Source organism: Flavisolibacter nicotianae (assembly GCF_003628535.1).
Taxonomy (GTDB): domain Bacteria; phylum Bacteroidota; class Bacteroidia; order Chitinophagales; family Chitinophagaceae; genus Flavisolibacter; species Flavisolibacter nicotianae.
Genome location: NZ_RBCI01000016.1, coordinates 1 through 109,563, shown reverse-complemented (window position 1 = coordinate 109,563; position 109,563 = coordinate 1). Strand labels below are relative to the sequence as shown.

The 109,563-nt window shown below is 48.3% G+C and carries 93 protein-coding genes; 30 read left to right on the top strand and 63 right to left on the bottom strand.

Annotated features, from left to right (window positions below; genetic code table 11):
- Positions 1-243: 243 nt before the first annotated feature.
- The 18 genes from D6024_RS24660 to D6024_RS26930 form a co-directional block, all read right to left on the bottom strand.
- Positions 244-1,680 carry an NADH-quinone oxidoreductase subunit N gene (locus tag D6024_RS24660; RefSeq protein WP_121357490.1) on the bottom strand — a complete coding sequence of 479 codons (1,437 nt, stop codon included), beginning with the start codon at positions 1,678-1,680 and terminating at the stop codon, positions 244-246.
- 30 nt (positions 1,681-1,710) lie between these two features.
- On the bottom strand, positions 1,711-3,198 hold the full coding sequence (locus tag D6024_RS24655; RefSeq protein WP_121357489.1) for a complex I subunit 4 family protein: 1,488 nt from the start codon (positions 3,196-3,198) through the stop codon (positions 1,711-1,713).
- Positions 3,195-5,084, bottom strand: coding sequence for an NADH-quinone oxidoreductase subunit L (gene nuoL / locus D6024_RS24650; protein WP_121357488.1), 1,890 nt, complete (start codon positions 5,082-5,084; stop codon positions 3,195-3,197). Before nuoL ends, D6024_RS24655 begins: the two co-directional genes overlap by 4 nt.
- 60 nt (positions 5,085-5,144) lie before the next feature.
- The gene (gene nuoK, locus D6024_RS24645; RefSeq protein ID WP_121357487.1) at positions 5,145-5,462 is read right to left on the bottom strand and encodes an NADH-quinone oxidoreductase subunit NuoK; all 318 of its coding nucleotides are present in this window, start codon (positions 5,460-5,462) and stop codon (positions 5,145-5,147) included.
- Between the two features lie 57 nt (positions 5,463-5,519).
- Positions 5,520-6,143 (bottom strand): NADH-quinone oxidoreductase subunit J, encoded by a 624-nt coding sequence (gene nuoJ / locus D6024_RS24640; RefSeq protein ID WP_121357486.1) that lies wholly within the window; start codon positions 6,141-6,143, stop codon positions 5,520-5,522.
- A gap of 39 nt (positions 6,144-6,182) precedes the next feature.
- Positions 6,183-6,698: an NADH-quinone oxidoreductase subunit NuoI gene (gene nuoI / locus D6024_RS24635; protein WP_121357485.1), complete on the bottom strand. Its 516-nt coding sequence runs from the start codon at positions 6,696-6,698 to the stop codon at positions 6,183-6,185.
- An 86-nt stretch (positions 6,699-6,784) separates the two neighbouring features.
- Positions 6,785-7,741: an NADH-quinone oxidoreductase subunit NuoH gene (nuoH, locus tag D6024_RS24630; RefSeq protein WP_121357484.1), complete on the bottom strand. Its 957-nt coding sequence runs from the start codon at positions 7,739-7,741 to the stop codon at positions 6,785-6,787.
- Positions 7,742-7,853: 112 nt separating this feature from the next.
- Positions 7,854-10,556: an NADH-quinone oxidoreductase subunit NuoG gene (nuoG, locus tag D6024_RS24625; protein WP_121357483.1), complete on the bottom strand. Its 2,703-nt coding sequence runs from the start codon at positions 10,554-10,556 to the stop codon at positions 7,854-7,856.
- 55 nt (positions 10,557-10,611) lie between these two features.
- Positions 10,612-11,043, bottom strand: a complete 432-nt coding sequence (locus D6024_RS24620) for an ester cyclase (RefSeq protein ID WP_162945007.1) — start codon at positions 11,041-11,043, stop codon at positions 10,612-10,614.
- 69 nt (positions 11,044-11,112) lie between these two features.
- Positions 11,113-12,402, bottom strand: a complete 1,290-nt coding sequence (nuoF, locus tag D6024_RS24615; RefSeq protein WP_121357481.1) for an NADH-quinone oxidoreductase subunit NuoF — start codon at positions 12,400-12,402, stop codon at positions 11,113-11,115.
- Positions 12,403-12,448: 46 nt separating this feature from the next.
- A complete protein-coding gene (nuoE, locus tag D6024_RS24610; RefSeq protein WP_121357480.1) occupies positions 12,449-12,913 on the bottom strand; it encodes an NADH-quinone oxidoreductase subunit NuoE in 465 nt (154 codons plus the stop codon).
- A gap of 80 nt (positions 12,914-12,993) precedes the next feature.
- On the bottom strand, positions 12,994-14,739 hold the full coding sequence (gene nuoC, locus D6024_RS24605) for an NADH-quinone oxidoreductase subunit C/D (protein ID WP_121357479.1): 1,746 nt from the start codon (positions 14,737-14,739) through the stop codon (positions 12,994-12,996).
- 70 nt (positions 14,740-14,809) lie between these two features.
- On the bottom strand, positions 14,810-15,448 hold the full coding sequence (gene nuoB / locus D6024_RS24600) for an NADH-quinone oxidoreductase subunit NuoB (protein ID WP_121357478.1): 639 nt from the start codon (positions 15,446-15,448) through the stop codon (positions 14,810-14,812).
- Between the two features lie 251 nt (positions 15,449-15,699).
- A complete protein-coding gene (locus D6024_RS24595; RefSeq protein WP_240410155.1) occupies positions 15,700-16,161 on the bottom strand; it encodes an NADH-quinone oxidoreductase subunit A in 462 nt (153 codons plus the stop codon).
- Positions 16,162-16,231: 70 nt separating this feature from the next.
- Positions 16,232-16,660, bottom strand: coding sequence for a CBS domain-containing protein (locus D6024_RS24590; RefSeq protein WP_121357476.1), 429 nt, complete (start codon positions 16,658-16,660; stop codon positions 16,232-16,234).
- Positions 16,661-17,332: 672 nt separating this feature from the next.
- The gene (locus tag D6024_RS24585) at positions 17,333-18,769 is read right to left on the bottom strand and encodes an alpha/beta fold hydrolase (RefSeq protein ID WP_121357475.1); all 1,437 of its coding nucleotides are present in this window, start codon (positions 18,767-18,769) and stop codon (positions 17,333-17,335) included.
- 44 nt (positions 18,770-18,813) lie between these two features.
- The gene (locus D6024_RS24580; RefSeq protein WP_162945006.1) at positions 18,814-19,350 is read right to left on the bottom strand and encodes a CPBP family intramembrane glutamic endopeptidase; all 537 of its coding nucleotides are present in this window, start codon (positions 19,348-19,350) and stop codon (positions 18,814-18,816) included.
- 59 nt (positions 19,351-19,409) lie between these two features.
- Entirely contained in the window at positions 19,410-19,727 is a 318-nt protein-coding gene (locus D6024_RS26930) for a hypothetical protein (protein ID WP_162945005.1), read from the bottom strand.
- Between the two features lie 1,190 nt (positions 19,728-20,917).
- On the opposite strand from D6024_RS26930, the gene D6024_RS24575 reads away from it, so the two are divergent.
- The gene (locus D6024_RS24575; protein WP_121357473.1) at positions 20,918-21,247 is read left to right on the top strand and encodes a hypothetical protein; all 330 of its coding nucleotides are present in this window, start codon (positions 20,918-20,920) and stop codon (positions 21,245-21,247) included.
- 21 nt (positions 21,248-21,268) lie between these two features.
- Here the strand turns inward: D6024_RS24575 and D6024_RS24570 are convergent, their stop codons facing one another.
- The 8 genes from D6024_RS24570 to D6024_RS24535 form a co-directional block, all read right to left on the bottom strand.
- Positions 21,269-21,904 carry a TMEM175 family protein gene (locus tag D6024_RS24570; protein ID WP_121357472.1) on the bottom strand — a complete coding sequence of 212 codons (636 nt, stop codon included), beginning with the start codon at positions 21,902-21,904 and terminating at the stop codon, positions 21,269-21,271.
- Positions 21,905-22,230: 326 nt separating this feature from the next.
- Positions 22,231-22,494 (bottom strand): hypothetical protein, encoded by a 264-nt coding sequence (locus tag D6024_RS24565; protein WP_121357471.1) that lies wholly within the window; start codon positions 22,492-22,494, stop codon positions 22,231-22,233.
- Positions 22,495-22,702: 208 nt separating this feature from the next.
- Complete coding sequence (locus D6024_RS27660) at positions 22,703-22,873, bottom strand: TMEM175 family protein (RefSeq protein ID WP_162945004.1); 171 nt, start codon at positions 22,871-22,873, stop codon at positions 22,703-22,705.
- A 132-nt stretch (positions 22,874-23,005) separates the two neighbouring features.
- Positions 23,006-23,239, bottom strand: a complete 234-nt coding sequence (locus D6024_RS24555; RefSeq protein ID WP_121357469.1) for a hypothetical protein — start codon at positions 23,237-23,239, stop codon at positions 23,006-23,008.
- Positions 23,240-24,001, bottom strand: coding sequence for a hypothetical protein (locus D6024_RS24550; protein ID WP_121357468.1), 762 nt, complete (start codon positions 23,999-24,001; stop codon positions 23,240-23,242).
- 202 nt (positions 24,002-24,203) lie between these two features.
- Entirely contained in the window at positions 24,204-25,385 is a 1,182-nt protein-coding gene (locus D6024_RS24545; protein ID WP_121357467.1) for a class-III pyridoxal-phosphate-dependent aminotransferase, read from the bottom strand.
- A 106-nt stretch (positions 25,386-25,491) separates the two neighbouring features.
- Positions 25,492-26,034, bottom strand: a complete 543-nt coding sequence (locus D6024_RS24540; protein ID WP_121357466.1) for a hypothetical protein — start codon at positions 26,032-26,034, stop codon at positions 25,492-25,494.
- Positions 26,035-26,045: 11 nt separating this feature from the next.
- On the bottom strand, positions 26,046-27,206 hold the full coding sequence (locus tag D6024_RS24535) for a zinc-dependent alcohol dehydrogenase (RefSeq protein ID WP_121357465.1): 1,161 nt from the start codon (positions 27,204-27,206) through the stop codon (positions 26,046-26,048).
- 724 nt (positions 27,207-27,930) lie between these two features.
- On the opposite strand from D6024_RS24535, the gene D6024_RS24530 reads away from it, so the two are divergent.
- The 9 genes from D6024_RS24530 to D6024_RS24490 all read left to right on the top strand — a co-directional run bounded on the left by D6024_RS24530 (position 27,931) and on the right by D6024_RS24490 (position 39,167).
- Positions 27,931-28,815 (top strand): AraC family transcriptional regulator, encoded by an 885-nt coding sequence (locus D6024_RS24530; RefSeq protein ID WP_121357497.1) that lies wholly within the window; start codon positions 27,931-27,933, stop codon positions 28,813-28,815.
- A gap of 1 nt (position 28,816) precedes the next feature.
- Entirely contained in the window at positions 28,817-29,287 is a 471-nt protein-coding gene (locus D6024_RS24525; RefSeq protein WP_394338477.1) for a DUF983 domain-containing protein, read from the top strand.
- Positions 29,288-29,844: 557 nt separating this feature from the next.
- Positions 29,845-32,724: a PAS domain S-box protein gene (locus D6024_RS24520; RefSeq protein WP_162945003.1), complete on the top strand. Its 2,880-nt coding sequence runs from the start codon at positions 29,845-29,847 to the stop codon at positions 32,722-32,724.
- Positions 32,725-32,740: 16 nt separating this feature from the next.
- Positions 32,741-33,361, top strand: coding sequence for a response regulator (locus D6024_RS24515; protein ID WP_121357462.1), 621 nt, complete (start codon positions 32,741-32,743; stop codon positions 33,359-33,361).
- A gap of 437 nt (positions 33,362-33,798) precedes the next feature.
- Positions 33,799-34,971, top strand: coding sequence for a sensor histidine kinase (locus D6024_RS24510; protein ID WP_162945002.1), 1,173 nt, complete (start codon positions 33,799-33,801; stop codon positions 34,969-34,971).
- Entirely contained in the window at positions 34,968-35,414 is a 447-nt protein-coding gene (locus D6024_RS24505) for a response regulator (protein WP_121357460.1), read from the top strand. The genes D6024_RS24510 and D6024_RS24505 overlap by 4 nt, the downstream gene beginning before the upstream one ends.
- A gap of 26 nt (positions 35,415-35,440) precedes the next feature.
- A complete protein-coding gene (locus D6024_RS24500) occupies positions 35,441-38,065 on the top strand; it encodes a hybrid sensor histidine kinase/response regulator (RefSeq protein ID WP_121357459.1) in 2,625 nt (874 codons plus the stop codon).
- A 10-nt stretch (positions 38,066-38,075) separates the two neighbouring features.
- Positions 38,076-38,495, top strand: coding sequence for a response regulator (locus D6024_RS24495; RefSeq protein WP_121357458.1), 420 nt, complete (start codon positions 38,076-38,078; stop codon positions 38,493-38,495).
- Between the two features lie 33 nt (positions 38,496-38,528).
- A complete protein-coding gene (locus tag D6024_RS24490) occupies positions 38,529-39,167 on the top strand; it encodes a response regulator (protein ID WP_121357457.1) in 639 nt (212 codons plus the stop codon).
- 222 nt (positions 39,168-39,389) lie between these two features.
- On the opposite strand, the gene D6024_RS24485 is transcribed toward D6024_RS24490, so the two are convergent.
- Entirely contained in the window at positions 39,390-40,736 is a 1,347-nt protein-coding gene (locus D6024_RS24485) for an MEDS domain-containing protein (protein WP_121357456.1), read from the bottom strand.
- Positions 40,737-40,978: 242 nt separating this feature from the next.
- Positions 40,979-41,146 carry a TrkA C-terminal domain-containing protein gene (locus D6024_RS27655; RefSeq protein ID WP_121357455.1) on the bottom strand — a complete coding sequence of 56 codons (168 nt, stop codon included), beginning with the start codon at positions 41,144-41,146 and terminating at the stop codon, positions 40,979-40,981.
- Between the two features lie 135 nt (positions 41,147-41,281).
- Here D6024_RS27655 and D6024_RS24475 point away from each other — a divergent pair, with 135 nt between their 5' ends.
- Positions 41,282-41,554, top strand: coding sequence for a hypothetical protein (locus tag D6024_RS24475; protein WP_162945001.1), 273 nt, complete (start codon positions 41,282-41,284; stop codon positions 41,552-41,554).
- A gap of 355 nt (positions 41,555-41,909) precedes the next feature.
- On the opposite strand, the gene D6024_RS24470 is transcribed toward D6024_RS24475, so the two are convergent.
- A complete protein-coding gene (locus D6024_RS24470; RefSeq protein ID WP_121357453.1) occupies positions 41,910-42,332 on the bottom strand; it encodes a hypothetical protein in 423 nt (140 codons plus the stop codon).
- Positions 42,333-42,755: 423 nt separating this feature from the next.
- Between D6024_RS24470 and D6024_RS24465 the strand changes: the two genes are divergently transcribed.
- Complete coding sequence (locus tag D6024_RS24465) at positions 42,756-45,827, top strand: PAS domain-containing protein (RefSeq protein ID WP_121357452.1); 3,072 nt, start codon at positions 42,756-42,758, stop codon at positions 45,825-45,827.
- 45 nt (positions 45,828-45,872) lie between these two features.
- Positions 45,873-46,433 (top strand): PAS domain-containing protein, encoded by a 561-nt coding sequence (locus D6024_RS24460; RefSeq protein ID WP_121357451.1) that lies wholly within the window; start codon positions 45,873-45,875, stop codon positions 46,431-46,433.
- Between the two features lie 84 nt (positions 46,434-46,517).
- Here D6024_RS24460 and D6024_RS24455 read toward each other — a convergent pair whose 3' ends face one another.
- The 6 genes from D6024_RS24455 to D6024_RS24430 all read right to left on the bottom strand — a co-directional run bounded on the left by D6024_RS24455 (position 46,518) and on the right by D6024_RS24430 (position 50,520).
- Positions 46,518-47,561, bottom strand: a complete 1,044-nt coding sequence (locus tag D6024_RS24455; RefSeq protein ID WP_121357450.1) for a sigma factor-like helix-turn-helix DNA-binding protein — start codon at positions 47,559-47,561, stop codon at positions 46,518-46,520.
- Between the two features lie 172 nt (positions 47,562-47,733).
- Positions 47,734-48,276 (bottom strand): DsbA family protein, encoded by a 543-nt coding sequence (locus D6024_RS24450; RefSeq protein ID WP_121357496.1) that lies wholly within the window; start codon positions 48,274-48,276, stop codon positions 47,734-47,736.
- The gene (locus D6024_RS24445) at positions 48,248-48,745 is read right to left on the bottom strand and encodes a redoxin domain-containing protein (RefSeq protein WP_121357449.1); all 498 of its coding nucleotides are present in this window, start codon (positions 48,743-48,745) and stop codon (positions 48,248-48,250) included. Before D6024_RS24445 ends, D6024_RS24450 begins: the two co-directional genes overlap by 29 nt.
- 154 nt (positions 48,746-48,899) lie before the next feature.
- A complete protein-coding gene (locus D6024_RS24440; protein WP_121357448.1) occupies positions 48,900-49,223 on the bottom strand; it encodes an Hsp20/alpha crystallin family protein in 324 nt (107 codons plus the stop codon).
- Positions 49,224-49,363: 140 nt separating this feature from the next.
- Positions 49,364-49,906 carry a YciE/YciF ferroxidase family protein gene (locus tag D6024_RS24435; RefSeq protein WP_121357447.1) on the bottom strand — a complete coding sequence of 181 codons (543 nt, stop codon included), beginning with the start codon at positions 49,904-49,906 and terminating at the stop codon, positions 49,364-49,366.
- A gap of 47 nt (positions 49,907-49,953) precedes the next feature.
- Entirely contained in the window at positions 49,954-50,520 is a 567-nt protein-coding gene (locus D6024_RS24430) for an HdeD family acid-resistance protein (RefSeq protein ID WP_121357446.1), read from the bottom strand.
- A gap of 1,137 nt (positions 50,521-51,657) precedes the next feature.
- Between D6024_RS24430 and D6024_RS24425 the strand changes: the two genes are divergently transcribed.
- The 4 genes from D6024_RS24425 (at position 51,658) to D6024_RS24410 (ending at position 57,035) form a co-directional block, all read left to right on the top strand.
- Complete coding sequence (locus D6024_RS24425; protein WP_121357445.1) at positions 51,658-52,170, top strand: DUF4402 domain-containing protein; 513 nt, start codon at positions 51,658-51,660, stop codon at positions 52,168-52,170.
- Between the two features lie 84 nt (positions 52,171-52,254).
- Positions 52,255-53,121, top strand: a complete 867-nt coding sequence (locus D6024_RS24420; protein ID WP_121357444.1) for a fimbrial biogenesis chaperone — start codon at positions 52,255-52,257, stop codon at positions 53,119-53,121.
- 25 nt (positions 53,122-53,146) lie between these two features.
- On the top strand, positions 53,147-56,407 hold the full coding sequence (locus D6024_RS24415; RefSeq protein WP_121357443.1) for a hypothetical protein: 3,261 nt from the start codon (positions 53,147-53,149) through the stop codon (positions 56,405-56,407).
- A 385-nt stretch (positions 56,408-56,792) separates the two neighbouring features.
- Positions 56,793-57,035, top strand: coding sequence for a hypothetical protein (locus D6024_RS24410; protein WP_121357442.1), 243 nt, complete (start codon positions 56,793-56,795; stop codon positions 57,033-57,035).
- Between the two features lie 147 nt (positions 57,036-57,182).
- On the opposite strand, the gene D6024_RS24405 is transcribed toward D6024_RS24410, so the two are convergent.
- The 6 genes from D6024_RS24405 to D6024_RS24380 all read right to left on the bottom strand — a co-directional run bounded on the left by D6024_RS24405 (position 57,183) and on the right by D6024_RS24380 (position 61,818).
- Entirely contained in the window at positions 57,183-57,899 is a 717-nt protein-coding gene (locus tag D6024_RS24405) for a 3-ketoacyl-ACP reductase (RefSeq protein WP_121357441.1), read from the bottom strand.
- A gap of 123 nt (positions 57,900-58,022) precedes the next feature.
- On the bottom strand, positions 58,023-58,706 hold the full coding sequence (locus D6024_RS24400) for a type 1 glutamine amidotransferase domain-containing protein (protein WP_240410153.1): 684 nt from the start codon (positions 58,704-58,706) through the stop codon (positions 58,023-58,025).
- Between the two features lie 35 nt (positions 58,707-58,741).
- Entirely contained in the window at positions 58,742-59,437 is a 696-nt protein-coding gene (locus D6024_RS24395) for a DsbA family oxidoreductase (RefSeq protein ID WP_121357440.1), read from the bottom strand.
- Between the two features lie 101 nt (positions 59,438-59,538).
- The gene (locus tag D6024_RS24390; protein ID WP_121357439.1) at positions 59,539-60,636 is read right to left on the bottom strand and encodes an alkene reductase; all 1,098 of its coding nucleotides are present in this window, start codon (positions 60,634-60,636) and stop codon (positions 59,539-59,541) included.
- Positions 60,637-60,658: 22 nt separating this feature from the next.
- Entirely contained in the window at positions 60,659-61,135 is a 477-nt protein-coding gene (locus tag D6024_RS24385; RefSeq protein WP_121357438.1) for an NAD(P)-binding domain-containing protein, read from the bottom strand.
- Between the two features lie 101 nt (positions 61,136-61,236).
- Positions 61,237-61,818 (bottom strand): Crp/Fnr family transcriptional regulator, encoded by a 582-nt coding sequence (locus D6024_RS24380; protein WP_121357437.1) that lies wholly within the window; start codon positions 61,816-61,818, stop codon positions 61,237-61,239.
- Positions 61,819-62,002: 184 nt separating this feature from the next.
- Between D6024_RS24380 and D6024_RS24375 the strand changes: the two genes are divergently transcribed.
- The gene (locus tag D6024_RS24375; RefSeq protein ID WP_121357436.1) at positions 62,003-62,923 is read left to right on the top strand and encodes a bestrophin family protein; all 921 of its coding nucleotides are present in this window, start codon (positions 62,003-62,005) and stop codon (positions 62,921-62,923) included.
- Between the two features lie 241 nt (positions 62,924-63,164).
- On the opposite strand, the gene D6024_RS24370 is transcribed toward D6024_RS24375, so the two are convergent.
- A complete protein-coding gene (locus D6024_RS24370; protein WP_121357435.1) occupies positions 63,165-63,464 on the bottom strand; it encodes a hypothetical protein in 300 nt (99 codons plus the stop codon).
- Between the two features lie 315 nt (positions 63,465-63,779).
- Here D6024_RS24370 and D6024_RS26925 point away from each other — a divergent pair, with 315 nt between their 5' ends.
- The 4 genes from D6024_RS26925 to D6024_RS24355 all read left to right on the top strand — a co-directional run bounded on the left by D6024_RS26925 (position 63,780) and on the right by D6024_RS24355 (position 67,840).
- Positions 63,780-63,926: a hypothetical protein gene (locus tag D6024_RS26925; RefSeq protein WP_162945000.1), complete on the top strand. Its 147-nt coding sequence runs from the start codon at positions 63,780-63,782 to the stop codon at positions 63,924-63,926.
- A 90-nt stretch (positions 63,927-64,016) separates the two neighbouring features.
- On the top strand, positions 64,017-65,048 hold the full coding sequence (gene yiaK, locus D6024_RS24365) for a 3-dehydro-L-gulonate 2-dehydrogenase (RefSeq protein WP_121357434.1): 1,032 nt from the start codon (positions 64,017-64,019) through the stop codon (positions 65,046-65,048).
- Between the two features lie 12 nt (positions 65,049-65,060).
- On the top strand, positions 65,061-66,431 hold the full coding sequence (locus D6024_RS24360; RefSeq protein WP_121357433.1) for a Gfo/Idh/MocA family protein: 1,371 nt from the start codon (positions 65,061-65,063) through the stop codon (positions 66,429-66,431).
- A gap of 101 nt (positions 66,432-66,532) precedes the next feature.
- Positions 66,533-67,840, top strand: coding sequence for a PQQ-dependent sugar dehydrogenase (locus tag D6024_RS24355; protein ID WP_121357432.1), 1,308 nt, complete (start codon positions 66,533-66,535; stop codon positions 67,838-67,840).
- Positions 67,841-68,474: 634 nt separating this feature from the next.
- On the opposite strand, the gene D6024_RS24350 is transcribed toward D6024_RS24355, so the two are convergent.
- The 12 genes from D6024_RS24350 to D6024_RS24290 all read right to left on the bottom strand — a co-directional run bounded on the left by D6024_RS24350 (position 68,475) and on the right by D6024_RS24290 (position 87,928).
- A complete protein-coding gene (locus tag D6024_RS24350; RefSeq protein ID WP_121357431.1) occupies positions 68,475-71,153 on the bottom strand; it encodes a DUF7133 domain-containing protein in 2,679 nt (892 codons plus the stop codon).
- A 20-nt stretch (positions 71,154-71,173) separates the two neighbouring features.
- The gene (locus tag D6024_RS24345) at positions 71,174-71,947 is read right to left on the bottom strand and encodes a ThuA domain-containing protein (RefSeq protein ID WP_121357430.1); all 774 of its coding nucleotides are present in this window, start codon (positions 71,945-71,947) and stop codon (positions 71,174-71,176) included.
- A 41-nt stretch (positions 71,948-71,988) separates the two neighbouring features.
- Positions 71,989-74,457: a glycoside hydrolase family 95 protein gene (locus D6024_RS24340; protein WP_121357429.1), complete on the bottom strand. Its 2,469-nt coding sequence runs from the start codon at positions 74,455-74,457 to the stop codon at positions 71,989-71,991.
- 92 nt (positions 74,458-74,549) lie between these two features.
- A complete protein-coding gene (locus D6024_RS24335; RefSeq protein WP_121357428.1) occupies positions 74,550-75,719 on the bottom strand; it encodes an endo-1,4-beta-xylanase in 1,170 nt (389 codons plus the stop codon).
- Between the two features lie 44 nt (positions 75,720-75,763).
- The gene (locus tag D6024_RS24330; RefSeq protein ID WP_121357427.1) at positions 75,764-77,698 is read right to left on the bottom strand and encodes an alpha/beta hydrolase-fold protein; all 1,935 of its coding nucleotides are present in this window, start codon (positions 77,696-77,698) and stop codon (positions 75,764-75,766) included.
- Positions 77,699-77,780: 82 nt separating this feature from the next.
- Positions 77,781-78,632, bottom strand: a complete 852-nt coding sequence (locus D6024_RS24325; protein WP_240410152.1) for an alpha/beta hydrolase — start codon at positions 78,630-78,632, stop codon at positions 77,781-77,783.
- A 197-nt stretch (positions 78,633-78,829) separates the two neighbouring features.
- Positions 78,830-80,089: an alpha/beta hydrolase-fold protein gene (locus D6024_RS27365; RefSeq protein ID WP_240410151.1), complete on the bottom strand. Its 1,260-nt coding sequence runs from the start codon at positions 80,087-80,089 to the stop codon at positions 78,830-78,832.
- A 24-nt stretch (positions 80,090-80,113) separates the two neighbouring features.
- Positions 80,114-80,326, bottom strand: a complete 213-nt coding sequence (locus D6024_RS24310; RefSeq protein ID WP_121357425.1) for a hypothetical protein — start codon at positions 80,324-80,326, stop codon at positions 80,114-80,116.
- Positions 80,327-80,541: 215 nt separating this feature from the next.
- Entirely contained in the window at positions 80,542-81,369 is an 828-nt protein-coding gene (locus D6024_RS24305; protein WP_121357424.1) for a fumarylacetoacetate hydrolase family protein, read from the bottom strand.
- A 25-nt stretch (positions 81,370-81,394) separates the two neighbouring features.
- The gene (locus tag D6024_RS24300; protein ID WP_240410150.1) at positions 81,395-83,104 is read right to left on the bottom strand and encodes an IlvD/Edd family dehydratase; all 1,710 of its coding nucleotides are present in this window, start codon (positions 83,102-83,104) and stop codon (positions 81,395-81,397) included.
- A gap of 118 nt (positions 83,105-83,222) precedes the next feature.
- Positions 83,223-84,758, bottom strand: a complete 1,536-nt coding sequence (locus D6024_RS24295) for a SusD/RagB family nutrient-binding outer membrane lipoprotein (RefSeq protein ID WP_121357493.1) — start codon at positions 84,756-84,758, stop codon at positions 83,223-83,225.
- An 11-nt stretch (positions 84,759-84,769) separates the two neighbouring features.
- Positions 84,770-87,928 (bottom strand): SusC/RagA family TonB-linked outer membrane protein, encoded by a 3,159-nt coding sequence (locus D6024_RS24290; protein ID WP_121357422.1) that lies wholly within the window; start codon positions 87,926-87,928, stop codon positions 84,770-84,772.
- A 215-nt stretch (positions 87,929-88,143) separates the two neighbouring features.
- Between D6024_RS24290 and D6024_RS24285 the strand changes: the two genes are divergently transcribed.
- The 8 genes from D6024_RS24285 to D6024_RS24250 all read left to right on the top strand — a co-directional run bounded on the left by D6024_RS24285 (position 88,144) and on the right by D6024_RS24250 (position 97,551).
- Positions 88,144-89,031: a helix-turn-helix transcriptional regulator gene (locus D6024_RS24285; RefSeq protein WP_121357421.1), complete on the top strand. Its 888-nt coding sequence runs from the start codon at positions 88,144-88,146 to the stop codon at positions 89,029-89,031.
- Between the two features lie 10 nt (positions 89,032-89,041).
- Positions 89,042-90,589, top strand: coding sequence for a gluconokinase (locus tag D6024_RS24280; protein ID WP_121357420.1), 1,548 nt, complete (start codon positions 89,042-89,044; stop codon positions 90,587-90,589).
- Positions 90,590-90,634: 45 nt separating this feature from the next.
- Entirely contained in the window at positions 90,635-91,561 is a 927-nt protein-coding gene (locus D6024_RS24275) for an RraA family protein (RefSeq protein WP_121357419.1), read from the top strand.
- Between the two features lie 46 nt (positions 91,562-91,607).
- The gene (locus D6024_RS24270) at positions 91,608-93,128 is read left to right on the top strand and encodes a mandelate racemase/muconate lactonizing enzyme family protein (protein WP_205573365.1); all 1,521 of its coding nucleotides are present in this window, start codon (positions 91,608-91,610) and stop codon (positions 93,126-93,128) included.
- 156 nt (positions 93,129-93,284) lie between these two features.
- On the top strand, positions 93,285-94,427 hold the full coding sequence (locus D6024_RS24265; RefSeq protein ID WP_121357418.1) for a bile acid:sodium symporter family protein: 1,143 nt from the start codon (positions 93,285-93,287) through the stop codon (positions 94,425-94,427).
- Positions 94,428-94,465: 38 nt separating this feature from the next.
- Entirely contained in the window at positions 94,466-95,404 is a 939-nt protein-coding gene (locus D6024_RS24260; protein WP_121357417.1) for an RraA family protein, read from the top strand.
- 155 nt (positions 95,405-95,559) lie between these two features.
- Positions 95,560-96,837: a mandelate racemase/muconate lactonizing enzyme family protein gene (locus D6024_RS24255; RefSeq protein ID WP_121357416.1), complete on the top strand. Its 1,278-nt coding sequence runs from the start codon at positions 95,560-95,562 to the stop codon at positions 96,835-96,837.
- Between the two features lie 102 nt (positions 96,838-96,939).
- Positions 96,940-97,551, top strand: coding sequence for a YhcH/YjgK/YiaL family protein (locus D6024_RS24250; RefSeq protein WP_121357415.1), 612 nt, complete (start codon positions 96,940-96,942; stop codon positions 97,549-97,551).
- A gap of 62 nt (positions 97,552-97,613) precedes the next feature.
- Here D6024_RS24250 and D6024_RS24245 read toward each other — a convergent pair whose 3' ends face one another.
- The 9 genes from D6024_RS24245 to D6024_RS24205 form a co-directional block, all read right to left on the bottom strand.
- The gene (locus D6024_RS24245) at positions 97,614-99,224 is read right to left on the bottom strand and encodes an aldehyde dehydrogenase (NADP(+)) (RefSeq protein WP_121357414.1); all 1,611 of its coding nucleotides are present in this window, start codon (positions 99,222-99,224) and stop codon (positions 97,614-97,616) included.
- Positions 99,225-99,368: 144 nt separating this feature from the next.
- Positions 99,369-100,655, bottom strand: a complete 1,287-nt coding sequence (locus D6024_RS24240) for an MFS transporter (protein ID WP_121357413.1) — start codon at positions 100,653-100,655, stop codon at positions 99,369-99,371.
- Between the two features lie 377 nt (positions 100,656-101,032).
- Entirely contained in the window at positions 101,033-101,344 is a 312-nt protein-coding gene (locus D6024_RS24235; protein WP_121357412.1) for an AtuA-related protein, read from the bottom strand.
- Complete coding sequence (locus D6024_RS24230) at positions 101,341-102,663, bottom strand: acyclic terpene utilization AtuA family protein (protein WP_121357411.1); 1,323 nt, start codon at positions 102,661-102,663, stop codon at positions 101,341-101,343. The genes D6024_RS24235 and D6024_RS24230 overlap by 4 nt, the downstream gene beginning before the upstream one ends.
- Positions 102,664-102,678: 15 nt before the next feature.
- On the bottom strand, positions 102,679-103,974 hold the full coding sequence (locus tag D6024_RS24225) for a CitMHS family transporter (RefSeq protein WP_121357410.1): 1,296 nt from the start codon (positions 103,972-103,974) through the stop codon (positions 102,679-102,681).
- Between the two features lie 116 nt (positions 103,975-104,090).
- Positions 104,091-105,776, bottom strand: a complete 1,686-nt coding sequence (locus D6024_RS24220) for a GH39 family glycosyl hydrolase (protein ID WP_121357491.1) — start codon at positions 105,774-105,776, stop codon at positions 104,091-104,093.
- Positions 105,777-105,794: 18 nt separating this feature from the next.
- Complete coding sequence (locus D6024_RS24215; RefSeq protein ID WP_121357409.1) at positions 105,795-107,357, bottom strand: alpha-N-arabinofuranosidase; 1,563 nt, start codon at positions 107,355-107,357, stop codon at positions 105,795-105,797.
- Between the two features lie 118 nt (positions 107,358-107,475).
- A complete protein-coding gene (locus tag D6024_RS24210; RefSeq protein ID WP_121357408.1) occupies positions 107,476-108,432 on the bottom strand; it encodes a transketolase family protein in 957 nt (318 codons plus the stop codon).
- A gap of 27 nt (positions 108,433-108,459) precedes the next feature.
- Positions 108,460-109,347, bottom strand: coding sequence for a transketolase (locus D6024_RS24205; protein ID WP_121357407.1), 888 nt, complete (start codon positions 109,345-109,347; stop codon positions 108,460-108,462).
- Between the last annotated feature and the right edge of the window lie 216 nt (positions 109,348-109,563).

The following is a 109,563-nucleotide window of genomic DNA, read 5'->3' as shown; positions in this document are numbered from 1 at the left end:
CTACGATGTATCGAAGGTCGAAGCGCTCGATTCTGCCATTGATGCAAGTTGCTGATGCAAAATAATGGGACCAGGGGTTCAAGTCCCTCAGGATCCACAGAGTAAGTTTCAAAATCAGTCAATCCCTTGCACAGCAAAAAGACAAAAGCCCAAATTTTCTGCATACATCAAAGTACACCTTTCGCTGAGGTCATACAGAGCGAGCGAAACAAGGAACGTTTCCTTTTGGGTTCTTCTCTCTATTTAACCAAGGCGCAAAAATTGCCGTATATTTTCAATGACAATGTTTGGAAACACACCAATTACAATTAATAGCACAATCAATACCACCAGCGTTGTATAGGTAGCCATGTAAAAAAAAGGGTGTAGTGATTTCCCTGTCGATACGGCAGCCGGAGCATCTGTAAATAGCGTAGTAATAATTCGAAGGTAATAGTAGATGCCCATCACACTTGTAACCACCAGAACAGAAACAGGAAGCCACAAGCCGACATGCACACCTGTCGTTAACACCATGAATTTCCCAATGAACCCTGCCGTAAGTGGAATACCGGCCAGCGACAGCATGGCCACCGTAAGCACCAGCGCCATAACAGGCCGGGATCGGAACAAGCCCCTATAAAGTTCCAGGTCCTCTGCGTCCTGATTACTCGATGACAGTAAGGTCACAATGCCAAAGGCCGCTAATATGGTTATGGAGTAGGCCAGCAGGTAAAAAACAGCCGCTTCCACTCCGGCATTGTCGCCTGGCAGAAAGGCCACCATCAGGTAGCCGAGATGAGCGATCGACGAATAGGCCAGGAGACGCTTGATATTCTTCTGCTGCAAAGCCAGGATATTGCCTGCAATCATGGAAGCAATCGCGATGGCGGAGAAAACATACAGTAACGTCGTATTGGTTTGCAGTTGTATCGATAAACCAAAGCGCAATAAAACCGAGAACACGCCAATTTTGGACACTGTAGCAATAAACGACGTGACGGGTGAAGGGGCGCCCTGGTAAACATCGGCTGCCCAGATATGAAAAGGCACCAGTGCCAGTTTAAACCCGATGGCAACAACCATCAATCCGATTCCGGTAATGAAAGGAACAGAAGACCAGCGATCCGACTTTTGTGCAATCACTGTAAAATCCATACTGCCGGTTTCCATATAGATCAACGCCATTCCGAACAATAAAAAACCAGAGGTCACCGCAGCAAGCACCAGGTACTTGATACCGGCTTCCACCGCATTGTTCCGGGTGCGCAGGTAAGCGATCAATGCGTAAAGACTCACACTCAACAATTCAAGCCCGATAAAAAAAGAAATAAAATGACGGCTGATGGTCAGGATCGCCGCACCCAGTGTGCTTAAAAAAAGCAGGATATAATATTCCTTCGGGTTCTCTTCCCTTTCCTCGAAATAGATGTAAGAAAGAAGTCCTACGATCAGGACGGAAAAAACTATCAGACCCGTGAACAGGGCCGCATAGCCGTCCACAATAAACAGTGGTGTGATCACCACCGGCAGCCGGTCTCTTACATACCACATGGCAGCAATGACCACGCACATCATCAGAAAGCCAACGACCTGGATAACAGTATGGCTTTGGCGGAATGCGATCAGCAGGATCACGACGATAGAAGCAATTGCCAAAAGCATGAAAGGAAGTAATCCATAAAATTGTGTCCCATCCATATTGACCGATTTAATAAAACAAATGTGTCCTTAACGCGTCGCCACGGAAGCTCCTTCAACCAGTTGCATCACTGTTGGCCTTACCAGGTCCAGTACGGGCTGCGGGTAGATCCCTAACAGCACAATACTGATGACCAAGGCAATCATGGTGGCCAATTCCCTGGCATTCAGATCCCGCAATGGCGTTTCAATTGTCAACGGGCCCAAAAAGACCCGCTGCATAAGGCGAAGCGAATACAAGGCGGAGAAAACAAATCCAAGTGTTGCAATGATGGCTAACGGACCGTTTGCCGGAAAGGCACCCAGCAGCACGAGAAATTCGCCAATGAAGTTCCCGAGCAGAGGCAACCCCAGGGAAGCCATCACAAACACAAGGGCCATACCACCCATGGCCGGCATCGACGTCCACAAGCCACCCATTTGTGCGATATCCCTCGTATGCAGCCGCTCCTTTAGCATACCCGCCAACAGAAACAGGGCGCCGGTGCTGATGCCATGGGTGATCATCTGCATCACCACACCTTGCAGGGCTATCTCACGGAATGAAAAAATTCCCAGCAAAACAAAACCCATGTGACTAACGGACGTGTAAGCAATCAGCCGCTTTATATCCGTTTGCGCAAACGCCATCAGGGCGCCATAAACAATGCCAATGACACCAAACAGCATGGCCCATCCTGCTATCGCGGCTGCAGCCTGTGGGAAAAGAGGCACCACAAAACGGATGATACCATACGCTCCTGTCTTTAACAACAGGCCGGCCAGGATCAGGCTTCCCGCAGTGGGCGCCTCGCTGTGCGCATCCGGCAGCCAGTTGTGAAACGGCACCGCCGGCAGTTTGATGACAAAGGCAAGCAAAAAGCCCATCATGATCCAGCGTGAAGCCGTAGGTGAAAGTGTGGTGGAAAGCAGGCTAAAATAGTCATACGAATAGGTGCCGGTTTGTGCACCGTGAATAAAATACAAAGCCAGAATTGCGAGGAGCATCAGCAGACCGCCGGCTTGTGTGAAAATGAAAAATTTGTACGCCGCATACCGCCGGTTATTGTCGCCCCAGATGGCGATCAGGAAATACATGGGCACCAGCATCACTTCCCAGAAAAAATAAAACAGGAAGAGATCAAGCGCCACAAACACACCGGCAATTCCGGCCAGTGTCCACAACAGGTTGAAATAATAAAATCCTGTCCGTTGATGGATCTCGTTCCAGGAACAGGCCACAGCGAGTAGGCCCAGGAAAAAACAAAGCAGCAACAGGAGGAGGCTCAAACCGTCAGCAGCCAGGTGAAAGCTGATTCCAAAAGAAGGAATCCAGTCCGCCCTGTATTCAACTAGCCATGCCGGGCTGTTCAGGAGCGGTGTCACGGAGTGTTGCCATAAAATGAAACAGGTAAGAAGAAAATCAATCGCCACAGCAGACAGGGAGATCCATTTCACCATCGAAACATTCCATTGCGCCAGCAGCCAGCAGAAGAAACCGGCGACCAGCAGGATGCTTATCATGACAACCAATATCATACAAACAATTGTAAGGTTAAAATGAACAAAACACCAACCAGCACACCAGCCACGTACCAGCGAAGCGATCCATTTTGAGAATAAGAAAACCACCGGTTGAGCTGGCGGCTGCCGGATGCAAGTCCTTTGTTGATTTGATCAAAGAAATCCGTTTTATTCAGGTCCGTCATCCACACAAAGGGTTTTACAAAGACCGTATTGTATAACCTGTCGAAACCCCAGCCGCTGAAGAAAAAGTTGCGAACGGCAACAAATGCCGGTTTTTGTTGCCATTGCCCGATGACATGCGTGTTGCGGTAATACAAATAGTAACCGGAATAGATACCTGTCAATGTAAGCAGAATGGCGATTCCCTGGAAAACGATTTCAGACGGTATGCCTGTCCGCAGGATTGTTGCGGGCAAAACCTTTTGCACTAGCTCAGAAAACAAAGACAGATGCAGGATGTTGTGCGGCCATTCAACAAATCCGGCAACAACGCTTAAAACCGCAAGGATCACCAATGGCACCGTCATCAGCTTGGCCGGATAAGTGCTGACCGGCGTTTTCATTTCACCGTAGAAAACAACAATAACTAAACGGGCTGTATAAAAAGCCGTGATCAAAGCGCCACTGATTCCAAGCATCCAGAGCACAGGACTTCCTCCTCCGGCGCTCCATGTATACCATAAGATCTGATCCTTGCTGTAAAAGCCTGAACTGACAAAAGGCAGTGCTGCCAGGGCCGCAGCCCCGGCAAGAAAAGTTTTAAAAACAAGCGGCAGCCGGTTTTTCAATCCTCCCATCCGGAAAATATTGTGTTCGTGGTGCAGTGATTCAATGACTACGCCGGCAGCCAAAAAAAGCAGGGCTTTAAAAAAGGCATGGGTAAAGAAATGAAAGATGGCTGCACTCCATGCCCCCACTCCCAAAGCCAGGAACATATAACCGATCTGGCTGATGGTGGAATAGGCAAGAATGCGTTTGATGTCTGTCTGCACCATGGCGCTAAACCCGGCGACAAGCAAAGTAAGGCCTCCCACCACAGCGGTTGCCGCCATGGCCAAGGGTGATAACTGGAAAACCACATGCATTCGTGCAATCAGGTACACACCGGCCGTCACCATCGTGGCAGCATGAATCAGGGCACTCACCGGAGAAGGACCGGCCATGGCATCAGGCAACCAGGTTTGTAACGGCAATTGGGCCGACTTGCCCATGCCACCGGCCAGAAGCAATAAGGCAATGAGCGTAGTGTTTGATGCGCCTTGCTGAAAATGAGTAGGTGAAGCATTGAGGATGTCAGGAATGGTTAGCGTGCCGAGTTCTTTGAACAACAGGAATAGCCCGATCGCCATCGCCGTATCGCCGATACGGGTAATGTAAAACGCCTTGTTGGCCGCCCGGCAATTGGCCGGCGTTTCGTACCAAAAGCCAATCAACAGGTAACTGCACAGGCCAACGCCTTCCCACCCGAGGTAAAGCAGCAGGAGATTATCGGCCATCACCAGTACGAGCATGGCAAAAACAAAAAGATTCATGCTGGCAAAAAAGCGGGCATAATCCCTGTCTTCCTTCATAAATGCAACCGAGTAGAGGTGAATGAGGGCTCCCACAAACGTGATCACAAAAACAAAGACCAGCGAAAGCGCATCGATCCGGAAACGGAATGCACAGGAAAAATGACCTGTGCTGAGCCACTGCCAGAGCGTTTGTGTATACGCGCCATCCGCCGGAGGTGCCTGTAAAAATTGGATACCCAGCAAAAGCACCAGGACGGCCGCTGCACAAACAGTCCCGGCCCCAATCCATGCAATGAACGGTTTTGGCAATTGCCTGCCGATGAGAAACAGGAGCAAAAACCCCAGGAAGGGAAAAGCAGGAATCAAGGCAATCAGGTTGTTCATACAGCATTGTTTAAAGATCCCATTAAAAGCCTGCCGCTTGTTCTTTGGCAACAACATTCATCATCCCGGCACCTCATCTTTCAACGCTTTCATCTGGTCGATATCCAGCGACCGGTATTGGTGATGGGCCTGCAGCACCAGGGCAAGGCCCACAGATACTTCTGCCGCCGCCATGGCCAGCACAAACAAAAACATGATCTGTCCGTCGGGTTGGCCCCACCGCATACCGGCGGCTACAAAGGCCAGTCCCGCCGCGTTCAACATGATCTCAACCGAGATCAGAATGAAGATGATGTTCTTCCGGGTGAGCACGCCAACCAGCCCCAGTGCAAAAAGGATGGCGGCAACAATCAAAACAGTTTGCGAATTAAATGGCATACGGTTTCTTTTAATACAGTCATGTGATGGTGGTCCGTTTCACCAACCATCTTCGGCTCATGTTTTCTTTACCGGCTTTTTTTCTGCTGGCAGAACCGCTTCGGTTGATTCTTTTTCCCGGATCATAGTCAGCTTTTCAGCTCTTCGCTGCGGCCCTTTCGCTTCCTCCTGCAGGAAACGGTGCAGATGCTTTTTCCTGTGCTTACTGATGTGTGCCGCACCGACGATACCAGCCATAAGAAGAAAGCCCGCGAGTTCAACGGCAATCACATATTCTTTGTACAAGGCAATCGAAACTGCTCGCATCGGCACAGGCTTCACCTGCATGGGCACCTCCGGACTTCGGAACAATAAAATCACCAATTCTGTCAGTAATACAAGACAAAGAATGGAGGGTCCGACCCAGGTTTTCGGTTGCAGCCATTGCCTTTCCTGCAGCGCTGTATCCTTGCCAAGATTCAACATCATCACCACGAAAATCAGGAGCACAATGATTGCCCCGGCGTACAAAATGATTTCAAGGATCGCAACAAAGGGCGCACCCAGCGAGAGGAAAATCATCGCCATTGCCAGGAAAGAGACAACCAGATACAATAAGGCATGGATAGGCTGGTAACGGGTGATGACCATCAATGTTGAAATGATGGCCACAACTGATGCGATATAAAACAAAACTGGCATGTGCTTCAATTCAATTCGTAACAGAAAACGAACCTTCGCTCAGGGCAACAAACTATGGATATCCACCGGTGCTTCTTCTGTCTCTCCGCCGCCTTTAGCTTTTACACCCGCTGCAATTCCGGCTACTTTGTAATAGTTATAGCCGGGGTATTTTCCTTCGCTGTCGATCAGCAAATCTTCTTTTTCAAAGACCAGGTTCTGCCGTTTGTACTCGCCCATTTCAAAATCCGGGATCAGCTGAATGGCGTATGTGGGACAAGCCTCTTCACAATAGCCGCAAAAAATGCAACGCGAAAAATTGATCCGGAAAAATTCAGGATAGCGGCGGCCGTTCTCGTCTTCCGTGGCCTGCAGGGCAATGCAATCGACCGGGCAGGCAGCCGCACAGAGATAGCAACCCACGCAGCGTTCATCGCCGTCGGGATCTTTCGTCAGAACAATCCGGCCACGCCAGCGGGGGCGCAGCTTTACCTTTTCTTCCGGATACTCGATTGTCACTTTCTTTTTAAAAAGATGCAAAAACGTTAACCAGATGGTTCGCAGATGACTGAACATAGTAACTCTACCTCCGAAGATTTATTTTATGGAATGGTCAAACCTCTTCACAGAATACACATTCGATTGGCTTCTCTGGTCCATCCTTATCCTTTCAACCACAGCAATACAGCACCAGTGACCAGGATGTTCAACAGCACCAGGGGCAACAGCACCTTCCATCCTGTCTCCATCAATTGATCATACCGCGGCCGGGGAAGCGAAGCCCTTAATAGGATAAAAAACAGAATAAAAGCAAACGTTTTCAAAAAGAACCAGGCCCAGGGCGGCAAAAAGGCCGGACCCAGGTAGCCGCCAAAAAACATCGTTGCCATCATGGCCGAAATGAGGGTAATGCCCAGGTATTCGCCGATGAAGAACATACCGAACTTCATCCCTGAATACTCCGCATGATACCCCGCAATCAATTCGCTTTCTGCCTCGGGAATATCAAATGGCAGGCGGTGTGTTTCGGCAATTCCGGCAATAAAAAAGATGATGGCGCCAAGGGGCTGTGTGACGATGAACCACATATTTTTTTGCGCCATGACAATATCACTTAGTTTGAAAGAACCGGTCATCATCACCACACCCATGAGGCTAAGTCCCATGAAAACCTCATACGCAATCATCTGTGAGGCGCCACGCAAAGCACCGAGCAAAGAATATTTGTTATTGGAAGCCCAGCCCCCCAACACAATGCTGTACACGCCAAGTGAAGACATGGCCAGAAAAAAAAGCAGCCCGACATTGAGGTCCGCAACAATGATCGTGGGTGTAAACGGAATGATCACAAAGCCCATGAGCACACTGGCCACCACAATCGCCGGTGCCGTAATAAAAATCCATTTATCGGCAAAGGGAGGAATCCAGTCCTCCTTAAAAAACAGCTTCAACGTATCAGCCAGCACAATCAGGATGCCGAAGGGACCTGCCCGGTTGGGACCAAGCCGCTCCTGCCACATCGCCAGCATTCTTCTTTCTACCCAGATAAGACCGGCTGCGATGTTCAGCAACACGAACAAAACACCCAAAACAATCAAGACATGTTGCAGTACTGTCATACGCTTCAGAATTTGAAAGTTCACATGTTCACAGGTTCACGAGTTCACAAGTTCTGCTTAGCCATTTTCACATTTGCCATTATTCGGATTTTCTCATTATACCATTATCCCATCACACCTTCTCCACCTTTATCCATGAATTCCAATTCATGGAATCCGCACCCAACAAGCCTGCTGTAACCAGCAGAATCCCATCAGGCAATTCTTTTTTTAGTTGAACCGGTAGTGTATAGTTTTTACCTGCAACAGACAAACGGATGTTGGCACCACCGGCCAATGCCAGCCGTTTGGCATCGTTTGCTGATAGTATCGCATACGGAGCCGGTGACAACTCTTGCAGCGCCCTTGTGTAACTGCTCAATTCTCCGGATCCCAATACATGATAGTGCGGGAGCAACAACCATTTTTCCTGCCTGGTATGGAAGGCCTCGGGTGGTTCTTTAAAATACGTGGGCTGCTTCCCATTCAGGTCAAACAATTTGATCCCCGGATCGCCTCCCTTGAGAGAGCCGCCCGGCTCTTCCTGGTACCTGGTGACTGCTTGTACGGAGTTCCATCCCGGTGCCCAAAAGAACGGAACTGCGCTGGACGGCGGAATCCCTTTATAACCCTCCATGGTAAACGAAAGCGGCGAATCATCGTCCTGCAAAGGCTTGGGCTCACTGACATGTTGATTGGCCAGCATGGCTGTGCGGCCGCTGTAGCGGTGCGGCTCCCGTGGTATCCGCTCACCGTGAATGGAGAAATTGTGTGCCGGTGCGGTTTGGTTAATGCCGCTGAACTGCGGCAAAGCGGTTTCTAGTTCAGCCAGCAACTGGTCGGGATGTAGGTTGTGACCGTTGCTTTTTTGCAGGCGCAGCAGGGATAATTCTTTCAGCCATCGCCATGTTTCTTTGATCAACGGGTTGGAAGGCATGAAGACCTGGTAGAAACGCTGGGCACGGCCTTCGTAATTGACGATCGTTCCATCGCCTTCGGCAAAACTGGCAACCGGTATCAGCGCCTGTGCTTTTTCCGTCGTCCGGTGGAAGAGAGAATCAAGCACGATCAGGTTTTTACAGCGTTTGAAAAAATACTCAACTTCCTCTGACGGGATCGAACGATAAAGATCGTTTTCAATGAGGATCACGGTGGTATCTGTTGTCTCTTCGATTCGTCGTACAGCTTTGTCAAATGAAGGCGCCTGCATCATGGCCAAACCCATGCTGTTGCACTCGGGTACAACATAACAAAGCCCTGCAGACTTGCCAGAACTTGTCAGGAAAGCGGCAAGATTGTACGCCGCATTGATTACCCCTTCGTTGCAAACCGAAACGCCGCTGATGATGACCGGCCGCTTTGCCTCCTGCAGCACTGCGGCAATAGACTTTGCATGATACAGAAGGTTGTCATCTGGATTGTCCACTGCTGGCTGCGAGGCATCCATCTGGTTGACTATTGCAAAACCCAGGCGTGCCATATCATCGGGAGCCATACGCAGTGTACTTGCTGCCACTTCATCCAACGGTGAATTGAGCAGGGTAATATTGCAAAGGAATCCTTTTTCCTGCTGCACAAATTCCTTGATAGCAGCATCATTCCATTGCGGCAATTTCAATTGCAGGGTAGCATCGGCAGCAGCCATTTTCCTGACAGTCTGCAAAACAGACAGCGCCATCCGCGGTGCCGTGTTCCAGATATCTTCGCCCAGAATCAGCACGGCGTCCGCCTGTTCTATTTCTTTCAGCGAAGCACTGTGAACCGTACCTGAACTGAGTACACCAATGATCTTGCGCAGTAAGTAGGCTTCGTCTTCGCTAATGCCCTGGTAAAAATTATCGACACCAACCAGTTGCCGAAGGGCAAAATTGCTTTCCATCGAAGCCCGTGGCGAACCGATGCCAATCAAGGATCCGGTTGAAAGTGTTACCTGTAAATGATTGTTTAACTCCTGTTCGCTTACGGCTTCGATTGGACGATTGCGAAGTAAAGGCTTCGTGACCCGATTTTCACTGTTCACAAATTCATATCCGTAACGACCACGGTCGCAGAGGAAATACCCATTCACCTCGCTGTTGTACCGGTTCTGAATGCAGCGCAATGAGCCGTAACGTTCACCGGCAATGGTGTTGCAACCCACGCTGCAATGCTGACACACGGAAGGCGCCATGGTCAAATCCCATTTCCGGGTATAATGCTCTTTCAGCGTTTTATCGGTAAAAACGCCGGTCGGGCAAACCTCGGCCAGGTTACCACTGAAAGGGCTTTCTAATACCCCATCGCTTTCCCTTCCAAAATATACATGGTTATGCGCCGCGAAAACATCAAGGTCCTTGCCACCGGCATAATCGCGGTAATACCGAACACATCGGTAACACTGGATACAGCGGTTCATTTCATGATGCACCAAAGGACCCAGGTATTGATTGCGATAGGTGCGTTTTTTAAAACGATACCGTCGATAATCATGTCCTGTCATCACGGTCATGTCCTGCAGGTGACAACTGCCGCCTTCGTCACACACCGGGCAATCATGCGGATGGTTGGTCATCAGCCATTCGATCACCTGCTCCCGGAATGCAGTGGCAGTTTTGTCATTGATGGAAAAGCGCAAGCCTTCTTTCACTTCTTCCATGCAACTCATCACCAATCGTCCCTGCGGGTCATTTTCATCTTTGAAGACTTTGACGGCACACTGGCGGCAAGCCCCTACACTGCCCAGCGCCGGGTGCCAACAGAAATAAGGCAGGTCAAGACCCAGCGCAAGACTGGCCTCCAGCAGGTTCTTGCCGGCCTTTACGTTGTAGGAAATGTTATCAATAAAAATGACAGGCATGGTCAGTCATTGATGTGACAGCCAGGGCGGATCAAATTGTCTGCCTTTCACAAGGTCAATAGACATGCTCGTCCTCTTCGATGGCTTGCCAGGCAATATCCTGTGAATCCATCACCGCCCAACTCTCCACAAACTTTCCGTCTTTCAAACGGATCATTTCCATCACCACGATTTCGATGGTGTCGTGCCAGTCTTCGGTTTCCGACGTTTCGTTGGTCAAAAGACCATGATACGATTTATGCAGGGCCACCATATCACCCTCGGCTACCAGGTCGTAAACGTGCACGGTTAAATCGCTGATGGCAGGCCGCAATGTGCCCTGAAAGAAATTCCTATAGGCTTCTCTTCCCTCAGCGTTGCCATGGGCACTGTAATGATACAGAAAGCCCGGATCAACGATTTCATCAAACACTTGGTCGTCTCCTTCTTCAATAAACGCTTTCTGGAAGCGCATCACGACTTCTTTGTTTTTTTCCAGTGTTTTCATACGTAACATTTTTTTCTTTTTAGACAATAATCAGCGCTTCAACAACAGGCACCCGTTGTCTTTCTCGGATCACCTGTGTTCATGCCCGTTCCACGGACAGCTTTTTTCATGGATATGTCGCTCAAAATCTTCCCGGAAATATTTCAATGCACTTTGCAAGGGTTCCATAGCGCCGGTTGCCAAGGCACAATACGTATTACCTGGTCCCAGCATCTTTGTATGAAGGCTGAGAATGTCCAGGTCTTCTTCACGGCCTTCTCCTTTTTCGATGCTCAACAGGATCTTTTCCACCCAGGGTAGCCCTTCCCTGCAAGGCGTGCACCAACCACAGCTTTCCTGCGCAAAAAAATGCTGCAGGTTGTGCACAAATCCAACCGGGCAGGTGGCATCGTCCATCACGATCATGGTACCCGTTCCCAGGCGACTGCCTGCCGCGGCAACCGATTTAAAATCGAGCTTGATGTCCATGTGTTCGGTTGTCAAAAAATCAGTGGAGGCCCCGCCGGGCAAAACACCTCTTAACTGGTAGCCATTTGCCATTCCGCCTGCATGTTCTTCAAGCAGTTCCCGCATGGTAATGCCCATAGGCAACTCCCAGGCGCCAGGTCGTTTTACCTTTCCGCTGACACCGTAGATTTTTGTACCACCGTCTTCACTTTTACTCAGGCCTTTGAACCATTCGGCACCATTGGAAACAATATGCGGAATGCAGCAAAACGTTTCAACGTTGTTGACAACGGTTGGCTTGCCGAACAAGCCACTGACCTGCGGGAATGGAGGTTTCGACCGTGGTGTTGCCCGCTTGCCCTCCAGGGCGTTCAGCAGGGCTGTTTCTTCACCGCACATGTAGCGGCCAACACCCGTGTGCAGGTGCATCTGAAGTCCCCAACCGCTGCCCAAAATGTTTTCCCCGAGATAACCGGCTTCATACGCTTCAGCCAACGCCTTTCGGATAAGGTGGGCCGCTTTTTTATACGCCCAGCGCAGAAAGATGTACGAAATGTCGGCCTGTATGGCATAAGCCGCGATGATCATGCCTTCGATCAGCTGGTGCGGATTGCCCTCGAGCAGCAGCCGGTCTTTGAAGGTGCCCGGCTCCATTTCATCGGCATTCGCTATCAGGTATTTTGGATGCCGTGCTTCATCGCCCATCGGAACAAAACTCCACTTCAGACCCGTGTTGAACCCGGCACCGCCACGACCTTTCAGGTTGCTGTCCTGCACCACCTGTTGCACTTCTTTCGGTGTCAATTCCTTTACCGCCTTTTTCAGTGCAGCATAGCCACCTGCCTGCTCGTATTCTTTGAGCGTAAAAGCAGGCCGGCGGAGATCAATATGTTGCGTTAACGGACGCTCCATGGTGAATGGTCAATAGATTGGTGTTCTCTTTATCCCTGTTTGTCAATTAAGAATATTTCTTCAATAGTTCGTCCAGTTGCTCGATAGTTACATCTGTGTACAGGTCGTCATCAATCATCAAAGCCGGTGCATGATCACAGCAGCCAAGGCAGGCATTCGGCAACAAGGTGAACCGTTGATCGGTCGTTGTTTCCCCGAATTGGATCTGCAGTTTTTGCTGCAGGGCCACATAGATTTCCTGGTATTTCATCACATAACAACTAATGCTGTCACAAAGCAGGATCACATGCCGCCCAACCTGCTTGCGAAAAATCAGGTTGTAAAAGGTAGCGACCGAATCCACTTCAGCCGGGCTCATGTCTAAGTATTCTGCCACTTCGCTGATGCTTGCATCCGATACCCAACCCCTTTCCTTCTGAACAATTTTTAATGCTTCGATCACCGCTGCCTTTTTATGCGGCAGCAACTTCACTTCGTGGTCAATGGCATTGATTTCTTCTTGTGTCAACATAACCGTTGGTTCATGTATTTTAATGAATCAATCTCTTCCCATTTTCCCATTTTCACATTTTCTCATTTTCCCATTCCTCTTCACCTGTCAATATCCGCCAGCACAAAATCCATGGCACCGAGAATCGATAAAAGATCTGCCACCGTGTATCCTTTGCTGATATAAGGCACCATCTGCATATGTGGAAATGACGGTGTGCGGATGCGCACACGATACGGCGACGTGTCACCATCACTGGTGAGATAATAGCTGTTGGCACCTTTTGTTGCCTCGATGCAGCTCATGGCCTCCCCCGCAGGAATCACAGGTCCCCAGCTCACATTCAGGAAATGTGTGATCAGAGTTTCAATGTCCTGCATGGTGTATTTTTTCAGCGGCGGCGTGGTTAGCGGGTGGTCGGCTTTGTAGCTTCCTTCCGGCATGTTGTTCAGGCATTGTTCAATGATGCGCAGGCTTTGGCGCATTTCCTCTACCCGAACCAGGGCACGGTCGTAACAGTCCCCATTCTGCGCAGTGGGCACTTCAAAGTCGAACATCTCGTAACCGGAATACGGCCGTTTTTTTCGAAAATCCCACTCGTAGCCGCAGGCCCTGAGCCCGGGACCGGTAACGCCCCATTCGATGGCTTCCTCCAGTGTGAAAATGCCAATGCCTTTTGTGCGGCCCTTAAAAAGGCTGTTGCGCAGCACCATGTTGGAATATTCCTTGAGCTTCGGAGGAAAATAACCGACAAAGTCACGAACCAGGGCATCCCAACCCTTGGGCAAGTCTTGTGCGACCCCACCGATCCGGAACCAGTTCGGATGCATGCGGCCGCCACATATGGCTTCAACGATATCGAAGACTTTTTCCCGGTCGGTAAACATGTAAAACACCGGTGAAAGCTGGCCAACATCCTGTGCAAAGGTTCCAAACCAGACCAGGTGGCTGGAGATGCGGAACAGTTCACACAACATCACCCTGATGACCTTCACCCGGTCGGGAACTTCGATGCCGGCGAGTTTCTCGACAGCCAGCAAATAGGCAAGGTTGTTCATCACACCGCCCAGGTAATCGACACGATCTGTATACGGGATGTAGGTATGCCAGCTTTGCCGCTCGCCCATTTTTTCGGCACCCCGATGGTGGAAACCAATTTCGGGAACCGCATCTACAATGTCTTCACCGTCCAACTGCAGGATGATCCGTAACACACCATGCGTGCCCGGGTGTTGCGGACCAATGTTGAGGAACATAAAATCGGCGTCATCACTTTGTCTTTGCATGCCCCATTCTTCGGGCTTGAACTGCAAGGCCTCCTGAGCCCTTTCCAGGTAGTCTTCATGCAACTGGAAGGGGCCCATCTCTGTTGCCCGTGCGGGATGTTCTTTGCGTAGCGGATGACCTTTCCAGGTCAGGGGCATCAGAATGCGTTGAAGGTGAGGATGACCTTCGAAACGGATGCCAAACATATCGTACACCTCTCTTTCGTACCAGTTGGCATTTTTAAACAAATGCGTGACAGATGGCACGGAAGGGTACTCGCCACTCAAGGCAAGCTTCAGACGAACGAAACCGTTTCGCTCAAACGAAAAAAGATGGTAAACTAAAGTAAAGTCCTGTGTAGGAAGCGACTGCTTATTGCGCCGGTCACGCTCATCGATGCCACAGAGGTCATACAGCAGATTGAAAGGTTTGGTCGCAGATTTTAAAAAGGTTAGGACAGGAACGAGTTGCTCTTTTGAAATCCAAACCGTTTCGATGGTATCAACGGTTTGCTGGCGATGAAAACCGTCAATGCCACACTGTTGTTGAATCTCTTGCCATATCATATCATCCTCAGGCATAGCAGATCGTTAAACATTACAAATGACTGTTATTCCCAAATTGTCGGGAAATAGGCTGTTTGCCCCTTTCCTATATGGTATCCGTGGTACTGAAATGTATCATCTTCATCCGCTCCTCTTTTCGCTGCTCCTTCATCGGCGTCATTTCCGGCCTGATCACGCCCTGCTGGCCAATGACCCAGCTAAGCGGTCGCTTTTCTTCCCTGACCGCCTTACCCAATAATACCAGTCCCTGCATAAATGCATCCGGTCGTGGCGGGCATCCGGGCACATACACGTCTACGGGCAAAAATTTATCGACTCCCTGCACCACACTGTAGATATCATACATGCCGCCACTGTTGGCACAGCTGCCCATCGAGATCACCCACCGTGGCTCCATCATCTGTTCGTGCAGGCGTTTAATGATCGGCACCATTTTAATGAAAACGGTTCCCGCAATCACCATAACATCGGCTTCACGAGGCGTACCGCGAATGACTTCTGCCCCAAAACGAGCCACGTCGTATTTGCTGGTGATGCTGGTTGCCATTTCGACAAAACAACAACTGAGACCAAAATGGAAAGGCCAAAGTGAATTTTTTCGTCCCCAGGCCAACAGGCTTTGCACGGAAGTGAGCAAAACGCTTTTGCTCATGGTCTCTTCCATACTGCCTGTACCGGAGATGGCACTTGTATCGGCGCCGGGTTTTTGTAACCACCATTTCATACCTTGTATTTTCACTTTACTTGCCGCATCGGGAACAGATGATACTCTTTTCGCCCCAGAGGTGAAAGGCCTGTTGATAGAAATATCTCAATCTACCTTGCCTGCTAAATGAAAGGAGTATAAGAGTGCCATTGCGAATACAAAGCCACGGTTAAAAAAAGCAATCGCTTCAAAGGGTATAAATTAAAAAGGTAGGTGTAAAACGATTTTATAATACCTGCCAAAAAAGCCGGCATAGTCAAACAACGTTTTCAATGATCAGTTGGATTTGTCTCAGTTCCTACTGCATCAGGCGATTTCTTCTGTACCATTTTTTTATAGTTTTTTAAAATGCCTTTGACATCTGGGCCGATGTCCAGTGCACCGATGCCCCATTCGTAAATAAGCACCACCAGCAGTTGGCCAATAAAGATGGCCACGCCAATATAACCCGGCCATCCCAACTCGTAAAAGCCTAATGCCCACAACATGATAAACATCGCTTCAACGTCAAAAATGACAAACAACATGGCAACCAGGTAAAACTGAGCAGAGAAACGTAGCCGTGCTGAACCGGTTTGCTGAATACCGCCTTCGTAAGGCAGGTTGGTTTCCGATTCGCGATGCCGCTGGCCTAAGAAATAGGATAAGGTAATGATGATGGCAAGGAGAAGCCCGACCAAACCTGCATAAAGTAAGAAGGTCCAAACGCCGGAATCATTGATTTTAAGCATGGGCATAACGTTCCTGCTTGTGCGCTCGTAAAATGTAATCGTGCAGATACCTGATCATACAGTACCCAGGTTAGCCAGTAATGTAATGGCTCAACGTGTCGATGAGATAATCCTTGTCTGAAATTGTCATCCGCACTAAATCGCCAATCGAAACAAGTCCGATCAATTGTCCGTTTTCCACAACAGGCAAATGCCTGATGAATTTTTCTGTCATTAATTGCATGCAGACTTCACAAGACGTGGTAGGTGTTACCACAATAGGCTGTCCGGTCATGATTTCTCTTACAGGTGTTTCTTTAGAGGATTTCCCTTTCAGAACAACTTTCCGGGCATAATCTCTTTCGGTAAAGACACCAATGAGCTTTTCATTCTCAACAACAACAAGACATCCAAGATTTTTTTCTTCTAATAGCTCCAGCGCATCATAAACCGAATGATCAGGGCTGATGCTGTACACGGCACTACCCTTTGATTGGAGTATGTTTCTAACAGTACCCATAAAAGAGGGTTTAAGAGCTGAATTGCCTTATTAAGTTACATCATTTTTAAGATTGAAAAGAGAAATTCTGCAGCAGTCATTGATCCTTCGTCCAGCCAGTTAGCATGATCTATTCGGACATTGTTGGTTGCCTGTCTCGGATTTCGCGTGGCAAGAGATTGAATGGTGGATTCCGCATTTTCGTGTAATTCTAACCATCGGCAGCATCAAGAAGGCTGATCTAAGTTCTCTTGAAGTACCGCCTTCCCGATTTGCGGAGGCAGAATAAAGAAAGTCAACCTCCGATACAACGTAGGTTGGCTTTCTTTACCTACCGATGAGTGGGCTGAATTGCTAAAAATCGTTACGCTGCAACTTGCCGGGTAAGAGATTGAATACACCATCCAGTTGTCCTCTCCTATCCAATTCTACACCAATGGCAAAATCGAGAGCTTCGACCTACGATCTGTTGTAGGTGATCTTCTGGAATGATGATGGAAACAAAAGAATTCTTGAAAACGACACCTGATTATCTTTAAAAAGTTCTCAAAACGAGCCAAAACGACGTAAGACGTAAGTAGTTCACCCTGGCGTCACCTTTTTCTTTTTTGCAAGTGTATTTTGCTGACAGACAACCGTTTACCCGAAAAGGTTCAAGTCACTCAGGAGCTACGTAAATTGTTTCAAAATCAGTCAATCCCTTGCAGTGTAAAAAAATTCTCGAATGGTTTGCAGGCTCCACGCTGGATTTAGTGTAATCATGTGGTGGCCCATGTTTACTGCTTTTACAAGAACGGTTTGCGGTGGCAATTTTGGGATCGCATATTTTTCCTGGTAGGAAGGTCCAAGGATACTGCATTCACCACTCATCAGCAACAAACCACCCTTATAGGCTGCACTTCCGGCGGTAAAATCATATTTTAAAGAATTGGGATCATCGATGATGGGTTTTAAAATCGTGTTATAGGCCGCATACCCCATTCGTTTAAACGTGTTGGGCGGCAGGTCCTGCCCTACGCAATTGTAGGGTGGCCCAGGCTTCGTTTTACCGGCTATTTTGGTTCCGATATATTCGTATCTTTCCTGTCCGTCTTCTTTCGTAACAAAGGGATAATAGATAAGGGTGGAGAGAATATTCCAGGTGGAACCAATGTTGCCTGCACGTTTGAAGTTTTGGACCCATTCTTTTACCGGTGCACCGGGATAGAGAATAAACGGCTCTACAATCACGGCCTGCGAAACAACTTCGGGGTGTTTTGACAAATACCCAACCACCAGCGTAGCGCCCCAGGAATGACCAATGAGTTTTACTTTTTTACCGCCAGAAAAATGTTGCACTATTGAATGCAGGTCATCCAAGTTTTGTTCGATGGTAAGAGAGCTTTCATCTACCCGTGGCGATAAACCAGAACCTCGCTGGTCGTAAAAAATTACCCGGTAATCGTTTGCTAATTCTTTTAAAGGTTTCAGGTATTCGTAATCAAGTCCTGGCCCACCGTGTACCACAATGAGTGGTGTTGCGTTTGCAGGGCCAAAGACTTCCATGTGGTATCTGTAACCATTAATTACTGAAGATGGAAGCGAACGGTCGAACTGCGTGGTTCGGGGCACGTGCAGGTGAATGGTGGCCAGTGCCAGTTGAAAGCAAGCCAGCACCAACAACAAAGAAAGAAGCCCAACTCTTGTCTTTGTGGTTCCATCACCCCTTAGTTTTTTCCCGTAGGCTTTAACGGTTAAGAATGTCCCGCCAAGAAACAGCACGGTAAATAAGGCGTAGGTCGCTGCACTTTCACCGGCTTGTTTGGCTTCAGGAGCAATCATGCGGTAAAGACCGCCAAAAACCAAAATCCAGCCAGCCAGTGTGATAACAATTGGCCACCCTTTCCAACAGTTGTGGATGCGGATGATTGAAAGACCTGCAATAAAGAGCAATGTGCCATTGAGGTAAGTAACCTGCGGAAGATTAGTTGCCCAAATGTGCAGGTTAAGGGTTTCGGTAAGACCGAGTGCAGCAGCAGTAGGGCCAACAAGGGCAGCTAGCCTTTTTGATTGAGCCTGCGCCTTTTGCTCTTCGGGCGGTTTGAAAACCTCCTCCCTCTGCGCTTTGATTTTTAAAAGGTGAATATTCATGCGATATATTTTGTGTAAACAGAGAAAGCCTGCATTACCAATTCTTAGCGGCTACGTTCCTTTTCGTTGTTTCGGGCTATTATTTTCATTTCCGCTATAGGGTCTGAAACATTTGAGATAGGTACTTCCGGCAGTAAGCTTGTTTTTTCATAAGAAGAGAGGTTAGCCGGCTTGTATTTTATCAAAACCAAAGCTGCCAGGAGCATTACCAAAACGCTTATGACCGCCGAGAGCACCAATTCGTTCTTTCCCATCATGGACACAAAGTTGAATGTCAGGTGCCAGAGACTTACGGCCAGAGTGCTCCCTTTCGTATAGTTATACAGAAACGTGAGCCAGATGGCGCCGGCAACAATTCCCAATACAAAACCGATGTAAGCCATGCCTTTTAATTCATACCGGTAAAAAAACGATGGAATATGCCACCCGATCCAGATAACAGAAAGAATGGCCGTGGATTTGAAGGCTGAATACCGGGCTTGCAGTGCCGGCAAGGCATAACCACGCCAGCCGCCTTCTTCCCCAAAGCCATAAAATAAAATGGGCAGCAGCCAGGCAAGCAGATTTACCGGGTGCGTCAATGCATTGTTTTGGAAGAAACCGGCAATATCAAACCATTCTTGCTTTACAAAGCGGTTCACTACAAGGGAAACGGCAAAATGAGTAGTGGTGAAAAAGAAAGCAGCCAGCCTTTCGGGGAAAGCTTGTTTACAGAATAACTTCTTCGAAACTGCCGTCTGTTTCCTTCGTTGTGAAAGTGCCGTAGCGTAAGCAAAGCAGCAAGGATGGGACCCAAAGCCCCGAACGAATGCCACACATCCTGCTGGCGGGCATGTGCCGAATCATCGGGGAAAAGAAAAATGAAGTGACGATGATTGAGTGCCAGCAGAATAAACGCAAGCCAAGAAATGAAATAGGCCAGCAGAACAAACACCACAATAGGTTTCGACCTTTTCATCGCCTTCGGTTGAACCAATGAAGATACCATCTCCAGCAACTTGCAACCAATGACAGAGGACATCTCATTGTCTGAGTAAGGTCAGGAAAAGGGATAGCCCGGCAATCACCCCGATAACAACACTCCTGCTTTGTATGCGAAATGTTGCCTCTTTGAACCTTTTCCTGTGTGGCCATTTCCAAAGTACCAAATCACTATTACAAACTGGACGAACGTAATCATGCATCTTATATGCATCCTTAGCTTTGACCAGATTTCCACTACTGTCTTAAGCAACCGTATAGAGAAGTTTAAACTGAGGGAAAGAGTTCGAACAAAAATTTTTAAGATCCAAGGAGAATGTTTCTTTTATGATATTAAAAAATCTTCCAGCCGGTACGCACCATCCACGACCTACGCTCATACACCATAAAGTATCGGTAATGATTGACTGCTTTACTTGCTCATACATTGCCCAACCTTATCTTTTGCTCTGCGTCCAGGTCAAGTGGAGAGCGAGACGGAAGTCGATTCAGCTATTAGAAGATCTGACGACATTATCGAATCTAGTTAGTTTAAAATCAGCAAACTATTACAGACCTGGCAAGAGTTTGAGCAATAACAATTGCGAACTACTTCTCTATTATGAATAAGCCACTTTGGCAGAATTGAGAAAGCTAATCTACGTTGTATCGTTGGTACAAATGCAATATTCTGCCCTGTGAATACAAAATAGGTTGTTCGCACATTAGTGATTGGTGAGTTGTAAAAACGCAATGCATCAACACTGACAACGCAAACTTTTAAATAAATCCCTCAGTTGCGCGGAAAGTCCCAAGGATGTCAAACCATGCGATCTAAGCCAGTATATTCATCATTTTCTCTGGGAAGAGATTGAGTATTTGCACCGGCTATATTCGTCCTTTAATCCATTTGCGCCATTGGCAGAATCGAGCAACTGAATCTTCGGCGAGTCGAAGATTCAGTTGCAAAACTTCCACTAAGCGGGTGTTTGATAAGATGTCGATACTTTACTACAGGTCTTGCTATTTACTACTTAGCCGGGGTAGTTTTATTTAAAATACTTCTAAAATAGGTTCCTATCCTTGACTATTCTTAATCAAATTTTTCCTCTTTTTACGAATCCCACCGGCCAAGTACACCTTGCTTCTTAAATTCTGCTCTGGTAGCTTTGTTTAAATCATAATCGGATGGAATCAATTGCAAACAAGTCTTTAAGCATTCTACTCAACATTCGCCAGATCCATGAGCTGCTCAAAGAGTTTAATCAAGGCAAATCAGTACCATCGATTTCTGCGGAAAGTATAATATTAGCAAAGGTAATTTTTACAAATGACAAAGCAGGGACTGGCGCAGGGAGCAAAAGAACACCAAAAGATCTGGCTTTGCTGATGGCAGGACCCTTCCTTTTTCTTCTCCGGCTTTGTTTGCCGAAGGCAGAGGTATCAAAATCTTTCAGCCAGTGGCGGCTACTTATCCAATCAAATCGAAGAACTGTTTCCTCACTCCTAAAAAAATAACCAAGAGATATTTATTTTACATCAACAAGAGGTTTTTCGCCGCAGGGGATACTTCTTTACTCTTAGTTCACTAATCCGAGGTAAGGCAAAATAGACATATAACAACAAAATAGGTATAATACTTAAAGATACGCTCCACAAACATATGATTAAGGCAGCCAGGTGCAGCACAGGGGCAATTGCATATTCCTTTGTAAGAAAACGGATGAGCCTCTTATCTGTAGGTTCTTTCAAAATTCCATCCGTTCTAATTGCGTACCACCAGGTACAATTGTAGAACAACGTCATCAACACCAATGTCGCATGATAGATCAATGCCGCCGTTCGTTCGTCAGGTTTGCCTACATGACGTGCCAATAACCCGGTGGTAAAAGATTGAAGTGTAACAAACATCAAAAACAAAATATTCAGTATAAGCAGATACTGATCTGTCTGCCTTATGTAAATAAACATATTGTGATGGTTGGACCAGGCAATACAGATAAACAGGAAAGATGCAGCGAATGCAGCATAAGCAGGCCATTGTTTGACGATGGCCTGCAGCAAGCCTGTTTCGGTTTCGGGTTTCGGAAGTTCGATAACAAGCAGTGTTGCCGCTATAGCCAAAACAGCATCGCTAAAATATTCGAGCCGATCCGTTGGTCGATGATTGTGCATAAGAACCTTTCAACATTCAACTAAATTCTTACCTCTGACATTTTCATTGAATCTTCTCCTTTCCATAGGATAATTTTCCCGCTTTACACTCTTTCAATTATGCTATAATAGGGCATTAGAAAAAGCAACAATAGTAGTTCATGAGGGCAGACCGGGTTCACCACCCACAGGTAGTTCTCTTCATCTACATAAAACTCCTGCACAAAAACTCAATTATTTTTGCCATCTTCCTGTCTCTTTCAACTATTCATTGTTGCATCCGGGTAAAGCTTTACCTGGTTATTGGGCAAAATTTCGACCACTGAATTTATGTGGTACGTAGAAACTTATTGTTTGGGTTTTAATTCAACCTCTTCTACATAATGCCTGTTCCCGTTTTTATCTACCCAGTAATAGCGGACGTCTGTAATATAAATTTTCTGGCCTTTGGGGCCTACCTTATCTGTTGATTCTTTATCATTCCCATGGCCTTTTTGCGAGCTGTTGCTTTTAGCCTGGTGTTGGGTTACTGAACTCTCCTTATGTTGCTGGGCCTCAGAGGTCAAAGAAATTCCGATTAAGATCACTACGATAGCTAGAATCTTTTTCATAAAACCTGGTATTAATGATTAATAAAAAATATAAAGAAATGCGATACCTGATCAGGGAAGCTATGTTTAGCAACCCTTCTTTTTTCATTCAGTTGGTTACAGTTTGAATAACGGAGCTTTACAAGTAGTTATCATTGTCGGGGTTGACTGCAGAAGTAATACCAACCCCATATCAACGTATCTTTTTTTAAAGAATAAACATTGACTTTTACAAAATAGATTTTGCCTGTTGCATAATAGTAGAAGGCACAATAAGCAGGCCATTGTTTGACGATGGCCTGCAGCAAGCCTGTTTCGGTTTCGGATTCGGAAGTTCGATAACAAGAAGTGTTGCCGCTATTGCCAAAACAGCATCGCTAAAATATTCGAGCCGATCCATTGGTTGATGATTGTGCATAAGAACCATTCAACATTCAACTATACTCTTACCCTGACATCTTTATTGTTTCTTCTCCTTTTCGCAGGATAAATTTCCTACTTTAGTGTCTATTAATAGGCCTTTAAAAAGGCATTAGAATAAGAGGCTATTTCTTTCCTTCCTCTTCTTGTAGTTCCGATGACCTTCATTGATATCTACAGGGTTACCTCGATAATGAGCCCCCACGGCAACACGGTCCGTAGGAGTGGTAAAGACCATCTTTTCATCCATGCCTTCTGCTACTGTTTGGTAAGCAATATCAATTGCAGGCTTCTGGAAATTATTCAAACTATTACAGGTAATGGGTAAAATGACCAACTTAAACATTTATCTAATGATTGGTTCCACCAGGTACAATGCATACATATCCTCTGTCTTTTTCATGATTCCAAGCGCTTCCTGATGAATCATGGAGAATAGCCCGCTATTCTCTTCCGATCCTAACTTTTGCCGGTCCAGTAATTGCATTTGCCACTTGATTTTGGACTCATAGAAGTATAGAAATTTTTTTGCGAGATAGAATTTTTGTTGTTGAGGTACAATGGACATGGTAAGTTGCTCGTGGAATGTGTTGATGAGCAGAAAAAAATACCGCACACCGTATTCAAATTCGATAGTGTCCAGATAAATCTCGTCGCCATAATTCTTGATATCATGAGAATAAGCCTCCATGGCATCTCCACCCTCCAGTATGCTGTCCTTATGGGGGTGATTTAGTTGGATCGCCAGCAAACCTCTTCGATATTTTAATTTATAGAACTCGTCTTTTATTTCCGTGAGGTGTTTATCCAGGGTCTCATATTCACTTTTGATCTGATTTTGTATAATCTCATTGCGCAGCGCCTTCCGCTGGGTCTGGTTTGCTTCAATCTGCTGCTCGAAAGAGAGATACACCAGAATAGCACCGATCAGTCCCACAAAGGGACCTGTTATCCCCCCAATTGAATTACCAATATCACCTTGCCCGGAAAAAAAGTGTAAGACTGCAGGCTGAATCAAAAAAAAGGGGGAAACCACTACCAATAAAATACCCAATAACAAGATCCACCTGCTCCTTCTTTTATACCTGAGGAAACTGTCGTTTTTCATGCGTGCAATACATGTTAAATAACTGGGTGCTGTCTTTCTTTGTTAAGGTACGGCATAAACCCCGGAGTTAGATAACTATTATTTCATTGGGCTTTGATGTAAAAAACAGATGCAGCAACGCTTTTCATTTCTCCATATACACATATTTGATCACTCTAATTTTCATTGGAAAATGCTTATTAAAACATACTTTAGTCGTTTTCTATAAACAACTTTCCAATATATCCAATCCTTCTTCTGCGATTGTTTGTCTCATGGTCAGTGGTGGAAAAAGAGTGAGTGTGTTTTCCTGGGTCGTAAACAGCAGTCCCTTCTTCAGGCTTTTTTGCTGAATGCGTTCGGCATATTTCGGATCGTTCACGTCTATACCGATAGCGAGACCGAGGATGCGTACATTAGCTTCTTTTTTAAATTTCATTTGACTGAGTCGGTCCGTAAAACGTTGGCTTAAGGCAGTGACGTTGCCGAATATTTTTTTCTTGTTTTTTATCCAATATCGAATGTTTGCAATGGCGGCTCCCACTGCCAAAGGATGCCAGCCATACGTAGAATAAAACTGGAATCCGTTCTTCAGCACTTTGTCGGCAATCTTTGCCGTCGTCATACAGGCGCCCATCGGAACGGCCCCTCCGGTAATGGCTTTGGCGAGGCAAAGAATATCGGGCTCCATGTCAAAATGCTCACAGGCAAACAGCTTTCCGGTTCTTCCAAAACCGCAGGCTACTTCATCCATCACCAGCAGTGTTCCATAGCGCTTACATAAAACATTTATCCTTTTCATAAACGCATGCCCGGGTATCATTACGCCCAGGTTGCAGATGACCGGCTCCATGATCAGCGCAGCAGTGTCTTTCTTCTTCAACCTGGCTTCTACTCTATCTGCAGCTTTATCATCCAGCGGGGGTTTAATCTTTATACAATTCGGCAGAAGGTTTTTGTACTGCTCCCTGTTTTCTGAATCACCAATACTTAACGTACCGATAGAATTGCCGTGATAACTACCTTCAACAGATAGAAACTTTGCTCTCCCTGTGTACAACATGGCTATCTGCATGGCCGCTTCTACCGCTTCGGTACCACCCGTGGCACGAACAGTTTTTTGCAATTCACCCGGAGCAATGGACGCCAGCAATTCAGCAAGGTCCGCCCAGCCTTTGTAGTGGTAACCCGGCGCGATGTAGTCGGGTATTTTTGCAGGGTTGATTTTTGATTGTATTTCTTTTCTCTTCCAGCCCAGATTTCCTACGCACCACCCGGCATTAAAGTCGATATAGCGCTTACCGTGGTTATCGTAAATGAATTCGTCTGTTGTTCGGGTCACCTGTATATCCTCAGGCTCTTCTGTGGACATGAAAAACTGCTCTTCTCTTGATTGTTGCTTCATGATTTTAGACCAATGACGAATAAAGAAATAGAAGTATCAACCCAAAAGTGTTCGGTTTCTATCAACTTCCGGGTTGATACCATCAGTGCCACCCTCTTCTTAAAAACTACTTCCTGTTTTTTCTGTTCAGCAACATGATGCCGGCCGTTATCAGCAAGGCTGTTGTCGCCATTCTTCCAATAAAAGCCGTGCGGTTGTGCTTCCATTCGGCCCGCCAGCCCCTTTCGATCCAGGGGTTGGGAAGAATACCGTGTTTTAAATCATTGATCTTTCCCTGGATAACATCGATCCGGTCGGCCAGGATGAGCGTCATCCAGTGCGTGGCGGTGGCTTCGCTATACTTATAAGCATAGCGACGCACTGCACCACTCAGGCCCGCAGGCGGCGTAGAAGTGCCAAACACACGGGTAACGCCGGGCCGCTCTATGGAATGAAAGACCTCCCTGTCGATGGGCTGCTGGGGCGCCTTTTCGTAATTGAGACGATCGTGGTCGGCACCTGTCCAATGCTTCATCGGATAAGTCGGATCATTTTCCGGATCTGCATCCATGCCCCACCCGGGGATATCTTTGGTGCGATCATCCATGTTTCGATCCGCAATTTTCCGGTCCTGGAACTCGTCTATTCTTTCTTCTAATACTTCTTGCATAAAAAAAGGTTTTAAGCCGCGTAGGCACGTGGCGGAATTAATAAGGGTTTGATGATGTTGTCCAGCTTTTTGGAAAACATGCGGTAGGCGTCCGACACTTCTTCCAACGGGAACCGGTGCGTAATGATTTCCTTTGGATTGATCCGGCCGCTCATGATGTGGTCGATCAGCTTGGGCAGCAGCCGTTTTACCGAGGCCTGGTTGCCCCGTATGGTAATGCCTTTATTCATGATACTGCCGAGGGGAACGAGGTTCCAGGGTGGACCGTATACACCAATGATCGATACGATACCACCTTTTTTAACGGAATTCACAGCCCAGTGAAAGGCAGTGGCCGTGCCTGCCTGCATTAGCAATCCCTTTCCGGTAATCGTTTGCAAAGCCATGCCAGACGCTTCGCAGCCCACCGCATCGATACACACGTCTGCTCCATAGTAATCGGTGGCTTTTTTTAAGAACACCACCGGATCTTTCATTTCCCTGAAGTTGTACGCCTCGGCAAAGGCAAACTTGCGGGCAAACTCCAGGCGGTAGTCTAATTCGTCAATCACAATAACCCTGGCGGCGCCAAAAAACCAGGCAAAGCGGGCCGTCATCAACCCAATTGGGCCGGCGCCAAACACCACCACGGTATCGCCTTTTTGAATGCCTCCCTGCTCTGCCGCCTGGTAGCCGGTAGGCACCACATCGGTCAGCAGCACAGCATTTTCTTCGTCCATACCTGCAGGAATAATTGTGGGGCTCACATCAGCATAGGGCACCCGAACGTATTCGGCCTGTCCCCCATCATAGCCACCACCGGTATGGGCATAGCCAAAAAAGCCGCCGACGGCCGTGGCTTCCGAATTTGCCTCGTGGCAGTTGCCATAGAGTTCTTGCTTGCAAAACGGACAGCTGCCGCAGGCAATGTTAAACGGTACCAGTACCCGGTCACCCACTTTCAGTTTTTGCACCCCCGAGCCTATCTCTTCTACCACACCGGTAAACTCATGGCCAAAGGTCATGCCCACACGGGTGTCCGGCACCAAGCCATGATACAGGTGCAGGTCCGAACCACAGATGAGGGAACGGGTCACCCGGACAATGGCATCATAAGGATGCATGATCTCCGGCATGGGCCTGTTTCGATCGGGTCTAATCTGAAAGGGCCCGCGAAAATTCATTGCTAACATAATTCCTGTTTTTAAAAATGAAACAATAAAGAGAACTGAATAAAAAGCTGTGAAGAGGGTTGATCGGATGAGAGAGAATGTCGCAATAGGCGTACCGATTATGTTTGATGAGTAAAGTTTTCGAATTCTATTTTTCAAACACATCAGTATTCAACGGTGACTTTTGTATTGTACGTTTTTGATCCTGGTTCAACCGGCATGCTTTCAACGGCAGCTCCGCACAGTGTGCTGGTAATTTGTGGTGGGAGTTTACATCTTCATACAGATTGTAGATGATACGCTGCCCTTGCTGAAAAGTACAGGGGCAGAACGCAAGTGCGATGAGAGTTTGTTCGACTTCGCTCAGGACAGGCTTACGGTGCTTGCTGCGGGCAACCGAAGGTGGCTAATGTTTTGGCCATATATATTGGCTTAGCTACTGCAGGCTGCAGGCAAATTGCTCCATAGAATTACAGAACGTACAAGTGAGTGACACAACGGAAATCTAATCAGTACGCTACCGCTGGTTACATAAGAAACAAAAGCTAACAAAGTAATTTGGTTCAGTACACGGCTGGATGTTACTACATCATCGGGTAAATCGCCGGGGCAATTTTACAGCACAGTGCGATTCTTTAACGTCATTCATCTGCTTGCAAATCCACGAAAAGTACCATAAATGCCCCGGATTGTTCAACAGGCTGGCCACCTGTTCAAGCTATCTTTGCTTCGGCAAAAAAACGTGATGATAACAAAGGCTTCTATACCGGTTTACGACATTTGCACCATCGATCAGCGGGCACAAAAAGACCTGTTGGTGGAGCGGTTCGGCACTTACCTGGAGAAGCACTACGGGCACCTTCAGCGACCGCACCGCCACTCGTTTTACCACCTGGTACTGTTTACCAAAGGCAAAGGTTCACACACCATTGACTTCGATAAATTTCCGGTGCAGCCTTACCAGATTTATTTCATGATTCCAGGCCAGGTACACAGTTGGCATTTTGAAAGCGGAGTGGATGGTTATATTGTTCACTTCACTGGTGAGCTGATCCATTCTTTTTTGCACAATAGCCACTACCTGGAGCGGTTTCCTTTCTTTCGCGGGAACAGTAAGGACAGTGTGTGTTTGCTTCCCGGGTCAATACACAACAAGGTCGCCGAATTGTTTGAGACCATGCTTCAGGAAGTCGTGGAAGCGAAGGAACAAAACATCGATCTTATTCGCCTAAAACTGCTGGAGCTGTTTATTGCTGTTGACCGCAACTGTATCTCTAAGAAGGAAAGAAGTATACCACCACAGAAGATGACCTTGCTTCGCAGCTTTCAGCACCTTATAGAAAAGCATTTCCGTTCTATCAGGCTGCCAAAAGAATATGCAGACCTGCTTTATGTAACGCCGAATCATCTCAATGCCCTGTGCCAGGACCTGCTGGGTAAAACAGCAGGCGAACTCATTCGGGACCGGGTACTGCTGGAAGCCAAGCGCCTTCTGACCAATGCTGATATGACCGTAACAGAGATTGCTTATGACCTCAACTTCCAGGACAATTCTTACTTCAACCGCTTCTTCCGGAAGAATGTGGGAATGACACCGGAAGAATTCAGAAAAAAATTTATCAACAAATAAGATGAGTCTTATGGATGTGCAACAACACGACGAAAAACCAAACCTTATCTTCAGTCTTTTGAATTCAAAATGCACCCGGTGCAGGAGGGGCGATATGTTCCGGGATAAAAATCCCTATCATCTCAGAAAGACAATGAAGATGAATGACCAATGTCCGGTGTGCGGTCAGCCGCTGGAGATGGAACCGGGCTTTTACTACGGTACCAACATGATCAGCTACGGCCTGGCTGTGATGGTCTGCATCATTACGTTCTTTCTTTGGTGGATCCTTATTGGCTTTTCGCTACATGACAGCCGTTTCTTTTGGTGGATTGGCATCAATGCCTTTTTGCTCCTGGCCCTGCAGCCGCCGTTGATGCGAATTTCACGTGCCGTATGGCTTGCCTTTTTTGTGAAGTATAGTCCGGAGTGGAGAAAAGGTGAGATTGTTGCTGCCTATAGCGTTAACAAAGAACACCAGAACAATTGGTAAGAGCGCTTACTGAAAATCAATATGGAAATATTACTTATCGTTTGCCGTATTCTATAAATATCAGCTTCCGTAATGCTGTAAGTAGCCAGGTAGAAAATGCCGGTTTTTCAAAAACGAGCATGATCGCCAATTCAAGGCAATTGTTTTTCGCATGATACAGAAACTACTGAACAATATTCTTGATCATTTTCGCAAAGTGTGCGATCCTGAAAAAGGCAGCACGCCTGATATTCACATCAATATTTTATCGAAATAATTCTACGCTATTTTCCTGTGAATACCAATCAATCTCGTTTCCTATCAAAAAGGTAATTTTCACCAGACGTTCCTTTTCAAGGGAATGTTTGCGTCCTACCCTTTCTCTTTCAGGCAGGAATTCTATTCCGCATTTGAAATAGTTCACAGCACGCAGTAAGTGTTATTATTATCGCTTGGTAAGTGTCATTATTTATAGCTCCTGATTATAACGTAACAACTGGCCTTCCAGCCGCTTCCTAAAATTAATATGCAGAATGTCATTTTCGAATCCTCAATCTTCCAATGCTATACTGAGCCATTTGCAAGAAGCTGATGATTTCGGTGCCATTGTTTTTATTCTTGACTCCTCACTGCTGAAATTTATTGCTTGCAACGATACGGCCATAGAAACGTTAGGCTATTCAAGGGATGAATTGTTGCAAATAGGGATGCAGGACATTGATGCAATATTCACCCGTGAAATGATAGCCGCTGCATATGAAAGCGTCCGGAACAGCGAAGAGAAGCAAGCAACCGTGCCCAGCAGATTCAGGAAGAAAGATGGGGCGACCTTCGGCGTGGAAGTTTACTTCAAGGCATTTGAAGAAGGTGGAAAACCATATATCCTTGCTTCGGCTACCAGGGCCAGCGTCATCGAAAAGGCAAAAGAAGAACTTCAGTTCCATTCCGTGCTTTTCAGTCACATCACCGATGCGGTTGTTTCGTTGGATAATGATCTTTGCATCACCAGTTGGAACAAATATGCGGTGGCCATTTTTGGTTGGACCGAACACGAAGTGTTGGGCGTTTCCTACCGCAATTTGATGCAACCTTTTTATCCCGGCATTTCGGAAGAAACGGAACGGCGGCTTTATCACCAGGAAGGTGAATGGAGAGGGAATGTTATCTTTTCCCGGAAAAACGGCGAACGGTTTCTTTCCAACGTGTCCTACGGGTTGCTAAAGGATGGAGACGGAAACGTGAACGGTTCGGTTGCAGTTATCAGAGACAGGACAGAAGAGGAAAAAAAAGAAAAGCAGCTTTTATACCTGGCCGAACTGGTGAATAAAACCAGCGACGCCATCATCTCGATTGATACTGCTTTTCAAATCATCAGCTGGAACAAAGGAGCAGAGATCATCTATGGGTATACAGCCGGGGAAGCAATTGGGAAGGACATTACTGTTTTACTGGGATGGGAAAATGCAGGGATACGCCTTACTGAAAGTAAGCACAGACCTGGCAAAGAGGCCTATTGGCAGGGAGAGGAAAAGCATGCTCACAAAACCGGGACCGAAGTTTATGCGCTGGTGTCGGTTTCACTGATTCAAGATGAGAACGCGACTGTGACAGGTTATGTAATTGTTGGAAAAGATATTTCGCAACGAAAGCAGTTGGAAAACAAGCTTCAGCACCTGAACCAGGAACTGGAGCAAAGAGTGCAACGAAAAGCGCAGGAGCTCACCCATGTTTTTGAACGAGTGACGGATGCCTTCATTGCCCTCGACAAGGCCTGGAACTATACGTATCTGAATAAAAAAGCCGGCGAGGTCCTTGGCCGCTCCCCGGAACAATTGATCGGGAAAAACATCTGGACCGAATTTCCCGAAAAACTTCAGGAGCCTTTTTACCGCCTGTTTTTTGACGTCATGGAAGTGCAGGAGCCCCGGCGGGTAGAAGCCTGGAATCAGTTTTACAATGCGTGGTTCGAAGTCTTGTTGTATCCTTCACCCGACGGGTTGTCTGTGTATTTGCAAAACATCACCGATAAGAAGAGAACTGAGCAATCATTGGAAGAAGGCCGGAAACGATATGAGCGTATTATGGAAACCGTGCAGGAAGGAATATGGCATATAGATGAGAACACACTGACGACATATGTGAACCCATACCTAGCCTCACTACTTGGTTACACACCGGAGGAGATGGTTGGGAAATCTGCATTGGATTTTATCAGTCCGGAGTACAGGAATAAGGCACTACAGAATATCGAGGAAAGGAAAAAAGGCGTTTCAGGGCAACATGAGCTCAGTTTTTATAACCGGCAGGGGCAGGTGATCCACACGCTCATACAATCCACGCCCATTTATGAAGACCATCAGTATGCAGGGTCCGTTTCCACTCTGCTGGATATTACACAAAAAAAGAAGGCAGAAGAAGAACTTCGGTTGTCTGAACAGAAATACCGCATCATTTTCGAGAAAAATCCCCTGCCCATGTTTATGCTGGAATATCCGAAACGGAATTTTGTGGCGGTGAATAATGCTTTTATTGAAAAGTTTGGGTACAGCAAAGCGGAGTTGAAAAAAATGAACATGAGGCAATTGAGAAGGCCCGGGGAAGTGTATAAGTCCGATGAAATTGCAAGGATACTGGCAGAAAACAAACAATTCAGGGAACGTATGTACTTGCGCAAGAAAGATGGTACCGATCTGCTGTTTGATGTACAGGCAGCTGAAGTTGTTTTTGAAGGCAAGACAGTTTACCTTACATCCACCCATGATATAACGGAACTAGCGAAAGCGGAAGAAGCCCTTTTGCAAACAAATAAACAGCTCAGGGAACTGACGATCCACCTCCAGGATATCAGGGAAAAAGAAAGAAAACACATCGCCCGTGAGATTCACGATGAACTGGGCCAGCAACTGACCGCCCTGAAACTGGAGCTTTCGTGGATTGCCAAAAAAATGACAACTCAGCAGGAGGCGATTGTTACCAAAATCAAATCATCTCTTGATGTGATCAACGGCACAATACACACAGTGAGGAGACTTGCAACAGAATTGCGGCCGGCCATGCTTGATGAATTGGGATTAGCCGAAGCCATCAGGTGGCAAATCAACGAATTTTCCAAAAGGACCGCCATAGAGGTGGATTTTGATACCAATGTGGATGAAACTGTATTCCCACCGGATATTTCTATCAGTTTTTTCCGGATATTGCAGGAATCGCTGACCAATATAGCCCGTCATGCAGAAGCAGGCCATGTGGAATGCAAACTGCATTTGGCTGACCGTTTCCTGCTGTTACAAATCTGCGACGATGGAAAGGGCTTTCATCCCGGTAATACTGGCGATAAAAAATCGCTTGGCTTGCTGGGAATAAAGGAAAGGGTTCAAATGCTTAACGGGGAATATCAGCTTTCCAGTGAACCCATGAAAGGAACAAAACTGACGGTTAACATTCCGTTGAATAGTTAATAACGATTGTGTTTTTATGCGGATCCTGATTGCAGACGATCATTCAATTGTCCGACGAGGCATAAAAGATATTTTACGTGACGAGTTTCCGTTTGCGGAAATTGTTGAAGTGGGTGATGCAGCAGCCCTGATGCTAAAGATCATCAAAGAAAGCTGGGACATTGTCATTAGTGACCTTTCCATGCCCGGGAGAACGGCGCTGGATGTTTTGCCAGAGATCAGGCAACAGGCACCGAACCTGCCGGTTTTGATTCTTAGCATTTACCCGGAAGAGCAATATGCAATCCGTGTTTTAAAAGCCGGCGCCGCAGGATACCTGAACAAAGATTTGGCTCCGGAAGAATTGATCAATGCCGTTCGGCGTGTAATAAGCGGCCGGAAATACATTACGCCTTCAGTAGCCGAAAAACTGGCGGATTTCAGTGGCCAACCAAAGCCTGCACATGAGCAGCTTTCAGACCGTGAATTTGAAGTCATGAAATTGCTTGCTGCGGGGAAATCAGTTTCAGAAATTGGCTCCCTGTTTCATTTGAGTGCAACAACCATCAGTACCTACCGTGCACGAATTCTAAAGAAGATGAACATGAAAACGAATGCCGATCTCATTCAATACGCCATCACACACCAGTTGATCTGATCGATGTAAGGATATTCCGTTGTTGTGATTGCCATCGCTGCTGATGAATAATCCACGCACCGGCTTTCGTATCGGCAGACTGTTCCTTTTTTACCCGCTGCTACGTAAAAACATTTACTGCTTCTAATCGTATTTCTAATTGCTTTGTAGAATAACGGTGACAGCAAGAAGCCTGTTTCTTCTACATGTCTTTAAGTGTTTGCACTATCCATCTCGTAAGTTGAATGATTTTTCTTTGTAATTCGAACAAAAAGGAGCAACAACTCTTTTTATCCTCTCACCCTTTGTCATCTAAATCCAGGCAACAGCTCTGAATCGCAGTTTTTTCAGGGCACATAAACGATCAGGAGTTCACGATTTCTCATGAATTCTCATGCCACTTGTTGTAAAGTGTGGGAGAAATGGATTGTGGCAACTGCAAGCAATTGAACAGACGAATGACAAAGGAATACAATCAAACAGGCCTTAGCGATGGAAGAAACAAGATCGATGAAGCACCCGAAGATCTTTCGGCCTTATTGCTTGAGTTTAAAGATTACGCCATTATCCGCATTGATCCCGCGGGGTATATCCGGAGCTGGAACCTCGGTGCCGAAGATATTTACGGCTATACTCACCCGGAAATTATTGATCAACACATCAGCGTATTTTATGGTGCGAAGGATTCCGGGAAAGCAGCTAACGTCAACTTTTCTTTGCAAACGGCCTTGGCGGCAGGACGGTATGAACACGAGGAATGGCAATACAACAAGGAAGAGAAGCCCTTTTTTGCCAATATCATCATCACGGCACTGTATAATGCAGACGGCACCTTAAAGGGCTTTGCGAAAGTAACCCGTGACATTACCCGGGAAAAAACGCTGGAAGAAGAAAATAAGATCCTGCACGAACAACTAGAAGAAAAAGTAAGGCAGCGGACCCGCGAGCTGGAGATTGTCAACAAGGAACTGGAGGCTTTTTCCTATTCCGTTTCGCATGATCTAAGAACGCCGCTGCGTGCCATCAGCGGATATTCCATGATGCTGAAAGAAGATTATGGATCAAAGCTGGATGGGGAATGCAACCGGATCATGGATGCTATTCTTTCCAATACAAAAATGATGGGGCAGCTGATCGACGACCTGCTCACGTTTTCCAAAATGGCGAGGCTGGAAACTATTTATAAATCCATTGAAATGAACCGGTTGGTGCAAAGCTGTCAGGAGGACTTAACCAATCAACCATCCAGACATGTCATTACCATTGCTGCACTTCCTGCCTGTAGCGGGGATGCCAGTATGCTCAGGCAGGTTTGGTTCAACCTGCTGGACAATGCAATAAAATATTCATCGAAAAATGAAAAACCACAGATAGAAATTGGCGCTAAAGATGATCCGGGGTTTCATGTGTATTATGTGAAAGACAACGGGGCAGGCTTTGATATGAAATACGCCAGCAAATTGTTTGGCGTATTTCAGCGCCTTCACCGGCAGGATGAATTTGAAGGCACGGGGCTTGGACTTGCCCTGGTGAAACGGATCATCAGCAAACACGGCGGAGAGATTTGGGCAGATGCTTCTCCCAACAAAGGCGCCACATTTTATTTCAGTGTCCCAAAAAACAAGCAATGAAAAATCATTTCAACGAAGTAGAGATCCTGTTAGTGGAAGATAATTTAAGTGACGCAGAACTCATTACCCGTGCACTTCGTAAAGTGAACCTTGCCAACCACCTGGTTCATGTAAAGGATGGAGAAGAGGCACTGGATTTCATTTTTGCGACAGGACCTTTTACCGGTCGTGAAAAGGAAAACATCCCCAAGGTGATCCTGTTGGACATCAAAATGCCAAAGGTGGACGGCATAGAAGTACTGCGGCAGATAAAAGCAAACAGCGAAACGAAACGCATACCCGTAGTGATCATGACGTCTTCCAAAGAAGAGCAGGATATTATCCGGAGCTATGAGCTGGGTGTGAACAGCTTTGTCGTGAAGCCGGTAGAGTTCAACGATTTTGCGAAGGCCGTAAGTGAACTGGGTTTGTACTGGGTCCTCATCAACCAGCCGCCTGCCTGAGAAATAAGTAACCAATCCTACGAAAAATGAATGCAAAATATAGGGTCCTCCACCTCGAGGATGTACGAAGCGATGCCGAACTGGTCGCCAGGGAATTACGGAAAAGCCTGGATTTCGACCACCTGGTCATTGACTCGGAAAAAGCTTATCTGAAGGCGCTGGAACAGTTCTGTCCCGATGTGATCCTTTGTGATCATTCCCTCCCTTCTTTCAATTCGCTGGAAGCACTAAAGATCGTCAAGCAGAAAAAACTACACATTCCTTTTATCCTGATCACAGCCACGATGTCGGAAGATGTAGCGGCAGGGGTAGTAAGAGAAGGGGCTGATGATTATATTTTAAAAGACCGGCTGAAGCGTTTGCCCAATGCGGTTTTGAATGCCATCGAAAAGTACCGGCACGAAAAGGAACGAAAGGCCCTCATTGATGAAGTGCATCAAAAAGATGTGCAAACCACAAAACGTTTACTGGAATTATCCACCAAACTTTTACTGGCCACGCAGGTAGCAGGGATCGGGATATGGGAGTATCGTTTACAAACGGGCAAATTCGTGGCCGACGATGTCCTGTTTTCTCTTTACGGTATCACTGCTTCCGATTTTGATGGTAGTTACGAAGCGTGGATGCAATTCATTCATCCGGAGGATAAAGAAAGAGTGCACCGGGAATTTCAAAACGCCTTAACAACCACTGAAGATTTTGATATGGTCTTCCGGATTATCCGGCACGACCAGTCGGTGCATTTTATAAAAGCGGTGGCGCTTGTTGAAAACAATGCGGAGGGAAACCCTGTACGTTTAATTGGTACCAACCACGATATCACCGCCGCAAAGGAAGCAGAGAAGGTTGTTGCGGAAAATGAAGCAAAATACCGTTCCATATTCGAAAACAGCCTGGATGCCATTTTATTGACGGTAGCGGACGGCTACATACTGGCCGCTAATCCGGCCGCCTGTGCCATCTTCAAGATGACCGAGCAACAAATCATCGATAAAGGACGCTTTGGAATTGTTGACGTAACAGATCCAAGGTTGCCTGTCTTGCTCGAGGAGCGGCGACGTACAGGCAAGGCAAAGGGTGTGACCAACTTCGTGCGGAGTGATGGAAGTACGTTTCCGGGTGAAGTTTCTTCTGTTGTCTTTACAGATGCGCACGGTGAAGCAAGGACCTCGATGGTGATCCGTGACATCTCTGAGCGAAAGAAAATGGAAAAAGCCCTGGAAAACGAAAGGCTTCGATACTTTGAAGTTTTCCAGCAGGCACCTTCTGCCATTGCCATTTTGAAAGGGGCTGATCACCGGTTTGAAATGGCAAATCCTTATTACCTGCAGTTGATGGGCAAAAAAGATGTCATTGGAAAAACAGCAAGGGAAGTTTTCCCCGAAGTGGAAGGCCAGGGTTTTTTTGAGTTGCTGGACCAGGTGTTTCGAGGCGGAAATTGTTTTACAGGCAAAGAAATGCTGGTAAAATTAAATAGGTGCAATGGCGGCCAGTTGGAAGACTGTTATCTCAATTTTATTTTCCAGCCTTACCGGAACGATATAGGAGAGACAGAAGGCATTTTCTTCTTTGGCAATGACGTAACGGAACAAGTGGCCTCGCGAAAAAAAATTGAAGCCAGCGAAAAACAGTTCAGGCAAATTGTTGAAACCGCACAGGAAGGAATCTGGATGCTGGATGAAAAAAACCTGACACAGTTCGTCAATGCAAAAATGTGCCGGATACTGGGGTATTCGGAAAAAGAAATGATGGGCAAGCCGCCCCATTTTTTTGTCAAAACAAAAGGAAAGAAACCCGGTCTGCACACGTTCAGTGCAGGGATGAATTCAATAATTGACATGTATGAAGACCAGTTTGTGACAAAGTCGGGTACTGTGGTCTGGGCGCACTTGTCAACCAATCCTATAGTTGACGACAATGGGAATTACAGAGGCGCCCTGGCGATGGTAACGGACATCACCGTACGAAAGCGACTGGAGGAAAAGATCATGCGGCAAAAGGTGCAGCAGCAAAAAGAAATCACGAAGGCCACCCTGCTGGTTCAGGAAAAAGAACGCAACTTTTTGGGAAGCGAATTGCATGACAACATCAACCAGATCTTAACAGCGGTGAAACTTCAATTAAAGCATTATCTGGAAAACCCAGATGCTTCCAAAGAGATCGTAACAAGCAGTCATGCCTATCTGGAAATGGCAATCGAAGAGATCCGCAAGCTTTCACAAAGACTGGTCACGCATCGCTTCGATGAAGACTCTTTTACAGACGCGATCCGTTTCCTGATCAAAGGCCTTTCCATTGAGAAAATAGTAGCATTAGATGTAGAAGGATTGAATGAGGACGCTATACACGAAAGCATCAAACTCACGGTTTTCCGGATTGTGCAGGAGCACTTGAACAATATCAGCAAGTATGCAAAAGCAACGGAGGTGACAATTACCCTTAGCAACGATACAAAGGAAGTAAGTCTTCAGATCTGCGATAATGGCATTGGTTTTAATACCAAAGAAAAGCGTGCCGGCGTTGGACTGACGAATATTTACAACCGGGTGGAATCCTACAATGGCTCCATCCACATCAAGTCGGCGCCGGGGCAGGGATGTAACCTACAGTTATGGATTCCCCTGGATCAACCGCTCTCTCTACACAATTAAATAAACGTAAATGTCCATTACCCTTTTGATTACAGACGACAGCACGATCTTATTGGAGGCTTGGAAATACATTTTGAGTTTCGATACCCGGTTCCAGGTGATTGCTACTTGTACAAGCGGTGAAGAAGCCGTAGAGCAGGCACAAAAGCTCCGCCCGGATATTGTGATCATGGATATCAATTTGCCTGGGATGAATGGCATAGAAGCAACGGCTTTGATCAGGAAATCTGTTCCGGAAACAAAAGTGTTGGGTTACTCTTTGCATAGCGAGCTTACCTATGCCTGGAAGTTTATGGCGGCGGGTGCCGCCGGCTACATTGAAAAAACAGCGTCCATCAAAGAAATGACTGATACCCTGGTTCGCATCTATCACAACCAGCCCCCTGGCTGCAAAGAAAGAAAATCGGAAATGCAAATGGTCTGCATTTGAGAAGAGATATTTATAAAAACTAAAAATGATACAATGAAGTCGATCACCATACTGATTGCTGATGATCATACATTGGTAAGAGAAACCTGGAGCTTTATCCTGAGCACCTATCCCCGCTTTACCGTCATTGCTGCGTGCGGAACCGGAGAAGAAGCGGTTGAACTGGCCAAACAGCTCCGCCCGGATATTGTGATCATGGATATCAATTTGCCCGGAATGAATGGAATAGAAGCAACGGCTTTGATCAGGAAATATGCGCCCGGAGCGAAATTAGTAGCGGTATCGCTCCATACCCAACCGGCTTATGCGCAAAAAATGATGCAGAATGGTGCCAGCGGATATGTGACGAAAAGTTCAGGCAGGGAGGAAATGGTGAAAGCGATTGAAGAAATTTTCCTTGGAAAAAAATATATCTGCAACAACATCAAGGAAATTATTGCTGAACAAATGATGTATAGCGAAGGCCAGCAGAAAGGAATTCATTCGCTGACAACCCGGGAAATGGAAATCATCGCACTGGTTAGAAAAGGCGACACATCGAAGGAAATTGCGGCCAGTTTAAATCTGGCGGCAAAAACAGTGGAAGTGCATCGCTATAATATCTTAAAAAAACTGAAGCTGAAAAACTCAGTTGAGTTGGTTGCGTATATGAATAAACAGAGTTTGGTTTAGGGCGAGAACGTTCAATTTCCGGTTCCATGGCTTTATTTTTTTGGTCATCATGAAGCTGATGAAATCAGTTCATTTTTTTACAGTTGCAGCAGTGACACGCCTGCTTTCTTTTTGCTGCAATCGTTTTTATCGATTCCTGTTTTATAAACTTCTTCCGTACCCCCCCCTAAGCGCATGCAGGCGGCATACCGCTCCCATTGCACTGGTGAAAACTGTCGATCATCAGGTCAAGGGCAGCCATACCGAAATGGTTGTCCCGCGTCCGGGAAGAGTACTGATGGTAACCAGCCCATTCATTTCAGCGGCTCTTTCCTTCATGCCCAGAATACCCAATGATTTCGTGGTATTTAAAATTCGCGGATCAAAGCCTTTACCATTGTCCTTCACTGTCATTCCGATACCGCCTTTTTCCAGGGTCAGCCGGACCTGAATATGTTTCGCATGGGAATGTCTGGCAATATTGGTAAGCGATTCCTGGAAAATACGGAACAAAACGGTTTTAGCCGGATCAGGCAATTGCAGGTAATGGCCGTTTTCTTCAAAAGAATAAGCAATGGCCGTCCTTTTTTTAAATTCGTTGAGGTGCCATTCCATGGCCGCTTCCAGACCAATTTCGTCTAACAGGCTTGGCCTGAGTTCAGCAGAAATTTTTCTCACGGACTGGATCATCGCATCCAACTGTACGTCAAGCGCTTTCAGCCTTTCACCGATGGCTTCATCTGTAGCAGCCTGCTTTTTGTGCAACCACGCAATATCAAATTTCATGGCTGTTAAAAACTGGCCAAGCTCATCGTGTATCTCACGGGCAATGTGCTTTCTTTCTTCTTCGCGTATAATTTGAAGATGGTTGGAAAGTTTGCGCAGATCAGCAGCCATTTTGGTTAATTCGGCATTGGCATCGGAAAGTTCTCCGGTTCTTTCTGCTACTTTTTGTGCCAGTTCTTCGTTCATTTTTTTTAACCGGGCTTTGAGCTGTTTTATTTCCGGCACTTCCAGGATGATCAGTTGGCCCTTCCGCTTTGTGATGGCGCATTCATGCACATGGGCAACATCCAGAATGACGGTTGCATCAACATTGGCAAGTTCATACGTACAGAGTACAATCATTTTCCGGCCCGATAAAATGTGGTTTAACTCCCTTTCATAGTCCATAAAATCTTTCCAATCCTTAAACTTCAGCCAGGCTTCATTTCCGTTCACCCGCATGCCGTCAAAACCATTGGCCAGGACATGCTCCAGTTTTGTACCCCATGCTTTAATGACTTTTGCGGGATTGAACCGGCCCTTGTCCAGGTACCATTCATCGTGCTTCAGGATTTCCATGTGGCCCTGCTGCAATTGCTTTTCAATGCCGGGAATTTGCCGCTGCAACGCCTTGATACATTCCTCTTTGGTAAGCGGTTTTGCAATCACCCACAGGCAGAATTCATTATTCTCCAGACCCACTTTGAAAAACGGCACCAGCAGTTCCAGCATATCTTGTATGGTTTCATAAAACTGGCAGAAATGCGATCCCCATTCGATGTCTCCAAGATTCTCAATCCCTGATTGGCGCAACTGTTCAGCCATTGGCTTTCTTTGTGGTGAGAGGAATAGTACCTTACTGATTGCCGGCGTATAAACAATCAGCAGTTGTCAAATTAAATTTACGCAGAATAATTGCTTTCCAGTACAGTCTGTTTGCCGGCACAAACAAAGCTCCCCGGTGAAGCAGCCGGTTACGTTGCGTTCATCCGATCTATTTGCTTCCGCTGTTCATCAAGATCCTTCTCAGGCTCGGCCTTTGATTCGTGGTGGGCCACGTTGTTGCCTTAAGCCCGGCCGGAGATTTCATGCAAACGGTGCTTACGGCCATAGAGAATGAGCAGGTCGCCGGCAAGAAGTCGTAGATCTGTTGGAGGAGCCCCGATGTACTCTTCGCCGGAACGCTTCACCCCTAGTACACGAACACCTTCGTCGAAAAGATTGAGTTCGCCTATCGTATGGTTTGCTCCTTTATATCAACCTCAATGATACGGTAATCGTCCCGAAGGTGCAGCAAGGAAGAATAATCTTTCAAATCGAGCGAGGTATAGCGGGCCAGTGAGTGCTCAGGTCCTGCCTATCCGGCCCCAGTGAAAGAGAGCAACATCGTTGAAATAGAGGTCACCAACCCAACGGAGCCGAGCCGGATGAGCAAAGCAGCAATCCGGCGCCTCGCCGGACTTTTCACGACTGATTCCGATTCGTCGGTAGTAAAGCCCGTGCCTGAACAGGCAGAAAGCGATTGGAAATGTGCCACCTCCATCGAGAAGCCCGTCATTTCAAACGCAATGGAGCCGATACGAACGACCAACATGGAAAGAGCAAAAATGAGAAGAAAAGAAACGAAACGACAGAAATCATAAACCCTCCTTTTTTGGAACGGTACCACAGTTAAATTATGCAAAGTGAGGCCGCAGTTTTACCATCTCTCATTTGTCAGATTTGTCAATCATTCCGTGACTGATTTAAAGAGATAATTCATATGAACGACGCCGGGATCATTGCGGCAACAGGGGGGCGTTGAAAAAGAACGAAAGCTGGTGTCGTAAAGGAATATTCTGCCGGGCTGGCCAACAACGCCAGGGCTCAGGAATTGAATGCTCTTCCCTGTTTCTGTTATGGCATTGAAAGACAGAAAGGTTGCGGAAACAGTAGAAAAGATGTGTACAATGACTGCTTGGGCAATACAAAGAAAATCCTTTGCCGCCAGCCATATGGTTACCTGTTGGCCCGAAGGGACATGTTGTTCTCTGCAGCTTTAAAAAGTCTTTGTTTTAGCTGCCGGAAGGCTGCCATAAAGGAATTGATAGCATCTTCCAGCAAATCGTGTTCCTCCCTAAAAAGCAGGTCATCGCTGTTGTCGGCTTCTTTGATAATCTTGCCAAGATGAGCCAGGTGTGTGTCTGTCTGTATCATCAGGTTGTGCAGCTGAATGCGTGTGTCGCTCAGCAACTGTCTGAATTCAGGCGCTTCTGTATCCGGGCCTTCGTACACGGTAAGCAGGTTTTCTAAAAATTGAAGTTCATCCTGGTAAAAGCCTAACTCATTTTTCCAGTATTCTGTCAATTTATATAACTCCTGCCAGGGTGCCACCATCAGGAAGTCTTTTTTGGGACGTAGCCGGTATTCAAGTAATTTCATGATCGATGCGTTTAAGTGAATGTTAGAACCGGTACAAAAGAATGGCCGTTAAAACGAAAAGATATTCACGTCGAAAAAGACAGGCATTTTACAAACAGCCTTTTTTATTGTGCATAAGTTTCTGCCGGTTCGAAGCCCTATCATTTTTTTACGATACTTGTTTAATTATTGTTACACTATCTCAGTACGGAAGTTCGACAAAGAAGCAACGACCCGTGCCGGCTGAGGGATCGATAAAACTTAAAAAGAAAGAATGTGCAGGAATGGATAGCAGATGTCGGTTTTCCTCCTGAACGGCTGATCAATAAAAGAGTTTACTTCTTCATTCATTCGCGTTTATTATCAGTTGAAGGAAATTGGGAATGGCCCTTCCAATCAGCAGAGATTTTTTGCAGTGATGTACTTTTTTGTGCGGGTGAAAAAATGGTCGAAGGGCTTCCTTGTCTGATTTACCCGGAAGATCTTCCGGCTGTTGAGCGATGGTTATTCGGTCTGCAAAACGAAAGCATACAGAACTTTGGATTTCATGTCATTACCAGTTATGGAAATAGAAAATGGCTAAAACTCACGGGACTGGTAAAAATAACAGAAGAGCAGGATTTTTTCGACCGCTACCGACAGCAAGAGTTAGATGTCTTCATCAAAAATAAACGGTTAACAGAAGAGGCTGAACGGCAGGAGCTTTATTTAAAAAGCTATGAGTTTGCGGAAGGGATCAGTGCTACGGGCATGTGGATGATCAATGCCGCCACCCACGAAGCCTTTTATTCGGATGCTGTTTACCGCATTCACGACCTGCCGCCGCAGAGCCTGAATGCACACCTGTACAGCTTTGTCTCTTTTGTTCATCCGGAGGATAGGGATGCCTTAATTACGGCATTTGACAAAGCCTACCAGGCCCGTACACCGCTGCATCTGGAATACCGGTTACTGCTAAATAACATCCGCATTAAATATGTCAGGCTTTGTACGCAATGGTCGCAAAGTACTAGGGGCGAATCCATCCTTTCGGGTATCATGGAGGACCTGACAGCACAGAATGACACAGACAGTAAACTGGCCGGAATAAACGATCTGCTAAAGGTAAAAAACGGTCTTCTTCAGCAGGCTGAAACACTGAACCAAACGGCAAGCTGGTATATGAATTTGGCCACCAAAAAGGTCGTTTATTCCGCCGGTTTTTACCGCATTTTAAAACTGAAGCCAGCCGATCTGCCGCCAGATCCTAATCAGTTGCTTCCCAATATTCATCCTGATGACCTTGAACGTGTGGAAGCAGTCATTTCGCAGGCATTGTCGGAACGTTGTCCAAAGGAGATGGCATTCCGGATCGTCGATCACAATGGGAAATTCCGGTACTTTAAACAAAAAATCAGTTTTCTGAATGATCATGGTCGTGATCAATTTATGGTGGGTACCATTACAGATGTTTCAAAACCGGAGATTCTGGAAAGGAAACTGAAAAAAAGCCTGGCCAGCCTGCACCTGCAAAGCATTGCCAACCGGCAACTGGAAGAGTTTTCGCTTGCTGGGAGCTGGCTTTTGGATCTTACCAGCGGTGAAACAACATGGAGCAAAGGAATGTATACCTTGCTGGGACTGAAGCCTTCGGCTCACCAGTTGTCGCAAAATTTGTTGCTGACCCTTATCCATCCGGAGGACAAAAAAGTATTCAGTGATTATATAAAAACTGTTATTGACAGTCACAGCGAAGCCACCTTCGATTTCCGGGTGATCCGTCATGCCGAAACGAGATATCTGCAGGCACACTTTATCGTACTTGATGGAGAAGCGGTGAAACTTTTTTCCGCAACCATACAGGATAAAACAACTGAAAAGCAATTGCAGCAACAGTTGAAGGAAGTGTTAACCATGTCAGATATGCTGAGCGATGCCTCCATGAACACGGTGTTTGTTTGCGACCGGAACAATTACCTGATCCGTTGGAACAAACGATGTGAAGAAGCCTATGGCCTGAAAAAAGAAAAAGTACTGGGCCGGCATTTCTTCGACGTGTTTCCGCAGTTAAAAACGCCGAAGATCTTGCATCTTTTCGAACAGGTGGGCAGAGGCGAAACGGTTCATCTCACCGGGCAAAAAGCAATGCTAACGGGAGGCTACCAGGATCTGTTGATGGTGCCGGTGAAAGATGAAAAACAAAGCATCAGGGCTATCCTGACCGTCATTCAGGATACCACCAATGAAGTGGAGCTAAAACAAAAACTGACAGAACGTTTGCAGTTCATTGAAAAACTGCTGGAGGAAAGTGTGGACAGGGTGATTGTGCTGGACCGCAACATGAATTACCTGTACTGGAACAAACGGGCGGAAGAGTATTACCGCATCAGGAAAGAAGAGGTCCTGGGCCGGAATATTCTTGACCTGTTTCCGGCTTTTATCAACGACCCTTCATATTCCGAATTCAGGAAGGCGCTGGCAGGAAAAACAGTCTTTCTGCCTGCCTCAGTGACAAATGAAACTGAACAGGATTATTATGAAACCTACCTCGTTCCGTTCAAAGACGATAAAGAGGAAGTCACCGGCATTTTATGGATCGTTCACGATCTGTACAAAGACCGGCAACTGTTGCTGCAGCAAAGAAAAACCTACGATATCATTGATGCCCTGAATGAAGGGTATTACGAATTAGACACTGGGTACAGGGTGAAATACATCAACCAGAGTGCTGAGAAATTTTTCAACGGGGGCAAAGATGATTTTGTTGGAAAGGTGATCTGGGATGCCGTGCCACAGGCCGTGGGCGGTCCTATCCATGCCGTCATTCTGAAAGCGATGGAACAACGCGTGGCAATAAGGGGTGAGTATTTTTCCCGTTCTACAGGGAAATGGGTGTTTTTATCTGTTACGCCAACCACAGACGGGCTGGCTGTTATCTTTTTCGATGTTCAAAAACAAAAAGACGATGCGCATTTTATTCATTTGATTGCGGATACATCACCCAATATGATTGGCATTAGCAGCCTGGCTGAAAATAAATGGATCTATATCAACAAGGCCACAGAGGATTTTTTCGGCTATACAAATGAAGAAATGAATGAACCGGGCCGGGGTCTTTGGAGCAACCTTGTATACCCTGGTCATATCGCCATCGTTGAAGCGCTTTTCCAAAGCGTTGCGGCGGGTCAACCTGGAGAGATTTATGAAGCGAATTACAAAGTATTAAGAAAAGATGGCGAATACCGCTGGCTGTATAACCGGGCCTCCGTATTCAAGTCCGACGAACGTGGCCGGCCGGTAGAAATCTTATCCGTTGCTTTCGATAACACAGAAAAAGTAGTGGCGGAAGAAAAGCTGACGGAAAGCATGGATTGGCTGAAATCGGTACTGGATAATGCCGGCAACAGCATCATGGCACTCAAACCCGTGCGGAATACAGCAGGGAAAATCATGGACCTGGAGTATTTGTTGGTTAACAACAAAGCTGCGGAATCCGTGCACCGATGGGACCTGGTGGGGAAACAGATGGTACAGTAATTCCCTGGAGCGAGGCTTTCCGGATTATTTGACCATTATGCAAAAGTGGTTGAAACAGGTGAGCCCTGGCAGGATGAGTGCCTGTACAACTATGATGGCTTCCACACCTGGGCACATATTACCTGTGTGAAATTTGGCGAGGGATGCCTGGTAACATATGCAGACGTGACAGAAAGAAAAACAAGAGAACTGGAGCTGCGGGAAACCAAAGACCTTTTGCAAACGCTGTTCGATGCCAGCGTTAATTGCATCATCGCCTTTGACAAGGACTTCCGTTGTGTCGGTTGGAATACAAGAAGTGAGGAAAGGTATGGATTGAAAAGAGACGAAGTCCAGGGTAGAAATGTGTTCGATTTTTATCCGGAGTTGCAGGAAGATCCTGTCGTCGTGGATGCAATGCAGAATGCGCTGCAAGGGGAAAAAGTTCATTTGGAATTTCACCGGGAGCTCAATTCAAACAGGATCTCCGAGAGGTTCTTTATTCCGGTAAAGGACGACATGGGAAAGGTTTCTCTTGTTTTGGTGTTGATACATGACATCACCAAAATGTATGAAGCCGGGGAAGAATTGAAGCGCCTAAACCAAATGCTGGAAGAAAAACCTTAAATAAAAAAAGAGATGATCTGCTGGTTTTTTCTGCCGGTTTTTAGCTGAAAGAATCCCATATCAAAACCCGCCGGTTTGCCGGCATCAGGCATGCTGCCGGAACGAACGCAACAACGCTTCTCTGGCTTCCTTTATCCACCTCATTACTTTATCGACCGGGATCTTTTTTGCCTTTGCTATTTCTTCAATTTCCAAATGGTGAATGTAGTACAGCTCAAAAACGGACAGTTGCTCTTCCGGAAGGTCGCGGAGCAATTGCTGTACATCGGCATCATCTGATTCTGCCAGGGTATGAATTTCCTCTTCTGCGCCGGCATCTGAGAGGATCTCCACAAGATCGAACGACCCCGGGGAATAGAACTGATCGTCCAGTTCTTCCGTCAGAACAGGCATAAAATCAGCATTGGCTGTCAGCTCCTCCTGCATTTCTTTCCATTCCTGTTTGGAAAGCTGCTCTGTGCTGAGGTGCTCCCGGAATTCTTTTCCATATTTTTCATTAAGCCTGTTGATTTCCCTGTCGGCTAATACATACATCCAAAGCGGCATTTTTTCAGCAGCATCTGCATCTGCCTTCAGTTCATGATAAAATTCGACATACACTTCATCCACAATATCGTTAACAGAAATGATGTTTTTTTTGAGAAGCCGTACCAGCTCTGGCTTTCGGGAAATCTGCCTTCTAATGTACTGCTCCAGTTCGGGGAGACTCTTTCTTACCAGCGTTGTAAAGGCATCCCGGTCTTCTTTTTTCATGGCCTCTTTGATGGAAGGCGTTGTGGTTACCACCGAATGAAGCCTGTCTTTTCGTTTGCGCAAATGTTCTCTGCGTTCGAGGCGGATTTGTTCTTTGATCAGTGTTCGCAATTTGTCGAGGGCATTGTTCACAACGATAACGGCTTTGGAACCTCTCTCCTTTACCACCATTTCTTTACTTTTCAGGTCCAGCGACGCTGTAACGTTGTAATCGTAGTTCCCTTCCCTGTTGGCAAAGATGTCCACTACCAGTTCTTTGGGGTAATGATCCAGGATCTTTTGTAGCAGCGGCATTTTTTTCTGCACTTCTTCTTCAAAAAACGCTTGTTGGTTTGCTGGTTCAACAAGGTCCAGGTGGTGAATTTTATATTCCATAAACGACGGTTTGTACGATCACCGGGAAATGGCATTCTGCTTAATTACTATTGGCAGAAAGCCGCGCCTCTTCTTCTTTCAACAGCGTAAGAGCAGTTCAACCTGCCCGGTATGACAAGGCCGTTGGCATACAGGCAAAAATGACAGGGGAATAGCAGAAACTTCCGCCCGGCTATCTGTGTTGTCTTTCACTGATCAGACTCTCTAAAGTGCCGGCCAATGAATCATAATCATAACCCCCATTGTACTTTAAGCCGTTGATAAAGAATGAAGGCGTTCCGTTAACCCCGCTCCGGACGCCACTCTCGAAATCTGCTTCTACTTTTTGCGCAACAGAGGGATTTGTCAGGTCGTGCTCAAAAGCAACCATATCGAGATCAAGTTCTTCTGCGAATGTTAATAAAGCCCCCACATTCAACCGGGATTGTTGCTCATAGATCATGTCATGCATTGGCCAGAACATCCCCTGCCTGGCGGCTGCTTCCGCAGCCATAGCGGCCGCTTCTGCGTACTGGTGCACTTCCGCTAAAGGAAAATTCCTGAATACAAAGCGTAAATTCTTTCCAAATCTTTTTACGATGGCCTTTACAACCGGATGTGCGGCGCCACAGTGCGGACACTGGTAATCGCCATATTCCACCAGTTCGAGAGGCGCATGAGAGGAACCTTGAATGTGATCTCTTTCATTAACCGGCGGTGTTAACTTCGCTGCCATATACGTTGTTTTTTTGGGTGATTGATTCTAATGCTTCCAGGATCCCGTCTGCACCCGGGTTGATGCCAACTGGGGAGAGATAACTCCACTGGATGATGCCATTGCCGTCCAGCACAAACAAAGCCCGTTCACATTGTCCATTCTTTTCATCATAGACGCCGTATTTCCTGGCGACTTCTCCTTTCGGTTCAAAATCGGCAAGCAAGGTAAAATGGAGATTCCGGGCCTGCCGGTAAGCGGCATGGCACCATTTGCCATCTACGGAAATGCCCACCACCTCGGCATTGTACTTTCTGAAAATTTTCAGCATCTCGTTATAGAGTGACATCTGGTCTCCGCATACTGGGCTCCAGTCGGCCGGGTAAAAAGCCAGGATCACATTTTTACCCCTTAGTTCATGCAAGGCAAACGTTTGATCCGGTGTAGCGTATAATTGAAAATCCGGTGCAGTTTCATTTTTCTGTAACATAAACACGATTTAATTAATCAGGAATAACGTCTTCGCAGGGAGGTTGAGAATGTCTTTAAAATAAATCAGACACAACAAGAAGGCAAGTTTCTTTTATGCAAAAAGATTTTTCAAAAGCTTGCCGCTTATGCAGAGCAACTCACCGTTTTCCCTCTCAACTTAGCGCAATTGTTTTTTTCTGGGGTGACTTTTCCTGCACTTTCGGCACCACCACTTTGAGGATACCATTTTCATAGTTTGCCTGGATGTTGTTTTCCTCAACATTTTCCGGCAGGGTAAAGGAGCGGCTGAAAGAACCGAAAACAAATTCCCTGCGTGAATACTTATCTTCCTTAACTTCTTTTTCTTCCTTCACCTCTGCGCTGATGGTGAGGATCCGGCTGTCCACGGTAATGGAGAAATCTTCTTTTTTCATGCCGGGGGCTGCCACTTCGATTTCATAGTTCTTTTCGTTGTCCTTTACATTAACCGCTGGCATCTTTGTTCTTTTTAAGAAATCATCTTCGAGCAAATCATTACCCCAAAAATTTTAAAAAAACGAGCGTAGAGAGGGGGAACTGTTAAACCTGGTGAGTTGTGACATGTTTATAAATTTTGGGGTGAATAAATAGCAGATCATTAATTGGCATTATTCTCTTCATTTAAGGCGGCGGCATAGATCCTTGATTTTGCAATCTGCGTTAGCTGGCGATCGGCTGCTTTTTCTTCTCCAAGGGTAAATTCCAATGCGATTTTAGCTTCCGCATAGCCGAGTGTTTCTGCAAGTTGCACCAGGCTTCTGTAAATGGCCATCTCGTAATGCTCGGCTTTTTGCATGGCGATAATAAGCCCGGCGTCTCTTTGGGAACTTCCTTCGTCTGTGGTGTACAGGATATAATCGGCTTCATCCATGATGCCTTCCATAGCGGTACATTTGGAGGCAACCACCGGCTCACCAATGCCTTCAAATATATCTTCCAGCCGCCGAACCTGTTCTTTTGTTTCCTCCCGGTGTTCCGAGAAAGCATCTGCCAGTTGCCCGGACGTGACTGTTTCCTTTAACCGGCGCAGCAGCTGCACCAGTTTGATTTCTATCCAATAGACATCCTGTAACTGCTCCACAAAAAGCTCTTTCAATTTAGATAGTGTGAGGACCCTTGCTGTAATTTCTTCGGCTGCCATAAACCTGATTTTACATGAAAGAATAAATTGTTCTTATCAATATTTATTTAGGCAAAAGCGCCGGTCCCTAAGTGTTCCGCATGATTGTTATGACGTTTTAAGCGAATGCCCAGTACAATCAGCAGGATGCCATTAGCAAGCGCATTGAAGCCAAAAAACAACGCCAGCGTGATGGCACCGGCCAGGGGATTGAAGACGATCAGCAGCGAAAAAATAACGGTGATAACACCGGCAGCAATATACCACCCCTCGCCACGGATTGATTTACGCAGGTTGATAGCTGTTGTAATGGTCGCTATGCCTGCCAACATGATCCAGAAGCCAAATAGAAACACCAATGCTGTGCCTGCCGCAAAAGGATCAATAAAGGCAATAATGCCGGCAATAACGCTAACAATTCCCATAAAAAGGTACCAGCCCCAACCACTTGTGGTTCTGCGGCTCTCAATCGCTCTTATGATATAAAAGATTCCATCCACCAGCATGTAAGCGCCAAACAAAAATACCAGCGTGGCAAAAGTGATCCCCGGCATCAGCACGGCCAGCACGCCGAGAAGAAGTAATACAATGCCTCTGAAAAGGTAAAGTCCGGGGTTGCGAATGCTCTTTGTCATAACTGAATTTTATAGATGAAAATCGCAAGCTCTTTCACATGCCTGTTTCAGCGAAAGCAGCCAATCCATACCTCAGGCCATTTCCTTTCTTTCCTGTACGTCCTTTGTTTTTCAAAGGCATTCGCGTTCAACGATAAGACTGGTATTTATAGTTGAAAGCCTTGCCGTTTTCTTTCTGTTGACTACAAATAAGAAGCCGCCGGGAAACCAAGATTTGCACATAACGATTCGGCGCTTTATAAAAACCGGCATACCACCCGGTGCATATCTTTTAAACTGGCAACAGCTCGCTAATGTGTTGCTATATTTTTGCTTCAGGATTTTACTTTCTGGCTGTTCGAAAATGCACCCCGGCCCGCTGATAATAACTCACATGGGAAGAACAGGGGTCTCAAAATTTTGCAGACGGTTGAATGATCTGATTTTTTTAAAATGATATTATAGACGTTGTGCACGAAATCTTTTTTATTATTCAGCTATTTGCACAAAGGGATTGTTGAGATGAAAATTACACAGCCTGTTCCTGTTGTGTGAGATCCTCCCACAAACAAATGATGCCGTCTTTGAAGCGGGCATAGAAAACCAGCGATCGTTTACCGGAAAGTGGAATTTGGCCCGTAAGATTTTCCTGTCTCCAGCACGCTCACCAGCCTGGGCAAGGATTCTTTCACTAACGGAAATCTGGCCACCAAACATTTGCCCATCAGATTTGATGGTTGTGGCAAGCGGCTTCTTTTTCACTCACTAATACAAATCAACGTCAGTCACGGCACCAGCTTCACTGCACGCCGTTTTGAGATTTTGATGCCGGTATCGGACATTGATGAGCTTGTGATGCAAGACTTTTTTGGCGTTTAACTGGAATTTGGCCTGTTCGATAACCTGGTATCCTCGGCCAAAAAACAACTATCGGTAGTATTTGCCTACGTTCCAAAATTAACATGCGTCACTTATGCATTCAACATTACCAGTTTAGAAATAGCCTTAAGCTGCGCTATGTGAAATCTTTAGGCGCATTACAAATGAATGCCTATTCACTGAAATTTACATCCCTTTTATTGAAGGAACACCCAGACCACTTCTACATTTACTCCCATAATCGTACACCAATTAAAACAAAAACAAAAACCAAATCAAATGAAGAACAAGTTTTTCTCGATGGCTCTTTTTGCCATGGGACTGGCTACAGCAGCCAAAGCACAGAACTCTGCAACTGAAAACACGGCAACAGCTTCGGCCCAGATTGTGGTCCCGATTACCATTTCTAAAGGCTCGGATCTGAATTTTGGTTCCATTGTAAGAAGTGCTCCAGGCGGCACAGTGGTAGTGGCTCCTTCAGGAACTGTAACTCCAACTGGCGTAACCATGTTTACAGGTAGTAGTGCCGTTGCAACTTCGGCTGCTGCCTATACCATTACAGGCGAAGCCGGCAATACTTACCTGATTACCTTACCTGCGGACAACACGGTAGTGCTTGACGATGGTGCCACTCATACAATGAAACTGACGGCCTTTACACACAATGCAACCGGCACGTTTGGCGCTTCGCCTGAAACCTTCCAAGTGGGTGCGACGTTAAATGTTGGTGCTAACCAGGTCGCTGGCAATTACGTTTCTCCTGCATTTGACGTGACCGTAGCGTATAACTAAGAAAATCCTTCAACAGAAAAAAGCTGCCGGGCAGCTTTTTTCTGTTCTTTATCATCAGTGACCTGCGCACCAAATCCAATATCCATGCTACATGTTTCTCTCCGGAGAAGAATCTCCCCTACTTCCTTTTCCTGCCTTGCCTTTTTTTTTACGTTTCTGACGGTTGTTCCTTCCTTAAAAGCAACTGCGCAGGGCGATCTGCTGATTGCACCGAAAAGAACTGTTTTTGAAGGCCGTGAACGATACAAAGAGCTAAACGTCTCTAATATTGGAAAGGATACAGCCCGCTACGAAATTTCATTGATCCATTACCGGATGAAAGAAGATGGCTCGCTGGAAAAATTGTCTGCCCAGGATAGCGGTATCTTGTTTGCCGATTCATTCGTTCGCTTTTTTCCCAGGATGGTGACGTTGTCTCCCGGTGAGTCGCAGGTCGTTCGCCTGCAACTGACACAAACCAGCGCAATGTCTAACGGCGAATACCGCTCCCATCTTTATTTCCGCTCTGTGCCCAAACAAAAACCCCTGGGTGAAATAGAAACAAAAAAAACCGATTCAAACACCTTTTCCATAAAGCTCAATGCGGTTTTCGGCATCGCCGTGCCGGTCATCATTCGTGTTGGGGAAACTACCATGAAGGTTGGCCTTTCCAACTGCTCCTTTGATAAATCCGGTTTGCCATCCGTGAAGATGACGCTGGAGCGTGTGGGGAATATGTCCTGTTACGGGGATATCACCATTGATCACGTGGCGACTTCGGGAACGGTAACCAGAGTGGCAGAACTCAAGGGCATTGCTGTCTATACGCCGCTTGAAAAGAGACAGGTCAAACTGGCCCTTCACCCCATTCCCGGTATTGACTATACAACGGGAAAACTGCATGTTGTTTATACGGCAAAGGAAAACCTCAGTCAAAACTCCATTGCTCAAACGGAGGTTTATTTGAATTGAAACTCCTTCAATCAACAGCATACCGATGCGTATTGACAAGGGGAACATTCATCGCGGCAGCCTTTTCAAGGGCTGTTCTATTCGCAAGAAAGCTGTTGTGGTCCTGGCGTTTTGCATGATTTTTTTTTCGGCCCCATTACTTTCCAGGGCAAGCGATGAACCTGATGAAATTTCGGTTTACCTAAGCCTGCAGAAAGAAGGCGTTTATATCCCCGCACTTTTACTGGAACAGGAAACCCTCTACCTGCCCATCAGTGATGTTTTTAATTTTTTAAAGATCAACAACAGGCTGTCTCCGGCACTCGATTCGGTCAGCGGTTTTATTCTTCATCAGAACGATCCTTTCCTGATTGACGAGGTTCAGCATCGCATCAGCTATCATGATACGTCCTTTGTCCTCAGAGGAAAAGAACTGATCCGCACAAAAACCAGCCTTTACCTGCGGTCGGATGTTTTTGGGAAGGTCTTTGGACTGGAATGCAGCTTTCAGTTCAGGAACCTTGCGGTTGTGATCAACACAAAACTGGATTTGCCTTTGTTCAAGGAAATGAGGCAGCAACTGCTGCGCCGCAACATGAACAAGCTAAAGGGCGAGATCAGGCCGGATACCACCATCAAACGTCAATATCCCTTTCTTCGCCTGGGTGTTGCCGATTGGTCCATCACGCATACGAAAGAACTAAGCGGCGATGCAGGTACGCAAATGAACGTACAGATGGGTGGGATGCTTGCCGGTGGAGAAGCTGTTGTCGCTTTAAATTACGATAACAAAATACCGTTTGCACAACAACAGCAACAATACCAATGGCGGTTTGTGAACAACAACCTCTGGATTTTTAAACAGCTTTCCCTCGGCACCATTGCTGCACAAGCTACTGCTTCCATTTTTGCCCCTGTTGTGGGGGTGCAGGTTACCAATACGCCAACGTCCCGCAGGAAGTCGTTTGGTACGTACATTCTCAGTGACCATACACAACCGGAGTGGATGGTAGAACTGTACGTGAACAATGTGCTGATCGATTACGTGAAAGCCGATGCTTCGGGCTTTTTCACCTTCAATGTGCCGCTGGTCTATGGCAATACCACCGTTAAACTTAAGTTTTATGGTCCTTCCGGCGAAGAGCGTTCCAGCGAAAAAGAGATTCTTGTTCCCTTTAATTTCCTTCCGGCCCATACGTTGGAATATACCCTGAACGCCGGCTTTGTGAAAGACAGTCTTCACAGCCCCTTTTCCAGGGCCGTTTTCCATTATGGATTAACCAACCGCATGACCGTGGGCGGCGGTATCGAATATCTATCCTCCGTGAAAACGGGAAGCCGTATGCCTTTTCTCTATACAACGGTGAAACTTCCCGCCAATGCACTGTTCTCCACAGAATATATGCCTGGTGTGAGGACCAAAGGTCTGCTCACCTTGCAAATGCCTTCCCGGGTTCACTTGGAGCTGGAGTACCTGAAATATACAAAAGGCCAACGGGCTATTTTCACAAGTAACCTGGAAGAGCGAAGAGCAGCACTTTCCATGCCTTTTCGAACAGAACATTCTTTCTTCTTGTCAAGATTTGCCATTAAAGAGGTGGTGATGCCGGGTATCGGCTATGATTCACTGGTGAAGATAAGGTACAGCGATGTGACAAAATTAAATCGTACGACGGCAGAAATCATGCTGTCGGCTGTGCTTTCCCGTTTCAGTGCCAACCTGACGACTTCCGGTTTTTTCTATAGCCATTCCAACACTTACCTGCAAAGCAATCTTTCGGTGGCATACCGTCTTTCGAAGGGCATTGTTTTGCGGCCGCAATTGCAATACAATTACAGCGAAGGCAAACTTCTTTCGGCAAGGTTGGAAGCGGAGAAAACGTTGGCAAACCAGGGTGCTGTCCAATTTTCTTTTACCAGGGATCTCCCGATGAAGGTTTCTACCGTATCGTTTGGCCTGCGTTATAACCTTTCCTTCCTCAGAACGGCTTTTTCAGCCGTGCGGAGCAACAAAACGACCACCCTGGTTCAATCAGCCGGAGGCAGTCTTTTGTACGATGCCGCTACTGGTTATGTAAACCACAGCGACCGTAGTTATGGTGGCAGGGGCAGCCTTGTCATTGCTCCTTTTCTGGATATGAACGGCAACGGCAAAAGGGATCCGAAGGAACCCACTGTTCGCGGACTCAATTTTCGGATCAGGGGCGGACGTGTGCTTAAAGGTGAACAGGAGGGGATCTTTCGTATTGTGGGCCTGGAGCCTTACAGCAATTATCTGATCGAACTGGATGAGAACAGTCTTGGTAATATTTTCTGGAAGATCAAAAACAAAAAAATCAGTGTCGTTGTTGAACCGAACAGTTTTAAGATGGTAGAGGTGCCGGTGGCCGTCATCGCGGAAGCCTCCGGTACCGTTTTTCTCCAAAATGACAAAGGGCAAACTGGCATATCCCGCATACTGGTAAACTTTTACGACAGCACCGGGAAACTGGCAGCACAAACGATGACGGAAAGCGATGGCTATTTCAGCTATCTCGGTTTGACACCTGGCTCTTATATAGCCCGAATTGACACAGCCCAGTTGCATGGACTGGCTCTTTCTTCTTCTCCCGCTTCTTTAACCTTCCAGATTGCGGGCAGTGAAGAAGGAGTCGTAGCCGATGGCTTCCGGTTTGTCCTTCAATCGCTCAACCATCCTTTCGATGCAAAAATTGCTAATAACCTGCACGCCACACAAAGCGGTGAAAAGGCAATGCAGCCTGAGATTCAACAAAAAGAGCGTCGCCCGGAAAATAGTAAACCCGTGACACAAGTGGAACAACCTGTCAATGGCAGGATGTCCCGACCTGCAGTGGAACAGGAACAAAAGACAAAAGACGGGTTAGAGCAGCAACAGAAAGCCGGTAAGATGAATATGCAAAAAAGGGATACAGCCCAACTTGCAGTAAAAGGAGAGCAACCTGCAATGAAACTGCCTTTGAAACCTGTGGTGAAAGATAGCATCTTGCAAAATCAACAAAAGCCGGCTCCTACCAATTCTCCGGGTATCAAAAAACATCCAGGGATGCAGAAGAAAGCGGCTGTTGTTCCAAACAAAATAGTTGTTCCGGCAAACAAAAAACGCTTGCAGCAACAGCAGTTACTTCGAGAAGCTGACTATGCGTTCAGAAAAGAGCAAAAGCTGGCTCAGAAACTCGAAAGGCTTATCATTGAACGGCAACGATTGATTAATGAGCAAAGAAGATTGCTGAAGGAAATATACCTGTTAAAAATGAAGCTAAGGAGATCCTTGCCAAATAGAAGGTGAGCTTTTTTTGCAAGGTAGCCATCTATTCACGATTGGCATCCCGTCACCAACTTTTTCCCGCTTCATTTGCTGAGGTCAGCAGAAGCCTTTGCTGCTTTATAGCATCGGTAGCACCTTCGTTCTGAAAACAAGACCCGAAGTGAATGATGAATCGAAAGGTTTGCATTGACACAGGATCATAAATGCTTTTACCCATCCACCAGGGAAAAGTATACGTTTCCCGACGGGACTGCAAAGAAGCAAAAAAGCCGAATAGTAGATTTCTCTTAAGTCGTCCTAGATTGATTGCTGGAATGTAAAAATTTATTCCTGATTTTTTTTACTTGTCTGCACACCGCTCTATTTTAGCTATTGTTAATTCTGAATATCTATAAAAACCAGCACTATGTGGAAACTCCTTCATTCCAGCCAAAACGTTCATTTGGGGGATAAAATCAGGTATGTTGGCAACAGTTCCTTTGTCAACGGTGAAACCCTTTACAAGGTCACCAAGACCGATCAATACTATTTTGAAATTGCACCAGCATCGGCGCCGGTCGAAACCACGCAAAGTTTGCTTACAAAACGGATCGTGAAGTACTTCGACATAGGGCATTACATCGGCCTTGAGGTCTGGAGTGAGAACTAAGGGTAAATGACAAAGACGAACCCGGAATCAGCGGATTAAAAATTCGTTGCAACGGTGGCCGTGGACGTCAATTGTTTTTCTAAATAAAAGAACCCTGCCGGTAAAAGCAGGGTCCTTTCCCATTATTTTACAGTTACAGTTTTCAATTTACGGATTGGTTGAGAATACGCTGACTTCCTTCACCATCACCCGCCGGTTTAACTTTAACTGAACGACGATGAGCTCTGCAAAATCCTCGGGGTGCATCACCCGTCCAGGGTCGCCTTTGATAAGATTTGCGCTGTTGGCCAGGTCGGTCACGATGGTGCTGGGCGCCATGGCCGTTACACGAATGTTGTGCTTGCGCACCTCCTGCATCAGGCTTTCGCTCAACCCAAAAACGGCAAACTTGGACGAAGCATAGGCACTGGTGACAGCGCTGCCTGCCTTTCCGGCCGTGGAAGAAATGTTGATGATATCGCCGGTCTTCCGATCAATCATCCCGGGCAGCACGGCACGGGTAGCGTAGTACACGCCAAATACATTCACCCTGAAATGGTTCTCCCATACTTCCGGTTCCAGGTCCAAAAAGTTGCCAAAGGTGGCTGTGCCGGCGTTGTTCACCAGGATGTCGAAGGGCCCAAGCTCAGACTTTATTTTTTCCACGGCAGCTTCCACTTCCTCACGCTTGCTTACATCGGCCGTAGCATAAGCGGCCTTTACGCCTTTTTGCCCAATTTCTTTCGCTACCGCTTTTACATCTTTTTCCGTACGGGCCATCAGGCCTACGGCCACGCCTTCGGCAGCCAGCGCCAGTGCAATGGCTTTTCCAATTCCTTTACCGGCACCGGTTACCAGTGCCACTTTTCCACTTAAATTCTCCATGTTGAATGTTCTTCTTTTTTAGGTCTGCGGAAGGCAAAACCTGCCGCATCATTTTTTCAAAACAGTGCATATGATGACCGGGAAAGCTGCGCCTTCCGCAAACAGTTCTTCCAAGCCGCTCCCCTATTTTTTCAGCAGTTGCAGCAACTGGTGCGCCGCTTCTTCGGAAGACGCCGGGTTCTGACCCGTAATCAACAAGCCGTCTTTGACCACATAGGAAGCCCAGTCTTCTTTTTTGGAATACTGTCCACCTTTGTTTTTGAGCTCATCTTCCAGCAGGAAAGGCACCACCTCGGTCAGCTGTACGGCTTCTTCTTCGGTGTTGGTAAAGCCGGTAACATGTTTCCCTTTGACCAGCGGGTCGCCGTTCTCGTCCTTTGCATTCAACAGCACGGCAGGTGCATGGCAAACGGCTGCCACGGGCTTTTTGCTTTTCCAAAACGTCTCAATGAGGCGGATGGAGTTGGCATCGGTGGTTAAATCCCACAGCGGGCCGTGGCCGCCGGGAAAGAAAACGGCATCGAAATCGTCCGCATTTACTTCACTGAGCTTTTTTGTTTGCGCTAACAGGGCCTGCAGGTCCTTGTCGTCGTTGAAGCGCCGGGTGGCTTCAGTTTGCGCATCCGGCTCGGCGCTCTTGGGGTCAATGGGCGGCTGCCCGCCTTTGGGTGAGGCCAGGGTAATGTTTACGCCGGCATCTTTCAGGGTATAGTACGGTGCGGCAAATTCTTCAATCCAAAATCCTGTCTTCTTCCCGGTGTTTCCCAGCTCGCTGTGCGAGGTGAGGACCATGAGTACATTCATCATCGTTTCTCCTTTTGTTTTTGTTATCCGTAAATTTTTTACTGGCAGTTCCCGTTGATATCGCAAACCCCTTCGCCTTTCTCAATAATCAGGGCAGGCTTTTCTTCTTCCCATACCTTCTCCAACACTTGGGCAAACACGTCCGATGACTGGGCGCCGCTTACAGCGTACTTGTTGTTGAACACAAAGAAGGGCACACCCTGCACACCCACCTGGTAAGCCTGGACCTGGTCCTGACGCACTGCATCGGCATGCCGGTTTTCTTCCAATACCTTTCTTGCCTCGTCAGCGTCTAATCCCACCTCAGCCGCCAGTTGCACCAGCGTGCTATAATCCGCCACGTCCTTGCCTTCGGTATAATACGCTTTAAATAATCGTTCCTTCAACTCGTTCTGTAGGCCTTTTTCTTTGGCAAAATGCAGCAAGCGGTGGGCCGAAAGGGTATTGTTGAGAATGGCCCGGTCAAAATCGTAGTGCAGGCCTACTTCTTTGGCCATAGCGGTCATGCTATCGTTCATGCGCTTGCCGTCGGCGGTGGTGCCGCCTTTGCGTTTGCCCAGGTATTCGTGTACACTCAGGCCCTCGCTGTTGTCGAGTTCCGGGTCCAGTTGAAAGCTTTTCCATTCAATCTGCACCTTGTCTTTTGCGGCAAAGCCTTCGAGGGCTTTTTCGAGTCTGCGTTTGCCGATATAGCAAAACGGGCAGACCACATCGCTCCATATTTCTATTTTCATCTTATTTGTTTTTAAAAAGGCGAAGCAGCATTGATTGTCCGGTTGTGCCTTTTGTTTTTTCTGCTGTTCATTTCCGGCTGCTTCGCAGGTTATTTATTGATTTATGCAGACAGTGCGGGGTAGTCGATGTACCCTTGCGCACCGGTAGAATAAAATGTATTTCGGTCGGCTTCGGCCAGTGTTGCCCCGCTGCGGAAGCGCTCCACCAGGTCGGGATTGGAGATGAACGGTACCCCGAACGCAACCAGGTCGGCGTTGCCTTCTTCAATCACCCCATTCCCGGTTTCCTGTGTAAACCCTTTGTTGATGATGAGCGTACCGTTGTACAGCGGGCGGAAATGTTTGGCCACTTCGCTTACCGCACCGGGCACGTTATCCACTGGTGCAAAGGGTTCGGTCAGGTGGATATAGGCCAGGCCGTAATCATTCAACTTGCGAACGATGTATTCGAACGTAGGGATGGTTTCTTCGTCGATGGTCATTCCAAACAGATTGTGTGAGGAAGGGTTGAAACGAATACCCACGCGGCCCAGGTCGATCACTTCTTTCAGTTCGTCCAGCAGTTCGAACAGGATACGGGCCCGGTTCTCAATCGAACCGCCGTAGGCATCGCTGCGTTGGTTGGCGGCCTTCACAAAAAACTGGTGCAGCAGGTAGCCGTTGGCGCCGTGCAGTTCCACGCCGTCAAAGCCGGCTTCCAGAGCATTGGCTGCGGCCTTTTTAAAATCCTGAATGGTCTGACGGATGTCTTCCACCGTCATTTCCTGCGGCGTTACCGTATCCTCAAATCCGTTTTGCGTATAGGCTTGTTGCTGCGGGTTTATGGCGGATGGTGCCAGGGGCAATTCGCCGTTGAGCAGGTTGGGGTGCGACATGCGGCCCACGTGCCAAAGCTGCGCAAAAATTTTTCCACCCTTTTCGTGCACGGCATTTGTCACCAGCTTCCAGCCTTCCACCTGTGCGTCGGTGTAAATGGCGGGCACGTTCACAAAGCCAACGGCTTTCGGGCTGATATAGGTTCCTTCGGAAATAATCAGGCCGGCACTGGCCCGCTGGGCATAATATTCGGCGGTCATGGCCGTGGCCACGTTCCCTTCGTTGTTGGAGCGGCTGCGGGTCATGGGCGCCATCACCACACGGTTGTTCAGGGTCAGGGTTCCTAACTGGTACGGGGTCAATAAAGCTTGCTCTTTCGACATATTCACTTTCTTTTTTTCTTGATTATTGTTTGTTATTGGCTGTTTTAAAAAGATTGCGGACGGCTTCCACTGCCGGCTTGTTCCCACCGGAAATCTCCGGCAGTTTAGCGGCTCCGCCAGGCAATTGCAGGAAGACAATTTTGGAATGCGGCAGGTGTTGCGCTATCTCCGATGTTGTCTCCTCTTCGTTCTGCCCCAGGCAGACCACGATTTTAGTGGTGGCCACATCCTTTATTTTTTGTAGGGTATCGACCAGCGTGGGCTGCGCGTTTGCCAGTACAATGACATCGGCTTCCCAGCAGGCTTCACGACAACAGGGCTCGGTGTCTGTCTCGCACCGGGGTTGCTGGTGCTGCAATTGTTGCTGCAGGCTGGGCAGCTTTTCCGCCGCTTCATCCATCAGAAGCAGGCGATGCCCCGTTGGCAGCAGGCAGGCCAAAACCGCCTTTCCTTCTGCACTGGCAGCTCCAATCACGGCGATGGTTTGTTTTGCAGACATGCTGTTTTCCTTTTTTTACAGAGCAAAACTATCAACGCCACAACGGGTGGCGAATGAGAAAAGGCAAGAAATTGGCTTGACAAATGTCAAGTGATAAAACGCTAGTTTTTACGGGCCAGCTTGCGGCGAATACGGCTAAGCGTCTCCGGTGTAATGCCCAGGTAAGAGGCGATGAGGTTGAGCGGAATGCGTTGCACAAAGTCGGGGTAAGCCTGTTCAAATTGCCGGTACCGTTCTTCGGCGCCAAAAGCAATGGCGCTTTCCAGCCGCCGTTCCTTGGCAATGATGTTGTTTTGAAAAAGAATACGGAAGTAGCGTTCCATTTTTGGCAGCGCCGCCATCATGGCTTCGAAGTTCTCCTGCGAAAGCAACAGCAGTTCGCTGTCTTCCAGCGCATCGATATTAAAGCGGGAAGGCTCCCCGGTGAGAAAGCTGTAGATGTCCACAACCCACCAACCGGGAAGGGCAAACTGGAGCATGTGCTCGATGCCTTTGTCGTCGACGCTGTAAAGGCGCAAGAGTCCCGCTTCGGTAAACGCCAGGTTTTTACACACATCCCCTTCCTGCAGCAGGTACTGCCGCTTGCGGAGCTTTTTCGGCGTGAAGTAGGTTTTTAACTGTGCTGTTTCTTCGTTGGTCAGCGCAATTTTTTCGCCAATGTTTTGCAGCAAGGCTTCGAACATAGGCGGCAAATGTAGCGAAAGGCGGTTTGCACCGCATTTGCGTTGGAGACTTCTTCCCTGTCAAAGCCCGCACACCTGCGCACGTTGTTGCAGGCAGGTATCCGTTCTCACCAAAATACGGGATAGGTGCAAAGGACGAGGTTTAAATTGTAACCTTTGCAGCGTATCAAACCAGTGTTAGGCCATGATCGTAAGGGAGAAAGGGAATTGGTTTCGCATGCTGTTCATCTGGAGAGGATCTGTATTGGTAAAAATCTATCCACGGCTGCTGGTCCTGTTTCTGATGTCTTCGGTGGTGGTTTATTCCCACGGCAATTTCTTTTCTTATAAAATACCCCTCAACTCCGCGCCATTTACCCTTATGGGTCTGGCATTGGCCATTTTCCTGGGCTTTTACAACAACGCCAGTTACGACCGGTACTGGGAAGGGCGCAAATTGTGGGGCGCCTTGCTGAATGATACCCGATCGCTGGCCCGCCAGGCGCTCACCATGGGCAAGCCCCAACAAAATCCCGAAGAACATCGAAACTTTATTCACCTGCTCATAGCATTCACGCATTCCCTAAAGCATCAGTTGCGCCGTACGGATCCGCTGCCGGATCTGAAACGGCTTTTGCCTCCGTCGCAAGTGCAGACCCTGGAGCCGGCCATTTACAAGCCAATGACGATTTTACTGATGCTGGGAAACTGGGTCAATGAAAAAGTGCAGAAAGGCGAGATAGACACCATTACACAAGCAGCCTTTGACCGGAATTTCAACCAGCTATCTGATATTGTTGGCGGATGTGAGCGCATTGCATCAACGCCCATTCCGTTTACCTACAGTGTGCTGCTCCACCGCACCGTTTACCTGTACTGTTTTCTGCTGCCTTTCGGACTGGTGGACAGCATCGGCTGGATGACACCGGTGATCGTGGTTTTCATTGGATATACTTTTATGGCGCTGGACGCAGTCGTTGGCGAAATTGAAGAACCTTTTGGCAACCAGCCCAATGACCTTGCCCTGAACACCATGAGCCATATGATTGAAACGACGCTTCTGGAAATGGCTCAGGAACCGCTTCCTGAAAGTCTTCCGCGAAAGAACAAGCATATCGTGGATTAACGGACAGAAGCCCATCAGCCAAACAGGAGGGTATTGCCAAGAGCTCTTTCAATGACTGTTTGTTTCCAGATAATGGCGTGCCCGTGTTTGGCTGAGGAGGTACTCCCGGGGTCTCACCACAGGCAAAGGCACAAAGCCGGTGCGAAGTGCCCGGGTGGACCGCAATCGACAAAGCCCATTTTCACAGGTCCCGATCCGTTCATCAGGAAACGTCCGGCAACTGTAACGGTATAAACCATCGTTACAATTTCATCGCTTCTTCCATTGAATCTTTCAGTGCCCCGGATGCTTCATCGAACAAATCATCCTTTGCTTTTTTCGATGCCTTGGGATCATTCGACTTTTTCACCGTTGTCCGGATGGGATCGAGCGCCTCAAACAACGGGGCTACCTGCTGCTCATATCGCTGATCGGCTTCCATTTCTTTCAGCAGGTCTTCGTAGGCATCCAGAATGCTGTACATCTCCTTAACATTGTCGGCTGTGTGCCGACGGGGAATACGGTTGAATAAATCCTTTAAGTTTTCGTGAATCTCGTTCATATGGTAGTATTCAGGTAGTGTAAAAGTACCGAGAAGGAAGATTGATAATTAAAAGGCAACCTGAGCATATATTTTCTATCCACCTGGGTACTCGCCACAAAGCAGCATCGCAAATGGAAGCAGGATGCCTAACCAGCCAACTGTTTTCCGCAAGGTCTGGAAGTAAATAACCCAGTATATTATCGAGTAACGGAATTACTCCCCTCTCCCCTATTCATGCACATCAATGGCAGAATCAAGAAAGCACACCTACGACTCATCGTAGGTTCAAGCGCAATATTCTGTCTCACAGCATTTGTGCGAAAACTCGGTACTATGCTTATCGCCCGGGAGAACGCAGGTCATGGCAAGTGCAATTTCAACGTCCTCCAATATGTGATCACGGGTATGGCGGGCATGGACATTGGACAAGTCAGCGATCCAAAAATCAGCCACGAAAACGCCCTACGACAGCAAGGCTGATGTCGAAACCCTTTCCGTCCTGATGCCTTTTTTGCTTTGATAAAATGAAAGAATTGGCGCAAAACATTTTTTCAAGTCGTACATTGTTGCATGCCTGATACCTTAACCATTCCGTTCCATGAAATGATCGATGTGTTTCGCTCCATCCTGTTGCAAAATGGCTTCAGCGATGAACGGGCGAACACCTGTGCCGAAGTCTTTGCTACCAACAGTCTGGAGGGTGTGTATTCGCATGGGGTAAACCGCTTTGCCCTCTTTGTTCAGATGGTTCGCGAAGGACACGTGGTGCCTGATGCAACGCCGGTTCTGCGCCATGCAACACCGTCCCTGGAGCAGTGGGACGGCGCACTCGGTCCCGGTGTGCTCAATGCCACCATCGCTACAAACCGGGCCGTGCAACTTGCCAAACAAAATGGACTGGGCTGTGTGGCGCTTGCCAACACCAATCACTGGATGCGGGGCGGCTACTATGGCTGGCAGGCTGCCAAAGCCGGTTGTGTGTTTATCGGCTGGTCCAACACCATCGCCAACATGCCGGCCTATGGCGCAAGCGATGTGCGGCTGGGCAACAATCCGCTGGTGATAGCAGTTCCGTTTCAACAGGAAGCGATTGTACTGGATATGGCGCTCTCGCAGTTCTCGTACGGTGCCATGCAGATGGCCGAGATGCGGGGCGAAAGCCTGCCGGTGTTTGGCGGATACGATGAAAACGGTAAATTGACAAAAGACCCGGCGGCGATCATCAAGTCCGGCCGTACCCTTTCCATTGGTTATTGGAAAGGTGCAGGGCTTTCACTTTTACTCGACATTGTGGTTGCGGTGTTATCAGGCGGCCTGGCGGTTCATCAAATTAGCCAACAGAAAGCAGAGAAAGGCTTGTCGCAGGTGTTTGTGGCCATTGCGCTGGAGCGTTTGCAAAACTATCCGGGCATCGGGGCCTGCATTCAAAACATCATCAGCGATTACAAGCAGTCTGCCGCAACAGGGGAAGTTTTGTATCCCGGCGAACGGGTAATGCGTAAACGGGAACAAAACCGGCAGGCCGGCATCCCGGTGGTGCAGAAAGTCTGGGACGAGATTCTTTCCCTTCAAACCATAACCAAATCTGTCATTGACCAATAGACCAACATACGTATGAACAATCATCTTCTTCACCGCCGCACCCTCTTGAAAGGCGCTACGGCAACGGCTGCACTGGCGGCCCTGCAAGCCTCCGGTATGGGTTTTCTTGCAACAGCATCAACGCCATACCGCGTTGGCCTGATCGGCACGGGATGGTATGGAAAGAGCGACCTGTTCCGGCTGATACAGGTAGCGCCGGTAAATGTGGTAGCGCTTTGCGATGTAGACAAAAACCAATTATCGGAAGCGGCTGTTATGGTGGGGCAGCGGCTTAAATCCGGCAGGCCGCCCAGGCTCTATTCGGACTACCGCAAAATGCTTGCGGAAAACGAGTTGGACCTTGTACTCATTGGCACACCCGACCATTGGCATGCGCTAACAGCCATTGAGGCCATGAAAGCCGGCGCCCATGTGTATGTGCAAAAGCCCATCAGCGTGGATGTGATGGAAGGCGAAGCAATGGTGGCCGCCGCACGCAAATACAACCGCGTAGTGCAGGTGGGCACACAGCGCCGCAGCACGCCGCACCTGGTGGACGCCAAAAAGAACATTGTGGATGCCGGCTTGCTGGGCAAGGTTTCGCATGTGGAGATGTGCTGCTATTATCACATGCGCAACAACAGCAATCCGCCGCTTCAGCCCGTGCCTGCTTTTCTTGATTACGACATGTGGACAGGGCCTGCGCCTTTGCGTCCCTACGATGGCCTGCCGCACGTGGGATGGTGGCGGACTTTTATGGAATACAGCAATGGTATTGTGGGTGATATGTGCATTCACATGTTTGATGCCGTACGCTGGATGCTGAATCTTGGCTGGCCGAAACGGGTGAGCTCTACCGGCGGCATCTATGTGCAAAAAGAAGGCAAGTCGAACATCTCCGATACGCAGTCAGCCATGTTTGAATATGATGACCTGAATTGCATTTGGCAGCACCGCACCTGGGGCCGGGCATCTGATCCTGATTATCCCTGGGCTTTCTTTATTTACGGTGAGAAGGGCACGCTCAAAGCCGATGTGTACAAGTATGATTTTATCCCGGAGGGAGATGGAAAAAAGCTGCACCAGGATGTGGTTTATGAAAAACAAAAATTTCCCGAAGATGTAAAGGAGCCTCGCATTGAATTGCACACCGCGCCGGCAACCCGTTTGCACATGCTGAATTTCCTGAACGCCATCGAAACGAAAGTCCGGCCCGTAGCCGACATTGAGCAGGGGCATATCTCAACGGCGAGTTGTATTTTGGCAAACCTTTCCATGAAGCTGGGTCGTCCGTTGCAGTACGACCCGCAGAAACGGGAGGTGGTTGGCGATGCCGAAGCAACCCGCCTGCTGCAACGTCCTTATCGCGGACAGTGGAAGCATCCCAATCTGGATACCATTTAAAGGTCATACTCGGGAGAGAACCGCCTCTTGCCGGGATCACATATTCACCGTGCAAAACGAGTTGACATCAGACACAAATCACCTAAATATCAAAACCCAAAATGACATTGATCAAAATTACCGGGAGAAGAATAACAGACTACTGTACGAGCCTATGGACATTCCTTATAGGCATTGTCCTTGTAACCAGCTGCAACAATTCAAAAGAGGAAAAAAGCGCAAGCGTATCATCAACAAACAGCGCGACTGCGGAGATAGCCTTACCGACGAGCTTTGCTGCTACCATCGTTGCAGATTCACTTGGGGCAATCCGTCATCTTGCCGTAAATAAAAATGGCAATATTTATGTGAAGCTCGGTGCCTTAAAAGATGGCAAGGGCATCTACTATTTAACTGATACAGACCACAATGGAACCTTTGACAAACGTACCGGGTTTGGCAACTACCCGGGAACTGGCATCCGCATTAAGGGCAATGCGTTGTATGCTTCCTCTAACAGTGGTGTTTATAAGTATCAACTGAATGAGGCTGGCGAAATAACGGATACCGGCCGTGTAGAAATAATTGTGCAGGGACTTGTCGACAGGGGCCGGGACAATGCAAAAGCGCTAGCCCTTGATGAAAATGACAATTTATTTGTCGCTGTTGGCTCCTACGACGAGACTTGTATGGATGCATCGGGACATGGTATTGCGAATTGCCCGTTGCTCGACTCAGTGGGCGGAATCTGGCAATTCCATACGAACAAGCAAAACCAACGCTATTCGGATGCAGTTCATTATGCAAGGGGATTGAAAAATGTGGTAGGGCTGGACTGGAATGAAGCCACCCACTCGCTATTTGCAACGCAGCACGGCCGTGGTAGTCTGAACGCCAAATTTCCGAAGCTATTCACAGCCGAACAGGACAAAGCCTTACCGGCAGAAACGATGTACGAACTACATAAAGGGGATGATGCCGGATGGCCTTATGTCTACTACGATCCTTTCCAGCACAAGAAAATCGTGGCGCCCGAATATGGTGGTGATGGAAAAAGATCAGTTGAGGACAAATACATTGATCCTGTTTCTGCCTTTCCGGCCCACCTGGCACCTAACGATTTACTATTTTATACGGGAACGAAGTTCCCGGCCAGATATAAAAATGGAGCCTTTATTGTTTTCCATGGCCAGTCCCAGCCTTTGAAGAAAGGGTACCTGGTCGCCTTTGTGCCTTTCAAAGATGGCAAGCCCTCAGGGGAATGGGAGGTCTTTGCGGATAATTTTACGGGAGTCGATTTAAGCAGTCCAAAAAGCGCATTTCAGCACCGTCCCATGGGTATTGCCCAAGGCCCTGATGGCGCTTTGTATGTAGCTGATGACCTGAAAGGAACTATTTTCAAGATTACTTATCAGGGTAATAAGAAATAAAACATTTCCTGGGTGTTTTAATCAGTAGCACGGGCTAGCTGTTGAATGCCTTACCACCTGTTTGTTCATAACAAGTTTTTGGCAGTCGAGAACGAAATTCCACTTTTTATGTCCTCCTGCGGAACAGCATTGGCCAAATCGAGCGAAGTTACCTTTCGGTGTTTCGTAGGAGGACGTTTATTATTCTAAATGGAGATGCAAGAACACTAATGGCGGCACGCTGCAACTAGCCCCTCTACAGATAAGGGTTTCAACGGAAATAAAAAGCAACGACTCTTTCAAAATTTCGAGTTGCCCGTTCAGCTATCCTGCCATTAAATCCTATTTGAACCATTAGGAACAACCCTTCGACTTATCGAAGGCCCAAGCGCTCGATTCTGCCATTGATTCAAGCAGCCTTAAGAGTTCGGATAAAGTGGTAAATGCCGGTACTCAATACCTTGCCCGGTTATACCAAAAGTATAGCCCTTTTATTTTTATCCTTTTAGCCTTAGTCAACCCTTTGCCGCTCCCCGTGTTGCATTCACTTCTTCCTACAAGCGTTCTCACCACAGCTTTTGATGGTGAATGAACCGACGCTTACGCACCACGTTCTATTCGCTATTTACAGGGCTGTTCATTAGACTGTTTGTTTTTATTTTTTCTTTTCCAGTGTTTTGATCCATTCGGCTATTTTGGTCAATTCCGCTTTGGGCACATGGGCCATGGACGGCATGCGTGTCGCATAGCCAGTCCAGTGTGCGGGATCAGGTGTTTGAATCAGTTGTACGATCTGCGCCACCGAATATTTCTTTGTAGCGATTTCCGTATACGAAGGCCCGATCAGTTTTGCGGTTGGGTTATGACAACTGAGACAGGTATTCTTTTGTAAAAGCGGACGCACAGTTTCGAAACCGGGTTTCTTTAGCGCAGATGTCTTTGTCGCTTTTTTTGGATCATTGAGCTTGCCAGTGTTTTTTGCAGTTGCATAAGTGCTTACTGCTTTCGTTTCACCCGAATTTTCAGGACTTGTCGCAGCAAACGTTGCAGTGGAAGCAGCACTGTTTTCGAGTTCCGTCAGCGTCCATGGTGCGGTTCGCGATGCATATTGTGCCCGGATGGCCGCTACCTGCGCCGGTAAGATGTATGCCGATACGGTATCGGTTGGCCGGCGGAAGCGGCGGGTAACCGTTCCCAGCTCATAGCGCACATAGTTGGCAACGGAAGCTACCCACTCGTCGGAGTTGGCGCCAAGCGATGGCATCACCGAAGGATATTCTTTACCATCGATCGAACCAGACAAGCCGTGAAGCAGGATCTTCACCATCACCGATTTGTCTGCATCTATGCGCTTTGAACCGACCAACGGCGGAGCCGCGAGTGAATTGCTTCCGGCTACTGCCAGCCCTTTTCCACCAGGGCCATGACAGGTCACGCAAAGCGAGGTAAAGATGTTTGCACCAGCCAGGATCAGTTTTCGTTCTTCAACAGGAACATTGGCCAGCCTTGCACCATAGGTTCTGATGTCGGTATTCCGGTCCATGGCTTTTTGCGCCGCCGCAAACATGGCGTTGGACTCATTAGCGGTGAGCATTTCCTGCGGCAGCGATCCGGCTTTTGCTGGTCTGAGGCTGTAAAGCGAATAGAAAAGCTGCAGGCGGACATCATACGATGGATCGGCCTTCAGTTCGGCCACACGGGCAATCACGTCGGCATCCTCTCTTTTCAGATAAGGTTCGCTGATGACGATAGCGGCCTTTCTGATCTGCGGGTACGGATCTTTTAAGGCCGCATACAAAAGTTCTTTGTCCACGGCTTCCAGACCGTCGAGCGTCCATAAGGCATGTAGCCGGGCCAGGTGTGAAGGCTTGGCAGCCAGCGTAGCCTGTTCGCCGTGAAAGATTTGTTTCAATACAGGCACAACCGATTTGTCGTTCAGCAAAATGATTTGCTTTTGTGCATTGTCACGCCACCAACCGTTTTGGTGGTCGAGGTAGGTCACTAGTTTGCTCGAGGGTTCATCCAACATCTTCGGCTTTTCGCCCTGCTTATAGCCATCATAAACGAGGCGGTAAATCCGTCCGTGCCCGGTATTTTTCGCCATGCCCATGGCATCAATTTTTCCCCGCAGAAAAGAGCCGGGCTTTGTCCAGTTGCCCTGTTGAATAATGCCGCGGTGCATGTCAACGATATAGAGGTTTCCATCCGGACCGGTGTAAGAATTCACCGGCCGGAAGTTCATATCGGTAGAGGCGATAAATTCCTGTTTGTAGTAGGCATTTTGCACAATGATCTTTCCTTTCAGGTCGATTACTTTTGCGCGGCGAATAATACGGGCCACCGGCTCGCAAACGATGTAGTCACCATTCATGTCAGACGGCAAGGCATTGCCCCGGTAAATCGATTGGCCGCAGGCACCGGTAAAATGGTTCAGGGTGCTGTCGGCCCGCAGACGCATCAATCCGCCCTGCACATCTGGGGTAGAAATGATGGGCCACACTTCCTGGAATTCATTGTTTACCTGGTCGGGCATGTCCAGTGCACCATACACCGGATTCATTTGTACCCGGACCAGGGGGCTTTCACCGCCGGCACTGGAAAGAAAAATGCGGCCGTAATTGTCGTGGGTCACCCCCCACTGGCCACCTGAACCGGAATAGCAGGAGTCAGTTTGCAACCGGCCACCCTTGTACCGGAAGCGAACGGGATCGTAGGTGATGTAGATATTGTTGTCGACATTCCAGTCAAGGCCACTGCGCTGGTGTTCCATGTTGGCATCGAGCATGCGGTACTCCTTGTTCTCATACACCGTCCGTTTCTGGTCGGCCTTGCCGTCGCCATTGGTGTCCTTGTAGGCATTGATGGTGATGGTATTGGTTTCGTTCACCAACAGCTCATGGTCCACGCACAAAATGGCCCTTGGCAGTAGCAGGCTGTCGACGAACACACTGCTCTTGTCCATCTTCCCATCATTGTCGGTATCCTCGAGCAGCGAGATGCGGCTGAACGGACGCTGCTCATTGGTGGCATCGGCATCCAGCATGTAGGTGAGCATTTCGGCCACATACATTTTTGCATTCCCATCCCAGGCAATGGCCACCGGTTCTTTGATCATTGGCTCGCTGGCGACCAGCTCCAGGTGATAACCCGGCGGAAGGTTGAAAGATTTGAGGCTTTGCTCCGGACTGAGGTATTCAACCGATGGGGTGGAGTCAAAGATTCGTGTTGGATATGGGGTGCCCACATTGTTGCGAACGGTATGTTTTGATTCAGTGCAATTGTAAATAGTGGCGCACAAAAGGCACAGGCCTACAATGAAAAAGGTTTTCTTCATGAACTGCTGAAATGAATAAATTAACGATTAAAAGCGATGCTGCGTGACTTCACTTGTGGATTGGCACCCATCACATAATGGATACCGCCCAATACATGTTGTACATAAAGCGGGTCTTCCCAGGATTTGTTGTCATGGCCCAATGCGGTGTAAAAGCCCCGGCCACCGTCGTATTCATGGTACCAGGCCATGGGATGATCATCGCCGTTGCCGCCACCCGTGTAAGTATTTTCGTCAATTGTGATCAACACATGTAAGTCTGTTCCGATCCACTTGAAGTTGTACAATTCATCAAATCGCTTCCACACCGTTGGTAAATGAGCTGTGGCGATGTTCGTACTGTCGACAATGTTGAACACCGCCTCCTGCTGCCGGGGATGGCTTTTAAAATAGGCGCCATTCAGCCCGCCAAACCAGGGCCAGTCGTATTCCGTATCGGCAGCCGAGTGCAGTCCCACATAGCCACCACCGTTGTGGATGAACTGTTCAAATGCCTTTTGCTGCTCATCGTTCAACACATTGCCCGTTGTACATAAAAAAACTACAGCAGCGTACTGCTTTAAGTTTTCAGGCGTAAACACAGCTGCGCTTTCGGTGGTATCCACTCCAAATTTGTGCTGCCTGCCCAGTGCAAGAAGGCCTGCCTTCCCCGCCTGGATGGCTGCGGTATGGCGAAAGCCCGCCGTCTTACTGAAGACCAGGATTTTTTTCTGCTTCGGTATGGCGTAACTGCTAAACAAAAGAGAAAAGCTGAGCAAGAGGACACCGGTCAGCTGCAAGCGTAATCGATTCATTTTTTGCTTTGGTTTAGTGAGGGCATTATCAAATTAAAAACTCATTGTGCGATAAACGTGAAAACACGACCTCGCTGTGTGGGAATATCATAAACAATCGTTTCGCTTGTTGGCGGAGGAGAAATGATCGCTTTTTCTGAAATGATCGCTTCCGGGATTTTTTCCACCTGATAAAATTCATTGCGGTTTTCCCCATCGGCCTTTTTCAATGCAACGCCGCTGCTCATCTTCATCGCGTTGGGCACACGCAGACGCAGGTTGCCGCCTAGAGCTGAACGGATCACCGCCTTTGTTACCTTCCCATGTTTCCACTGCATATTTACCAGCTCAAAGCCGCCCCTGGCACGCAAGCCGCTCACACTTCCGCCGCCCTGCCATACATCGGGAATGGCAGGCAGCAGGTGTAGGTCACCATCGGCACTTTGCATCAACATTTCGGTGATACCGGATGTGCAGCCAAAATTGCCATCGATCTGAAATGGCGGGTGTGCATCAAAAAGATTGTTGTAGGTGCCGCCGCCTTCTCCACGCCTTCCCAATTGAACCGGTGAAAGCTGGTTTTGTATAAGGGTGTACGCATGGTTGCCATCGAGCATTCTCGCCCACCAGTTCACCTTCCAACCCATGCTCCAGCCTGTGGATACATCACCCCGTTGAATGAGCGTATTTTTTGCGGCACTGTATAATTGCGGCGTACGATACGGTGAAATTTGGTTGGAAGGAAAGAGGCCATACAAATGCGAAATGTGTCGATGATTGTCTTTCGGATCATCAATATCGTCCAGCCATTCCTGTAATTGGCCATATTGACCGATGTGCATCGGTGCAAGGCGGTTTCGGAGTTGCTTCAAGCTGTCCACAAAGGCTGCATCTTTCTTCAAAATTTCTGCGGCACGAATAGCGGTACTGAACACATCAAAAACAATCTGGTTGGACATCGTTACACCGGCATCTAGTGAAGAACCCTGGTGTGCCTGCGGTGCGTTCTCCGGCGACTCGTCGGGACAAATCACCAGCCAATGGTACTTTGGATGCTCGACAAGAAAATCGACGTAAAACAAAGCCGCCCCTTTTAATACCGGGTACACCGAAACCAGGAACGCTTTGTCACCGCCGTACAGATAATGTTCCCACAGGTGCTGACTGGTCCAGCCGCCACCGTTGTTCCAGGTACCCCAGAAAGCACCATCCACCGCACCGGTAGCACGCCAGATGTCCGTATTGTGATGCGCCATCCAGCCTCTCGCTCCGTACATCACTTTTGCCGTCTCCTGCCCTGCTTCTGCCATATCTCTTACCATGTGAAAAAATGGTTCGTGCAGTTCCGCAAGGGCCGTTTTTTCGGCCGGCCAGTAATTCATTTCCGCATTGATGTTAATGGTGTATTTGCTGTCCCATGGCGGATTGATCCCGCCGTTCCAGATGCCTTGCAAGTTGGCTGCCTGTCCGCCGGGTTGCGAGGAAGAAATCAGCAGGTAACGGCCGAACTGGTAGTACAGGGTGACAAACGAAGGATCGTTGGTGGTTTTGAAATTCTTTAGCCGTTCATCGGTTGGGAGATTGGCTGCATCGGCGCCACCCAAATCCAGTTTTACCCGGTTGAAATATTTTTGATAAGCTGCCACATGATCTGACAGGATGGTAGCAAAAGATTTTGGGTAGGCTTTGTTCAAATAATCAGCGGCTCTTTTATTTTCATCACCACTAACATCACGGTAATTATTGAAATTGCTCGCAATTGAAATATAGATGGTTGCCGCGTTGGCATCTTTTACCATGAGAGACGTATCACTTGCGTTCAACGTTCCGCCCTCCAGCTTCATGCGTACAATACCCTTATACTTCACCATTCCTTTCACCTTCTCGTGGTCAGAGGTGATTCCGAAAATGGCGAGCTCTTTGGCAGGCGTCGTTTTGATGGTGGCTCTTTTTTGCGGTGTGGTAAAAAAAGCAGTGAACGAAAGGCTGCCCGGTTTACTGGTGGTGAGCCGCACCACAACGACACGGTCGGGAAAAGAAGCCAGTGCTTCACGGGTATAGGTAACGCCATTTACAGTATAGGACGTTTTTGTGACCGCTCTTTCGAGATCGAGTTCGCGATAGTAATTCGAATAATTTTCATAACCGGGAAAAGAAAGCTGCAAACTGCCCACCGGCTCAAATTTTTGACCCTGTGATGTTTTGGAAATAATTACCCGGTTAGCTATTCGCTCGGCTTCTTTTTGCCTGCCTTCAAATATCAGTTGCCGGATGATGGCGAGGGAGTCGAAGGCCAACGGATTGTCATTACGGTTTGGACTTCCACTCCACACCGTATGCTCGTTTAGTTGGATTGTTTCTCTTTCCACATTCCCGTAAACCATAGCACCCAAACGGCCGTTTCCAATCGGCAATGCATTTTCCCAAGTGGTGCCTGACGGCTGATTGTACCAAAGTTTAAGGCTAGGCTTTGGCTGCGAAAAACCAAGTACCGAAACAAAAAGCGAACAGATGAAGAGTACTTTTTTCATTGTGCGGGTTGTGTGTCTTTGATTCGACAGTGACCGGTTCAAATTAGGAACAATCAGTTATACATTTTCCAATTTAATTCATGAAGGAAGCTTTATGATCCTGCTTTGCCAGGTACACGCAATACCGCATTGAAAGCGGGTTTTGGATTTCGTTGCCGGTCCCATAGCAAAGGATAATTCGTCCGGTTGGGTATCGGATAATCATTCTTCCAGTTCATCCCGTCTTGTATGCCCCACAGCGTTACCCGTGCAATCTTATCACGCCGTTTGTAGAAAATCGAAAACAATTCGGCATACCTGTTTGCCAGCACGGTTTGCATACTGTCGGGTAAACCTTTTTGATAAGGGTCTAAATAGGTTTTGAATTCTTCCAACTGGAATTGTTTATCAGTCATGCCCTGCCCAACAATTTGCCCTTCTTTAGTCAACGGAAGCACATCGACATCCAGTTCGGTGATCATGACATTTACGCCACAGGCAGCGTAGGCATCTATGGCCTCTTCAATGTATTTTGTTTTGGGATAATCCAATCCCCAGTGTCCTTGCATGCCCACGCCATCAATGCGAACACCTTCTTTTTGCAGCATTTTGATCATGCGTACAATGCCATCCCGTTTGGAAGGACGCCAGGCATTAAAATCATTGTAGTATAATTCGGTATTGGGTGCATATTGTGCGGTAAACTTAAACGCATACTTCACCAGGGTATCGCCATTGCCTACAGCATTTACCCAGCTGGTAGAACGATAGTTACCGTCTTCACCCATCACCTCGTTCACCACGTCCCATGCATGGATGCGGCCCGCATACCGGCCGGCAACCGCCTGTATGTGGCTTCGCAGCCGCTCAATCTGTTCTTCTTTGGTATTAGGTTTTCCTTCCACATTGGTAAAAAACCAAGTCGGCACCTGATTATGCCAAACCAGGTTATGGCCAACGATGAACATTTTGTTTTTCTCACCAAAAGCAACAAATTCATCTGCCGGGCCCCAATTGTAAATACCGGGTTGCGGATTGATCAAACCTGCCTTCATTACGTTTTCAACAGTGATGGAGTTAAACTGTTTGATAACGATCTCCTGCGAGGCTTTGTCCCGTCCGGATGTAATAGCAGGATTAACTGCGACACCCATCAGAAAAGCGTCTTTATATACATCCTTTAAAACGCCTTCCAATTGAGAGGTTTTACTTGCTGTTTGTGAATAACTGTAATTACCGAGCATTATTGCTGTAGCAAGTATGGCTAATTTCTGGTACTTCATGAGAATGGTTCGTTTTCTGGAAAATCACTTGATCACTTCATGCATCAGTGAGATTGCTTAAAGAGTACTTGTGCAAAGTTGTAAAGATTGTTACGCCATACGGGCCAGCTATGACCGCCGGGATATTCGCTGTAAGTGTACTTGATGCCCATGTCATCAAATTTCTGCAGCATGATTTTACAGTTATTGTAGGCAATATCCTCTTTGCCGCCCATAGCAATCCAAAAGGATTTTAAATTGCTGTTGATGGCGGACGCATTGTTCTTCATAAACTCATATTGCGGATTGGAAAGCGCCGGTTGATTGGCAAACCACCCGGAACTGAACACACCGAGATAGGAAAACAAAGTGGTGTTCTTGATTCCCGCGTACAGGGTTTGCAAACCTCCCATTGACAAACCGGCCAAAGCCCGGTTCTTCGCATCGGTTTCTGCACGAAAGTTTTTCTCTACAAAAGGCATCACGCTATTCTTCAATTCATTCTCAAACATGCGCAAGGCCGGTTCGCCAAAACCAGCTAAGCCGCCACCGCCCAGGTTTCCATCCATCATAACCACCAGCATTGGCTTTGCTTTGCCGTTTGCAATCAGGTTATCCAAAATCAAATCCGTTCTTCCCTGTTCAGCCCAGCCCCTTTCATCTTCGCCGCCGCCGTGAAGAATGTACAGCACCGGGTATTTCTCGCTCCCATTCACATCATAGCCCGGTGGTGTGTAAATGAAGAAACGCCGCCAGGAATTCGTAACCCATGAGTAATACCGTTTAATGCGCACATCGCCATGAGGAACATCCTTCACAGCATAGTAGCTGCCGCCGGCAAAGGGTATTTCAATGCCACTGGCCATCCGGCTCATGCCATAAAACGACTCACTGGCAGGATCGGCAACGGGAACACCATCTATCAGCAAAGAATAGTAATGAAATCCTTCGCTCACAGAATCGGTTGTTGCTACCCAATAACCACCGGTATCTTTTACCATGTCGTATTTCTTTGCCAGATCAATTTGCATTCGTTGCGCATCGGGTGCTTTGATGCGGAATACCACGCGGTTGTCTGGCAAAATTTGCGGGTATTTTGCAGAACGCACATTGGTGGAGGCCGGCGTACCCAAAACGGTGTATTTGGAAAAAGTCGAAACATCGACCGGTTTGAACAAAAACTGCGAGAACATGTACAGGCCGTTCTTCCAGACCTTGAAATCATGCACGCCAGGCTCGATATAATAAATGTGGGGAACACCTTTTTCAACGAGGTAATCGTGAGTGCGTTTGCTGAACGAGATCAGTCCATCCGCATCGCCGCAAGAGATCCAAAGCAGCTTCAGTTTCGCTTTTGCCGCAGCCGGATCGGGCACTAATTCTTCCGGCTTTTTGGTGTTAGGCGCAGAAGAAATACCGCCTACCCAGGCAAACTTGTCCAGGTTGCCCAAACCGAAATTTAATGACTGACCGCCACCCATCGAAAGGCCTGCAATGGCCCGGTGCTCACGGGTTCTCAACGCAGGAAAGTTCTTTTCGATGTAAGGAATTAAGTCATTGAGCAAGTCTTTTTCAAACGTGGCAAAGGCCTGCACTTTGTCGGGTGCCATAATGTTGCCGGTAGCACGGTCATCTTTCATGGCACGGCCATTGGGCAACACCGCGATCATGGGTTCCACTTTTCCTTCGGCATAAAGATTATCCAAAATCACTTCAGGATGACCGCCGTTGAACCATTCTTTTTCATCGCCGCCGATGCCATGCAACAGGTACAGCACCGGGTATTTTTTCTTTTTGGAATAACCCGGCGGTGTGTATATCAAAGCTCTTCTTGTTGCCCCCACAGTTTTTGATTCGTAGCTGATGGTGTCGATTTTTCCATGCGGAATGTCCGCTTTTGCCACATCAAAACCCCTCGGCGCTTCTTTTACCGTCGGTTGCGATCGAACAGCTAAACTGTATAGCATCGCGATGAAAAATGGAAGAACAAATTGCTTCATATTGGTTGCTTTCTATTTCTTACAAATTATTTCTTTTTGAGCCGGTGCGTTTGCCATATCCTGTATTGGCTTTGCCGCTTCTTTATTGAATCCATTTATTCTTTTTCATCCACAGGAACAAGGGCCCAGTCCAATCCGGCTGGCGGAAAATGAAACCGTGTCCGCCTTTGGGATAAATATGCATTTCCACATCAACATTGTGATGCCGCAAGCTTTCGAAATAAACAATGCTGTTATCCACGTCAACGGTTTTATCATCGGCAGCATGCGTGATGTAGGCCGGCGGCGTATTGGTGGTCACTTGCAATTCATTGGAGTAGTCATCGATCAATTCTTTCGATGGCGTTTTTCCCAGCAAACTGCGCCGGGAGTCCCGATGCGTTAAGCTGTCCTGCATGCTGATAACAGGATAAACCACAATCTGGAAATCGGGACGAAGATTGGTATTATTTGCATTTTCAATCACCGGCTTTTGAAAATGCGTAGCGACCGTTGAGGCCAAATGCCCGCCGGCAGAAAATCCAATGACACCGACCTTGTTTGCATCCACACCCCACCTGGCTGCGTTTTCGCGAACGAATTTGATGGCCTGCTGCGCATCCTGCAAGGGACCAATGGTTTTGTCCTGCATAATCGAGTCGTCCGGCAACCGGTATTTCAGCACAAAGGCTGCGATGCCAGTCTTCGCAAATTGTTTGGCGTTGGTGACGCCTTCGCCCTGGTAAACCACCACGCCATAACCGCCACCAGGAATGATGATAACGGCCGTTCCTGTTGCTTTTTCTTTTTCAGGAAGATAAATTTCCAGCGTTGGTTTTGACACACCACGGAACATGCCGGATGTAAAGGTTTCTTTCTTCTCTGTTTTTTTATTGTTGGGAACTGCACCAGGATATAAGTCAACGACCTCCTGCGCACTGACAATTGAAGACAAGAACAGGCAAACTATAAAACATAATTTGCCTGCATTCTTTGCTGATACTTGAAAATGGAACATTTCAGTTATGACACGTTGGTGATTCGATTAAAATAAAGAACAGCCACCATTTGCCGGCAATTTACCCGGTGCAAGGGCTGTATTTTTAACAATAGCAGCACCGGGGTGCTGCTATTAAACTTACTGCATCTGTACTATTTAAAAAGCAAGGGTGCCATTTGATAAAGGCTGCGGCGCCAGGTCAGGAATTCGTGTGCTGTACCCGGAGAAACATACGTAGTAACATTATAGCCGGCTGCTTTTAAATCCGCTTCCACTTTTGGAAGACCATTGGCGCCGTTTGTTTCTTTGCTACCGTAACTGATAAACAATAGTTTGGGTTTGTCTTTCCCTTGTAATTCGGTTGGGTTGTAGTTACCGCCACTTAATAAGCCCCAGTAACCAAATACATCCGGTTTAGCCAATGTGATCGTATGCGTTTCAAATCCACCCATTGAAAGTCCAGCCATTGCACGATGATCTCTGTTCGCTATCGTGCGGAAGTGAGAATCAACATAAGGGATTAACTCATCAATCAAAACAGTTTGAAAGGCGCCAACACCAGTCGGTTCACCTGCAGTGATGCCAGACGATACTACGCCAGCTGCACCCATTCCACCGCCCGCAGGACGTGCAGGAGGAGCGCCTGCACCACCGGCTACCGCAGGCGTTGCACCGGCTGCAGGAGCTGCAGGACGAGGGCCCCCGGGCCTGCCACCAGTATTCGTCATGCCATAGGTCATCACCACAATAAATGGTTTTATTCTGCCTTCTGCAATCATGTTGTCCATGATCAGCCCAGTCTTGCCCTGAATAACCCATGAAGTTTCGTTTTCACCCCAACCATGTTGCAGGTATAACACAGGATATTTTGTGCTGCCTTTTTCGTATCCAGGCGGCGTGTACACATTGGCAACCCGTGCTGTGTTGGTGCTTTTTGAAGGAAATAAGATTTGCTGTACATGGCCGTGCGGAACATCTTTCAGCGCATAAAAGTCCTGGTCTTTCGCAGGAATCTCAATGCCGCTTTCCCAACGTTGGGAGCCATAGAAATTCCCTGTTCCCGGATCATTAAAAACGCCACCATCAACGATCAGGTGATAGTAGTGAAAACCTTCATCCATCGGGCCTGCAGTGGTGCCTGTAAAATAACCGTCATCACCTTTTGTCAGTCTTGTTCCGCCTTGTCCGCCCAGACCCAGTGTTACTCTAACGCTGTCTGCCTTGGGAGCGAAGATGCGAAACCGTACATATCCCTGGGAATTAACCTGTGGATAGTCCTGGAAAGGCTGGTTAAAAGCAGACGGCTTAAAGTCCTCCAGTGGGGCTGCTTGCATTGATGCCTGGGTCTGTCCATAACAGACGGCACTGAGCAGTGTTGTCGCTATACCAATAGCTGAAGATTTGAGGTTCATTTGACCATGGTTTTAAATTGAAGACTAGATGTGATTGCTTGTTAACGTTGCGATCCCTGGATAGCGCAGTGACTTGCCGACATAGCAGTAACGAACGTTCAGGCTGGCAACCCTTTGCTTACCCCTCCTTTTAAGTCCCGAACCGAAACCGTCTTTAACCAACTCCTGCCGCTCACGTATTTGCAAGCCTAAATTTCCTGAAAAAACTTCTGCATCAATAGCACATTTGATGATCATTATGCATCAAATGTTCAGCTTTTGCAGGCGCATCTACCAAACAGCCATGATTCGGTTGTGCCAATGACTATACAAGCCACATTGAACCCCCTTAGAATTCTGGAGTTCTTTGGCATTCACCTTCCGCCGGTTGACACAGGCGGCTACCCACATGAAAGTCTTTCAGCTTCGCTGGAAAAAAGAAAACAAACTCTCCTGACAGCGCTCTCAGAAAATCAAGCCACTTCATTGACCAGTGTGCCAATGCCATCAATCGATATTTTGATTTCATCCCCGCTCTTCAAGGTAAAATCATGTTCGGGCACAATGCCGGTACCGGTCATAATAAGACAACCATTCGGAAACGAGCATTCCCGAAACACAAAGGAGGCCAGTTCCTCCGGTGTGCGTTTCATTTGGCTAATGGCAACCGTTCCTTCAAATACAGTAGAACCATTGCGGCTAATTTCCAGGCGGATGTTGGTGTCTTTATCCAGGGGTTGGTCTGTTACATAAATGCAGGGGCCCACAGCGGCACAGCCATCGTAGGTTTTTGCCTGCGGCAGATACAAAGGATTTTCGCCTTCAATGCTACGGCTGCTCATATCATTGCCGATGGTGTAGCCAACAATCTTTCCCGATGATGTTACAACCAGGGTCAGTTCAGGTTCCGGAACATCCCAGGTAGAATCTTTCCGGATTTTGACTTTCCCATTTGGCCCCACCACCCGGTGCGGCGTGGATTTGAAAAACACTTCCGGCCGTTCGGCTTCATACACCTTTGCGTAAAAATCACCGCCACCGGCGTCCTTGCTTTCCTCCTGCCGGCCGATCTTGCTGCGCAGATATGTTACGCCGCAAGCCCACAGCTCCTGGCTGCCGATGGGTGCCAGCACGCCGTCAGTTGCGGCGTCTTCTGTTGGAGATTCTTCAGAGGTGATGCGCTGTACTTTTTCAAAAAGAGCATCATCGTTGATGAAGTCATCCCAGTTCTGGTCTTTGGCAAAAAAGAGCTGGCCATTTTTTTCAAGAATAATGCCTTGTTGTGTTCTGTAAACTTTCATATTCTTCTGCTATGCTTTTGATCCTTCAATGCAAATCTCTTGTCACTTCGCTTCCCGAGCCTCCTCTTAAGACATCCATGTCGGCACCGAGATGCGCCTGCTGTACATGGTCAATATAAAGCCGTACATACCCCCTTGTCGCCATTGGCTGCGGCGCCGTCCAGGCTTCCCGCCGTTTCTTCAATTCTTCGTCGCTCACATCCAACTGGAGCCGGCGGTTCTCCACATCCAATTCAATCATGTCGCCATCTTTCACAAAGGCCAATGTACCGCCAACGGCTGATTCGGGAGACACGTGCAAGACAACCGTTCCTGCTGCCGTGCCGCTCATTCGTCCGTCCGAAATGCGGATCATGTCTTTCACCCCTTTCCGCAACAATTTTTCCGGCAGGTCCACGTTGCCCACCTCGGGCATGCCAGGATAGCCCTTGGGCCCAACGCCTTTCAACACGATCACGCAGGTTTCATCAATGTCCAGCCCGGGGTCGTCTATCCGTGTATGGTAATCTTCAATGGTTTCAAACACCACGGCACGGCCGCGGTGCTTCATCAATTCTTTTGTTGCCGCAGAAGGTTTGATGACGGCGCCTTGCTCACAAAGATTGCCTTTCAGCACGGCAATGCCCGCCTTCTCCTGCAGGGGCTTTTCAATGGTGGCAATCACATCCTGGTTGTAACAAACAGGCGCCTGGTTGTTTTCACCAATGCTTCTGCCGTTTACCGTGATGGCATCGTTGTACAGATATTTTTTCAGCTCTTTGATGACGACCGGCAGACCACCCGCATAATAAAAATCCTCCATCAGGTATTTTCCCGAAGGCTTTAAATTCACCAGCAAAGGGATCTTGCTTCCGATGGCATCAAAGTCTTCCAGGCTCAAATCCACGCCGATCCGACCCGCAATCGCCAGCAGGTGAATAATGAAATTGGTTGATCCGCCAACAGCGGCATTCACCACGATGGCGTTTTCAAATGCCTGGCGGGTGAGAATCTTGGAAAGCTTCATTCCTTCTTTCACCATCTCCACAATACGCCTTCCGGAGAGTTGGGCCAGCACTTTTTTTCGTGAATCCACAGCGGGAATGGCTGCCGCCCCCGGCAAGGTCAGACCCAGTGCTTCCACCATGCAGGCCATTGTGGAGGCGGTACCCATCGTCATGCAGTGACCGGCACTTCTGGCCACGCCAATTTCGGCCTCCAGGATGTCTTCAGCCGTGTAGTTTTCCACCAGCGTTTTTTCTTTTACCATCCAATTGAAGGAGCCGCTGCCCAGGCACTCGCCCTTGAAACGTCCATTGAGCATGGGGCCACCCGGAACCACAAGGGTGGGCAGGTCCACACTGCAGGCACCCATCACCGTTGACGGTGTTGTTTTATCGCAGCCGGTTAACAGCACGATGCCGTCCAACGGGTTGGCACGAATGGATTCTTCTGTATCCATGGCGGCCAGGTTGCGAAAGAGCATGGTGGTGGGCCGCATGATGGTTTCTCCCAAAGAGGTAACGGGGAATTCCAGCGGGAAGCCACCGGCATCAATCACGCCCCGTTTGACAACTTCGGCAAAGTCGCGGAGGTGCCCGTTGCAGGGCGTCAGCTCACTCCAGGTATTGCAGATGCCGATCACCGGCCGGCCATTGAAATAATCACTTGGGTAGCCCTGGTTGCGCAACCACGAACGATGCACAAACCCCATTTTGTCATTCTTCCCAAACCAGTCGTAACTTCTCAACTTCATTTCAGATGACATATCTAGTATTTAAAACGGCAAAAATATTCCTCACCTCGATCAAAAAGAAAGACCTGTTGTAAAAACAAAGGCCTTTCCCGTTTGTGTTCTGCTTTATGAAAATCGTTTATTTATCCCACCATACCCGGGTGTCCAGTCTGTCGTCTCCCTGCTTGGCAATGGCTGCATTCACATTCGCGGTGTTGACCGACAATTCCGAGGTTGGATACGTCAATCTCCTGATAAACGATTCCTTTTTCATGTCCGGATTGTTCGGCTGACCATAAGGGTTAGGGGCTAACGCCGGGTAGCCGCTCCTCCTGAAATTGGCAAAGGCTTCAGGTCCGTTCAAAAAAGAGGCAATCCAGTATTGTGTATTGATTTGCTCCAGTTCTCTGCCGGCCTGCAGGAGATGATTGGCTACGTAGGTTTCTTTGTCTGCAGCAGCAACAGCCGAACCGGCGTCGTAAGTTGCCAACTGGTCCATGTGTGCCCTGATGCCTGCTGCATAATATTGCGCTGCATCACCGGTGGTGATCCATCCCCTGTATCTGGCTTCCGCCAGCAGCAACTGTGTTTGTGCTGCCGTTACAAAAAAGATGGGTGCCGTGTTTTTTGCCATTCGCCGCCTGTCCAACTGGCTGTACTCGTAAAACTTCTTCAGGCCGTCAGCAGTGGCCTTTGCATCGATCGTGCCGTTGTCGTAGCCCATGGGCATGCCGATCTGGTCGGCAGCGGCGGTTGTACCGTTCGCCGGTGTTTGTTCAGGGCCCGATCCCGCTCCCTTGTAACGGATGGCAATGGAAGACAACCGGGGATCATTGTTGTTTTTCAACGTATCCACAAAAGCTTTGACGAGGTAAAAATTGGCGGCCTCTGTTCCATTCAGCATATTGCCGATGGGTGAGGTATAGTTGGCATCGTGCCGCATCATGGCATTGTCGGCATTCTGTAAAATCACACCGCCGCTGAATGCTGCCTGAACGGTTGCCTGCGCTTTGGTGGGATCGACTTTGCTGAGACGCATACCGGCCCGCAGCAACAAGGAATAACCAAACTTTTTCCATTGCGCAATGTTTCCACTGTACAACACATCCGACGCTTCCGCTGCTCCCGTTGCGTTCAATGCCGCGGAAGCTTCCGTTAACTCCTGGATGATCTTTGGATAAATTTCCTCCTGCGACTCATACTTCGGGAAAAACACCTGGTTGGTTAAACCGGCACCGCCTTCGGAATAAGGGATGGCGCCGTATTCGTCGGTAAGGATCATGAACGTATAGGCCTGCCAGATACGAGCCATGTTGTAAAGATTGCTTCTTCCGGCATCTTTTGTTTTTACAATGGCATCATGCGTGTATTTGATCACGTTTTGGTAATACGTAGCCCAGATTGGCGCATTGGTGACATCGCGGTTGTCCTGGTTATAATTGGCACCGGCCAGCACACCGCCGTTTGGAGAAACCATTTGCTGCACAACACCCATGTCATACATCACTGTTTTGGTAGGAAAAGAAGTGTTGATGATGGCGTTGTTCAATAACAGTGCAGGATCAAGCGATGTGGGACTAACTTTGTTGACGTTGATATCTTCTAACCCTTTTGAACAGGATAAAGCAACGGCGAAAAGAAAGGCCAGCAATGTATAGTTGACGATCTTTTTCATGAGTGACTGCATTAAAATTTAATGTTTAAGTTGAACCCTAACCCTCTTGTCGTTGGCAATCCTGGCGACTCAAGGCCAGCCATTGCATCCGTGCCATAACCTACCGACTCGGGGTCGATGTTGTCAATCCATTTTTTGAAGATCAAAACATTGTTGGCAACAAAATCAAGCTTCATTCCTTTTACCGGCCATTTTGCCGGGAGGTATCGTGTAAAATCATAGCCAAGGCTTACCTGGCGCAGCTTCCAGTAACCGGCATTGTAAACCACGGCTTCCACGATCTGTTGAGAACGCAGGTGCTCCCAGTAGGTTTGCACTTTTGCCTGTGCGGTGTTTTCGCCGCCGGATTGGTTCACACCATTGCCGGTAACGAAACCTGTTTCTCTGCCTTCAAGGGTCATTTTGTGCAGGCCGTGACGAATGGCGTTGAAGTTGGTGCCGGAAAGCACGTTGTTGCCCAATTTATAATCGATCAGTACCGAAAGATTGATGCCTTTATAATTAAAGTTGTTCAGGAAACCGCCGGTCCATTTGGGCAAGCCGCTGCCAAAGAGAACAAAGTCCGGTGTGCGGAGCGGCAAACCATTGGACTGGAAAATCATCCGGCCTTTGATGTCCCGTGCATAGCCATAGCCGGCGATTTGCGCCAACTCCTGGCCCACGACCAGCCTGATTTCACCATTGAAGGGGTGTGTACCGGTTGTAAAGCGTTCCCCGGGTTTGTCTGTCGCCAGCCGGTTCAACTTGGTGATGTTGTAAGCCGTGTTAGCGGTAAACTCCCAACGGAAATCTTTGTTCAGGATGGGAACAAGGTTCAGCAATCCTTCAAAGCCTTTGTTTTGGCTTTCGCCGCTATTGATCAGCGTACTGGTAAAGCCGGAGGCATCTGAGATCTGTACCGAAACAATTTGGTCGATCGTCAGCTTCTTATATACAGCCGCATCGATGTTGACCCGGTTGTTGAACATTTTTAATTCAATACCGGCTTCGGTTTCCTTGATGCGCATGGGACGCAAATGCTTGTTCGGCAAAACAGCACCGCTGTTGCCCACTGTAACGGCCGTGCCAGCCGGGTTGTTGATGGTGTTGGAGCTGATGCCGTAAAACAACTGGTCGGCATAAGGACTCACGTCCGCATCGCTGCCCACTTCTGCATAGCCCAAACGGATCTTGCCAAAGTTGAGCCAGGGCAGGGTTCCTTTCAATGATTCAGAAAAAACATACGAGCCGGAAACCGAAGGATAAAGAATACCATTGTTTTCAGCCGCCAAGGTCGAGAACCAATCTTTGCGGAGTGTACCGGTCAGGTAAAATGTACGGTTCCAGGAAAGATCGGCAGAACCATAGAGCGAGTTAACCCCTCTTTCGTTGATGTCATACACCGGGTTTTTTGCCCGTCCGTTCTGGACCGCGTAAACACCTCTAACCACAAAATCAGTTACCTGCACATTGTTCACATCAAAGCGCCTGCGCATCTGGTTGCCACCAAACGTGACGTTCACATCCAGTGATCCGAAGGATTTATTGGCGCTAGTCAAAAAATCGAAATTGGTTTCGCGGAAGCGACGCGACTCCTGTGTATATACGCCGTTGAAAAAGCCGGCTTGGGCCGCAGGCCGCGAAGCGTGACCTGTCGGGAAATTGTTGACGTCTTCATCGCGGGAGTAATAATCCTGACCGGCGCGGCCCTGGATCCACCACCAGGGAAGAATGTTGTATTTAAGCGACACATTCCCGAAAATCCGGTCGCGTTTGATGTTGTGAAATTGTTCCGCCAGCACCCAGTAGGGATTTGTACGGTTCATAAACCTTGACCAAACATATTCATTGCCTTGTGCATTGTATTTATTGGCTTCCAAAACGCTCAATGGCATCGACGTTGAAAGCGCCATCAGGGTTGTGGGAATGGAGTTGTCCTGGTTGGCAATGTTGGGTGGGTTTTTATTGACTTCTCTGGAATAGTTGATGTTGCCGGCAAAACTGAATTTTGGCGAGAGGTTGTAGCTGTATCCAAGATTCAGCACCTTCCGGTTGAACTTGTTGTTGGGCATGATGCCCCAGTTGTCGGTATTGTTCAGCGACATATGCAGGCCGCCGTTGTCTCCTGATGCTTCAAGGGTAACGGTATTTGAAAAATTTTGCCCGTGCCGGAAAAACTCTTTAATCCGGCTACCCTGCGGCTGGTAGGGAACAGTAAGATTATTGAACAACACCTGCGTCATACCGGGCTGGAATTTTTCACCAAACGACCATTCGCCGGAGGTGGGGTTAGCCGATGTTGGCCGCAGGCCGTTTTCGCCCTGTCCGTATTCATTCTGGTAATCGGTAAAGTCCAGTGGCGTTTCGCTCATGTAGTTTGTATTAAGCGAAACACCGATTCCTTTACCCCGGCCTTTTGTTTTGGTGGTGATCATGATCACACCGTTTTGTGCACGGGAACCATACAAAGCCGCTGCAGGTGCGCCTTTCAAAACGGTCATGCTTTCAATATCATCGGGGTTGATGCTGGAAAGACCGTCACCGCCATCCGAGTAAACACCACCGCCGTTCACGCCTACAGTATTGCCGTTGTAATTGGAGTTGTCAAACGGAACACCGTTGATGACGATCAGCGGGCTGCCGCCACCACTAATAGATGACTGACCACGGATGCGGATCTTCGACGATCCACCCGGACCGGTACCCAGCGATGTAATGTTCACGCCGGCAATTTTTCCTTCCAGTGCATTGATTGGATTGGCCGTGCGGTTCACCGTCAGTTCCTCCGGTTTTACGCTGGAGGCCGAATAACCCAGGCCCCTTGTTTGCTTGGTAATACCCAGGGCTGTCACCACTACGTTGCTCATGTTTTGTGCATTTGGCGAGAGGCTGACGTTAACCTGGCTGCGCCCATCGACGGGCACTTCACTGTTGGTGTACCCTACGTAACTAAAGACCAGCGTGGCATTTGCACCAGCGTTGATGCGGTAGCGCCCCTGCAGGTCGGTGGTGGTGCCGCCAGCGGTACCTTTTACAGTAACAGAAACACCGGCCAGGTTTTTTCCGCCTTCATCCGTGACCGTTCCTGTAATTGTTTGCGCCTGGGTGATGGTGGAAAACGAGAAAAGCAACAAAGAGAACAGCAGTTTGAAAAAGCCGGTACAGAAACGCAGCTTCGCATTTTCTTTCATGATAGCAAGTTGTTTGATGATGTAATAGATGCCACAGTGCCAAACCCCGAATGCCGCTAAACCAACACCAAAATATTTACGTTAACAAACAAAATCTTCCAATATAAAACGGCGGTGAATTTTGTACGTGTGAATCCGATAATTTATTTTTCTTTATAACATTGAGCCAGGACAACCGAGGCGCTTCAACCGCAATTATCATTAAACGAGCTTGCATGAATCAATTTGTACTTCAGCAGGGGCAGTCCCGGGAATTGCAGTTGTTTCCGCATATCATCGAATTCGCTACCCGAAAAAACATTTCCATCGAGTTGAATTCGCTGCCCGGCACTTCGGCAGATTTCGTTCGTATCTATTACATCATCGATGGCAAATTTGAATGGTGTATTCATGACCAGCCTTACATTTTGTACCCTGGTGACATGGCGATGATCTTACCGGGACAAACCTTTGGAAATACAAAAGGTATTTTGGAAATCGGGAAGCTTTCCTGGCTGCACATTCATATACAAAAGCTGGAAAACGGGAAAACACAGTTAGGGAACTGGAGCAATTTGTCGGAAAGTGAAACACAGATGATTGGTAAAATTCTACTGATGCCAAAAACTGTTGTACTGCCACGCCTGGGCGATGCAGGCCGGATCTTCCTGTCGTTGCAAAACGAATTGTTCAACCACGAAATCGGGTATTGCACGAGAGTGAATCAATTGTTGGACGAGTTGTTCATCAACGTTACCCGCCGGTTGACAAAGCAAAGCACCTCCGGCAGGGACTTTCCCAAAACCTTTTTGCAACTGGAACAAAAGCTCCGTGAAAATCTTTCCCACCAATGGACCGTGGAAGAAATGGCGGCAACGGTCGGAATGGGAACGACCCTGTTCAACGAAAGAGTGAAAAGCTACTCGGGCTTTTCACCACTCAACTACCTGATCAACATCCGGATCTCGGAAGCCATCAAATTATTGAAGAAGCCGGACTTGAATGTCACCGACATCGCATTGGATACCGGGTTTTATTCGTCGCAGCATTTTTCAACAACCTTTAAAAAGCTAACCGGCTATACACCCAGTGAATTCAGGAAACGAAACGTATCCGAAAGCTAAAACTTCTGTTATGGAATGCATTATCAGTATTGAATTAGGCACCAATGCGGTTCGGGTTTATGCCTTCGACATGAAAGGGAATACCATCGGGTTTGCCAAGGGCTCCTACCCCACTTTTCATCCGCACCCCGATTACAGCGAGCAGGACCCGGAGCAAATCTTCATTACCATGTTGTATGTGCTCAAGAATTTCCTCAGTGAAAAAATTCATTCCAAAAAATACAACGTTCTTTCTGTTTGCTTCAGCGCTTCGATGCACAGTGTGCTGGCCATCGACAAACACGGCGTGCCGTTGGGTAATGCCATTACCTGGGCCGACAACAGGGGGAAAAAGGAAGCGCAGGCCCTGCGTGGTTCGCCCCTGGCGGAAGCCATCTACCAGGCAACCGGGACGCCGATCCATCCTATGTCGCCCCTGATCAAAATCACCTGGCTGAAAAACCAGGACAAGGAAAAGTTTCAGCGGACCTATAAATTTCTTTCGATCAAAAGCTATATCATCCAGCAGCTCACGGGGGCTTACGTCATAGACTACAGCCTAGCTTCTGCAACAGGCCTGCTGGACATTCACACCCGGAAATGGGATCCGCAAGCCCTGGCCTATGCCGGCATAACCGAAGAACAGCTCCCCGAGCTGGTTCCCATCGTGCATTCACCCGGAAAACTCCAGCCCCAATACCGGGTCTCGCTTGGGCTCAGTGCCGATACAAAAATTTTGGTGGGCTCCAGCGACGGTTGCTTTGCCACCCTTGGCGCCGGTGTGTGGGGCGATGGAAAAGCAACAGTGACCATCGAAGACAGTGCTGCCGTGCGGGTGGTTGGAACCAATGTGCTGCAGGACAAAAAAGGCCGTTTCTTCAACTATATCTTGAATGACCGCTATTATATTTCAGGCGGTCCATCCAACAACGGCGGTGTTGTGTTCGAGTGGTTTGCCAAGCAATTCGGCGATTTTAAAAATGCCTATGACATCGAAAGCTGCATGGATGAACTGATCACCGAAGCGGCCACCGTTGAACCGGGTTCGGAAGGCCTGCTCTTTCTGCCTTACCTGCTGGGCGAACGGGCCCCCATCTGGAATGCCAATGCAAGAGGGGTGTATTTTGGCATGAACATCAACCACGAAAAAAAGCATTTTACCAGGGCCACGGTTGAAGGGATTCTCTATGAAATGTACAGCATTGAAAAAATGCTGCAGGAATATCACACCATCAATCACATTTCCGTGAACGGGAGTTTTGCCACCATTCCCTTCTGCACGCAACTGCTGGCCGACATTTTCAACAAACCGGTCAGCATCAGCCCCAATGCCAACAGCGTTAGCCTGGGTGCCTACCTGCTCTGTGCGACAGAAATCGGCGTTTTTCAAAACCTGGATGAGGCAGCAAGATCCATTGCCCTGCCGGACACCTGCAAACCCAATCACTACAACCACGGTGTGTATGCAAAGTATTATAGCATTTTCGAGAAGTTGAGCCGGAAACTGTCTGATGAATTTGAAGCCCTGGCCAGCCTTCAGCAATCAGGCACCGCAATCCATCACGCCATCAACACCTAGAAGCAAACAAAACCAACTAATTTTTTTAAACCTTAATTCAGCTATATGAAAAGAAAGATCCTTCATTACCTGCTGCTCTCCTGTTTTTCCTTGCCCGCGGTTGCACAACAAGTGACCTTAACCAGCGAGCAGTTGAAAGCACTGACACCTGACTGGAAAGGTGAACGATCCGCCGACGGGCGGCCACGGGTGGCCGACAAATTAATGGAGCGGCTCAAGAAAGTCCACCTCGAAGAAGCCTGGGGCATCCTGCGCAACAAAGGTTTTCAAAACCAGTTTGAAGGCGACTGGATGGTGCTGGAACCGGACTCCGTTATGGTGGGCCGGGTCGTGACCGCTCAATACCTGCCCATGCGGCCCGACTACGACAAGATCATCAAAGACAAAGGCAAGTCCGAAGCAAGAATCGGTGCCACCAACTCCTGGCCTATCGATGTGCTAAAGGACGGTGACATCTACGTGGCCGACAGTTACGGAAAAGTGGCCGACGGCACGCTGATCGGTGACAACCTGGGGAATGCCATCTATGCCAAATCGCACCGCGGTGTGATCTTCTATGGCTCCGTCAGGGATATTGAAGGGTTGGAAGAAATTCAGGGTTTCAACGCCTGGATCAAAGGCTACGATCCCTCCTATATTCAGCAAATGATGCTGGGCGGCATCAATGTTCCCATTCGCATTGGAAGGGCCACCGTTTTACCAGGCGATATTGCACTGGCCAAAAAAGGCGGGATCGTTTTTATCCCGGCCTACCTGGTGGAAGAAGTGGTGTTGAACGCGGAGTTTATTGGCCTGCGTGATGCCTTTGGCCACCAGCGTTTACGCGAAGGAAAATACACGCCGGGCCAGATTGATACCCAGTGGAACGAAGAGATCAAGAAAGATTTCCTGAAATGGCTGGATGAAAATCCCGGCAAACTTCCCATGAGCCGTGCAGAACTTGACAAATTCATGAAAGACAGAACCTGGTAATGATCATTACTAACTCTCACTCTATTCAACACAAAAACACAACATCATGACACCTTCACATAAGATACTGGCAAAGCTGGGTTTAAAAGAACCCGAAACAATGGAGACAGAAAATCAGCAGCGTAACGGTGTTCAACAACCGGATACGCAAGACCGACCCGAAAACCCGCGTCGTTCCTTCCTGAAGAAATCGGCCCTGGGCGGCGTTGTCCTGGGCAGCTCATTTCTTTTCTCCCCCATCGAAGAAGTGGTGGCACAAAGCACGCAGAAGGTGCGTCGCTACGGTGCGCCGTCGGACCTGAAAATTACCGACATGCGCTACGCGGTAACAACAGTTCTGGGAAGGACTGCCATTCTCCGCATCGATACCAACCAGGGCATCTATGGACTGGGTGAAGTGCGGGACGGCGCAGATGAACGCTATGCCCTCATGCTCAAAAGCAGGTTGCTGGGACAAAATCCATGCAATGTGGAGCAGATCTTTAAATCCATCCGTCAGTTTGGTGGCCCTTCGCGGCAGGCGGGTGGCGTGTGCGGCGTGGAGATGGCGCTTTGGGACATTGTCGGTAAAGCCTACAACGTGCCGGCCTGGCAACTGCTGGGTGGCCGCTACCGCGACAAAGTCAGACTGTATGCCGATACGCCGGAAGCCGGCTCCCCCGAAGAACAGAAAAAGCTGATGAACTACCGGATCAACGACCAGGGATACACCTGGTTGAAAATGGACCTCTCCATCGGAGAGCTGAAAGGCAAACCCGATGCCCTGGTGAACAGTAAATTCTGGGAGAATGCCGAAGGCGACCTGGCGCAATGGGGTGATGCCAGCAACTATATGTCATACGGCAACACCCGCCATGCCTTCACACAAATTCAGATCACCGAAAAAGGATTGGACGAACTGGCACAACTGGTGGAGAATGTGAGAGGCATGCTGGGTTACGACATCCCGCTTTCCACCGACCACTATGGCCATTTTGATCTGAACAACGGCATCCGGCTGGGAAAGAAACTCGAGAAATACCGGCTGGCCTGGATGGAAGATGTGGTGCCCTGGGATTATGTGGACCAATGGAAGACCCTGTCCGATGCGCTGGAAACACCCATGCTGACCGGCGAGGACATTTACCTGCTGAAAGACTTTAAACCACTGATTGATGCGCATGCCGTGGACATCATCCACCCGGACCTTGCCTCTTCAGGGGGCTTGCTGGAAACCAAGCGTATTGGTGATTATGCCGAAGAACACGGCATTGCCATGGCGATGCACCAGGCCGGAACGCCGGTTTCATTTATGGCCAATGTGCATTGTGCCGCAGCTACACAAAACTTCCTGGCGCTGGAACATCACTCCATCGACCTGCCCTGGTGGGAAGACCTGGTGAAAACAACCGATGGACGGAAACTGATCACCAAGGGCTTTGCCAACCTGCCGCTGACCGCTCCGGGGTTGGGAATTGAGCTGAATGATGATGTGGTGAAAGCGCACTTGCACGCAACCGATAAAAGCTATTTCGCCCCAACGCCGCAGTGGAACGAAAAACGTTCGCATGACCGGGTGTTCAGCTAGGCAAAAGGCCTTTGATAAATGATGAATGTTGAGTGATGAATGGCCGCCCTGCTTCACACACGCTGCAGATGGATGGAAGGCCTGTGCATGATTACTGGCGGGGTTGGAGGGTGCTTCCGTTCATGCAATTGTTGACATCTAAATAGAAACCTGTTTATGGAAACAGCCAAGCGTTCTCTTTATTCCTTTTTCTACGCTGCAGCAGCAGTGTTTTTGCTGGCTTATCTGGGCCTGACCATCGCCGGCCTGCTCCAGTTTTGCGGTTGGTTGCTGCTGGCCTTTTTTGTAAGCCTGGCCCTTGCCTTCCGGAGCAACCAATTGCTCCGCGGCTTGTCCTATACTGTCATCATCCTGGGTGTAGTCAGCCTTGCCATGTATCATCCGCAATACTTCAAAACAATCGGGGATTTCAAGCTTTCGGCGTTGATCGTTCCCCTGCTGCAAATCATCATGTTTGGAATGGGAACCGAGTTAAGCCTGAAAGATTTTGCGCAGGTGCTTCGCATGCCGAAGGGAATTCTGGTCGGCATTGTTTGCCATTACACCATCATGCCGCTGGTTGGTTTTGCGGTAGCAAGCCTGTTCAATTTTCCCAGCGAGATCGCGGCCGGCATCATCCTGGTGGGCTGTTGTCCCAGCGGGTTAGCGTCCAACGTCATGTGTTACCTGGCGAGGGCCAACCTGGCCCTTTCCGTTTCAGTGACCACCATCTCCACCCTGCTGGCCCCCTTCCTCACACCCACGCTCATGCGTTTACTGGGCGGCAGTTTTGTGGAAGTGCATTTCCTGGACATGATGTGGGACATTACCAAGATCGTGATCATTCCCATTGTGGGCGGGCTGGGTTTCCATTACCTCGTTCGCGGAAAATTTGCCTGGCTTGACAAGGCCATGCCCCTGCTTTCCATGGTGGGCATTGCGCTGATCCTGGTGGTGATCACGGCCGCCGGAAGGGACAATTTACTAAAAGTCGGTGTGCTGCTGGTGATTGCCACGTTCATTCACAACGTTGCCGGCTTTTTCTTGGGCTATTGGTCGGGACGCCTACTAAAATTTTCGGAAAAAGACTGCCGCACCATCGCCCTGGAAGTGGGCATGCAAAACTCAGGTCTCGCTTCGGGCCTGGCATTAACCATGGGCAAGCTGGCCACGGCCGGCCTGGCGCCAGCCATCTTCGGCCCGATGATGAACGTCACCGGTTCTTTTCTTTCGAGCTGGTGGCACAACCGCTTGCCACAGGAAGACGCCGTTCCGGTGAAGGAAGAAAAACCGGAAATCAATGTTGCCGCTGTCAGCTAACAAGTGTGTAAACTTTCATTACCATAAACTTTTTCCATATGCTCAGAAAAAAACATGTTTTGTTCCTGCTGGTTGGTTTTTCCGTTTTTCAGCCATCAAAAAGCCAGCAGATCTCCAAAGACGAATTGATTTTTTTAACCGCCGAATGGAAAGGTGAACGCTTTGCAGACGGGCGGCCGAAGGTGCCGGATAACCTTCTGCAACGCATGAAGGCCGTCAGCGTGGAGGAAGCGTGGGCCGTGATGAAAAATGCCGGTTATGGCTACCAGGTAGCGGAAGGCTGGCAACAGATCAACCCGGATAGCGTGCTGGTGGGAAGGGCTGTTACCGCCACCTTTATGCCGGCACGTCCGGATGTATGGAAAGCCATTGACGACCGTGGCAAAAAGGCCGGCAAAAGAGGGCAAAATACCTGGGCGGTAGACCTGCTCGTAAAGGGCGACGTGTATGTTGCCGACCAGTTTGGCGCACACAAAAATGGTCCGACCATCGGTGATAATGTGGGCAATGCCATTTACGCCAAGTCGGGCAACGGTATCGTTTACGACGGTGCTCTGCGGGACATTGAAGGCCTGAAAGAAATCGGTGGATTTACCTCGTTTTACACCAGCTACGATCCTTCTTATCACAACCCTCCCGGAGACCTGAATACGATGATCGTCGGGATCAACCAGCCCACCCGCATCCGGAGCGTTACGGTGTTGCCGGGGGATGTGGTGCTGGGCAAGCAAGGCGTGGTTGTTTTTGTTCCGCCGCACCTGGCGGAGAAAGTTGTGAAGACCTCCGAGATCGTACGGCTGCGGGACATGTTTGGCCATCAGCGGCTGCGGGAAGGCAAGTACACCGCAGGACAGATCGATGCCAAATGGAGCGACGACATTGAAAAAGATTTCTCCAAGTGGCTGAACGATCACATTAACGAATTACCGATTCCGAAAGAACAAATCCAGGAACTGCTGAAAGAACGCACCTGGTAAGGAAAACAGGAATGATGAGTGATCAGTGATGAGGGGAGCCTTGCAGGTAGCAAGCCACCTTTTATCCGTCGTTCTTCTGCACATCTTGTTTTGAAAACACATCACTCATCACTCATTGCTGATCACTCTTTACTCATCACCCAAACTCTTTCAATATGTCAAGTTCAAGAAGATCATTCATCAGCAAAGCTGCTATCGCTGCGGCCATGGCACCATTGGCCTCTGTCTCCAATACATTTGGCCAGGGTCTTACAACAGCAATGGATCGAACCTCCAGGTTATCCGCCCCGTCCGATTTAAAAATCACCGATGTGAAATGCTCTTATTCCGGCGGCGGTTTGTTTGTAAAAATTTCCACCAACCAGGATATCGTTGGGTGGGGCGAAGCGGTGGATGCCATCGGCGGAACGTATTATTTGGTGCAACGGCTGGGAAAGCAGTTGAACGGAAGAAGTCCTTTGACACCAAATGTCATCTTTGAGCAATTTCGTAAACAGGCTTTCTTTGGCGGTGCACAATCCGGCATGTATGTCGCTGTGCTCAGTGCCTTTGATGCGGCACTGTGGGATCTTTGCGGAAAGGCATTGGGCTTGCCCGTTCACCAATTGCTGGGAGGCAAGTTTAGAGATAAGGTAAGGGTGTATTGCGATACGCAGTTGTACTCCGTTCGCAATCCCAAACCGGAAGAATATGCAAAGGTGGCCAGGGCCGCGGTGGACCGGGACTATACGGCCATCAAATTTGATGTGGACGAAGCAAACGATCCCAATAAATATGACCGGTGGAACTGGACGGCCAGCAATGCGGAAATCGAGCGGATGTATGATTCCATTGCCGCTGTGCGAAAAGAAGTGGGTCCGCACATTGACATTTGCGTTGACATGCACGGACGGTATGATGCGCCAACTGGAAGAAAAGTGGCAAAGGTGATGGAGCCGTTGAACCTCATGTGGCTGGAAGAACCCGTTCCCGCCGACAACGTTGATGCCTACAAAACTATCACGCAGGAAACAAGTACGCCGATTTGCGGCGGTGAAAACTTTTACCTGACATACGGGTTCACCCGTTTATTGGCCGAAGGCGCCATAGATATCATCATGCCCGACCTGCAGAAATGCGGAGGACTTGGCGAGGGACAACGCATCGCTAACCTTGCGAATGCGTATTACACACCTTTCTCACCGCACATGGTGGGTTCGTTCCTTGGCGCCATGGCGTCCGCCCATGTATGTGCATCCGTTCCCAATTTCCATATTCTTGAATGGCAAAGCCAGTTTGACACGGAACCAAAGTGGAAAGAGATTGTGAAGTATGACAGGCCGTTCATTGAGAAAGGATTTTTGGTGGTATCCGACAAGCCGGGAATTGGCGTGGAGATCAATGAAGAAGGATTGAAAAAATACGCCACACCGGGAGTACCCTTCTTTGCCTGATAGTTTGGTCCGGATAAAAATTGTTTTTGTTTTCTTTCTGTTTGAAAGAATGGCCTCAAAAAGCACAAAGTTGCTTATGATAACTTCACAAACGCAAACGAAATGAAACGATTCCTTTTATTGGCAAGTTTATTCATCGGCCTGGGTAACCTTTCTGCCCAGTCAACTAACCAGGTTTGGTCGGCACACAAAGCCAAAAAATGGCTAAAGAAAAAAGAATGGCTGAACGGACTTGCCATTACACCACATTCGTCCATTGACAAAGTGCAATTTGCAACGCAATACCATCTCAACCAGGCAGCCTGGGACAAAGCATTTGCTTATTTGAAAAACACCGACTTAAACACCCTGTCCACAGGAAGGCATGTGATCGATGGCGACGATGTTTTTGCTATTGTAACAGAAGCCCCTACGAAGGATTATGAGAAAATTGCCTTTGAATCGCACCGGAAATATATCGACCTGCAGTATGTAATCTCGGGAGAAGAAAAGATGGCCAAAGCGCCTGTTGGCTCCGTAACCGTAAACAAACCTTATGATGAAAAAGCTGATATTGCTTATTACATCGGCGAGGGAAAAATATACACGGTGCCTGCGGGTATGTTTATGCTTTTCTTTCCCACAGAAGCACACCGACCTAGCATTACTCCCGGTGGCAACAAAGTGGTGAAAAAAATTGTAATTAAAGTGAAGGTTGTTCCGGAAAATCGGTAATAGCCTTTTGAGGATACATACAATAAAACGTCAACCGTCTTGCGGCGGTTGACGTTTTATTTTTATTGCGGAACAACTTCCATCTGCTGCACGGCCTCTTTTGTAAACTCGCCGTTGAGTTTTCGCATGATGCGAAGCAGGTTTTCATCCTTGAGTGCATCCGGCAAAAATTCCTGCGGGCAATCCTGGTAACACACCGGACGTAAAAAGCGTTTGATCGCTTCTGTGCCAACGGAGGTAAAATGTGCAAAGGTGGTTGCCGGGAAGGGCCCGCCATGCATCATCGCATGGGAAACTTCTACGCCGGTTGGTACACCGTTGTAAATGATCCTTCCCACCCTTGCCACCAAAATATCAATGTAGGCCTGAAAGCGTTTTACATCATCTGCAGTACCTAACACCGTCCCGGTCAACTGTCCATGCAGGGATTGTAGGGCTGATCGTAATTCGATCTCATCTTCGCAAAGCACCACCAGCGATGACGGACCAAACACTTCGTTTTGCAAACCGCTGTTTTGAATAAAATTCGCTGCCGTGGTTTGAGCCAACACAGCGCTGCCTTTGTAATCATCATGCCCCTCATCGCCGGCCCAAACTGCTTCCACCCCGGGCTGCGACAGCAACTGTTGACGTTCCTTGTAGTAAGCTGCACAAATGGTTTTGTTCAGCATCGTTGCCGGAAGCACTCCCTGTAAGGCCTGTGCCAGGTTTTGGACGAATGCCCCCGTGTTTTCATCTTTTATCACAAACAACAAACCGGGATTGGTGCAAAACTGCCCGACACCCAGCGTAATGGATGCACTGAGTTGCGAAGCAACAGCAGCAATGTCTTGTTTTATTTTTCCTGGCAATACCAAGACAGGATTAATACTGCTCATTTCCGCATAAACCGGAATGGGTTCATCCCTTTCGTTCACGGCCGCTTTGAGCAAGGCCATGCCTCCACGGAAGGAACCGGTGAAACCCACTGCTTTTATCTGCGGATGCTTCACCAGCTGGTGCCCAAGCAATGCGCCTTCTCCCACCAATGAAGAAAACACACCGTCGGGCATGTTGCATTTCTGTGCCGCACGGATGATGGCCGTTGCCACCATCTCATTCGTTCCCAAATGCGAGCTGTGCGCTTTCACCACCACGGGACAGCCGGCCGCCAGTGCAGATGCAGTATCGCCACCGGCGGTAGAAAAAGCCAGCGGGAAATTGCTGGCCGCAAAAACGGCAACTGGCCCGATGGGAAGCATCATACGCCGCAGATCAGAACGGGGCAAAGGTTTGCGTTCTGGCAGGGCCGTGTCAATGATGGCTTCCACATAAGAACCGTCGCGTAAAAGCGAAGCAAACAATTTCAATTGCCCAACGGTTCTGCCTCTTTCGCCTGTGATACGGGCCTCAGGCAAGCCACTTTCCAAATGTGCTCTTTCGATTAAAGCATCGCCCAATTGCATGATCTCTTCTGCAATGGCATCCAGAAAATCTGCCCGTTCGGCAACAGATGTTTGCCGGTAATTTTCAAAAGCCACTGTTGCTTTCGTTATCGCTTCGTGAATTTCTTGTTCTGTTGCGACAGAAAACTCGCCGGGCAAATCATTTTTCAGTACCGTGCTGAATGCATGTAATTTCTTTTCGCCTGAGGCTTTCTTTTCAAATCCAACAAAATTGTATCCTGAAATCATGAGCTGGTATTTTTCAATTTTAATTAAACGGTGTCTTTCTCTTTCAATTTCCCGGATGGCTATACCGCAAAGTTCAGACCTTCCCTCGATTATCATCTTCTTGACACCTGATTGCTGCCAACAATGGCTTTTCCTGACGGCTTATCATGAGCCTGCCACAACCACTTCCTGCTTCTTCGACTGCCGGACGTTTCGTTGTGTATCTTTTACGGCGATGATGGTTAAGATGGCTGCAATCAGTAACGAGCCCGCCATAAAAATGTACGATGCACCGAAACCACCTGTTGTCCCGTTTAAATAGCCAACCAGGTAGGATCCGGCAAAGGAACCCAACGCCCCTAAACTATTGATGAACGCGATTGCGCCAGCTGTAACATTGGCTGGCAAGATTTCGGGCATGATGGCAAAGAACGGTCCGTACGGTGCATACATCACGGCGCCGGCAATGACCAGCAGCGTAAACGACATCCAAAAGTTGGCCGTCCCGATCAGGTAAGAGCTGTAAAAGGCAATGGCGCCCACCAACAAAAAAGGCCAGACAAAGATTTTCCGGTTCAGCGTTTTGTCTGAAAAATACGATGTCGTGAGCATGGCGATAATGGCAAACAAATAAGGAACGGCAGAAAGCCAGCCAGTTTCCACAATGCTCATGTTCGGCGCCTCTTTTATCATTGTTGGCAACCACATAACAAAACCATACACACCAATGCTCCAGAAAGCATATTGCAGGCAGAGAAGGATGACGGTTTTTGTTTTGAAGGCCTGCCAGTAATTTTTTACGGGCTTGATGTTTTGCTGTTCTTTCTGTAAAGCCGTTTCCAACGCGTCTTTATCTTGCTGCGACAGCCATTTTGCATCTGCTGGTTTATCGCTGACGAGCTGCCACCAGAAAAAGGCCCAGACGATGGCCGGCACCCCTTCCACGATAAACATCCATCGCCATCCTACTGCTTTAATCAGGTAACCCGATAAAATGGACATCCATAAAATGGTCACAGGGTTCCCCAGGATCAAAAACGTATTGGCTCTCGATCGCTCGGTTTTGGTAAACCATCGGCTTAGCAAAATGATCATGGAGGGCATGACGGCACTCTCTACAACGCCCAGCATGAAACGAATACCAATCAAAAGATTTACGTTATTCGTCATGCCGGTTGCCATAGCGCAGGCGCCCCAAAGGATCAGCGACCAAAAGATCAGTTTCTTTGCGCTGCGGGTGGCAGCGTAATGGGTGCCGGGTACCTGAAAAAAGAAATACCCCAAAAAAAACAGGGAGCTTAACAGACTGGATATGGCAGGCGTGATGTTTAAGTCGGTTGCCATGCCGCCAGCTGTGCCAAAACCAAAATTCGCCCTGTCCAGATAAGCAAGGCTATAGGTAATAAACGCAACAGGAAGCAACCGGTACCATCGGTTTTTTGCAGCAATCATTTCAGGAAAAATTCTTCAGGAATAAAAAATGTGAATTCGCTATTGTCCACTTACTAGTCATGCATTTACCTCACTCCTTCCTTGTACACAACTAAATCCCGATCTGCAATCTTCGTTCATCGCGTTCTGCGAAACGCTCCACCTACAACAAATGCAATAGCACAAAGTATCCAAACCTCTATAGAAAAAACTTCCAATAAAAGCCACTGAAGGATTTTAAACAATGGCCTTTGGCAGTATGCCCGGATCAATCACTATATACTGCAGCTACCCTGACAAAAACTATTTGCTTCAAAAGCCTCAAGCCCCTCAGTTTCTATGTGAGTTGTTTCACTTCCAGTCATTTCCTCACAATCGTGTTCAATGATTGACCCGGATTACCTGCCGACCTCCAGTTCCAGCAACGCATAGCTCAGCGTTTTTCCATGTGTATCCATGACCAGTGAGGTGGTCACCCCTCCCGCAAGTGCCTGCTGACAAACAAACAGCAAAGCAGAAATATTGGGCAATTCATAACGAACGACCTCGCCTTGTACAATTTCGCTGAGGTGTGCTTTCACTCTATCTGCAGTGGCCTCTCTGCACAAGAGTTCATAATCTTTTTCCTCAAACGGGATAAGAGACAGCGTAAGGGTGTTTCCCTTGTCACCGGCGCGGCTGTGGGCAATGTCGTAGAGTTTTCGTTTCATGATTGTTTTATAGTTACCTCCGACTTGGTTTCTTTACGGTCGATGAGTGCTGAGACAATGCCAACAACCTCGTTTACATATTTACGGACGCCACCGCCACCGGCGGGACCGTTGGTGTAAAGGGCTTCCACTTCTTCGCCTACCAGCGCCGCTTCTTCTGCAGTTTCCGCTTTGCCTGCCACCCGCAATCGAATTTCATAAGATTGACAGTTTTTTCCAAGTGAAGGCGGATGTACCGACCTACAACCAATGTAATCAAGCCGTAATTCCGCAAACCGGTTCCGCAATCGTTTTTGGATTGTCTCTCCTGCGAGCCGGGCCCGTTCCAGGGCATGCTGCCCGGCATAGGAGATTTCGCCTTCGCCAATGAAGCCTGCCCTATAGCCGACGCTCACCTTTAATGTTGCAGGTTTTTGCCTTCCTGCACCGCCTTTTACGGCAACACAGTTCGCTGCCTTCTGTTGCAGGGTAACACTCGTAAAATCGGCAACAACATCGGGTGTCAGGTATTCGTGGGGATTGGTGACTTCATAAAGCAATTGCTCTTTGGCGGTGGCCAGATTGATGATACCTCCGGTCCCTTCTACCTTGCTAATGACGGCACTGCCGTCCGGATAAACATCTACAAAAGGATGCCCCAGAAACTCCATTCCTTTTACCGGCTTTTTCACCGGGTCGGCAAAGTAGCCGCCGGTGATTTGCCCGGCGCACTCCATCAGGTGACCAATGACCGTTGCTTTTCCTATTGTTTCCGCATCATCCAGCAACCAGCCAAATTCATGCATGAGTGGCGCCACCACAAGCGAGGGGTCGGCCACCCGGCCGGTGATGATAATGTCAGCACCCGATTGAAGTGCCGGCAGGATAGCATCGGCTCCCAGGTAAGCATTGGCGGAAAGAATTTCACCTGACTGTTTTAGCGGCCTGCCGTTTTCAAGGGCCAGTTCTTCCCCGGTGATCATATGCAGCACATCGTCGCCGGTCACTGCTGCAACTTTCACCAGCAGATTTAACCGCTTTGCAATTTCAATCACTTTGCCCGCCGCAGCAACAGGGTTGGCGGCTCCCATGTTGGTCAGCAGTTTTACACCATGCTGCGTCAACAATGGCAAGAGAAGTTCCATGCGCCGTTCCAGCAGCGGATCATAGCCTTTTGTTGGGTCCACTGCTTTGCGCTTTTGTGCAAGCGCAATGGTTCGTTCCGCCAGGCATTCCAGTACGAGATAATCCAGTTCCCCTTTTTCCACCAGAACAGCAGCCGGCTCCAGCCTGTCTCCGCTAAACCCGGCGCCGCAACCAATGCGTACGATTTCTTTCATCTTACTTCTTTCATTTTACAGATGAATAGCACCCGTCAGAAGTGCAATGATGGTCATCACAACGGTTGTTCCGAAAGCCCATTTAAACGTAAACTTCTGGTGGTCGGACAGCTCCACTTCCGACAGGCCCACCAACACAAAGGTGGACGCGGTTAGCGGGCTTAAGGGAAAACCAACTGTCATTTGCCCCAACACCGCTGCCCTTCCTACCTCAATGGCGTCTCTGCCAAAATGCGTCATGGTATCTTTCAGCACGGGCAGCACCCCGAAGTAATAGGCATCCGGTGTAAATGCGAGGCTAAGCGGCATACTGGTAACACCGGTTAGCGTTGGCAGCAGACCTGCCTGTTGCTCTGGAATAAGCGACACCAAAGTGCCTGCCATGGCATCAATCATTTTGGTACCGGTGAGAATACCGGAGAAAACCCCGGCTGCAAAAATCATAACAGAAACAAAAAACACATTGCCGGCGTGATCGGCCATGCGCCGCTTCTGCTCGGTTTGCGACGGATAGTTTACCAGCAACGCAATGGAAAAGCCAATGATGAACAATGCCGGGGATGGCAACAGCGCCGCAATTAGCGACCCAATTAACACAACCGTCAATGCCGCGTTGAACCAAAACAGCGTTGGGCGGCGAATGGCTTTTTGCTTTTCGGAGAGTTCCTCCAGATGGCTGTAATCTAAGTGTACCACACCAATACGTTTTCGTTCCTTTCGCCCCAGGTAGTACGCCACACCAAGCACCCAAAGAATACCGGCTATCCACGAAGGCAAAAGCGGAACCAATAACGTTCTGGCATCCGTTTGCATCACATTCATGGCTCTTGCCATAGTGCCCGACCAGGGCACCAGGTGCATCACACCAGCACTTAGGGCAACAATGCAGGGAAGCAAGAGGCGGTTCATGCCAAGTTTTTTATAAATGGGAAGAAGTGCCGAGATGGTGATCATGAAAGTAGCTGTGCCATCGCCGTCCAGGTGCACAAGCATGGTCAGAAGCGTTGTGCCAATAGTAATTTTCAGCGGATCGCCTTTGACCATTTTTACAATGCGGGAAATCACCGGATCAAACAAGCCGGCGTCGATCATGAGAGCGAAATAGAGCACGGCAAAAATGAGCAGAATGCCGGTTGGTGCTACTTGCTTGATGCCGGTGACGATCATTTCTCCCAAGGCTTTGGGAGCAAAGCCGCCGATGAGCGCAAAGATGATGGGTACAAGGATGAGCGAAAGTAACACTGACAGTCGCTTGGTAATTACCAAAAGCAGGAAAACAGCAATCGTTAAAAAGCCCAGCAGTGCCAGCATGCGTTAGTTCATTTGATGTAAAACCATCACCAATGTTACGTTGTTATTTTTAATATTACTTTTCGCAAGCAGCAATGATCTGTGTTTATCCTACAACAAAGGCATGGTACCTTCTCTCACCATTGCAATTCAAGCAGTGAAACGGCCTGCCTGGGCAAGGAAATGGTACCGGAATAAACGCCGTTTTGAATGACCTTTTGCCCTTCTGCAATTTGCTGCAACTGTCCTGCTTTTTCCAAGGCTGCATATTGTTCACTTGTCACTTGCTGCGGTGAGCCCATTTCCTTCCAAACCGTATACGAATTGCTGTGCGTTTGATCGATCCGGTACTCTTTTACCCGGATGTTTTTTGCCGGAATATTCTTGACGGCAATGGAGACCAAAGCCGGTGCCGCGGGAAGATCATCATCATAATAATTCCACACCATCACATAGGCTGCTTTTTTATCGGCAGAGGCAATGGCATTGATGTCGGCAAGGGAGTCGTGCACTCCTTTTGCGATTAGTTGCCCAGGCGAAAAAGCATAATCGTTTTCCACTGCCAACCGCTCTCCTTTCATCTTGCCAAACAGGCGGAACACATTGAGCACCGGTTTGTCCACGCCATTGGTTGCCAGGTCACGAAAACCGGCAAACCAGGGCTGGGCTTCAAATTCAAAGGACCAGCTCACTGCTCCTTCGAGGTTCACGCCAGCCTGTTCGGCCAGGTCATACAACCGGGCATATGAAGCCGCTGTATAACTGGAGTACATAGTCCCGTTGCGGTAAGCATTCTGCGGATTGTATTGAACCGAGCAGGCAGCACAGCCTTCCGGGTCGCACTCGCCAATGATGATGGGCAGATTTTTAAATGGGGATTTCGCCACCGTTTCAAAACCTTTGTATACGTCCATGAGTTGCACGCTCATGTCCATGCGCACAAAACCGTTCATGAACTTAGGACTACCCTTTGCATGAAAGCTGATATAGTCCAGTGGTGCGCCTTTTTTGCCGGAGGCATAGTTGGTTCCTTCGGCGCAGTGTTGCAAAAAGTTCTTCAGGTAGTCATTGGCTTTCGCGGAGCGTGGGCTCGTGGTGGTGGGTCCGCCAATCCGGGCTTTCGGCAAGGCCCGTTTCAGGCCATCGGCGGCAAAATCATAAAGCTTGAAATACTCTTCCTGTGTGCCCTGCCAGTAAGGAATATCCGGTTCGTTCCACACTTCCCACCACCACGACTGCACTTCTTTCGCTCCGTAACGCACCACGCAATGCTTTACCCATTGGTAGACCAGTTCACCCCATTTCCTGTAATCAATCGGTGGATAGGCCCAGCCGGTAAAAATCTGGCTATACTTGTCGGCTGGAGACCACCGGTGTTGGTAAGGCTCAGGCTTTGCAGATAACGCTTTGGGCACAAAACCAATTTCAGCAATTGGCTTCATGCCGCGTTGCACGTACGTATCGAAGATGGAATCAACAATGCGCCAGTTGTAAACCGGGTTGCCGGCCGCATCCTCCGTATAAGCGTTAGTAGAACCCCATTTCAGGGATGGTGTTCCATCACCCGTGGTTAGCAGGTTGTGTGTACGCACATACACAGGCACAGGGCTCAGGGCCGAAAGCTCGGTAAGCAACTTGCGGCCGTCTTTCATGTAGGTATAATTCGGCTCGTCATAGCCAAAAAAAGCCCAAATGGGCTTTAGCGGCCCTTTGCTCTTTGCCAGGTCAACGGTAATGTTCCGTGCTGTTGATTGCGCAATGACAGCCTGGTGGAAAAAGATAGCCACGCAAAAAACAGCACTACAGAGAAAACGTTTGTTCATACCCAAAACTTTCTTCATTTATTTCAGTTCCAGCATTACCACCGACTTTGCCGGCAGGTCCACTACCAGGTCAGTTCCCTGTTTTCTTGCACCGGAAAACGGCAATACGTGAATGTTGTCGGGCTTTTCAAAGGTGTTGATGTCTGTGAGCTTTGTGGAGGTCACAATAGAACCATTTACGTTTTGCCATGACAAACCACGAAGACCGGTTTTCAAGGAAAGGCTTTTGTTCGGATCCAGATTTACAAGCGTAATGTGAATGGCACCCGTCGAGTCCTGTGAAGCAGAGGCATTCAGCGCCGGAATTTTCTGATCACCCAACGTATACGCCGGACTGGTAAACTGTAAAGGAAGATATTTTGCATCCTGGTGCACTTTGTATAAATCAAACACGTGATAGGTTGGTGTCAATAGCATCTGCCTTCCTTTGGTCAGGATCAATGACTGTAACACATTGATGGACTGCGCCAGGTTGGCAACACGAACCCGGTCGCTGTGGTTGTTGAAAATATTGAGCGTTGTTCCGGCAATCAGGGCGTCTCGCAGGCTGTTTTGCTGGTACAAAAAACCAGGGTTGGTACCGGGTTCCACCTCGGTCCAAATACCCCACTCATCCACGACCAACGCGACTTGTTTTTCTTTGTCGTACTTGTCCATGATGGCAGAGTGCCTGGTGACCAGTTCATCCATGCGCAAACAATTTTTCATGGTGTTGAAATACTGCGCTTCATCGAACTGCGTCGCTGAACCTTTTGGCGGCCAACCGTCGTTGTTGGGCAACGTGTAGTAATGCAGCGACAAGCCCCACATTTTGCGCGGACCAACATTTTTCATCAGCACTTCCGTCCAGTTGTAATCGCTGGTGTTGGCGCCGCCTGCAATTTTCTTCAACGGTGCACCGGGATAGTTGCGAGCATAGGTCGCATAGCGCTTGTACTGGTCGGCGTAAAACTCCGGCGTCATATCACCACCACAGCCCCAGCTTTCGTTGCCTACGCCCCAGAAGCTTACCTTCCATGGTTTTGCGTGTCCATTTTGTTTACGCTGATTGGCCATCGGGCTTATTCCATCAAAATTGAAATACTCCACCCATTTTGACATTTCTTCCACGGTGCCACTGCCTACGTTGGCTGTAATGTACGGTTCACATTTCAACAGTTCGCAGAGCTCCATGAATTCATGCGTGCCAAAACTGTTGTCTTCCGTAACACCGCCCCAGTTGGTATTCACCATCTTCGGCCGTTGTGCCCGCGGGCCAATGCCATCACGCCAGTGGTATTCGTCGGCAAAGCAACCACCCGGCCAACGAAGGTTGGGAATCCTGATTTTCTTTAAGGCCTCTACAATGTCCAGCCGGATCCTGTCCTTCTTTGCCACTTTCATGGTATCGGCTACCCAAAAACCATCATAAATACAGCGGCCGAGGTGCTCGGCAAAATGGCCATAGATATGCCGGCTGATGATGTGTCCTTTTCCGGTGTCAGGTGCAAGGGAAAGATCAACCTGTTGCGCAAAAACGCCGGAAGAAAACAAAAGAAACAAGACGCTTAAAAATGGTTTTGTGACACGAATTGAAAACATCGTTCGTTTTTTTAATACCTGTTGAATTGATCCAATTGCCGACCCTGATAAATACGCTCCGGCACAGCAAAGCTCTTTCGAAATTCCGCTTTTGCTTCAGCGCAATTTAACGGACCAATCATTTCCGTTTTTGAATGACTTTCTTTGCTGCCTTCACGATAGTGGCGGCATCGAGCCCGTATTTTTTCATCAGTTCAGCCGGTGTGCCGCTTTCGCCAAAGGAGTTGTTTACGCCGATCATTTCCACCGGCGTGGGAAGATGGCGGCTTAAGACCTGGCAAACGGCGTCGCCCAGGCCGCCATTGAGCTGGTGTTCTTCGGCGGTGACCACGCAACCGGTTTTCCTTGCTGATTGCAGGATGGCCTGTTCATCCAGCGGCTTGATCGTGTGAAGGTTGATGATCTCGGCATCGATGCCTTCCTGCGCCAGTATTTCCCCGGCAAGGATGGCTTCCCACACCAGGTGACCGGTAGCAAAAATGCTCACGTCCGCCCCTTCGTTGACCAGCCAGGCTTTGCCGATCTCGAAGGGCTGATCGGGGTCGGTAAACACCGGAACGGTGGGCCTGCCAAAACGCAAGTACACCGGTCCATCATAATCGGCAATGGCGATGGTGGCCGCTTTGGTTTGGTTGAAATCACAAGGGTTGATAACCGTCATTTCCGGCATGGCCCGCATCATGGCAATGTCTTCGAGGATCTGGTGCGTGGCGCCATCTTCCCCCAGGGTTAAGCCGGCATGTGACACGGCGATTTTTACGTTGGTGCCCGAGTAGGCCACGCTTTGCCGGATCTGATCATAGACACGGCTGGAGCCAAAGTTGGCAAAGGTGGTGGCATAGGGAATATATCCCGAAAGAGCCAGGCCGGCGGCCACGCCAATCATGTTGGCTTCGGCAATGCCGCACTGGACAAAGCGTTGCGGATCGTTTTTGATAAAGGCATCCAGTTTGAGCGAGGCCACGAGGTCGGCACAAAGGGCCACGACGTTGGGATTTGTCTTTCCAAGTTCCGCCATGCCGGCACCAAAGCCACTGCGTGTATCTTTCTTTTCGGTGAAGCTGTATTTTTTCATTTGTCGTTTCCGTGCGTTGAAGAAAAATTAATAATCGCCGAAGGTGGCCGGCAGTTGCAAAAGGGCCACTTCCAGTTGTTCATCATTGGGTGCTGCACCGTGCCATTTGTGGGTGCCCATCATGTAGTCCACGCCAAACCCCATTTCGGTTTTCATGAGTACAACCACCGGCCTGCCCTGGCCTGCTTTTTCGCCTGCTTCTTTCAAGGCATACACCGTCAGTTGCATGTCGTTGCCGTTGGCAAGTTTTACCGTTTCCCAGCCAAAGGCCTGGTATTTGGCACCCAGGTCTTTGTTGCTCATCACCGTTTCGGTAGGCCCGTCAATCTGCTGCCCGTTCCAGTCAATGATGGCAATGAGATTGTCCAGCCGGTGGTGAGCGGCAAACTGCACCGCTTCCCAGATCTGTCCTTCCTGCTGCTCGCCATCGCCCATGAGGACATACACTTTGCGGTCTTCGCCCCGCAGCTTTTTGGCGTAGGCCGCACCGGCAGCAACTGAAAGCCCCTGTCCCAGTGAACCCGACGCGATGCGAATGCCCGGCAGGCCTTCGTGCGTTGCGGGATGGCCCTGCAGGCGGGAGTTGATTTTTCGAAAGGTGGAAAGTTCCTCCATCCCAAAATAGCCGCGCCGTGCCAGCACGGAATAAAACAGGGGTGAGATGTGGCCGTTGGAAAGAAAGAACAGGTCCTCTCCCCTTCCTTCACGGGAAAACTTCAGAAAGCCGTTCTCCTCCTTTTCTTCCTCAATCTTCATCAGCTCGAAGTAAAGAGAAACCACCACATCGGTACAGCCAAGCGAGCCACCGGGGTGGCCCGACTGGCAGGCATGCACCATGCGCACAATGTCCCGTCGTACCTGCGAGGCAATATTTTTTAGTTGCCCCAAATCGTATTGTTTGTCTGTTTGCGTCATGTTTTGTCTATACATTTTATCCGTTAAGCTATTGGATCCGCTCCTTACGCTACTGCGTCTTCCACTACGGTTTGGTGTTGCATCTTTTTCGAATCCTCGATGAATTTGGCAAGACCACTGTCCGTCAGCGGGTGCTTCAAAAGACCCAGGATCGAGTCGAGCGGGCAGGTGCACACATGGGCACCGGCTTCGGCGCACTGGGTGATGTGGTTGGGC

Excerpts from the sequence above, each read along its gene's own strand:
- D6024_RS24485 (WP_121357456.1), bottom strand. The coding sequence starts at position 40,736 with ATGGCTGAACAGTTGCGCCAATCAGGGATTGAGAATCTTGGAGACATC.
- D6024_RS24555 (WP_121357469.1), bottom strand. The coding sequence starts at position 23,239 with ATGTTTAAGTTGGTCATTTTACCCATTACCTGTAATAGTTTGAATAAT.
- D6024_RS24245 (WP_121357414.1), bottom strand. The coding sequence starts at position 99,224 with ATGATTTCAGGATACAATTTTGTTGGATTTGAAAAGAAAGCCTCAGGC.
- D6024_RS27365 (WP_240410151.1), bottom strand. The coding sequence starts at position 80,089 with ATGAACCTCAAATCTTCAGCTATTGGTATAGCGACAACACTGCTCAGT.
- D6024_RS24505 (WP_121357460.1), top strand. The coding sequence starts at position 34,968 with ATGAAAAATCATTTCAACGAAGTAGAGATCCTGTTAGTGGAAGATAAT.
- D6024_RS24595 (WP_240410155.1), bottom strand. The coding sequence starts at position 16,161 with ATGCTTAAAATCAATGATTCCGGCGTTTGGACCTTCTTACTTTATGCA.
- D6024_RS24265 (WP_121357418.1), top strand. The coding sequence starts at position 93,285 with ATGGAAACAGCCAAGCGTTCTCTTTATTCCTTTTTCTACGCTGCAGCA.
- D6024_RS24415 (WP_121357443.1), top strand. The coding sequence starts at position 53,147 with ATGCGTATTGACAAGGGGAACATTCATCGCGGCAGCCTTTTCAAGGGC.
- D6024_RS26925 (WP_162945000.1), top strand. The coding sequence starts at position 63,780 with ATGCTTATCGCCCGGGAGAACGCAGGTCATGGCAAGTGCAATTTCAAC.
- nuoK (WP_121357487.1), bottom strand. The coding sequence starts at position 5,462 with ATGCCATTTAATTCGCAAACTGTTTTGATTGTTGCCGCCATCCTTTTT.
- D6024_RS26930 (WP_162945005.1), bottom strand. The coding sequence starts at position 19,727 with ATGAAAAGGTCGAAACCTATTGTGGTGTTTGTTCTGCTGGCCTATTTC.
- D6024_RS24385 (WP_121357438.1), bottom strand. The coding sequence starts at position 61,135 with ATGTCTGCAAAACAAACCATCGCCGTGATTGGAGCTGCCAGTGCAGAA.
- D6024_RS24335 (WP_121357428.1), bottom strand. The coding sequence starts at position 75,719 with ATGAAGTACCAGAAATTAGCCATACTTGCTACAGCAATAATGCTCGGT.
- D6024_RS24495 (WP_121357458.1), top strand. The coding sequence starts at position 38,076 with ATGTCCATTACCCTTTTGATTACAGACGACAGCACGATCTTATTGGAG.
- D6024_RS24370 (WP_121357435.1), bottom strand. The coding sequence starts at position 63,464 with ATGAACGAGATTCACGAAAACTTAAAGGATTTATTCAACCGTATTCCC.
- D6024_RS24500 (WP_121357459.1), top strand. The coding sequence starts at position 35,441 with ATGAATGCAAAATATAGGGTCCTCCACCTCGAGGATGTACGAAGCGAT.
- D6024_RS24465 (WP_121357452.1), top strand. The coding sequence starts at position 42,756 with ATGGTCGAAGGGCTTCCTTGTCTGATTTACCCGGAAGATCTTCCGGCT.
- D6024_RS24435 (WP_121357447.1), bottom strand. The coding sequence starts at position 49,906 with ATGGCAGCCGAAGAAATTACAGCAAGGGTCCTCACACTATCTAAATTG.
- D6024_RS24395 (WP_121357440.1), bottom strand. The coding sequence starts at position 59,437 with ATGAAAATAGAAATATGGAGCGATGTGGTCTGCCCGTTTTGCTATATC.
- D6024_RS24620 (WP_162945007.1), bottom strand. The coding sequence starts at position 11,043 with ATGAAAACACTGGAAAAAAACAAAGAAGTCGTGATGCGCTTCCAGAAA.
- D6024_RS24280 (WP_121357420.1), top strand. The coding sequence starts at position 89,042 with ATGGAATGCATTATCAGTATTGAATTAGGCACCAATGCGGTTCGGGTT.
- nuoC (WP_121357479.1), bottom strand. The coding sequence starts at position 14,739 with ATGCCTGAGGATGATATGATATGGCAAGAGATTCAACAACAGTGTGGC.
- D6024_RS24660 (WP_121357490.1), bottom strand. The coding sequence starts at position 1,680 with ATGGATGGGACACAATTTTATGGATTACTTCCTTTCATGCTTTTGGCA.
- D6024_RS24305 (WP_121357424.1), bottom strand. The coding sequence starts at position 81,369 with ATGAAAGTTTACAGAACACAACAAGGCATTATTCTTGAAAAAAATGGC.
- D6024_RS24535 (WP_121357465.1), bottom strand. The coding sequence starts at position 27,206 with ATGTTAGCAATGAATTTTCGCGGGCCCTTTCAGATTAGACCCGATCGA.
- nuoB (WP_121357478.1), bottom strand. The coding sequence starts at position 15,448 with ATGAAATGGTGGTTACAAAAACCCGGCGCCGATACAAGTGCCATCTCC.
- nuoE (WP_121357480.1), bottom strand. The coding sequence starts at position 12,913 with ATGTTGACACAAGAAGAAATCAATGCCATTGACCACGAAGTGAAGTTG.
- D6024_RS24360 (WP_121357433.1), top strand. The coding sequence starts at position 65,061 with ATGAACAATCATCTTCTTCACCGCCGCACCCTCTTGAAAGGCGCTACG.
- D6024_RS24545 (WP_121357467.1), bottom strand. The coding sequence starts at position 25,385 with ATGAAGCAACAATCAAGAGAAGAGCAGTTTTTCATGTCCACAGAAGAG.
- D6024_RS24235 (WP_121357412.1), bottom strand. The coding sequence starts at position 101,344 with ATGAAACGAAAACTCTACGACATTGCCCACAGCCGCGCCGGTGACAAG.
- D6024_RS24210 (WP_121357408.1), bottom strand. The coding sequence starts at position 108,432 with ATGAAAAAATACAGCTTCACCGAAAAGAAAGATACACGCAGTGGCTTT.
- D6024_RS27660 (WP_162945004.1), bottom strand. The coding sequence starts at position 22,873 with ATGGATCGGCTCGAATATTTTAGCGATGCTGTTTTGGCAATAGCGGCA.
- D6024_RS24400 (WP_240410153.1), bottom strand. The coding sequence starts at position 58,706 with ATGATGAATGTACTCATGGTCCTCACCTCGCACAGCGAGCTGGGAAAC.
- D6024_RS24445 (WP_121357449.1), bottom strand. The coding sequence starts at position 48,745 with ATGTTACAGAAAAATGAAACTGCACCGGATTTTCAATTATACGCTACA.
- nuoJ (WP_121357486.1), bottom strand. The coding sequence starts at position 6,143 with ATGCCAGTTTTGTTTTATATCGCATCAGTTGTGGCCATCATTTCAACA.
- D6024_RS24330 (WP_121357427.1), bottom strand. The coding sequence starts at position 77,698 with ATGAAGCAATTTGTTCTTCCATTTTTCATCGCGATGCTATACAGTTTA.
- nuoG (WP_121357483.1), bottom strand. The coding sequence starts at position 10,556 with ATGCCTGTCATTTTTATTGATAACATTTCCTACAACGTAAAGGCCGGC.
- D6024_RS24290 (WP_121357422.1), bottom strand. The coding sequence starts at position 87,928 with ATGAAAGAAAATGCGAAGCTGCGTTTCTGTACCGGCTTTTTCAAACTG.
- D6024_RS24455 (WP_121357450.1), bottom strand. The coding sequence starts at position 47,561 with ATGGAATATAAAATTCACCACCTGGACCTTGTTGAACCAGCAAACCAA.
- D6024_RS24345 (WP_121357430.1), bottom strand. The coding sequence starts at position 71,947 with ATGAATCGATTACGCTTGCAGCTGACCGGTGTCCTCTTGCTCAGCTTT.
- D6024_RS24340 (WP_121357429.1), bottom strand. The coding sequence starts at position 74,457 with ATGAAAAAAGTACTCTTCATCTGTTCGCTTTTTGTTTCGGTACTTGGT.
- D6024_RS24230 (WP_121357411.1), bottom strand. The coding sequence starts at position 102,663 with ATGAAAGAAATCGTACGCATTGGTTGCGGCGCCGGGTTTAGCGGAGAC.
- D6024_RS24430 (WP_121357446.1), bottom strand. The coding sequence starts at position 50,520 with ATGACAAAGAGCATTCGCAACCCCGGACTTTACCTTTTCAGAGGCATT.
- D6024_RS24310 (WP_121357425.1), bottom strand. The coding sequence starts at position 80,326 with ATGATCATCAAATGTGCTATTGATGCAGAAGTTTTTTCAGGAAATTTA.
- D6024_RS24275 (WP_121357419.1), top strand. The coding sequence starts at position 90,635 with ATGAAAAGAAAGATCCTTCATTACCTGCTGCTCTCCTGTTTTTCCTTG.
- D6024_RS24355 (WP_121357432.1), top strand. The coding sequence starts at position 66,533 with ATGACATTGATCAAAATTACCGGGAGAAGAATAACAGACTACTGTACG.
- D6024_RS24260 (WP_121357417.1), top strand. The coding sequence starts at position 94,466 with ATGCTCAGAAAAAAACATGTTTTGTTCCTGCTGGTTGGTTTTTCCGTT.
- D6024_RS24440 (WP_121357448.1), bottom strand. The coding sequence starts at position 49,223 with ATGCCAGCGGTTAATGTAAAGGACAACGAAAAGAACTATGAAATCGAA.
- D6024_RS24375 (WP_121357436.1), top strand. The coding sequence starts at position 62,003 with ATGATCGTAAGGGAGAAAGGGAATTGGTTTCGCATGCTGTTCATCTGG.
- nuoH (WP_121357484.1), bottom strand. The coding sequence starts at position 7,741 with ATGACAGTACTGCAACATGTCTTGATTGTTTTGGGTGTTTTGTTCGTG.
- D6024_RS24515 (WP_121357462.1), top strand. The coding sequence starts at position 32,741 with ATGCGGATCCTGATTGCAGACGATCATTCAATTGTCCGACGAGGCATA.
- D6024_RS24205 (WP_121357407.1), bottom strand. The coding sequence starts at position 109,347 with ATGACGCAAACAGACAAACAATACGATTTGGGGCAACTAAAAAATATT.
- D6024_RS24425 (WP_121357445.1), top strand. The coding sequence starts at position 51,658 with ATGAAGAACAAGTTTTTCTCGATGGCTCTTTTTGCCATGGGACTGGCT.
- nuoL (WP_121357488.1), bottom strand. The coding sequence starts at position 5,084 with ATGAACAACCTGATTGCCTTGATTCCTGCTTTTCCCTTCCTGGGGTTT.
- D6024_RS24530 (WP_121357497.1), top strand. The coding sequence starts at position 27,931 with ATGATAACAAAGGCTTCTATACCGGTTTACGACATTTGCACCATCGAT.
- D6024_RS24285 (WP_121357421.1), top strand. The coding sequence starts at position 88,144 with ATGAATCAATTTGTACTTCAGCAGGGGCAGTCCCGGGAATTGCAGTTG.
- D6024_RS24250 (WP_121357415.1), top strand. The coding sequence starts at position 96,940 with ATGAAACGATTCCTTTTATTGGCAAGTTTATTCATCGGCCTGGGTAAC.
- D6024_RS24510 (WP_162945002.1), top strand. The coding sequence starts at position 33,799 with ATGACAAAGGAATACAATCAAACAGGCCTTAGCGATGGAAGAAACAAG.
- D6024_RS24550 (WP_121357468.1), bottom strand. The coding sequence starts at position 24,001 with ATGAAAAACGACAGTTTCCTCAGGTATAAAAGAAGGAGCAGGTGGATC.
- D6024_RS24490 (WP_121357457.1), top strand. The coding sequence starts at position 38,529 with ATGAAGTCGATCACCATACTGATTGCTGATGATCATACATTGGTAAGA.
- D6024_RS24450 (WP_121357496.1), bottom strand. The coding sequence starts at position 48,276 with ATGGCAGCGAAGTTAACACCGCCGGTTAATGAAAGAGATCACATTCAA.
- D6024_RS24655 (WP_121357489.1), bottom strand. The coding sequence starts at position 3,198 with ATGATATTGGTTGTCATGATAAGCATCCTGCTGGTCGCCGGTTTCTTC.
- D6024_RS24350 (WP_121357431.1), bottom strand. The coding sequence starts at position 71,153 with ATGAAGAAAACCTTTTTCATTGTAGGCCTGTGCCTTTTGTGCGCCACT.
- D6024_RS24585 (WP_121357475.1), bottom strand. The coding sequence starts at position 18,769 with ATGAATATTCACCTTTTAAAAATCAAAGCGCAGAGGGAGGAGGTTTTC.
- D6024_RS24410 (WP_121357442.1), top strand. The coding sequence starts at position 56,793 with ATGTGGAAACTCCTTCATTCCAGCCAAAACGTTCATTTGGGGGATAAA.
- nuoF (WP_121357481.1), bottom strand. The coding sequence starts at position 12,402 with ATGGAGCGTCCGTTAACGCAACATATTGATCTCCGCCGGCCTGCTTTT.
- D6024_RS24525 (WP_394338477.1), top strand. The coding sequence starts at position 28,817 with ATGAGTCTTATGGATGTGCAACAACACGACGAAAAACCAAACCTTATC.
- D6024_RS24470 (WP_121357453.1), bottom strand. The coding sequence starts at position 42,332 with ATGAAATTACTTGAATACCGGCTACGTCCCAAAAAAGACTTCCTGATG.
- D6024_RS24255 (WP_121357416.1), top strand. The coding sequence starts at position 95,560 with ATGTCAAGTTCAAGAAGATCATTCATCAGCAAAGCTGCTATCGCTGCG.
- D6024_RS24420 (WP_121357444.1), top strand. The coding sequence starts at position 52,255 with ATGCTACATGTTTCTCTCCGGAGAAGAATCTCCCCTACTTCCTTTTCC.
- D6024_RS24390 (WP_121357439.1), bottom strand. The coding sequence starts at position 60,636 with ATGTCGAAAGAGCAAGCTTTATTGACCCCGTACCAGTTAGGAACCCTG.
- D6024_RS24380 (WP_121357437.1), bottom strand. The coding sequence starts at position 61,818 with ATGTTCGAAGCCTTGCTGCAAAACATTGGCGAAAAAATTGCGCTGACC.
- D6024_RS24540 (WP_121357466.1), bottom strand. The coding sequence starts at position 26,034 with ATGCAAGAAGTATTAGAAGAAAGAATAGACGAGTTCCAGGACCGGAAA.
- D6024_RS24570 (WP_121357472.1), bottom strand. The coding sequence starts at position 21,904 with ATGCACAATCATCGACCAACGGATCGGCTCGAATATTTTAGCGATGCT.
- D6024_RS24300 (WP_240410150.1), bottom strand. The coding sequence starts at position 83,104 with ATGAAGTTGAGAAGTTACGACTGGTTTGGGAAGAATGACAAAATGGGG.
- D6024_RS24405 (WP_121357441.1), bottom strand. The coding sequence starts at position 57,899 with ATGGAGAATTTAAGTGGAAAAGTGGCACTGGTAACCGGTGCCGGTAAA.
- D6024_RS24565 (WP_121357471.1), bottom strand. The coding sequence starts at position 22,494 with ATGAAAAAGATTCTAGCTATCGTAGTGATCTTAATCGGAATTTCTTTG.
- D6024_RS24295 (WP_121357493.1), bottom strand. The coding sequence starts at position 84,758 with ATGAAAAAGATCGTCAACTATACATTGCTGGCCTTTCTTTTCGCCGTT.
- D6024_RS24575 (WP_121357473.1), top strand. The coding sequence starts at position 20,918 with ATGGAATCAATTGCAAACAAGTCTTTAAGCATTCTACTCAACATTCGC.
- D6024_RS24225 (WP_121357410.1), bottom strand. The coding sequence starts at position 103,974 with ATGCTGGCACTGCTGGGCTTTTTAACGATTGCTGTTTTCCTGCTTTTG.
- yiaK (WP_121357434.1), top strand. The coding sequence starts at position 64,017 with ATGCCTGATACCTTAACCATTCCGTTCCATGAAATGATCGATGTGTTT.
- D6024_RS24270 (WP_205573365.1), top strand. The coding sequence starts at position 91,608 with ATGACACCTTCACATAAGATACTGGCAAAGCTGGGTTTAAAAGAACCC.
- D6024_RS24215 (WP_121357409.1), bottom strand. The coding sequence starts at position 107,357 with ATGTTTTCAATTCGTGTCACAAAACCATTTTTAAGCGTCTTGTTTCTT.
- nuoI (WP_121357485.1), bottom strand. The coding sequence starts at position 6,698 with ATGTTCAGTCATCTGCGAACCATCTGGTTAACGTTTTTGCATCTTTTT.
- D6024_RS24220 (WP_121357491.1), bottom strand. The coding sequence starts at position 105,776 with ATGAACAAACGTTTTCTCTGTAGTGCTGTTTTTTGCGTGGCTATCTTT.
- D6024_RS24590 (WP_121357476.1), bottom strand. The coding sequence starts at position 16,660 with ATGGGTACTGTTAGAAACATACTCCAATCAAAGGGTAGTGCCGTGTAC.
- D6024_RS24240 (WP_121357413.1), bottom strand. The coding sequence starts at position 100,655 with ATGATTGCTGCAAAAAACCGATGGTACCGGTTGCTTCCTGTTGCGTTT.